General features: G+C 39.8%; 103 protein-coding genes, 1 tRNA gene, 1 other RNA gene and 8 pseudogenes (1 of these 113 running past the window's edge). 78 read left to right on the forward strand and 35 right to left on the reverse strand.

From position 1 onward, the window contains the following. The first annotated feature begins 241 nt into the window (after positions 1–241). From BQ7314_RS09950 to rfaD, 5 genes are all read left to right on the forward strand, one after another. On the forward strand, positions 242–811 hold the full coding sequence (locus BQ7314_RS09950) for a D-sedoheptulose-7-phosphate isomerase (RefSeq protein WP_174483550.1): 570 nt from the start codon (positions 242–244) through the stop codon (positions 809–811). Beyond that, the gene (gene hldE, locus BQ7314_RS09955) at positions 808–2,229 is read left to right on the forward strand and encodes a bifunctional D-glycero-beta-D-manno-heptose-7-phosphate kinase/D-glycero-beta-D-manno-heptose 1-phosphate adenylyltransferase HldE (protein WP_174483551.1); all 1,422 of its coding nucleotides are present in this window, start codon (positions 808–810) and stop codon (positions 2,227–2,229) included. The genes BQ7314_RS09950 and hldE overlap by 4 nt, the downstream gene beginning before the upstream one ends. A gap of 32 nt (positions 2,230–2,261) precedes the next feature. Next, on the forward strand, positions 2,262–2,435 hold the full coding sequence (locus BQ7314_RS16115; RefSeq protein WP_425356645.1) for a hypothetical protein: 174 nt from the start codon (positions 2,262–2,264) through the stop codon (positions 2,433–2,435). Further along, a complete protein-coding gene (locus tag BQ7314_RS09960; RefSeq protein WP_425356646.1) occupies positions 2,366–2,836 on the forward strand; it encodes a Uma2 family endonuclease in 471 nt (156 codons plus the stop codon). Before BQ7314_RS16115 ends, BQ7314_RS09960 begins: the two co-directional genes overlap by 70 nt. Before the next feature lie 176 nt (positions 2,837–3,012). Continuing rightward, complete coding sequence (gene rfaD / locus BQ7314_RS09965; protein WP_174483552.1) at positions 3,013–3,957, forward strand: ADP-glyceromanno-heptose 6-epimerase; 945 nt, start codon at positions 3,013–3,015, stop codon at positions 3,955–3,957. Positions 3,958–4,120: 163 nt separating this feature from the next. Here the strand turns inward: rfaD and BQ7314_RS09970 are convergent, their stop codons facing one another. After that, positions 4,121–5,842 carry a multicopper oxidase family protein gene (locus BQ7314_RS09970; protein ID WP_174483553.1) on the reverse strand — a complete coding sequence of 574 codons (1,722 nt, stop codon included), beginning with the start codon at positions 5,840–5,842 and terminating at the stop codon, positions 4,121–4,123. Between the two features lie 93 nt (positions 5,843–5,935). Continuing rightward, complete coding sequence (locus BQ7314_RS09975; protein ID WP_174483554.1) at positions 5,936–6,421, reverse strand: dihydrofolate reductase; 486 nt, start codon at positions 6,419–6,421, stop codon at positions 5,936–5,938. 423 nt (positions 6,422–6,844) lie between these two features. Here BQ7314_RS09975 and BQ7314_RS09980 point away from each other — a divergent pair, with 423 nt between their 5' ends. Continuing rightward, positions 6,845–7,426 carry a PhnA domain-containing protein gene (locus BQ7314_RS09980; protein WP_174483555.1) on the forward strand — a complete coding sequence of 194 codons (582 nt, stop codon included), beginning with the start codon at positions 6,845–6,847 and terminating at the stop codon, positions 7,424–7,426. Positions 7,427–7,497: 71 nt separating this feature from the next. Here the strand turns inward: BQ7314_RS09980 and glnE are convergent, their stop codons facing one another. The 5 genes from glnE to BQ7314_RS10005 form a co-directional block, all read right to left on the reverse strand. Beyond that, positions 7,498–10,347, reverse strand: coding sequence for a bifunctional [glutamate--ammonia ligase]-adenylyl-L-tyrosine phosphorylase/[glutamate--ammonia-ligase] adenylyltransferase (gene glnE, locus BQ7314_RS09985; RefSeq protein WP_174483556.1), 2,850 nt, complete (start codon positions 10,345–10,347; stop codon positions 7,498–7,500). Between the two features lie 279 nt (positions 10,348–10,626). After that, positions 10,627–12,369, reverse strand: a complete 1,743-nt coding sequence (locus tag BQ7314_RS09990) for a DEAD/DEAH box helicase (RefSeq protein ID WP_174483557.1) — start codon at positions 12,367–12,369, stop codon at positions 10,627–10,629. Between the two features lie 322 nt (positions 12,370–12,691). Beyond that, positions 12,692–13,732 carry an MJ1255/VC2487 family glycosyltransferase gene (locus BQ7314_RS09995; protein WP_174483558.1) on the reverse strand — a complete coding sequence of 347 codons (1,041 nt, stop codon included), beginning with the start codon at positions 13,730–13,732 and terminating at the stop codon, positions 12,692–12,694. Then, complete coding sequence (locus tag BQ7314_RS10000; RefSeq protein ID WP_174483559.1) at positions 13,729–14,253, reverse strand: phosphatase PAP2 family protein; 525 nt, start codon at positions 14,251–14,253, stop codon at positions 13,729–13,731. Before BQ7314_RS10000 ends, BQ7314_RS09995 begins: the two co-directional genes overlap by 4 nt. A 121-nt stretch (positions 14,254–14,374) precedes the next feature. Then, a complete protein-coding gene (locus tag BQ7314_RS10005; protein WP_174483560.1) occupies positions 14,375–14,620 on the reverse strand; it encodes a hypothetical protein in 246 nt (81 codons plus the stop codon). Positions 14,621–15,278: 658 nt separating this feature from the next. Between BQ7314_RS10005 and BQ7314_RS10010 the strand changes: the two genes are divergently transcribed. Continuing rightward, a complete protein-coding gene (locus BQ7314_RS10010) occupies positions 15,279–15,593 on the forward strand; it encodes a hypothetical protein (RefSeq protein WP_174483561.1) in 315 nt (104 codons plus the stop codon). Between the two features lie 193 nt (positions 15,594–15,786). On the opposite strand, the pseudogene BQ7314_RS10015 reads toward BQ7314_RS10010, so the two are convergent. Further along, a pseudogene (locus BQ7314_RS10015) lies at positions 15,787–16,131 on the reverse strand (Rossmann-fold NAD(P)-binding domain-containing protein); the annotation flags it as partial. A gap of 272 nt (positions 16,132–16,403) precedes the next feature. Here BQ7314_RS10015 and BQ7314_RS15930 point away from each other — a divergent pair. From BQ7314_RS15930 to BQ7314_RS10030, 4 genes and pseudogenes are all read left to right on the forward strand, one after another. Next, positions 16,404–16,535: a hypothetical protein gene (locus BQ7314_RS15930; RefSeq protein ID WP_280953880.1), complete on the forward strand. Its 132-nt coding sequence runs from the start codon at positions 16,404–16,406 to the stop codon at positions 16,533–16,535. A 396-nt stretch (positions 16,536–16,931) separates the two neighbouring features. Further along, the gene (locus BQ7314_RS10020) at positions 16,932–17,507 is read left to right on the forward strand and encodes an IS4 family transposase (RefSeq protein ID WP_174483562.1); all 576 of its coding nucleotides are present in this window, start codon (positions 16,932–16,934) and stop codon (positions 17,505–17,507) included. A 34-nt stretch (positions 17,508–17,541) separates the two neighbouring features. Continuing rightward, positions 17,542–18,132 (forward strand): transposase, encoded by a 591-nt coding sequence (locus BQ7314_RS10025; RefSeq protein WP_174483563.1) that lies wholly within the window; start codon positions 17,542–17,544, stop codon positions 18,130–18,132. Between the two features lie 128 nt (positions 18,133–18,260). Then, positions 18,261–19,570, forward strand: a pseudogene (locus BQ7314_RS10030) (IS4 family transposase). Between the two features lie 179 nt (positions 19,571–19,749). Here BQ7314_RS10030 and BQ7314_RS10040 read toward each other — a convergent pair. Beyond that, a pseudogene (locus BQ7314_RS10040) lies at positions 19,750–20,094 on the reverse strand (Rossmann-fold NAD(P)-binding domain-containing protein); the annotation flags it as partial. A gap of 285 nt (positions 20,095–20,379) precedes the next feature. Then, positions 20,380–21,045, reverse strand: a pseudogene (locus BQ7314_RS10045) (SDR family NAD(P)-dependent oxidoreductase); the annotation flags it as partial. A gap of 154 nt (positions 21,046–21,199) precedes the next feature. Between BQ7314_RS10045 and dnaA the strand changes: the two are divergent. The 12 genes from dnaA to BQ7314_RS10105 all read left to right on the forward strand — a co-directional run bounded on the left by dnaA (position 21,200) and on the right by BQ7314_RS10105 (position 30,560). Beyond that, positions 21,200–22,537, forward strand: coding sequence for a chromosomal replication initiator protein DnaA (gene dnaA, locus BQ7314_RS10050; RefSeq protein WP_174483566.1), 1,338 nt, complete (start codon positions 21,200–21,202; stop codon positions 22,535–22,537). Positions 22,538–22,652: 115 nt separating this feature from the next. Then, positions 22,653–24,230: an IS66 family transposase gene (locus BQ7314_RS10055; RefSeq protein WP_245394968.1), complete on the forward strand. Its 1,578-nt coding sequence runs from the start codon at positions 22,653–22,655 to the stop codon at positions 24,228–24,230. Positions 24,231–24,317: 87 nt separating this feature from the next. Further along, positions 24,318–25,211: a pilus assembly protein PilM gene (pilM, locus tag BQ7314_RS10060; RefSeq protein WP_174483567.1), complete on the forward strand. Its 894-nt coding sequence runs from the start codon at positions 24,318–24,320 to the stop codon at positions 25,209–25,211. After that, a complete protein-coding gene (locus BQ7314_RS10065; RefSeq protein WP_174483568.1) occupies positions 25,211–25,822 on the forward strand; it encodes a PilN domain-containing protein in 612 nt (203 codons plus the stop codon). Before pilM ends, BQ7314_RS10065 begins: the two co-directional genes overlap by 1 nt. After that, positions 25,819–26,454: a hypothetical protein gene (locus tag BQ7314_RS10070; protein ID WP_174483569.1), complete on the forward strand. Its 636-nt coding sequence runs from the start codon at positions 25,819–25,821 to the stop codon at positions 26,452–26,454. The genes BQ7314_RS10065 and BQ7314_RS10070 overlap by 4 nt, the downstream gene beginning before the upstream one ends. A gap of 25 nt (positions 26,455–26,479) precedes the next feature. Beyond that, entirely contained in the window at positions 26,480–26,767 is a 288-nt protein-coding gene (locus BQ7314_RS10075; RefSeq protein WP_174483570.1) for a hypothetical protein, read from the forward strand. Position 26,768: 1 nt separating this feature from the next. After that, positions 26,769–28,391, forward strand: coding sequence for a pilus (MSHA type) biogenesis protein MshL (mshL, locus tag BQ7314_RS10080; RefSeq protein WP_174483571.1), 1,623 nt, complete (start codon positions 26,769–26,771; stop codon positions 28,389–28,391). 26 nt (positions 28,392–28,417) lie between these two features. Then, entirely contained in the window at positions 28,418–29,092 is a 675-nt protein-coding gene (locus tag BQ7314_RS10085; RefSeq protein ID WP_174483572.1) for an ExeA family protein, read from the forward strand. A gap of 157 nt (positions 29,093–29,249) precedes the next feature. Continuing rightward, positions 29,250–29,744 carry a hypothetical protein gene (locus tag BQ7314_RS10090; protein WP_174483573.1) on the forward strand — a complete coding sequence of 165 codons (495 nt, stop codon included), beginning with the start codon at positions 29,250–29,252 and terminating at the stop codon, positions 29,742–29,744. Between the two features lie 28 nt (positions 29,745–29,772). Beyond that, positions 29,773–30,159 carry a helix-turn-helix domain-containing protein gene (locus tag BQ7314_RS10095; RefSeq protein ID WP_174483574.1) on the forward strand — a complete coding sequence of 129 codons (387 nt, stop codon included), beginning with the start codon at positions 29,773–29,775 and terminating at the stop codon, positions 30,157–30,159. A gap of 43 nt (positions 30,160–30,202) precedes the next feature. Beyond that, positions 30,203–30,358, forward strand: coding sequence for a hypothetical protein (locus BQ7314_RS10100; protein ID WP_174483575.1), 156 nt, complete (start codon positions 30,203–30,205; stop codon positions 30,356–30,358). Further along, a complete protein-coding gene (locus tag BQ7314_RS10105; protein WP_174483576.1) occupies positions 30,348–30,560 on the forward strand; it encodes a hypothetical protein in 213 nt (70 codons plus the stop codon). Before BQ7314_RS10100 ends, BQ7314_RS10105 begins: the two co-directional genes overlap by 11 nt. Before the next feature lie 263 nt (positions 30,561–30,823). On the opposite strand, the gene BQ7314_RS10110 is transcribed toward BQ7314_RS10105, so the two are convergent. From BQ7314_RS10110 to BQ7314_RS10135, 6 genes are all read right to left on the reverse strand, one after another. Further along, positions 30,824–30,913 (reverse strand) — tRNA-Ser (locus BQ7314_RS10110). Between the two features lie 391 nt (positions 30,914–31,304). Then, positions 31,305–31,601 (reverse strand): SemiSWEET transporter, encoded by a 297-nt coding sequence (locus BQ7314_RS10115; RefSeq protein ID WP_174483577.1) that lies wholly within the window; start codon positions 31,599–31,601, stop codon positions 31,305–31,307. 45 nt (positions 31,602–31,646) lie between these two features. Continuing rightward, on the reverse strand, positions 31,647–32,270 hold the full coding sequence (locus BQ7314_RS10120) for a hypothetical protein (protein WP_174483578.1): 624 nt from the start codon (positions 32,268–32,270) through the stop codon (positions 31,647–31,649). Positions 32,271–32,284: 14 nt separating this feature from the next. Then, positions 32,285–33,664 (reverse strand): oxygen-independent coproporphyrinogen III oxidase, encoded by a 1,380-nt coding sequence (hemN, locus tag BQ7314_RS10125; protein WP_174483579.1) that lies wholly within the window; start codon positions 33,662–33,664, stop codon positions 32,285–32,287. A 173-nt stretch (positions 33,665–33,837) separates the two neighbouring features. After that, complete coding sequence (locus BQ7314_RS10130; protein WP_174483580.1) at positions 33,838–34,647, reverse strand: OmpA family protein; 810 nt, start codon at positions 34,645–34,647, stop codon at positions 33,838–33,840. Positions 34,648–34,777: 130 nt separating this feature from the next. After that, positions 34,778–36,364, reverse strand: a complete 1,587-nt coding sequence (locus BQ7314_RS10135) for a peptide chain release factor 3 (protein WP_174483581.1) — start codon at positions 36,362–36,364, stop codon at positions 34,778–34,780. 1,043 nt (positions 36,365–37,407) lie between these two features. On the opposite strand from BQ7314_RS10135, the gene BQ7314_RS10140 reads away from it, so the two are divergent. Continuing rightward, positions 37,408–38,328, forward strand: coding sequence for an AEC family transporter (locus BQ7314_RS10140; RefSeq protein WP_174483582.1), 921 nt, complete (start codon positions 37,408–37,410; stop codon positions 38,326–38,328). A gap of 1 nt (position 38,329) precedes the next feature. Beyond that, the gene (locus BQ7314_RS10145; protein ID WP_174483583.1) at positions 38,330–39,208 is read left to right on the forward strand and encodes a DMT family transporter; all 879 of its coding nucleotides are present in this window, start codon (positions 38,330–38,332) and stop codon (positions 39,206–39,208) included. Between the two features lie 19 nt (positions 39,209–39,227). Here the strand turns inward: BQ7314_RS10145 and BQ7314_RS10150 are convergent, their stop codons facing one another. Together BQ7314_RS10150 and BQ7314_RS10155 are read right to left on the reverse strand one after the other, a co-directional pair. Beyond that, positions 39,228–40,352 carry a glycosyltransferase gene (locus BQ7314_RS10150; RefSeq protein WP_174483584.1) on the reverse strand — a complete coding sequence of 375 codons (1,125 nt, stop codon included), beginning with the start codon at positions 40,350–40,352 and terminating at the stop codon, positions 39,228–39,230. A 149-nt stretch (positions 40,353–40,501) separates the two neighbouring features. Beyond that, on the reverse strand, positions 40,502–41,134 hold the full coding sequence (locus tag BQ7314_RS10155) for a tetratricopeptide repeat protein (protein ID WP_174483585.1): 633 nt from the start codon (positions 41,132–41,134) through the stop codon (positions 40,502–40,504). A 256-nt stretch (positions 41,135–41,390) separates the two neighbouring features. Here BQ7314_RS10155 and BQ7314_RS10160 point away from each other — a divergent pair, with 256 nt between their 5' ends. From BQ7314_RS10160 to BQ7314_RS10190, 7 genes are all read left to right on the forward strand, one after another. Beyond that, a complete protein-coding gene (locus BQ7314_RS10160) occupies positions 41,391–43,625 on the forward strand; it encodes a terpene cyclase/mutase family protein (RefSeq protein WP_174483586.1) in 2,235 nt (744 codons plus the stop codon). 55 nt (positions 43,626–43,680) lie between these two features. After that, positions 43,681–45,057: an FAD-dependent oxidoreductase gene (locus BQ7314_RS10165; protein ID WP_174483587.1), complete on the forward strand. Its 1,377-nt coding sequence runs from the start codon at positions 43,681–43,683 to the stop codon at positions 45,055–45,057. A 1-nt stretch (position 45,058) separates the two neighbouring features. Further along, positions 45,059–45,574, forward strand: a complete 516-nt coding sequence (locus tag BQ7314_RS10170) for an adenine phosphoribosyltransferase (RefSeq protein WP_174483588.1) — start codon at positions 45,059–45,061, stop codon at positions 45,572–45,574. 17 nt (positions 45,575–45,591) lie between these two features. Continuing rightward, positions 45,592–46,407 carry a bifunctional DNA-formamidopyrimidine glycosylase/DNA-(apurinic or apyrimidinic site) lyase gene (gene mutM, locus BQ7314_RS10175; protein WP_174483589.1) on the forward strand — a complete coding sequence of 272 codons (816 nt, stop codon included), beginning with the start codon at positions 45,592–45,594 and terminating at the stop codon, positions 46,405–46,407. 92 nt (positions 46,408–46,499) lie between these two features. Next, on the forward strand, positions 46,500–46,793 hold the full coding sequence (locus tag BQ7314_RS10180) for a DUF2288 domain-containing protein (RefSeq protein WP_174483590.1): 294 nt from the start codon (positions 46,500–46,502) through the stop codon (positions 46,791–46,793). 221 nt (positions 46,794–47,014) lie between these two features. Then, positions 47,015–48,157: a PilT/PilU family type 4a pilus ATPase gene (locus BQ7314_RS10185; RefSeq protein WP_280953881.1), complete on the forward strand. Its 1,143-nt coding sequence runs from the start codon at positions 47,015–47,017 to the stop codon at positions 48,155–48,157. Positions 48,158–48,432: 275 nt separating this feature from the next. Beyond that, positions 48,433–49,860 (forward strand): PilT/PilU family type 4a pilus ATPase, encoded by a 1,428-nt coding sequence (locus BQ7314_RS10190; RefSeq protein WP_174483591.1) that lies wholly within the window; start codon positions 48,433–48,435, stop codon positions 49,858–49,860. Between the two features lie 8 nt (positions 49,861–49,868). Here the strand turns inward: BQ7314_RS10190 and BQ7314_RS10195 are convergent, their stop codons facing one another. The 5 genes and pseudogenes from BQ7314_RS10195 to BQ7314_RS10210 all read right to left on the reverse strand — a co-directional run bounded on the left by BQ7314_RS10195 (position 49,869) and on the right by BQ7314_RS10210 (position 55,215). After that, positions 49,869–51,062: a pyruvate kinase gene (locus BQ7314_RS10195; RefSeq protein WP_245394969.1), complete on the reverse strand. Its 1,194-nt coding sequence runs from the start codon at positions 51,060–51,062 to the stop codon at positions 49,869–49,871. 26 nt (positions 51,063–51,088) lie between these two features. Beyond that, positions 51,089–52,674 (reverse strand): IS3 family transposase gene (locus BQ7314_RS10200; RefSeq protein ID WP_174483592.1). Its coding sequence is split into 2 segments (ribosomal slippage): positions 51,089–52,185 and positions 52,185–52,674, totalling 1,587 coding nucleotides; the frame shifts between segments, so codons are not numbered across the junction. Between the two features lie 417 nt (positions 52,675–53,091). Further along, positions 53,092–54,123 carry a zinc-dependent alcohol dehydrogenase family protein gene (locus BQ7314_RS10205; RefSeq protein WP_174483593.1) on the reverse strand — a complete coding sequence of 344 codons (1,032 nt, stop codon included), beginning with the start codon at positions 54,121–54,123 and terminating at the stop codon, positions 53,092–53,094. Positions 54,124–54,260: 137 nt separating this feature from the next. Further along, positions 54,261–54,471: pseudogene (locus BQ7314_RS16120) on the reverse strand (IS982 family transposase); the annotation flags it as partial. Positions 54,472–54,555: 84 nt separating this feature from the next. After that, positions 54,556–55,215: a YiaD family glycine zipper/OmpA-like lipoprotein gene (locus BQ7314_RS10210; protein ID WP_174483594.1), complete on the reverse strand. Its 660-nt coding sequence runs from the start codon at positions 55,213–55,215 to the stop codon at positions 54,556–54,558. Between the two features lie 214 nt (positions 55,216–55,429). Between BQ7314_RS10210 and BQ7314_RS10215 the strand changes: the two genes are divergently transcribed. The 16 genes from BQ7314_RS10215 (at position 55,430) to BQ7314_RS10290 (ending at position 74,940) form a co-directional block, all read left to right on the forward strand. Next, positions 55,430–56,515, forward strand: a complete 1,086-nt coding sequence (locus tag BQ7314_RS10215) for a TRAP transporter substrate-binding protein (protein ID WP_174483595.1) — start codon at positions 55,430–55,432, stop codon at positions 56,513–56,515. A 74-nt stretch (positions 56,516–56,589) separates the two neighbouring features. Then, on the forward strand, positions 56,590–58,065 hold the full coding sequence (zwf, locus tag BQ7314_RS10220; RefSeq protein ID WP_174483596.1) for a glucose-6-phosphate dehydrogenase: 1,476 nt from the start codon (positions 56,590–56,592) through the stop codon (positions 58,063–58,065). Positions 58,066–58,325: 260 nt separating this feature from the next. Beyond that, entirely contained in the window at positions 58,326–60,170 is a 1,845-nt protein-coding gene (gene edd / locus BQ7314_RS10225; protein WP_174483597.1) for a phosphogluconate dehydratase, read from the forward strand. Between the two features lie 37 nt (positions 60,171–60,207). Continuing rightward, positions 60,208–60,855: a bifunctional 4-hydroxy-2-oxoglutarate aldolase/2-dehydro-3-deoxy-phosphogluconate aldolase gene (locus BQ7314_RS10230; RefSeq protein ID WP_174483598.1), complete on the forward strand. Its 648-nt coding sequence runs from the start codon at positions 60,208–60,210 to the stop codon at positions 60,853–60,855. Positions 60,856–61,058: 203 nt separating this feature from the next. Continuing rightward, positions 61,059–63,740, forward strand: a complete 2,682-nt coding sequence (gene aceE, locus BQ7314_RS10235; RefSeq protein ID WP_174483599.1) for a pyruvate dehydrogenase (acetyl-transferring), homodimeric type — start codon at positions 61,059–61,061, stop codon at positions 63,738–63,740. 14 nt (positions 63,741–63,754) lie between these two features. After that, on the forward strand, positions 63,755–65,362 hold the full coding sequence (gene aceF / locus BQ7314_RS10240; RefSeq protein ID WP_174483600.1) for a dihydrolipoyllysine-residue acetyltransferase: 1,608 nt from the start codon (positions 63,755–63,757) through the stop codon (positions 65,360–65,362). A 13-nt stretch (positions 65,363–65,375) separates the two neighbouring features. After that, the gene (lpdA, locus tag BQ7314_RS10245; protein ID WP_174483601.1) at positions 65,376–66,788 is read left to right on the forward strand and encodes a dihydrolipoyl dehydrogenase; all 1,413 of its coding nucleotides are present in this window, start codon (positions 65,376–65,378) and stop codon (positions 66,786–66,788) included. Positions 66,789–66,949: 161 nt separating this feature from the next. After that, positions 66,950–67,942 carry a lytic murein transglycosylase B gene (gene mltB, locus BQ7314_RS10250; protein WP_174483602.1) on the forward strand — a complete coding sequence of 331 codons (993 nt, stop codon included), beginning with the start codon at positions 66,950–66,952 and terminating at the stop codon, positions 67,940–67,942. After that, positions 67,935–68,726, forward strand: coding sequence for a septal ring lytic transglycosylase RlpA family protein (locus BQ7314_RS10255; RefSeq protein WP_174483603.1), 792 nt, complete (start codon positions 67,935–67,937; stop codon positions 68,724–68,726). Before mltB ends, BQ7314_RS10255 begins: the two co-directional genes overlap by 8 nt. A 92-nt stretch (positions 68,727–68,818) precedes the next feature. After that, positions 68,819–69,997 carry a D-alanyl-D-alanine carboxypeptidase family protein gene (locus BQ7314_RS10260; RefSeq protein WP_174483604.1) on the forward strand — a complete coding sequence of 393 codons (1,179 nt, stop codon included), beginning with the start codon at positions 68,819–68,821 and terminating at the stop codon, positions 69,995–69,997. Continuing rightward, positions 69,997–70,836 (forward strand): D-amino acid aminotransferase, encoded by an 840-nt coding sequence (locus tag BQ7314_RS10265; RefSeq protein ID WP_174483605.1) that lies wholly within the window; start codon positions 69,997–69,999, stop codon positions 70,834–70,836. The genes BQ7314_RS10260 and BQ7314_RS10265 overlap by 1 nt, the downstream gene beginning before the upstream one ends. Further along, positions 70,833–71,105, forward strand: coding sequence for a YbeD family protein (locus tag BQ7314_RS10270; protein ID WP_174483606.1), 273 nt, complete (start codon positions 70,833–70,835; stop codon positions 71,103–71,105). Before BQ7314_RS10265 ends, BQ7314_RS10270 begins: the two co-directional genes overlap by 4 nt. A gap of 14 nt (positions 71,106–71,119) precedes the next feature. Further along, positions 71,120–71,623 (forward strand): 2-thiouracil desulfurase family protein, encoded by a 504-nt coding sequence (locus BQ7314_RS10275; protein ID WP_174483607.1) that lies wholly within the window; start codon positions 71,120–71,122, stop codon positions 71,621–71,623. Next, a complete protein-coding gene (lipB, locus tag BQ7314_RS10280) occupies positions 71,613–72,230 on the forward strand; it encodes a lipoyl(octanoyl) transferase LipB (RefSeq protein ID WP_174483608.1) in 618 nt (205 codons plus the stop codon). The genes BQ7314_RS10275 and lipB overlap by 11 nt, the downstream gene beginning before the upstream one ends. Positions 72,231–72,309: 79 nt before the next feature. Continuing rightward, a complete protein-coding gene (lipA, locus tag BQ7314_RS10285) occupies positions 72,310–73,293 on the forward strand; it encodes a lipoyl synthase (RefSeq protein WP_174483609.1) in 984 nt (327 codons plus the stop codon). Between the two features lie 66 nt (positions 73,294–73,359). Beyond that, positions 73,360–74,940 (forward strand): IS66 family transposase, encoded by a 1,581-nt coding sequence (locus BQ7314_RS10290; protein WP_245394970.1) that lies wholly within the window; start codon positions 73,360–73,362, stop codon positions 74,938–74,940. On the opposite strand, the gene BQ7314_RS10295 is transcribed toward BQ7314_RS10290, so the two are convergent. The 5 genes and pseudogenes from BQ7314_RS10295 to rsmI all read right to left on the reverse strand — a co-directional run bounded on the left by BQ7314_RS10295 (position 74,902) and on the right by rsmI (position 78,371). Beyond that, on the reverse strand, positions 74,902–75,705 hold the full coding sequence (locus BQ7314_RS10295; RefSeq protein WP_174483610.1) for an efflux RND transporter periplasmic adaptor subunit: 804 nt from the start codon (positions 75,703–75,705) through the stop codon (positions 74,902–74,904). The two genes, BQ7314_RS10290 and BQ7314_RS10295, sit on opposite strands and share 39 nt — an antisense overlap. Positions 75,706–75,762: 57 nt before the next feature. After that, entirely contained in the window at positions 75,763–76,203 is a 441-nt protein-coding gene (locus tag BQ7314_RS10300) for a TolC family protein (protein WP_174483611.1), read from the reverse strand. A gap of 181 nt (positions 76,204–76,384) precedes the next feature. Beyond that, positions 76,385–76,941, reverse strand: a pseudogene (locus BQ7314_RS10305) (cyclic nucleotide-binding domain-containing protein). Between the two features lie 164 nt (positions 76,942–77,105). Further along, an RNA gene (gene rnpB / locus BQ7314_RS10310) (RNase P RNA component class A) lies at positions 77,106–77,478 on the reverse strand. 32 nt (positions 77,479–77,510) lie between these two features. Next, a complete protein-coding gene (rsmI, locus tag BQ7314_RS10315; RefSeq protein ID WP_174483612.1) occupies positions 77,511–78,371 on the reverse strand; it encodes a 16S rRNA (cytidine(1402)-2'-O)-methyltransferase in 861 nt (286 codons plus the stop codon). A 282-nt stretch (positions 78,372–78,653) separates the two neighbouring features. On the opposite strand from rsmI, the gene BQ7314_RS10320 reads away from it, so the two are divergent. From BQ7314_RS10320 to BQ7314_RS10365, 10 genes are all read left to right on the forward strand, one after another. Next, the gene (locus tag BQ7314_RS10320) at positions 78,654–80,585 is read left to right on the forward strand and encodes a penicillin-binding protein activator (protein ID WP_174483613.1); all 1,932 of its coding nucleotides are present in this window, start codon (positions 78,654–78,656) and stop codon (positions 80,583–80,585) included. Next, complete coding sequence (locus BQ7314_RS10325) at positions 80,575–80,925, forward strand: YraN family protein (protein WP_174483614.1); 351 nt, start codon at positions 80,575–80,577, stop codon at positions 80,923–80,925. The genes BQ7314_RS10320 and BQ7314_RS10325 overlap by 11 nt, the downstream gene beginning before the upstream one ends. 3 nt (positions 80,926–80,928) lie before the next feature. Continuing rightward, entirely contained in the window at positions 80,929–81,525 is a 597-nt protein-coding gene (locus BQ7314_RS10330; protein WP_174483615.1) for a D-sedoheptulose-7-phosphate isomerase, read from the forward strand. Then, positions 81,522–82,115, forward strand: coding sequence for a BON domain-containing protein (locus BQ7314_RS10335; protein WP_174483616.1), 594 nt, complete (start codon positions 81,522–81,524; stop codon positions 82,113–82,115). Before BQ7314_RS10330 ends, BQ7314_RS10335 begins: the two co-directional genes overlap by 4 nt. Positions 82,116–82,393: 278 nt before the next feature. Further along, complete coding sequence (gene hxlA / locus BQ7314_RS10340) at positions 82,394–83,035, forward strand: 3-hexulose-6-phosphate synthase (protein ID WP_174483617.1); 642 nt, start codon at positions 82,394–82,396, stop codon at positions 83,033–83,035. 12 nt (positions 83,036–83,047) lie between these two features. Then, entirely contained in the window at positions 83,048–83,581 is a 534-nt protein-coding gene (gene hxlB, locus BQ7314_RS10345; protein WP_174483618.1) for a 6-phospho-3-hexuloisomerase, read from the forward strand. A gap of 122 nt (positions 83,582–83,703) precedes the next feature. After that, entirely contained in the window at positions 83,704–85,689 is a 1,986-nt protein-coding gene (gene tkt, locus BQ7314_RS10350) for a transketolase (protein ID WP_174483619.1), read from the forward strand. A 108-nt stretch (positions 85,690–85,797) separates the two neighbouring features. Continuing rightward, the gene (locus tag BQ7314_RS10355) at positions 85,798–86,502 is read left to right on the forward strand and encodes a hypothetical protein (RefSeq protein ID WP_174483620.1); all 705 of its coding nucleotides are present in this window, start codon (positions 85,798–85,800) and stop codon (positions 86,500–86,502) included. A 2-nt stretch (positions 86,503–86,504) separates the two neighbouring features. After that, a complete protein-coding gene (locus tag BQ7314_RS10360) occupies positions 86,505–87,125 on the forward strand; it encodes a hypothetical protein (RefSeq protein ID WP_174483621.1) in 621 nt (206 codons plus the stop codon). Between the two features lie 290 nt (positions 87,126–87,415). Further along, the gene (locus BQ7314_RS10365; RefSeq protein ID WP_174483622.1) at positions 87,416–88,399 is read left to right on the forward strand and encodes a transaldolase; all 984 of its coding nucleotides are present in this window, start codon (positions 87,416–87,418) and stop codon (positions 88,397–88,399) included. 219 nt (positions 88,400–88,618) lie between these two features. On the opposite strand, the gene metG is transcribed toward BQ7314_RS10365, so the two are convergent. Further along, a complete protein-coding gene (gene metG, locus BQ7314_RS10370) occupies positions 88,619–90,637 on the reverse strand; it encodes a methionine--tRNA ligase (RefSeq protein WP_174483623.1) in 2,019 nt (672 codons plus the stop codon). Positions 90,638–90,807: 170 nt separating this feature from the next. Here metG and apbC point away from each other — a divergent pair, with 170 nt between their 5' ends. Continuing rightward, on the forward strand, positions 90,808–91,899 hold the full coding sequence (gene apbC / locus BQ7314_RS10375; RefSeq protein WP_174483624.1) for an iron-sulfur cluster carrier protein ApbC: 1,092 nt from the start codon (positions 90,808–90,810) through the stop codon (positions 91,897–91,899). Positions 91,900–92,032: 133 nt separating this feature from the next. Continuing rightward, positions 92,033–92,599 carry a dCTP deaminase gene (dcd, locus tag BQ7314_RS10380; RefSeq protein WP_174483625.1) on the forward strand — a complete coding sequence of 189 codons (567 nt, stop codon included), beginning with the start codon at positions 92,033–92,035 and terminating at the stop codon, positions 92,597–92,599. A 48-nt stretch (positions 92,600–92,647) separates the two neighbouring features. On the opposite strand, the gene BQ7314_RS10385 is transcribed toward dcd, so the two are convergent. Then, positions 92,648–92,905: a YcgL domain-containing protein gene (locus BQ7314_RS10385; RefSeq protein ID WP_174483626.1), complete on the reverse strand. Its 258-nt coding sequence runs from the start codon at positions 92,903–92,905 to the stop codon at positions 92,648–92,650. A gap of 55 nt (positions 92,906–92,960) precedes the next feature. On the opposite strand from BQ7314_RS10385, the gene BQ7314_RS10390 reads away from it, so the two are divergent. The 7 genes and pseudogenes from BQ7314_RS10390 (at position 92,961) to BQ7314_RS10420 (ending at position 98,966) form a co-directional block, all read left to right on the forward strand. Continuing rightward, entirely contained in the window at positions 92,961–93,560 is a 600-nt protein-coding gene (locus tag BQ7314_RS10390; RefSeq protein ID WP_174483627.1) for a CPBP family intramembrane glutamic endopeptidase, read from the forward strand. Between the two features lie 2 nt (positions 93,561–93,562). Then, on the forward strand, positions 93,563–94,027 hold the full coding sequence (locus BQ7314_RS10395) for a hypothetical protein (protein ID WP_174483628.1): 465 nt from the start codon (positions 93,563–93,565) through the stop codon (positions 94,025–94,027). Positions 94,028–94,303: 276 nt separating this feature from the next. After that, complete coding sequence (locus BQ7314_RS10400; protein ID WP_174483629.1) at positions 94,304–94,510, forward strand: cold-shock protein; 207 nt, start codon at positions 94,304–94,306, stop codon at positions 94,508–94,510. Between the two features lie 153 nt (positions 94,511–94,663). Further along, positions 94,664–95,023 (forward strand): annotated as a pseudogene (locus BQ7314_RS10405) (YaiI/YqxD family protein); the annotation flags it as partial. A 236-nt stretch (positions 95,024–95,259) separates the two neighbouring features. Continuing rightward, positions 95,260–96,546 carry a transposase gene (locus tag BQ7314_RS10410; protein WP_174482200.1) on the forward strand — a complete coding sequence of 429 codons (1,287 nt, stop codon included), beginning with the start codon at positions 95,260–95,262 and terminating at the stop codon, positions 96,544–96,546. 463 nt (positions 96,547–97,009) lie between these two features. Further along, positions 97,010–98,200 (forward strand): (2Fe-2S)-binding protein, encoded by a 1,191-nt coding sequence (locus BQ7314_RS10415; RefSeq protein WP_174483631.1) that lies wholly within the window; start codon positions 97,010–97,012, stop codon positions 98,198–98,200. A 178-nt stretch (positions 98,201–98,378) separates the two neighbouring features. After that, positions 98,379–98,966: a hypothetical protein gene (locus BQ7314_RS10420; RefSeq protein WP_174483632.1), complete on the forward strand. Its 588-nt coding sequence runs from the start codon at positions 98,379–98,381 to the stop codon at positions 98,964–98,966. A gap of 155 nt (positions 98,967–99,121) precedes the next feature. Here BQ7314_RS10420 and BQ7314_RS10425 read toward each other — a convergent pair whose 3' ends face one another. From BQ7314_RS10425 to BQ7314_RS10445, 5 genes are all read right to left on the reverse strand, one after another. After that, a complete protein-coding gene (locus BQ7314_RS10425; RefSeq protein WP_174483633.1) occupies positions 99,122–100,813 on the reverse strand; it encodes an RluA family pseudouridine synthase in 1,692 nt (563 codons plus the stop codon). A 108-nt stretch (positions 100,814–100,921) separates the two neighbouring features. Beyond that, complete coding sequence (locus tag BQ7314_RS10430; RefSeq protein WP_174483634.1) at positions 100,922–101,488, reverse strand: CDP-alcohol phosphatidyltransferase family protein; 567 nt, start codon at positions 101,486–101,488, stop codon at positions 100,922–100,924. Between the two features lie 80 nt (positions 101,489–101,568). Beyond that, positions 101,569–102,321 carry an endonuclease/exonuclease/phosphatase family protein gene (locus tag BQ7314_RS10435; RefSeq protein ID WP_174483635.1) on the reverse strand — a complete coding sequence of 251 codons (753 nt, stop codon included), beginning with the start codon at positions 102,319–102,321 and terminating at the stop codon, positions 101,569–101,571. Between the two features lie 23 nt (positions 102,322–102,344). Continuing rightward, positions 102,345–102,839 (reverse strand): CDP-archaeol synthase, encoded by a 495-nt coding sequence (locus BQ7314_RS10440; RefSeq protein ID WP_174483636.1) that lies wholly within the window; start codon positions 102,837–102,839, stop codon positions 102,345–102,347. Between the two features lie 401 nt (positions 102,840–103,240). Beyond that, positions 103,241–103,432: a (2Fe-2S)-binding protein gene (locus BQ7314_RS10445; RefSeq protein ID WP_174483637.1), complete on the reverse strand. Its 192-nt coding sequence runs from the start codon at positions 103,430–103,432 to the stop codon at positions 103,241–103,243. Positions 103,433–103,745: 313 nt separating this feature from the next. Here BQ7314_RS10445 and BQ7314_RS10450 point away from each other — a divergent pair. The 11 genes and pseudogenes from BQ7314_RS10450 to BQ7314_RS10505 all read left to right on the forward strand — a co-directional run. Then, positions 103,746–104,653: pseudogene (locus tag BQ7314_RS10450) on the forward strand (tyrosine-type recombinase/integrase). Continuing rightward, positions 104,650–105,750, forward strand: a complete 1,101-nt coding sequence (locus tag BQ7314_RS10460; RefSeq protein WP_174482658.1) for an IS91 family transposase — start codon at positions 104,650–104,652, stop codon at positions 105,748–105,750. The pseudogene BQ7314_RS10450 and the gene BQ7314_RS10460 overlap by 4 nt, the downstream one beginning before the upstream one ends. Before the next feature lie 330 nt (positions 105,751–106,080). Next, on the forward strand, positions 106,081–107,046 hold the full coding sequence (locus BQ7314_RS10465) for a CobW family GTP-binding protein (RefSeq protein WP_174483638.1): 966 nt from the start codon (positions 106,081–106,083) through the stop codon (positions 107,044–107,046). Positions 107,047–107,391: 345 nt separating this feature from the next. Beyond that, positions 107,392–109,857 carry a PAS domain S-box protein gene (locus BQ7314_RS10470; RefSeq protein ID WP_174483639.1) on the forward strand — a complete coding sequence of 822 codons (2,466 nt, stop codon included), beginning with the start codon at positions 107,392–107,394 and terminating at the stop codon, positions 109,855–109,857. A gap of 79 nt (positions 109,858–109,936) precedes the next feature. Then, complete coding sequence (locus BQ7314_RS10475; RefSeq protein ID WP_174483640.1) at positions 109,937–110,143, forward strand: CPXCG motif-containing cysteine-rich protein; 207 nt, start codon at positions 109,937–109,939, stop codon at positions 110,141–110,143. Between the two features lie 159 nt (positions 110,144–110,302). Then, on the forward strand, positions 110,303–110,773 hold the full coding sequence (locus tag BQ7314_RS10480) for a carbohydrate-binding protein (protein WP_174483641.1): 471 nt from the start codon (positions 110,303–110,305) through the stop codon (positions 110,771–110,773). 6 nt (positions 110,774–110,779) lie between these two features. Further along, positions 110,780–111,625 carry a DHHA1 domain-containing protein gene (locus BQ7314_RS10485; RefSeq protein ID WP_174483642.1) on the forward strand — a complete coding sequence of 282 codons (846 nt, stop codon included), beginning with the start codon at positions 110,780–110,782 and terminating at the stop codon, positions 111,623–111,625. Positions 111,626–111,743: 118 nt separating this feature from the next. Next, the gene (locus BQ7314_RS10490) at positions 111,744–112,463 is read left to right on the forward strand and encodes an rRNA pseudouridine synthase (RefSeq protein ID WP_174483643.1); all 720 of its coding nucleotides are present in this window, start codon (positions 111,744–111,746) and stop codon (positions 112,461–112,463) included. A 26-nt stretch (positions 112,464–112,489) separates the two neighbouring features. Further along, positions 112,490–112,903, forward strand: coding sequence for an alternative ribosome rescue aminoacyl-tRNA hydrolase ArfB (gene arfB / locus BQ7314_RS10495; protein WP_174483644.1), 414 nt, complete (start codon positions 112,490–112,492; stop codon positions 112,901–112,903). Positions 112,904–112,954: 51 nt separating this feature from the next. Beyond that, the gene (locus tag BQ7314_RS10500; RefSeq protein ID WP_174483645.1) at positions 112,955–113,491 is read left to right on the forward strand and encodes a TrmH family RNA methyltransferase; all 537 of its coding nucleotides are present in this window, start codon (positions 112,955–112,957) and stop codon (positions 113,489–113,491) included. 840 nt (positions 113,492–114,331) lie between these two features. Further along, positions 114,332–115,343: the 5' portion of a glycosyltransferase gene (locus BQ7314_RS10505; protein WP_174483646.1), read on the forward strand. The gene runs 1,619 nt beyond the window's last position; 1,012 of the gene's 2,631 nt are visible here — the first part of the coding sequence; the start codon lies at positions 114,332–114,334; its stop codon lies off the right edge, out of view.

The following is a 115,343-nucleotide window of genomic DNA, read 5'->3' on the forward strand; positions in this document are numbered from 1 at the left end:
GCGGCTTTTGTGCGAAGTTGAAGCGGACGCAGGGCGTACTGGGGCTTATCCAATTCGCTCCGTATGTGAATGAATATTTGGCGACAGGAGTCCCAAGTGTTTCATGAGGTAGGATGGCGCGCCTGATGCCCTTGTATCAAGTACCGAGCAATCTTTAAAGACAAACAAAAATCCTGCACAATAGAGGAGAGTTTATTGATTGCGCATGGCCTTACTAAAATAAAAATTTAGGATTCTAAAGTTGACCACACACAAAAGTTTTTCCGATGTTATACAAGAACATCAGCAGGTAACGAACCAGTTAACAAGCTGCACCCCGCTTATCACAGCAGCGTCAAAACTCATTATTAGTAGCTTAACATCTGGGCATAAATTACTGCTTTGTGGCAACGGCGGTAGTGCGGCAGATTGTCAGCATTTTGCTGCAGAACTCGTTATTCGCTACCATAAAAATCGACGCGCTTATCCAGCAATTGCATTAACAACCGATAGCTCTATTTTAACTGCTCACGCTAATGATTTTGCTTTTGACAGCTTGTTTTCACGTCAAGTTGAAGCACTGGGGAATGCAGGGGATTGTTTAATTGCTATTTCTACATCAGGTAATAGCGAAAATATTATTCAAGCAGCCATAACCGCCAAACAACAAAATATGACTGTCATTGGTTTAATAGGCGGCGATGGTGGTCGCTTAAAAGAACGGGTTGATATGCCAATTGTCATTCCTTCTCATACGACAGCGAGAATCCAAGAAGCGCATATGCTAATTTACCACTGGTGGTGTGAAAAAGTTGATGAGGTTAGCGCATGATTAGTGAAATCCCTAACTTTAAAGGCTTAAACATCTTAGTTGTAGGTGATGTGATGCTCGACTATTATTGGTCTGGCGAAACCAGGCGCATATCGCCAGAAGCTCCCGTGCCCATTGTTAAAGTATCAAAAAAAGAAGGTCGAGCAGGTGGGGCAGGGAATGTCGCGTTAAATATTGCATCTTTAGCTGCTAACGTTACTTTATTAGGTATCGTGGGCAATGATAAAGAAGCGAATGAACTACAAGAGTTATTAGAAAAAAAGAGCGTTCAGTGTAACTTCCTCACAAGCAATAACAGTCCAACCGCGTGTAAATTACGTATTGTTGCCCAGCATCAACAGTTGATTCGTTTAGATTTTGAAGAATCTTTAGTTGATTTTAATTATGCCAAGTTACTAGAGCATTACCAAGCAGCATTAAAAAATGCTGATGTCGTGATTTTCTCAGATTATGATAAAGGTGTTTTAGCGCATATTCCCAAATTACTAAAACTAGCCAAGACCCAAGGCGTGAAAAGTTTTGTTGACCCTAAAGGTACAGACTTCTCACGCTATAGTGGAGCAACATTAATTACGCCAAACCGCTCTGAATTTCAAGCTATCGTTGGTGAATGTCATGATAATGATGAAATTATTAGTCGAGGTCAGGCCTTACTTGAACAGCATAATATTGATGCTTTATTAGTGACTTTAAGCGAACACGGCATGGCTTTAATTAAAAAATCAGAGGCCTATTTTTTGCCGACTCATGCGCGTGAAGTTTTTGATGTCACCGGGGCCGGTGATACAGTTATTGCCAGCATGGCTTTAGGTATCGCCTCGGGTCTTGGCTTGCAGCATGCCATGCATTTAGCGAATATGGCAGCTGGCATTGTGGTGGGTAAATTTGGTACGTCAACGGTTTCTAACCAAGAACTTAATCGCGCTCTACATGGTGATAAGGAAAATATCAGCGGTGTCGTTTCAGAAGCAGAGTTAGAAAGTGTACTCATGTTTGCACAAAAAAGTGGTGAAAAAGTAGTCATGACCAATGGCTGTTTTGATATTTTACACGCAGGGCATGTCGCTTACCTTGAGCAGGCTAGGCTATTAGGTGATCGTTTAGTCGTGGCCATTAATTCGGATGAATCAGTACGCCAATTAAAAGGTGACTCTCGACCAATTAATAAAATAGAAGATCGTATGACAATTATTGCTGCACTCGGCTGTGTCGATTGGGTCATCCCTTTTTATGAAGAAACGCCTGAGCGAATTTATAATAAATTTTTACCTGATGTGCTGGTCAAAGGCGGCGATTACAAACCTGAAGAAGTGGTCGGTGGCGAAGCCGTGATTGCAGCCGGTGGCAAGGTACAAATTCTCGATTTTGTCGATGGTAAATCGACGACTCGGACTATTGAGCGTATAAAAAACCAGTAAACATTTCACGGTAAGTTATCGGGAGAATAAATATGTCAGCCACAAAAGAACATGCATTAATCAGTGCTGAAGAGTATTTGGATGCTGAGCTAAAAAATGACCGAAAACATGAACTCATTAATAATCAGTTTATGCAATGGCAGGAGCCAGCGCAAACCATGAACGTATTGCTGGCAATATTTATAGGCAATTTGGTAATCACTTAGAGCACTTACCTTGCGAACCTTTTGTTTCAGATATGAAAGTAAAAGCTAATGCTAATTTCTTTTACCCCGATATCATAGTTGATTGTGAGTTTGATGAGTCTCAACCCTATTACACAGAGACACCCATTATTATTGTTGAAGTACTCTCTAAATCAACCTGTCAAAAAGATAGAACCATCAAACGCTTTGCTTATCTTAATATCCCTAGCTTACAAGAATATGTACTGGTTGAGCAGGATTTTGTAGATATAGAAGTGGTTAGTAGAAAAACTGACTGGAGCTCAAAACATTACTTTTTAGGTGATCATGTAAGCTTTGAATCCATTGATTTAAGCTTATCCGTAGCACAAATTTATCATCGCGTGCAAAATGACGATATGATCGCATTCAACAAATCATAAATAAAATACGGTTCCCTAGCAAACAATAATACCAACCCTAATAGATTTATACTGAAATGCAAATTAAGAGCTAAAACCTATAGTATATGCATGAGTTCCCAATTAAAAATTTCAAAAACGGCAGCTATTACAGGGCTTGGTATAACACTACTTTCTTACATACAAAGGCGTAAACTATGATTATAGTCACAGGCGGTGCTGGCTTTATTGGCAGTAATATTGTTAAAACTTTAAACCAACAAGGCCGAACAGACATTATTGTGGTCGATGATTTAACCGATGGTAAAAAGTTCCGTAATATTGCTGACTGCGATATTGCTGATTATTGGGATAAAGATGATTTCCTTAACCGAGTTCAAAAGAATACAGACCTACCTCCTAATATAGAAGTCATTTTTCATGAGGGTGCTTGCTCCTCGACAACAGAGTGGGATGGTAAATTTATGATGCAGAATAATTATGAATTTTCCAAAATCTTATTACATTTTTGTTTAACACACTCTATCGCATTTATTTACGCTTCTTCTGCAGCAACTTATGGCGGTGGTAAGCAATTTACGGAAAGCCCTGAATATGAAAGTCCGCTTAATGTTTATGGCTATTCTAAATGGCAGTTTGATCAATATGTACGCAGCCTTAAATTAGGCAGTCAAAGTCAAGTGGTTGGCTTACGCTATTTTAATGTCTACGGCCCAAGGGAACAACATAAAGGCAGTATGGCCAGTGTTGCATTTCACTTGCACAATCAATTATTAAAAGGTGAAAACCCAAAACTATTTTCTGGCTGTGATGGCTATGAAGATGGCGGCCAATTACGTGATTTTATTTATATTGATGATATTGTAACCGTTAATTTATGGTTATTTGCTCACCCTGAAGTGCAAGGAATATTTAATGTCGGTACAGGTAAGGCACAATCCTTTAAAGATGTAGCAAATGCCGTGATTGATTTCCATAAAAAAGGTGAAATCGAATATATTCCTTTCCCCGACCATTTAAAAGGCAGTTACCAGAGCTTTACTGAAGCTGATATGCGTAAATTACGTGCCGCCGGATATGATGCTCCCTTTAAAACAGTACAAGAAGGCGTTGCGCTGTATTTAGAGTCATTAAAGAAATAAGCGACTTATTGTCGCCGAATCTGTGTTGCTGAAACTGGTGTATAGCAAACTATGCGCCGTATCTATAGCCAAGTGCGGGGCAGACTTTAAAGATAAACAAAAATTTGCGGCAATAAATACTCCCTATTGCACGTTATCTTAAAAGCATGCCCAGCAGCAGTCTTTAGCTGATATAAAACTGACGCATCATCCCTAAATCTTCATGCTCTAAATTATGGCAGTGATATAAAAACAAGCCTTTATAATCTTGGAATGGCTTAGCGATAACAATCTCTTCACCTGGCATAACTAAAACAGTATCTTTCCAGCCAGTATCAAGAAAGCCCTCTTTTACCGTTTTATACTCTTCTTGGCGCATGCCTTCAATCTCTCTAGATAACACTTGAAATTGCTGACCATGCAAATGAATCGGGTGTGCCATGGACATCATCATTCCTCCGCCCATGCCCCCCATCATTCCCATACCTCCCCCCATGTTCATATTACCAGCGGACATATCCTTATCCATTTTTTCGCCCTCTTTCATCTTCATTGATCCGTGGTCATGGAAAATCTTAATTTTCTTAATTGAACCAAGTTCAACCTTTTCAAAATCCAGCACGCGGTTCATAGAAAACGACTTACCATTTAATTGGGGGCGCATCGGTTTCATAGAAATACCAATAGGAATCGGTTTATTTTTATAATCGACATCACGCTCAGTTAAACGCTCAAATTGCCCTAATGTTTTCGGTAATTTAGGTGAATCACTGACTTTTTCAGTCACTTTAAAAGTAGCTATTGGAAATTTATCACCCTGACCTAGGCGAGAACCCATCATTCCCATCATACCGCCGCCCATCATTCCACCCCCCATGCCCATACCGCCAGAAGATTTTTTACCCAAGCGCTGTGCTTCCATTTTAGGTGGCATAGCGCCTTCATAAGGCAGACTATACATCACTAATTCAGAGCCAACAGCATGACCACTAAAGTCTAGCCATAAGTCAATCCGCTCACCGGGTGCCAGCATTAAATAAGGACGAGTTTCTGGTTTTGGCAAAAGATGAGCATCTGTACCAATCGCAGTTAATGGCGTACCATCATCCCAACCTAATTTATAAATTCTGGAGTTAGAACCATTTACCGCTCTAAAACGATAAGCCCGTGATTTCACAAAAAATTCAACATTTGGCAGGCCATTAACTAAAATACTTTCACCTAAAAAGCCAGTCATTCTGCCGTGCATACCATGTAAATACTGCAGTTGGTTTTGCGCATTAAATGTTCTATCCTGAATCACAAAGGGTAGGTCATATTCACCTCGCGGTAAATCTAATTTCTGCTCTTCTTCATCAGTCACCGTAATCATGCCTGCTAAACCTTTATAAACCTGCTCAGCCGTTAGATTATGCGAGTGCGAATGATAAAAGCTCGTCCCCGCATGATTCATAACTTCAAATTCATAAATATGACTTTGACCTGGCGCTAAAGTATACATCGGGTGACCATCACTATCCTGCGGTACATGTAAACCATGCCAATGAATAATGGATGGCTCAGACATCATATTTTTATAATAAATACGAACTTTTTGACCTTTTACATAATTAAGTATGGGGCCTAAATAATTGCCTTTTAATTCTACTAGTGTATTTTTAGGTCCTTTTAATAGTTTCGCATAATATTTCTGTACTTTTGTTTTCCTACCTGTCTTTAAAATAGACACATAAACATCGCGTGAAACAAATTCAATTTCTACATCTGCTTTAAAATTAGGTGTCGCTTTTTTTCTTAATGGACCAGATTGAGCAAGTAACACTCCAGGGAAAGTCGTTAGTGCCGCGACACCAACAGCAGAATTTTGTAAAAATTGACGTCTATTATTATTTATTTTTTTCGTCATTTATTCTTCCTCTTGTTATTAACCAAACAAAATTAGTATTTAGTTATCTTCTGAACCATACTCCTTTTTTTTTTAACTGACAATAGCCACTATTTATATGCGGTCATAGCAAATAAAGCTGTATTTAAAGTCCACACTGGCATCATCATTAATATCTTCACGCTTAACTTCCCGCCACTTCGCTGCATCAATTTCAGGAAACCAGGTATCACCCTTAAATGATTTATGAATTTGCGTAATATAGAGCCGCTCAGCATGCTCTAAGGTGACTTCATATAAGGTCGCACCACCAATCACAAAAGCCGCCTCTTGATCCGAGCAATACTGTAAAGCCGTATCTAAATTATTAAAGACTAAACAACCTTCTTGCTGATAATTAATATCACGGCTAATAATAATATTCTGCCGTCCCGGCAAAGGGCGACCAATTGACTCAAAGGTTTTACGCCCCATAATAATCGGATGGCCTAGGGTAATTTTTTTAAATTGTTTTAAGTCCGCAGACAAATGCCATGGCATTTTTTTATTGATACCAATAGTCCGATTTGTTGCCATCGCAACAATCAATGAAAGTTTCATATTTTCCCGTGTCTTTTTATGCTTAAAATTAAATATTTAGTAAAATGTTACAGGATTTATTCTTAGCTTGTATTCTTTCGCTGAAAATCAGGGAAACGGAGCGATAGCGAAGTGATGATTTTTAGTCCGCAGTAGGCGACAGGGAAATTCGCCAATCCGAAGTGCACTGCGATAGCAGTGCGCGAGGGAGGCTAGAATTTTATCCCGACAGCCGTCAAGCCATTTGAGGTAGCTTTAACGTAGCGGCTTTTGTGCGAAGTTGAAGCGGACGCAGGGCGTATTGGGGCACTATTGATTCGCCGCGTGGCGAATCGATTTTTGTGACAGGAGTCCCAAAATCTATAATGAGGCGCGCGGTGGCGCGCCTACTTAATTAAAAAAGAGCGATAATACGGCTCCCAATTTTTCTAATTAGAGTTTTTTATGAGTATTGAACAAGCCTTATTACAACGCAGTGGTGCAAAATGCGAATTATGTGCATCAGAAGAAAACCTTAGTGTTTATAGCCTCCCGCCTGAAAATGAGGAAAACGCTGAAAAATCCGTTTTACTTTGCACCACATGTAACAGCCAAATAACTAATCCTGATACCATGGAGGCTAACCACTGGCGCTGTCTAAATGATAGTATGTGGAATCCTGAACCCGCAGTTCAAGTAACGGCTTGGCGAGTATTAAAGAAGTTATCAGAAACGGAATCTTGGGCACAAGATTTATTAGATATGCTGTATTTAGAACCTGACGTGCTAAGTTGGGCAGAATCAGGTATTACTGAAAATTCCGAGGATGACTCTGAGCCCACCTTAGATAATAATGGAACACGCTTAGAAGCCGGAGATACAGTAACTCTAATCAAAGATTTAGATGTAAAGGGGGCTGGATTCACTGCTAAACGTGGCACAGTTGTTAAAAATATCGCTTTAACAGACAACCCTAAACATATTGAAGGTCGTGTTAATGGTGTACGTTTAGTACTTGTTGCGGACTTTATGAAGAAAGTAAGTTAAATTATTGTAGGGCGTGGCTTTAGCCCGCTTTTACCAAAAAGCAGACTAAGATACGCCCTATAAGATAACTGTTACTGCATGATCTCTTGCCACCATTGAGCTACTTGTTGGCGTATATCAACAAGCTCATCTTGTGCTACAACGGCTTTATTGCCTTGTAATGCCTCTTTATGCCCGCGATTACGAAATAAGCAATAAGCTTGCTTTAACGTCGTTACCGCCTCTGCATTTAGTAAATTTTTCTCAGCTAAAGTATCTAATATACGCATATTATCGGTAAAATCCGTTAAACTTGGGTATTTTTCCGCCCAAGCTAATACGCAGAACTGGACAATAAACTCTATATCTGTAATACCACCAACACCTTGTTTTAAGTAAAAAACTTCTTTATTACTTTTATCCAGCGTTTTGCGCATTTTTTCACGCATTGCTCGTACCTCTGCTTTAAGCTCAGTTTCAACTCGTGGTAAGCTTAAAATCCGTTGCCGTATCGCTGCAAATTTTGCCTGTATTTGTGTATCACCTGCCACAAAACGCGCCCGAACTAGAGCTTGGTGCTCCCAAGTCCATGCTTCTTCTTTTAAATATTGCTCGTAGCGATTAATAGGAGCAACTAATAAGCCGGACTCACCACTCGGTCGTAAACGTAGGTCAATTTCATACAACAGACCTGACAGCATCTGTGTATTGAGTAAGCTTCTCACTCGTTGACCTAGCGTGGCATAAAACTGCGAACTACCAATTTTCTTACCCCCATCCGTGAGCGCATTACTATCAGGGTAATCAAAAACAAAAACCAAATCTAAATCGGAGCTATAACTCAGCTCAATGCCCCCTAATTTACCAAAGCCAATAATTGCAAAATGCGTATTTTCTATACTCGTATCTGGCAGCGTACCGTACTTTTCAGTCAAAATACGCCAAGCAATCTGCACCGCCTGCTCTAAAATCACCTCGGCAATATAAGTTAAATAATCGCTCACGACCATTAAAGGAGCGGCCCCCATAATATCCGCAGCTGCAATACGTAATACATTAAGATGTTTAAACTTATGCAAGCCAAACATTAACTGCTCTATATCCGTTGGATCAATTTGCGCCAATAATTCAGCTAACTGTTGCTGTAAAGCTGCTTTCTCTAATGGTTCATAAAGTGAACGCGTGTCCAGTAATTCATCAAATAAAATCGGATATTTAGCTAAATACTCACTAATCCACGGGCTAGCAGCAACCAATTTAATCATTTGCTGTAAGGCTTTATTATTTTCAGCAAGCAATGATAAATAGACATTACGTCCCGCTAAAGCCTCAAACAAAGCACATAACCGCTTTAATGTAATACAAGGATTTTTGACCTGAGCGACAGCATCAATTATTTGCGGCATTAACTTATCTAAAACCATCGCACCTTTACTTGTTAAACGCTTAATAGCGGATGATGTTTTAAAGTTATTTAATAGGCTGAATACCTCTTCCGCCTTACGATAGCCAATTTCTCCTAATTTATTTAAGATAATGTCTTCATCTGCCTGCCCAGTCCAAATTTCAGTACTTACTGAAGGCTTAGACTGTTCTTCTGCTATAGAAAAAACCAGTACAAAAATACGGTGTACCTGCTCACGCACCTTATCTAACTCAATTTTAAAGCGAGGCCAATTATCATAGCCCATAGAAAATGCCAAAATCGCCTGTTGTTGTGGCTTTTTGGGTAAATCATGCGCCTGTTTATCTTGATATTCCTGAATATGATTTTCCACACGGCGCAGAAATTTATAAGCGCTTAATAATTGCTCAGCATCTTCAGGCAACAATAACACCTTCTCACCTAATAGCTGTAAAATTAATTGTATCCGTCGCTCTTGCAGATCCACATCTTGACCACCACGAATTAATTGAAATGCTTGGCCAATAAATTCAATCTCACGAATGCCTCCTGGCCCTAGCTTCACATTGTCCATGCGATCTTTACGCTGCAACTCTTGAGTAATCTGTATTTTTAACGAGCGCAATTCTTCAAAAGCACCATAATCTAAGTAACGTCGATACACAAAAGGTTTAATCAGCTGCATAAATTTTTCGCCGCCCAACGGATCGCCAGCAACGGGACGCACTTTAACCATCGCATAACGTTCCCACTCACGCGCTTGAGTTTGGTAATAATTTTCCAGACCATCAAAAGTCATGATGATGGGGCCACTATCGCCAAAAGGACGTAAACGTATATCTGTACGAAAAACAAAGCCATCAGCCGTGATTTCATCTAATACTTTAACTAATGAGCGACAAATACGGCTAAAAAATTCACCATAGCTGGTTTCTTTACGATCAGCTAAAACACCATCCTGCTGATAAGCAAAAATTAGATCAATATCCGAAGAATAATTTAACTCCCACGCACCTAATTTCCCCATACCTAAAACCACTAAGTTCTGGGCTGTACCATCAGATAAAACAGGTGTACCACGCCGTATACACGCTTGTTTGTATAAATAATCGAGAGCATACTGAATACAACTTTCTGCTAATTCTGTTAAATCTGCCAAAGTCTCTGCTAGATCGGACCACCCAGCTAAATCACGCCAAGCAATACGCAACATCTGTTTATTGCGAAATTGACGTAAAAACTTCATCAATTCCGCATCATTAGCGATCATTTGTTGATTTAATTGCTGTTGATAAGTTAGGCGCACATCAGCGTTAAACAAATCACCAGAATCAATAAGCTCAAATAAAAACGATGGCTGCCGAGTACAGGTCTGAGCAATAAACTCACTACAACAAAAAATGCTAGGCAGAGTACTTTTAACTTGCTTGTTTTCAGGAAATTTAAGATTTAAAGCTTGTACAGATTGCGTAAAATTCTGCAGGTGTAAATTAACAGTGTGGTGTAATTCAGCAGGAATTTTTTCTAGAGAAAACATAACGTCCTCTGGAGTAAGAAATAAAATGGGGTATGAACAAACCTACAAAACAGGGAGGGAGGAGAAGCTAGGGCGAGCTGCCACAAGAACATGAAAGCTAGCTAGAAGGCGACACCCTTCATCTTCAGTTCACACTTTAAGTGGGAGTGGCTTTAGCCACGATAGTGGCATGAACTATCGTGGCTAAAGCCACTCCCACGAAACATATTAAATCAGCACTAAAAGTGTAAACTACTTTTGGCACTATATAAAGGATGCCGAAGGTTCTTTACAAATTACTTATTTTTTTGGGCTTCTTCTAGGTTTTCTAGATGACTTATCACCACCACGCGATTTACTCTGTCTAGGGATATTATCGCTTTCTTTAACAACCGACATTCTTAGCTGCTGACCCGCAACACGCGCATTTTGCAAATCTTTTAACAACTCTGCCGGCATACCTTTAGGTAAATCAACAATACTGAATTCCCCATGCATATCAATTTGACCAATCTCTTTGCCGTCTAAACCCGCTTCATTAGCAATCGCGCCAACGATATTACCAGGCTTCGCACCATGATCTTTACCCACTTCAATACGGTAACGCTCAAGGCCATCGCTTAATGAAGCAGAACCTTTACGTCTAACTGAATTTCTTTCACGATCATTACGGCCTCTCTCACGACCACGCTCGGAGCGCTCTTTGATTTTAGCTGGCTTTTTCAATAATAAAGGCTCATCGCCTTGCACTAACTTAGCTAAGGCAGCAGCAATCTCAATCGCCGGCACATCATGTTCTGTTTCATACTGCTCAATAACTTTAGTATAAAACTCCAACTCTTCACTAGCTAAAGTATCGGTAATTTTTTGTTTAAAACGATTCACCCGCTTATCGTTAATCACCTCTGTAGAAGGTAACTCCATTAATTCAATACGTTTCTTAGTTGCACGTTCAATCGCAGCTAACATACGTTTTTCACGAGGTGCAACAAATAAGATAGCATCTCCCGCTTTACCCGCACGCCCCGTACGACCGATACGATGCACATAAGCTTCGGTATCATAAGGAATATCATAGTTAACAACGTGACTAATACGTGGTACATCAAGACCACGCGCAGCAACATCAGTTGCGACTAAAATATCCAATTTACCATTTTTTAATCTAGCAATTGTTTTTTCACGTTGATTTTGTGCTAGATCACCATTAATCGGCGCTGCAGAAAAACCACGCGCTTCTAGTTTTTCTGCTAGTTCGACCGTTGAATTTTTAGTGCGCACGAAAATAATCATGCCATCAAAGGTTTCAGCTTCCAGAATACGCGTTAGAGCATCTAACTTATGCATACCACTAACAGTCCAATAACGCTGGCGAATCGTTTCTGCCGTGGTTGTTTTCACTTTAATAGTCACGTGCTCAGGATTATCCAGATGCTCATTGGCAATACGGCGGATAACCGTAGGCATCGTCGCAGAAAACAACGCTTTTTGACAGTCAGTAGGTAATTGCTCTAAAACCCACTCAACATCATCGATAAAACCCATCCGTAACATTTCATCCGCTTCATCTAAAACAAGACATTTTAAATTATCTAATTTTAAACTGTTTTTACGCATATGATCCATCACACGACCTGGCGTACCAACCACCACATGCGCACCACGTCTAAGCATACGTAATTGCCCCGAATAATCTTGTCCACCATAAATAGGTGCAACATGAAAACCCTTTAAGTGCTTTGCATAAGTTTGAAAAGCTTCAGCAACCTGAATGGCTAATTCACGCGTAGGCGCTAATACTAAAACCTGTGTTGCTTTTAATTTTACATCAATTTTTGATAATAACGGCAATGCAAAAGCCGCTGTTTTACCTGTACCCGTTTGTGCCTGACCCAGTACATCTTTGCCATCCAGAATTAATGGAATAGTTTGCGCTTGAATCGGAGAAGGCGTTTCGTAGCCCACATCATCCAAAGCCTTTAAAAGCGGCGCGATAAGATTTAAGTCAGAAAATTTTGGAAGTGAAGATACTTCGTCAGTCATAGTGTTCCTAATTGTAGAGTTTTCGCCTGCAAAATCTTGGTTAAAAACCCTCAGCTCTCTGCTTTTCTTGAACAAGAAAAATCTGTAAGACACTATATTTTGACTGGCGAATTGTATTTACCTGGTTAATATTTTTCGTAATCATGACAAGTTTTGAAAAGATTACTCTACTATGATACCCTAAGTGACTGTTTTATGCGCTATTTATTTACATTTAACTCACATTTTCAGCCTTTATTTCACTATCAATTAAGTGAGTCGATCAATCAAGTGGATGAGACGCTACAAATATCCAGTTTAAGCACTATTATCGAAGGCTGGATTAAATATTTACCTGCAACACATCTACCCCCTCCCAAATACTCTCAGTAAATTCAGGCGTTATTTCAGGCATACCGTCTTTCATCCAATCAACCAATACACGTGCAATATTTGGGTAAGTGATATGAACAGCATGAGGGTGATGCAACCATTCTTCAATTACTTCTGGGTCCATATCATTCATGGTATGGCCATAGCCCAACTGCTTTAAAGCCGCTGCATTAGAAATTTGCTCCATTTGCGCATGCAAAGGCTTAGCAAGGATTTTTTTACCTAATTGTAAGGATTCACTGGCTAGCTCAAAACCGGCATTACTGATAATTCCCTGACAATCGTATAAATCTTTTTGAAAGCCCTCTCTTGATAAAGGGTGACAAATAATAGACTCATATTTACTAACAACAGGAGTAGGAGAGTACAAATGAAATTGAAAATTTTCGAAGGGACACAAGTGTTTAATGACTTCATGCTGGTCCTCAAAGGGCAGGTAAACAACAATCTTATTGCTTTGCGTACTTTTAGGGAATTCCGGTGTATCAATAATCGGCGGCAATATTGGCTGGCCAAAATGATGCCAATGCAAGCCTATCCCGATATCAGCAGGTGCGAAATTTTTCATAACAAGATCAGCAATTGGATCAGATCCTGCGCGCGGAATATCATGATTAAAAGCATATTGATGTCCTATGCCTAAAACCTTTTTTTTCTGCTTTTTAGCTGCCCAAGCGGTCACGGGCTCAAAATCACTGATAACCAAATCAAATTTTGATAAATCAAGCGCCTTAATATCTTTAATAAATCGAATTGGCTTTGCCTCAATCGCCGTTTTAAGATAGTTGACCTGCCCTTTATCGGTATTAAAGGTCAAACCTTCACGATGCTGGTAGCCATTAAAAACATCCATATCAAAATACTTATTCGATGGTCGTCCAGTGAATTGAAAAGTCACATCAAACCCTGCTGCATACAACTCTTTCGCCATCACTCTTGCACGCGTAATATGTCCATTACCCGTCCCCTGAACTCCGTAAAATATTCTCATGACATTAATTGATTTAAACTGAAAAAAGAAACACTAACGCCCAGAACCATTCCAACCAAAGTATCTGTTGGAAAATGCACTCCAAGCACTACACGAGAAAACCCCACCAAGGCTGCCCATAAGAGTAAAGGCAGCATCAATAAGGGCATAAAGAACCCTGTTATCGTTGCAACCATAAATGCTGCAGACGTGTGCCCCGAAGGGAAGCTAAATTGATCTGAAGGTGTCACTAAGCTGTGAAAATTTTTTAAAGCCGCTTGCGGGCGATTGCGTTTGAAGCCATTTTTCAGTATGAAATATACTGGCCTCTCAATTAAAAAAGCAAATAGCAACGTTTGTAAAAAAACACTCTCTACTCCCTCTCTCAGATAAAGAAAACCGATTAGTAAAGCGTATAAATGTCCATCTCCAGTACGAGAAATATAACGTGAAAATAAAGCTAAATGTTGGTAGACTCCTGCATTGATTAAGCGCGTGAACATAAAAACATCATATTTATGGACGGAATAAATCAGTTTCATTTTTCTTACCTCTATTTCAGTCTGAATATAATTTCAGATACAAGGGCTGTACTCAGAACTAAGAATAGTTTTTTACTGTGACAGAATCATGAAGCTTTTTTGAAACTTTTGTGACAAGCACTTAACGAATAAGCGATTCCTTTTTACTACGTCGGTAAGCTTTCGCTTTTTGCCAAGCTTTACGACTGTGCTTATTCTTATCAAACAGCCTAATAAGCCTGCGTTTAACCTTATTAGAGGCCTTAAACATAATCGCCAAACCAACGATCATTGTTGGTAAACCAAAAGGCACCGGCAAGGGAAATAAAATCATCCCGATAACAAAAATAAAACCACCTAACATCAATAATAGAGATTTTTTTAGCATTAGTTGCCTCGTTAACTGCCGTAATCAACCAATAAGCCACAAATCATATTCCGTAACCATTTAGACCTCACTTATTAAATAACCTCTCCCACTAGAAAGGATGCAGCCATTAAATTAAAGCTATAAGGGCGTGCACAGCAGCACTAGTAGTAACAAAATAACAAGGATTTATGACATGGATATAACAATTAAATGAAAATTCGGTGACAGTTAAATTTTAACTTACCGTCCTGTCTCTTTAGTACGACACTGATTAACAACGCCTCTTCAGTAGGTAAGTCATTGTTTCATTAAGAGAATAATCATAGACCAGACGAAACTATTACTTTTAGAATATGAAACTAGTTGTTTAATAACGACATTTTTTGTTGTTAGTATCATTAGCTAAGATAAGAAATCTAAAGATAAATTTTTTACCTTATATTTATAGGCCTACAAGCACTATAAATACTGCTACCGACTAGAATAAGATATATCCAGTCGGTCATCTTTATAAGAAAATAAGGTTTGGCATCAATACTGCTTTATCGCTATTAATGATATTTATTTTTAACTTATAAACTCCTCCCTGGTAAGCTAAAAATACTGATATCATTTTAGTCTATATACTTTCACAGCTTAGCTGTGGGTATTTTTATAATAAAAATAAGGAACAACCATGTTAAAAAAAATATTCTTTACAGGTCTATTAGTAATAAGTGCTCAAAATGTCATGGCTTTTGGCTTAAGCGATGTTAATGACGCAGCTAACCAAGCTTCTGATGCAGCTAACACTACACAAAAAGCAGCAGATAAAGTAGAACAAGTAAATGATAAATCTATTTCTGGTATGGCTAAAACCGTGGCCACGGATAGCGCAAAAGAAGGCGTTAATGGGGCAGTACAAGGTGCAATGTCTGGAAAAATTGTAGAAGGTGGGGCTAGTGGGGCTGTTGACGGCGCGAAAACTAGCATAAATAAATTAATGAACTAAACATCATTAGTCAAATAACTAGCCCAGATAACACTCTGTTTTTCTGGGTTTATTTACCCCCTCCATCTTGCTAGTTTTTTGCCCGCCTTCTGCGTTATAAAAATAATTACGTAGCTAGAGCTATGCAGCGTGCCTACGCCTTGCAAACAAAAATCTACATAAATATAGGAGAACTTGCCTATTACGCGCCACCTCACTGCACCTTGCCCAACAAATAATCCAGCCAACTTGCTGGTAAAATTCGTTTTAAAAAGCCAAATAAATACGTAGGAAAAGTGACATAGTAGCGAATTTTAGGGCGTTTCGATTGCATGGCATGAATAACTTTTTCCACCACGGCATCAGCTGGTAAAGTAAACGGGGCAGCGGGGCCTTTCTTTTGTAATCGCGCTTCCATCGCTAAATAAGTATTTTTATGAACACTGTTAGCTGAATCTATGTTTTTTTGATAAGCAACAAAAGCATTTTTTCTAAAGTCACTACTAATCGGCCCTGGTTCAATCAGTGATAAATGAATATTGCTGCCTTTTAATTCCAAAGATCAAAAGGGTCAGACTCTAATACTGCTTACTTAAGGAAAATCCATTAATAATCAATGATCTGCGACTATCAAATGGCGAGTAATAATTGATTTATTTTGATATGGAATAAATAGTCAACAACTTACAGCGAGTAAGCCCGTTATTATTTCATTAGGTTAATTGTAAAATGTTGATTTTAGTGCCTTCCAAGAAAATTTCAAGATTGCCTTTTTAGTAACTTCTCATTATCCACAGGCAATTATTTAAAAGTTGTTTTACAATATATTCTATGAACTCGCCTAAAGAGATGAATTCCGCTATTGCAAATAGCTTTTTGCTGAACAGCCCGAATAATGCATTGGACTGCTATTTTTTAATTCTTTTTTCGAAACCGATGGATTTTCATTGCGATCACCCATAAAGCTTCCTTTTTTTACTCATTTTCACCCATTATCCCTGTTTTTAGAGCAGACAATTGCCTTGAACAAATAAGGTTAGATTGTGATCGCGAAGCGAGCCACAATCTGAACCATTTGTTGGACAAGCCCGGTTTACCCTTTGAGATGAATTCCGCTATTGCAAATAGCTTTTTGCTGAACAGCCCGAATAATGCATTGAGCTTCTATTTTTTAATTCTTTTTCCGGAAGTAGGTGGATTTTCATTGCGACTATCGAAAATCAAAGGGGTCAGACTCTGAGGTATCCCCATAAAACATCACTATAAAACAATAAGATACATTGTGTTTTTGTTTTATTAAAAGCAAGGTAGCGTTAAAATGGAGCTTCTCTTCAGGAAATTTGCTAATAGGTGAGCCTTATGTCGATTATTAAAACCTTGCATACTTTGATAAAACAGTCTCTCCCTGACATTCATGCCGCTAGACTCAATGCCCTAATGGCTGCGGTTGAATCGGGGTTGACCGGTGCATCCGTGTCAATTACTTCACTGGGTCGAGCTGTTTCTGGGTCTGCGTTTATAAAGCATAAGATAAAGCGCATAGACCGATTAGCTGGAAATCGCCACCTTAAATCGGAACGTACGGCGCTGTACGGCATTATGACGCAGTTTTTGTTAAAATCTCTTCCTTTACCCCTAATTATTGTTGACTGGTCACCGCTGACTGATGATCAAAGCCAGCAACTCTTGCGAGCCTCGCTTCCTGTTGGTGGACGCTCCATCACCTTATATGAGGAAGTTCATCCAGATAGTAAACTGGGGAATCGCCGTGTACAGCACCAATTCTTAGCTCACTTACAAAAACTATTACCACAGCACGTCATACCTATCATAGTTGCGGACTCTGGATTTCGAACTCCGTTTTTTCGGGAAGTTGGTCGCTTGGGCTGGCATTGGTTGGGGCGGATTCGAAATCCGAGATTTTATCTCCCTTAGCAGTACTCCCTGTGAGTGGTTTTCGGCAAAATTATTGTATGCAAAAGCTACTCGTAAAGCCAAATTATTAGGCACGGCCAATTGGGTACGTAGCAACCCTTTGCTTGGTGAGTTGGTCACTTTTTATCGACCTGCGAAAGGCCGAAAACATTTTACAACCCAAAAGAAAACAGCAAAATCCAAACAAAGTCGCCAACAAGCCAAACGAGAAAAAGAGCCGTGGCTGCTAGTTGTATCACCTTCTTTACAAGCCTATTCAGCAGTTCGTGTTGTGAATTATTATCGAGCTAGGATGCAAATAGAGGAGGGCTTTCGTGATACTAAGAGCTTTCATTATGGATTAGGGTTGGCGCGTGAAAGCCGGATTGAAGCCGAACGCAGGGCAAACCTTTTGCTGATTGCGGCCCTTATCATTTTTGCACTTTGGCTTGTAGGTCTCAGTATAAAAGGCTCTGCTATCGAACGACAGATTAGAGTTAATAGTAGCTCAAAATACTCACCGTATTCAGTTATCTTTCTCGGAAAAATAGCATGCTGCTATGCATCATTTGAAATGCCGGATGATTATTTGGACTTGGCGCAGACGTTATTAACGGGCTATTTTGAAACTCTGGAAAAAGGATAATTTGTGGGGATACCTCAGGGTCAAACTCTAATACTGCTTACTTAAGGAAAATCCATTAATAATCAATGACCTGCGACTATCAAATGGCGAGTAATAATTGATTTATTTTGATATGGAATAAATAGTCAATTTTTCAATTCTCCTACCTTCCTTTTTCTGATATTTTATCCACGGATGCATTAGATCTAATTATTGAACATTCAGAGAGTAGCAGGGACCGTATTTTTACTCCTTTAGTCACACTCAAAGCGTTTATTTTTCAAGTACTCAGTACTGACGGCTCCTGCAGGCAGGCGGTTAATCATGTTCTTTCTGAGCGGCTATACGAAGGCAAACTTGCTAATTCAATTCAGACAGGTGCTTATTGTAAAGCTAGACAGAAGTTGCCTCAAAAGCAGTTAAAACAGGTCGTTGAGTCGTCAGGGCAAGCATTGCATCAACAAGCGCATAAATCATGGTTATGGAAAGGACATAATACTTTACTTACCGATGGAACCACTGTGCTGATGCCTGATACACAGGAAAATCAGATCGATTACCCTCAGCAGTCCAATCAAAAACCTGGCTTGGGTTTTCCTATTGCACGAATTGTCGGACTGATTTCATTGAATGTTGGCTCAGTTGCTTCTTATGCCATGGGAGCATTCCAGGGGAAAGGGAGCGGAGAAACCTCATTATTTAGTCAAGTGATAGGGGTAATTGCCGAAAATGATATATTATTAGCAGATAGATATTACTGCACATGGGCGATTATTGCACTGATAATGCAGCAAAACTCGCATATATTGGTTCAAAATCACGCACAGCGCAAACCAGACTTTCGCCGTGGCAAAAAGCTGGGAGCAAAAGATCACCTTATTGAATGGGAAAAGACTAAACGAAAGCCAGGCTGGATGACTCAAAGCGATTACGATGCCTTGCCCAACAAAATCGTATTTAGGGAGTTCTCCGTAAAAGGTCGTGTCTATGTAACAACGCTAATAGATGCAAAAAAATATCACAAACAAGAACTTGCAGAGCTTTACACGCAGCGATGGATAGTTGAGCTTGATTTTCGCAGTCTTAAGACTCACATGAAAATGGAGATGTTACGTTGTAAATCTCCCGACATGGTCAGAAAAGAAATAGCCGTATACCTATTAGCTTACAACCTTATTCGAGCCAGTATAGCGAGGGCTGCCAAGGTAAAAAACAAATTCCCAGAAAAAGTAGTTTTATGACGACTGTACAAATTTTTAATGAAGGTATCTTGTCATTAATCGTTCTTTCGGGAAAGGGATTGAAGTATGCTATTGGTGGATTATTGAACGCAATTGCTTCTATACCTATTGGTCAACAGAAAAGGAAGCCGGAGCCTCGTGCTGTAAAACGCCGCCCAAAATCTTATCCACAGCTTAAAAAGCCACGCAATAAAGCACGTGAAGCCATTAATTCATAAGGTATTTCCCTTAAGTAAGCAGTATTAGAGTCTGACTCCCTTGGCTTCCCCCTTGGTTTTCTAAGCCCTCTCTTGTTGGAGAGGGCTGGGTTAGAAGAGTAAAATCATGCATTTATAATTCCCCTCATCCCAACCTTCTCCCTTTGGAGAAGGAGCTTATTCTTAAGTCAACAGCATTGTTACTGCACCTGACCCAACAAATAATCCAGCCAACTTGCTGGTAAAATTCGTTTTAAAAAGCCAAATAAATACGTAGGAAAAGTGACATAGTAGCGAATTTTAGGGCGTTTCGATTGCATGGCATGAATAACTTTTTCCACCACGGCATCAGCTGGTAAAGTAAACGGGGCAGCAGGACCTTTCTTTTGTAATCGCGCTTCCATCGCTAAATAAGTATTTTTATGAACACTGTTAGCTGAATCTATGTTTTTTTGATAAGCAGCAAAAGCATTTTTTCTAAAGTCACTGCTAATCGGCCCAGGTTCAATCAGTGATAAATGAATATTGCTGCCTTTTAATTCCAAAGATCAAAAGGGTCAGACTCTAATACTGCTTACTTAAGGAAAATCCATTAATAATCAATGATCTGCGACTATCAAATGGCGAGTAATAATTGATTTATTTTGATATGGAATAAATAGTCAACAACTTACAGCGAGTAAGCCCGTTATTATTTCATTAGGTTAATTGTAAAATGTTGATTTTAGTGCCTTCCAAGAAAATTTCAAGATTGCCTTTTTAGTAACTTCTCATTATCCACAGGCAATTATTTAAAAGTTGTTTTACAATATATTCTATGAACTCGCCTAAGCAGCAGGACCTTTCTTTTGTAATCGCGCTTCCATCGCTAAATAAGTATTTTTATGAACACTGTTAGCTGAATCTATGTTTTTTTGATAAGCAGCAAAAGCATTTTTTCTAAAGTCACTGCTAATCGGCCCAGGTTCAATCAGTGATAAATGAATATTGCTGCCTTTTAATTCCAAACGCAATGTATCAACTAGTCCTTCTAGCGCATACTTACTGGCGTTGTACGCGCCACGATAACTCATGGCAACAAAGCCTAAAACTGAACTATTATAAATAATGCGTCCGCCACCTTGAGCGCGCATTAAGGGAATAATCAAATTAGTCAGTTCATGCGTACCGAATAAGTTAGTTTCAAATTGCGCACGTAAAACCTCACGACTCAAATCTTCTACAGCGCCAGCCTGGCCAAATGCACCATTATTAAATAAACCATCGAGTTTACCGTCGGTCATTCCTATTACCTGCTGAACAGCATTGATAATGCTAGCACTATCGGCCAGATCTAACTGTACTGTTTCAAAGCCTTCTTTAATCAGGCGCGCCACGTCAGCATCTTTTCTAGCCGAAGCAATCACTCGATAACCCTGTTCTTTTAACATAACAGCTGCCCGATAACCTATACCTGTTGAACAACCAGTGATTAATATAGTTTGCATTTTTGTCATTATTTTTAGATATTATTTAAGGAGGCAATAAGCCCTTTTATGCTATTATCTATGGCAACTGAGAACTGCTTCAGATTCTGTTTTTTCCTTATTTCAACAGTGATATAAGCCCCAGCTAAAATCATACTGTTAACTTTACCTTACCAATCGTTTAATGAGCTCTATTTGGAATTCCTGCCTATCCCGTCTTGAAAATGAAATCTCTACCAATGATTTAAACACTTGGATTAGACCATTACAAGCGCAAGAAGAAAATGATGTGATTGTTCTGCTGGCCCCTAACCAATTTATTATTGCACATGTGAAAGAGCATTTTTTAGGCAAAATTGAAGATGCCATTTTTGAATTTTCTGGCGGTCAATATACGGTAAAAATGGAAATTGGTTCGCGCAATGCAAAACCTGCTACCCCTCCTACCCAGCCTAAACGCACAACAGACAATACTAGCGAGCCACAAAAGAAAAAAAGAACGCCTAATTTTATTAATACCGCGTTTACGTTTGACAACTTTGTTGAGGGTAAATCCAACCAATTAGCCAAAGCAGCCTCTTTGCAAGTGTCTGAGAATATTGGCAAAGCCTATAACCCTTTATTGATTTATGGTGCCTCGGGCTTAGGTAAAACACATTTAATGCACGCCATCGGCAATGCCATTTTAGCCAAAAATCCAAACGCCAATATTGTTTACCTGCACTCTGAAAAATTTGTTCAGGATATGGTTAAAGCTTTCCAGCAAAACAGTATTGATGCATTTAAAGATTATTATCGAAATGTTGATGCTTTATTTGTCGATGATATTCAATTTTTTGCAGGCAAAGAACGCTCTCAAGAAGAATTTTTTCACACGTTTAATACCCTGCTAGAAAAGAAAAATCAGGTTGTCTTGACCTGTGATAAATACCCTAAAGAAATTCAAGGCTTAGAAGACCGTTTAAAATCACGTTTTGGTTGGGGCTTACCGGTCGCTGTTGAGCCGCCTGATTTAGAAACTCGCGCGGCAATTTTAATGAATAAAGCACAACTATCAGGTGTCGAATTAGATCATGAAGTCGCCTTTTTTATCGGCAAACGCATCCCTTCAAATGTGCGAGATTTGGAAGGCGCTTTACGTCGTGTTTTAGCTAATGCTCAATTTACCGGTGCAGCAATTACGATTGATTTTGCTAAAGAAGCATTACATGACTTGATCTCTCTGCAAGATAAGCTAGTAAGTATCGAAAACATTCAAAAAACCGTTGCTGACTATTTCAAAATTAAACAGGCTGATTTATTATCTAAAAGCCGCAAACAATCCGTTACCAGACCCCGACAAATGGCGATGGCTCTAGCAAGAGAACTTACTAGCCATAGCTTGCCTGAAATTGGCGACGCTTTTAGTGGCCGAGACCACACGACAGTGATTAATGCTTGTAAACGCATTCAGGCATTACGTAGTACAGATTATAAAATTGACGAAGATTACGCTAATTTATTACGCACCTTATCACATTAATGTAAATATCTTTACCCTTGAATTATTTTCTGTAAAATCGCAAATAATTCAATAATACACGTAACTTCTCATTATCCACAGGCAAATATTAAAAAATTGCTTTACAATATATTCTATGAACTCGCCTAAACCGAAACTGCCAGAGATAAATGAAGAAGATCGCACGCCGCTAGTGGATGTGTTGTTGGAAATACTTGCCTGGCAACAAAAGCAGATTGATAAGTTAGAGCAAGAAATACTCAAACTAAAAGGCGAAACCACAAAGCCAGACATTAAACCCAGCTCAATGGATAAAGGCGGGAGCTCAGAAAATGATGCCCCCTCTTCAAAAAAGAAAAAAGGACCGAGGCGCAGTAAAAAAGGGAATCTAATCATAGATGAAACCCACATTATTCAGCCAGATGAAATCCCAAACTCACGCTTTAAAGGCTATCAGGAACGTGTTATTCAGGATATTACCTTTCAAACACATAACATTTGTTATCGTTTGGCAGAATATACAACCCCAGAGGGGCTTACGATTGTAGGTCAGCTTCCCGATGGCATTCAGGGAGGTAGCTTTGGTAACAACCTGATTGCCTTTATTCTCTATCAATACCATCATCAGCATGTCACACAGCCCTTGCTCCTGGAACAGATTCGAGATTTAGGTGTTGATATTTCGAGCGGCAAGCTCAGTCATATACTCACAGAGGATCTGGATGATTTTCATGCTGAAAAAGATGAATTACTGAGGACGGGGTTATCCGTTTCTCAATATATTCATACCGATGATACGGGCGCACGGCATAAAGGGGAAAATGGCTATTGCACCCACATTGGCAACGAATTTTTTGCCTGGTTCAGTAGTACAGAAAGTAAAAGCAGAATTAACTTTTTAAACTGTCTCTCACAAGGTAAAACAACGCTTTATACCTTGAATACAGGTGCCATTGAGTATATGGCACAAAACAAGCTCCCCGTTGCCCTATTAGCGATACTGGAAAATATCAGTGTCCGTATTAACACAGCATCCGACTGGTGCGAATGGATGGATCAGCAAGGCATTGTTAAACCTCGGCACAGAAAAATAGTCACGGAAGGGGCTTTGATGGGAGGACTGCTAGACCAAGGCATTCCCTCTGACTTTTCAATCATCAGTGATGATGCCGGACAGTTTAATGTCTTTGACCATGCCTTGTGCTGGATTCATGCCGAACGCGTGATTAATCGTCTCATTCCTTTAAATGATGATCACGTCAAGGCGGTCGGTGAGGCACGAGAACAGCTTTGGTCGATTTACCATGACCTGAAGGCTTATAAATTGAACCCTGTCACCGAACAGGCGGACAGTATCAGGCAACATTTTCAAACCTTATGTAGTACCAAAACCTGCTACGAAACGCTTAATCAGGCTCTCAAACGGATGGGAGAAAATCAACATGAACTCCTCCGTGTACTCGATAAACCCTACCTCCCGCTTCATAATAATTTAAGTGAACGAGACATAAGGGATTACGTTAAAAAACGAAAAATCAGTGGAAGCACCCGAAGTGATGCAGGACGGAAAGCCAGAGATACTTTTGCCAGTCTAAAAAAGACCTGTCGAAAGCATGACTTATCATTTTGGGATTATTTGAAAGATCGCTTATTGGGTGTAGGCGATATTTCTCCGTTATCGGAAGTCATCCGTGCGGCCGCTGCCTGTGGATAATGAGAAGTTACTAATACACTAGGCAAGCACTTGGAATTATTAACAAAACTTTTAGGAAGAAAGAAGGTGTGCCGCGGGATTATAAGCTTGTGCTTTCTCCCACAAGGGCTAAGTGTTGCTATCGCACAATATACGCCTGAAAATAAATTGGAATTAGCCTTCAGTGATTTTTTTGCCATTAGCAGTCCCAGCGAACAAGTTAATACACTATCTCGCCTTGCTAACGAATATACACTAGGCGATTTTCATTGCCATTTGCTTTTAGCGCCTGCTGATTATAGACATTTAACCCTCGAAACACCGCCAGTAGCTAACGATGAAATGCGTGAGGCCTTACGCTGGAAAATTGCTGATTTAGTTGATTTTTCAGTAGAACAAGCCTGCATTGATTTTTACCTCCTTCCTGATGCCAAACATGCCAGTAGCAAAAAAATGCTCGCCGCGATTGCGAGTTCAGCGGCTGTACTTAAGCCCAAAATAAAGCTCTGCCAACAAGCCGGCCTAGACTTAGAAGTTATCGATATTCAGGAAACGGCTTTACGTAATTTAGCAACGTTACTCCCCGAAAATGATCGCGGCGTCGCTATTTTACATTTACTGCCAACCAATGGCAGTATCATCATACAAAAACAAGACCAGATTTATTTATCACGTAAATTAGACTCTGGATTTACAGACTTACGCCTAGATTCTGATATTCCACCTCAGGAACTCAATGATTTAGCGTTAGAAATCCAGCGCTCTTTAGACTATGTTGAAAGTTACTACGGCATCCCCCCTATTTCAACCCTCGCGGTTATTCCCATCCCTAGCCATACAGAAAGCCTGCTCAATCATTTGAATGAAAATTTAAGTACCAATTCGCGCATTATGGATATTTCTACAATTTTAGAAGGCGAGACTATACTTACCGATAAAACCCAAGCCTACTGTGCAACGGTTATTGGAGCTACATTACGTCATCAAGTGAGCGACACATAATGCAACAAATCAACCTATACCAGGAACTTGTACAAGAGAAAAATCCTGGGCTACACAAACGGTCATATATTATTGGCGGTAGTTTATTGCTCTTACTCGTACTCTGCTATTGTATTTGGCAAGGTTGGCAAGTTCGCCAGTTAAAAGCTAAATTACACGTTAAACAGGCTCAACTAAGTATGGAAATAAGCGACTTATCACTTCTCCAGCTACAGTACCCTAAGCAAGACATAAACCCCTTATTAGTTAGCGAACTGGATCGTTTACAAAATATTTCGGCCTCTTTAGAGCGCGTTGTGGCGCTGTTAAGTGATCAACATTCTGATAAAAATACTGGCTTCTCAGCCTACTTTAACGCCTTGGCTGAACAATCAATCAAAACTATTTGGTTAACGGCAATCAATATAAACGCTGAAACAAGTTCAATTTATTTGCAAGGTAGTACTTATTTTCCTGACAGCTTGCCTCAGTTAATTAATTTACTAAATAAAGAAGCCGTGTTTAAAGGTCGCTATTTTGCTGATTTACAGATGCATAGCTCAAAAAGCAATGCCCAGAAAATTAACTTTACAATTAGTACGCAAGCACCAAAAGAGAAACCAACATCATGAAGGAGATGTTATTAGCACGCATAGAATTATTGTCGCTGCGCGAAAAACTTTATATTGTCTGCGCAATACTCGCCGGGCTATGGATGGGCATTGATAGCCTATACCTACAGCCTACTTGGCAGCAACAAAAACAGTTACACGAAGAAATACAACAAATAGAGACACAATTAAATGATTTAGTGGTCGCAAAAGCTGAAGTCGAGGCATTAGGGAAATTTAACCCGAATGAAAAAAATAGGCTGGCTTTAAGTCAGGTAAAAACTAACTTAAAACAGCTCAAACAAAAAGTCCAATTAGGTAATAAACGTTTTGTCGAATCAGAGTCGATGACTTTAGTGCTAGCAGAGTTATTAAATAAGGACTATGAATTACAACTTATCCGTGTCGAAAAACTGCCAGTAAAATCGTTAACCGATCAGAAACAAGAAAAATCATGGGTATTCCAGCATGGTCTAAGCTTAACTTTTTCTGGTAATTATCAAAATACATTACGTTATTTACAAGCGATAGAAGCCTCGTCGTGGCGTTTTTTATGGCATAGCATAGACTACAAAACGCAAGAATACCCAACAGCAGAAGTCACAATTAAAGTCTATACTTTAGGCTTTCAGGAGCATTGGTTACGTGTTTAGACTAAAGATAACACTGTGTTTTTTAATGCTGAACCAAGCTGTTGTGGCACAGTTTCGCGACCCGACAAAGCCCGTCAATATGCCAACAGCCGAACATTCTCCTACAATTCAAGACCAAGGCATTGTTCTATCCGCGATCTGGATCTCTCGCATGGCAAAGCGCGCCACCTTAAATGGTAAAACCTTAAAACAAGGCGAGTCATTTAATGATATTACCTTGTTAAAGGTCAACCAGAACTCCGTTTTAGTAAAGCATCAAGGGCTTGTTAAAAGCTTATACTTAATTCCAATACCCTATAAACCTAGCCATTAGCATGAAAAACCTTTCTCGCCTACTCGCTTTAACTTGCCTTATGGGCACGATTGCCTGCACTCCAGAAAAGCAAATTGTTGATGATTATTTTCCTGATGTTATTGCTCCTGAACAAGTAAAAACGCCCCCGCCACCTAAAGAAATCAGCGATGCCTTAGTGCCTGACTTTAATCAAACCTTGAATTTAACGCAATATACGCACCCAAAGCCTGTCACTGAACGACTCAATATATCTGTTCACGACTTAGATGCGCGTGAATTTTTTATGGGGCTAGTCTTAGATAGCGAAGCGAATATGGTAGTTCACCCCGACGTTCAGGGAAATATTTCATTAACATTAAAAAAAGTATCGATTGCACAAGTTTTAGCAACAGTACATAAAGTATATGGTTATGATTATAAAAAAACGGATATTGGTTATATTATTTATCCTGCGACAGCGCAAACTAAAATTTTTAAAATTGATTTATTAGATATTACACGCACAGGCGAATCGAGTACTCGGGTCACTTTTGGTCAAAGCGCCCAAAGTTCAGACTCAAATTCAACGGATAACAGTAGTAGTCATAATGAAAACTCTAACTCTACCTCGGGCGGTTCTATTATTACCAAAACAGATGCTAATTTTTGGGGTGAGCTAGAGCAATCTTTAAATGCCTTAATTGCCGGCAGCCCAGAAGCCAGCATTGCCCTTAATAAACAAACAGGGGTTATTGTTGTCCGCGCAAAACCGATGCAACTTTTAGAAATCGAACGTTTTATCGATGCTACGCAAGCACAATCACAGCGACAAGTTATTTTAGAAGCTAAATTTATTGAAGTAACCTTAAATGATAGTCATCAAGATGGTGTGAATTGGTCAAGTATTGCCAAAGAAAGTGGCAAAGCATTTCTCACGAGTGTTGCCCCGTTACCCTCGGCAGTTTCTCAAGTTAAAGATGTCTTTATTACTCAAGCACAATTTGGTGACTTTACTGCCTATATTCAATTGATGGCAACACAAGGAAAAACAAAGATCCTGTCTAGCCCTCGTATTTCCACGCTTAACAATCAAAAAGCCATTATAAAAGTTGGACAAGACGAATATTTTATCACCGATATTTCATCTAATAATAATAGTTCAGCCTCGACCACAACAGTCACACAAGACGTTACCTGGACCCCTTTCTTCTCTGGTATTGCTTTAGATGTCACGCCACAAATAAATGATCGAGATGAGGTTACTTTACATATCCATCCTTCTATTACTTTAGTTGAAGCCCAAGAGAAACGTTTTATAGCGAATGGGCAAGAAAACCAAGTACCTCTCGCCTTAAATACCATGCGTGAATCAGACAGCATCGTCCAAGCTAAAAATGGTCAGATCATTGTGATTGGCGGTTTAATGCAGACCCTTAGAGAAGAAGGTAAAAATGGAATTCCTTGGTTAAGCGAGTTGCCTTATCTTGGCTGGTTATTCAGAACTAATACAGGAGTCGGCAAAAAAACGGAACTCGTTATCTTACTCAAGCCAACAATTATTAAGAATGAGCATAGCTGGGACCAAGACTTAACTGACTCGAAAAGACGACTTAAAGAATACGAAAATTACAAGTTATGGGGCGACACGGATTATCAGCAATAAAGTAGATATTATAAAAAGCGCTAATTATGTATCAACAGCATTTCGGGTTGACGGAAAAGCCCTTTAATTTAACGCCTGACACGCAATTTTTTTGCCAATTACCACCTCACCAAGAAGCGTTCAATGTACTATTGCTCGCCTTAAATAATGGCGAAGGCTTTATTAAAATTATCGGCGATGTCGGCACTGGGAAAACTTTATTATGCCGTAAATTGCTTAATGAACTAAATGACCATTACCAAACAGCCTACCTACCTAACCCGCACTTAACACCTTCAGGGTTACGCAAAGCTATCGCTGATGAATTTTCTATTGCTTATGCGCCAAATATTAATCAACAACAAATCCTACAACGACTGCATCAATTTTTAATCCAAATTTCTAGCCATGGACAACAAGCCGTCTTAATTATTGATGAAGCACAAGCCATGTCACTAGAGACTTTAGAAGCCTTACGTCTACTCACTAACCTAGAAACAGAAAAACAAAAATTATTGCAAATCGTGCTCTTTGCACAACCTGAGCTGGATGCACGATTAGAGCATAAATCCATCCGCCAATTAAAGCAACGAATCACCTTTAGCTATCGACTTCGCCCGCTAAATGACACAGAATTAGTCAGCTATATTAATCACCGTTTAATTATTGCTAATTGTACTCAGGTTAATGTTTTTTCTCGCTCAGGAATGTGCATGAAATAACTTAGGCAACTTATAAAGTTGTTGCGTCAGGAATGGCAGTATAATTCCATTGCCTCAGGTGCTCATCAAATACAATTCGCATTGACTCTTTAAAACCTTCTGGGAATTATACTGCCATTCCTGACGCAACAACTTTATAAGTTGCCTAAGTTATTTCATGCACATTCCTAAGCTATCAGGCATTATTGGACGGGCTAAAAATGATTTAAGTATCAGCTTAACAAGCAAAAGACTATCGCCAGAAACAAACCAAAAAATATACAGCCATATTGTAGAATTATATTCACAGACTATTAAGCCAGCAATAGCAGAGCCAGAAAATACCCCGCAAGCACCCGTAGAAATAATTTCACAAGAAAAAGAACAGATAACCCCTGCCAAGGGAAAAACTAACGACTTTGATAATGTGCGCATTGCTTTCTATATCATGCGGAACAATAAACGTATTCGCCAAGTAATCGCCATAGACGGCTTTTTAATTAATGCACTGGAAAGTATAGGCATATCAAAGCAGAACGCACCTAAATGGGTGCAGTCGCAAGTGACTGGCTGGACAGCCTTTGACGCTCAACTACCCATAACGCGCCAAGTTAAATGTTTAATCGTTAAAGCAGTTATTGAAAAAATTAATGTTAAATCCATACAGGGCTAATTTTGCTCAATAAAAATCAATTATTATCATGAAGCTAAACGCACAACATCATCAAGCAATCACCTTATTATCCGAGGGATTAACTAATAAAAGCGTAGCCGAAAAACTGGACGTTGCTCAAGAAACAGTTTCCCGCTGGAAAGCTGATTATGACTTTCAAGCCGAGCTTAACAAGGTATTAAATGCGAATCACGCAAGCAGTCAAGAAAAACTAAGGCATTTATCAAGCATTGCCTTATCAACAATTGAGGCGGTTTTACTAGACGATGAAACCCCGCCACGGGATAAAGTTACAGCGGCGTTTAAGGTGCTAGAAATAACAAGATTTAGGCAAGGAAACATAGGTAGCACAAACCCAGCGGCATTAGAAAAACAGGCGCAGGATGATAAGTTATTAGATAGCTATGGCTTTTGAGTGTCATCTTCTGGTTAGGATATTTAATAAAAAGGCATTAGCTATGCTGGATAACGGGCAAGGTGAGGCATTTCATTTTAGGGATTTAATGGGCTTGATGCTTGTTTACACCGATAAACTGGATAAGTCACACAATACAACCCTTACAGATAGAACGCTTTTATTGATGCTTGCTAGGCGCTTTCTAAATGATTTGTGAGCCACTACATGAGCTGGTTATTAATTACAAAATGGAATTAGATGTAATCGCCAACAGCACCGATTCACCCATGACAAAACTATGTTTGCATATCAATCTAAGTTTTAATTATGGCGCGGTATTAAAATCCAGTGATGAAATAACGCTTAATGATGCTTCTGTTTTTGGAGCATTAACACTTAGGGCATTTAATAACGTTTAATTAAACAAAGAATTAACTAAAGGTTACTTTTTTATCTGAACAAAGCCAGCTTAACCGCTGGTTTTTTTATGCCAATAATTTAATGCGCTTGGTCAAGATAATGGCAACGATTGCCAGCAAAAAAGGCTGTTTTTTTTATGTGGGCGTTAAGGTAAAAATCCCAACTGGAATTATTGAGCTTTGTCACAAACATGGGCTGAGACGTGGGCTAGATTTTTTTTAAAAAAATAAACACTTTATAATCAGCCACTTAAAAAATTAAATGGCGGAGAGGCAGGGATTCGAACCCTGGGAGGGGATAAACCCTCAACGGTTTTCAAGACCGCCGCTTTCGGCCACTCAGCCACCTCTCCGTAAGAGATAGTATAATACTCAATTCTTAGAAAAAAGAAAAGTCTTTTATTGAAAATCATATTAATATTTTATTTTTCACTAAAACATCAGTTAGTTAGATATGTATTCAAAGCACTATAAAGAGTATTGGGCACCTTAAGCAATGATAGTTATAAGCCAGAAAAAGAAGAATCATTGCTTAGGCAAGGCAGAATACATTCTCTGCTCAATCCCAGATTACCTGTTTTTTCTCGCTACACTCAAAAATAAACAGGCGTATAGTCAGTTCTCTAACTGCACAATAAGGCATATTGCCAATAATAAGATATGAGCTTCTTTAACCCGCCCTTTAAATACAGGCTAAAGGGCAGCACTCCATTTGATAATGAAAACCTGACTAAACATGAATTTTCAAGATTCCTTCTTTTTCCACAAGGTGTTATAAATTTTAAATGACAAAATTAAAGAGGCGAGTAAAAATGTAACAGCATTTGCGTAAATAATCGCTTTATCGGCAATACAGACGCCATAAATAAGCCAAAGTAACACGCCTAATGTAAAACTACTATACATACCCAAAGATAGCGACTCTGTGTCCCTCGTTTTAAGCGTCATAATGGCTTGTGGCAAAAAAGAAACGGTAGTTAAAGTTGCCGCAATATAGCCAATGACTTCTGGCGTCACTACTTTTATAACTTCATCTAGCATAATATTTCACTCACTAAATAGAATTGTAAAAAAGTTATATAAAAACTATTTATCATCCTCTGTCCTGCGATTATATTCTTGATCCTCAATCATCTCTTTAACAAAATCACTTTTACGTTTAAGCGTTGGGAATAAATGCGTTTTTTCCCAATAAAAACCTAGCCATAAAATGGGAATAGCAAATAACAAATCTATCCCAAAAGTCGTTTGCATCAAAATAGTTAAGGCAGCGGTACAAAATAACAAAAAACCAATTAAGTAAAAGCGAAAACCTAAAACAATACCACTCAAAAACACAGTATGTGCAAGAATAATATGAATCACAATTCCGGCTGCACTTGCCTTAATTGCCTCCGCATGCCAACTTAAAAACACCAACAAAACAGCAATGAATGCACTACCCCAATACAAAAACTGATAGCGATACAAGTGCTTTATTTCCTTGCCAGTTGCTTGTGCTTTAGTTTTTTCACTTAGAATCGAAAAAAAACAAAAAATTGGTGTCATTAATAGCCAGTAAAAAATACCAGGCCGATCAAATACTTCAATAATCACTTCGCCTAAAAAGATTAAAAACACCATGGCAACAAACATAATTTCATTAATATAAATATGATTTAGTGCTGCATCCACATTCCACTTACTTTTTACCTGCTTTTGTTCGTTCATAAGTTACACCTCTGCTAAATAACCTTTGAGAATTGCTTGGTATTTGCTTGCACATAAGCATCAAATACCATACAAATATTACGTATTAATAAACGCCCAACCGCCAATACTTCGATCCCTTGATTATTTAAGGTCAGTAGCGCATCATCTTGCATTACTTTCAATACCTGTAATTCTGTTGAAAAATACCGCTGAAAATCTATACTGTATGTTTGCTCAATATTAGAAAAAGACAAGGAAAAGTGACATATAAGCTGGGTTATCACTGCGCGACGTAACTTATCATCTGCATTTAAAACAAAGCCTTTAAAAACCGGCAACTCACCTTTGCTAATTAATGAATCATAGGCCGGTAAATCTTTAACATTTTGCACATAACTATCAGCAATACGCCCAATAGAGGTTATACCCAAGCCGATTAAATCACAATCAGAATGGGTAGAGTACCCCTGAAAATTGCGATATAACTTATTTTCTCGTTGTGCAATCGCTAATTCATCACCTGGCTTAGCAAAATGATCCATACCAATATAAACATACCCAGCTTCGAGTAAGCGCTGAATAATCATTTGTAAAATATCCAGTTTCACTTCGGCATTTGGCATATCTGCATCATTAATTTGACGCTGCGTTTTAAATCGCGCAGGTAGGTGCGCATAATTAAATATGGAAAACCGGTCTGGTTCAACACTTAAAATCTTATCTAAAGTCACTGAAAATGATGCGACTGTCTGCAAAGGCAAGCCATAAATCAAGTCGATACTGGTGGAACGGAAACCTTCTTTTCTAGCTGACTCTAATACTGCAAAGGTTTGCGTTTCTGATTGAATACGATTGACTGCTTGCTGTACTGCCGGATCAAAATCTTGTACACCTAAACTGATTCGATTAAACCCCAACTCTCTTAACTGTTTAATTGTTTTATCATTCGTTGCACGCGGGTCAATCTCAATCGAATATTCCCCCGTATCATCATCTTTAAGGTGAAAGTTCTGCCGCGTAGCCACCATAAGTCTGCTCATCTGCTCGTAATCTAAAAAAGTCGGCGTCCCCCCTCCCCAATGCAATTGATTAACTATACGCTTGCTATCAAATAGTGCACCTTGCAACTCAATTTCCTTAAATAAATTAGCCAGATAAGGCTCGGCATGCTCTCGGTTTTTGGTGATAATTTTATTACATGCACAGTAATAACAAACGGTATCACAAAAGGGAATATGAAAATAAAGCGATAAAGGCCCGCCACGTTTATTAGAAAGTTCAACTTGCTGATGATAATCTTGCTCTATAAAACCATCATGTAATTCTAAAGCAGTGGGGTACGAAGTATAGCGAGGGCCTGACTTATCGTAACGATGAATTAAATCTAAATCGAATTTTACAGATTGATCCATATTGATTTTTTTTAAAAAAGTTGATAATGACAAGGCACCCATACAATACATAAATATTTATACAAGCTTTAAAGCCCGCTCCAGAGGGAGAAAGCTGGATAGGAATACATTTAATTTTATTCTCCTCCTTTTGTCTCACAGCAAGAGGAGGCACCTACAAAAAATGGAATAGCTTATCTAACTTCCACATCTACGCGCCTGTTTAAAGCATGCATTTCCTTATTATTGCCTTGATAACGCAATTGACTATAGCCTCTCCCTTCATAGTCCAATTGCCCTCTTAATTCCGGATAGAGAGTTTCCAATGCTGCCACAACCGATTTCGCCCTATCTTCAGAAAGCTGCCGATTTGACTCTTGATCACCTGTTTTCTCGCTGTGCCCAACAATAAGGATACGCTTTCCTGCTTTAATATACGGCATTAAGGCAAGCCCCAGTTCTTTTACTTTAGCTAAACCCTTCTCATTTATCGCCATACTTTGAGGATCAAATAAAATATCTATATCAACTTTGGGCCTAACTTTAGGAAGCCCCGCCGCTTTCAACTTATCAATATCCTCACTAACATAGTTTGCCCATTCTGGCTTGTCTATCCATTTTTTTGCATATATTTTATCTGCAGCTCCCATGGCAGCAAGAGCATTTGGCAAGTCATTCAATTGAATATATGAACTTGCCATGCGCCCTAAAAGATTTGCTTTTTTCTGTTCATCTGAGCCGAGAAATTGCCGTGCATTAATAAAGCTGACTAATGATTGCGAATATTGCTGCAACTTTTGTTGATTCAAGCCTAAGGCATAATACACATCATAATTTTCACAAAGTACAGCAGAGCGCTTTAATAAATGCTCAGAATCTGCTGCGCTCTGACCTTGCGCACGTAAATACATAGCTTTTGCTTCATATTCGCTCAAACATTCAGCATTAGCAAAAAAAGACATGGCACCACAAAAATAAAAGACCCAATATTGTTTAATTTTCATTACACTCCTTTAGCCTTACAGTTGCCGAACTTTATCCCCATGACTTACGCTACAGTTATTAAAGAAGTTAGCATAGATACGCTGTCTATCTTTTACTTATTTCCATAACTTAATGGTATCTATTAAATGACTACAACTCTCGGGTCGCACTAAACTTAATATCCGGCCAACGCTCTTCCGTTAACTGCAAATTAACTCGGCTAGAAGCTAAATACACTAAATAGCCGCCCCCATCTTCCGCTAGGTTATCAAATGCTTTTTTCTTGAATTCCTCAAATTTCGCTGCATTATCCGAGCTGACCCAACGTGCCGTATTAATGGCAACGGTATCATAAACACACTCAACATTATATTCAGATTTTAAACGATAGGCAGTCACATCAAACTGCAAAACCCCCACTGCACCCAAAATAAGATCATTATTTTTTAAAGGCTTAAATAATTGCGTCGCGCCTTCTTCAGTTAATTGCACCAAACCTTTTTGCAAGGCTTTCCCACGCAATGGGTCCTTTAAGACCACACGACGGAACAATTCAGGCGCAAAATAAGGAATGCCTGAATACTTTAAAACTTCACCTTCGGAAAACGTATCGCCGACCTGGATAGTACCATGATTATGTAAACCAATAATATCGCCCGAATAGGCTTCTTCTATATTTTTACGGGTGGCGGCTTTAAAGGTAATCGCATTAGATACTTGGATTTTTTTACCAATACGCACATGGTTAATTTTCATACCTTTATCAAACTTACCCGAGCAAACTCGCAAAAACGCAATTCTATCACGATGAGAAGGATCCATATTCGCTTGTACTTTAAAGACAAACCCAGAAAACGCCTCCTCCTTGGCACTGACAAAACGCTGATCCGCTTCACGCCCTTTAGGTGCTGGCGCATAATCAGCAAAAGCATCTAATAACTCTAAAATACCAAAATTATTTACAGCTGAACCAAAAAAGACAGGCGTTAAATTACCCGCCAAATATTCCTCTAAATTAAACTCGGTACTCGCTCCTTGAACCAGCTCAATCTCCTCACGCAATTCTTCAGCCTGATCACCTAAAACAGCATCTAAATCTGGGTTACGCAAACCTTTAATAGTCTCACCTTGCATGATTTTTCCACCATGCGTGGCGCTAAATAAATGCACCGTATCTTCATATAAATGATAAACCCCTTTAAAGCGCTTACCCATGCCGATAGGCCAAGTAATCGGCGCGCATTCAATATTTAATACCGTCTCAACCTCATCCAGTAGCTCTATAGGCTCTTTCCCTTCCCTATCTAACTTGTTGATAAAAGTAATAATCGGCGTAGTACGTAGGCGACACACTTCCATTAATTTAATGGTGCGATTTTCCACCCCTTTCGCGACATCAATTACCATTAAAGCAGAATCAACGGCAGTTAAAGTACGATACGTATCTTCTGAGAAATCCTCATGCCCCGGTGTATCTAATAAATTCATAATGCAACCTTTATGTTCAAACTGCATCACCGAGGTCGTCACCGAAATACCCCGTTCTTTTTCCATTTCCATCCAATCAGAAGTCGCATGCCGATCAGCTTTACGCCCCTTAACAGAACCCGCTTGCTGGATAGCTCCCCCAAATAATAATAATTTCTCAGTTAAGGTGGTTTTACCAGCATCTGGGTGAGAGATGATAGCAAAAGTCCTTCGCTTGTTGATTTCATTGAGAAAATTGCTGTCTGTCATACCCATTAAGCCTGTGTTACACCTATTTTAAAAATACAAATTTTCCATTTATGCAGAAAATTCGCGCTATTTACCTAAACGGTAACCTTATGCCCCGTCAATATCCAACTATGTTTAGAGAGGAGCAAAAGGTTCACTATTCTATAGGAAGCCCACCTTTTTATCTAATAAACATACCACACCGCAAGCAGGGGAGGTATTTGGATCCATTACTTGAAACCAAAATTTTCATCGTAATACTCTTTCGGGCACGCCCCTCAGCTTATGAAATACTTGAGCCCCCTATCGCTAAGTATTCATTCACATACGGTACAAATGAGATAAGTCCGTGTATACCGTACTTTTACTTCACAACGCACAAAAACCACTTGATAGCCTCTCTCAAGTTTCCCCATAGAACCATACGTACAGATCCATACGCGATTGCTCGCATAAAACATACTCAATTTGAAAGCCTACAAACAAGCGCAAAAAGTGACAGTTCGAAAAAAATAAATAAGAGAGTTACTGAATTAGTGCGTATAAAATCAAGGTCAGACAGATGCTTGAACGATAAAAAATAGAAAAAGGTACGGCAGATTTATTTCTAACGTTAGCTAAAGAGATTTTGAGGTATTATTAGTAATATTTTTGAAAAATAGATTTTTCATTCGCAACCATTCAGATCCTTCTTATAAAAAATAAACCTAAGAGGATTAAGCTATTTTTCAGCTCGTCATCCTATGCTTATAGCAGGAATCTACGTCTAACATGCCCCCAATAAAAGACTTCAGGAACAACGATATTTTTATATGAAATTTGGGGGAATGTGAGCGGTTACTTGCGTTCAGATACTACCTACATAACCTTTTAACATTAAAATACCATGATTTTCAAGTCAGAATAGCCTAACATGACTGAGTTAGGTGAGGATATAAATCAAGGCTTTGTCTTATATTTTTCCTTCACTCAAACTCCTTCTTCTGGAAAATTTTTTAGGCTTGTGTAGACCCTCACCCCCATAACAAGCCACCTCCCCTACCTATTTCACATACATTACCAAAATGTTCGAACAATTTCTGTTTGCCTTAAATGTGACAGCCCCTATTCTTACCCTGTTAATATTAGGCATTATTTTCCGGCGCACGGGTTTTATTGATGAACATTTCATTAATATTGCCAATAGCTTTGTATTTAATATTACCTTACCGTGCATGTTATTTTTTAGTTTAGCCACAACACCTTTAAGCCAGTCTGCTGACATACCGCTCTTCCTTTTTGGTGTTCTAATTACCTTAATAAGTGTAATTGTTTTTCAAACACTTAGTCGATTTTTAATCCAACAAGATAAACGCGGCGTTTTTGTACAAGGTGCTTTTCGTGGCAATTTAGGTATTATCGGCATTGCTTTAGCAGTCAATGCTTATGGATCAGAAATTTTAGCCACTGCAAGCTTATATATGGCATTGATCGCGGTAATTGATAACCCTTTATCCGTTATTTTACTAATACCTAAAAGTAAATTCCCACTCAAGTCAATTATCAATAATCCAATTCTAATTGCTGTGCTATTCGGTTTAATTTGTTCTAGTATAAACCTAGAAATACCACAGTTCATTTATCAATCAGGGCATTACCTAGCCCAAATGACTTTGCCTCTTGCTTTAATTTGCATAGGCGGCAGCTTATATTGGAAAAATTTTCGTCATAACCGCAAAGAAGTCATTTGGGCAAGCCTCTGCAAACTTATACTGATGCCTTTAATCGGTACTAGCTTAGCCATTGCCCTAGAGTTTCGCGGCCAAGATTTAGGACTTATCTACCTCATGTTATCCGCCCCAACTGCTGTATCTAGCTATGTGATGGCAAAAAAAATGAGTAACTATGGCACCATGGCGGCTGAAATCATTGCTCTTTCTACTGCAAGTAGCACGATCATTATTACGCTAGGCCTGATTCTCCTAAAAACGACTGGATTAATTTAATATGCGTATCGCTTTGGCTTTTATTTTTATAGTTTTACTTTGGTCTACAACACCACTGGCTATTAAATGGAGTGCCGAAGGTTCAAGCTTTATTTTTGGTGTCGCTGCGCGCATGGTAATTGGCCTAATTTGCATCTTGTTTATGCTTTTATTAAGCCGCCAGCCACTACCTTGGCATAGTAAAGCGCGGCAAACTTATTTTGCTATCGCAGTACAGGTCTATGGCGCCATGATGGCGGTTTACTGGGGTGCGCAATTTATTCCTTCAGGCTGGGTATCGGTTATTTTCGGTCTGTCGCCTTTTATTACGGCGCTATTAACCGCACTCTGGCTTGAAGAACGTAGCTTAACCTGGGATAAATTACTCGCTTACCTTTTGGGGGTCGGAGGGCTTGCACTGATTTTTAGCACGGCAATACAAATGAGTTTTCAGTCAGTCTTGGGAATTTTAAGTGTCCTACTCGCGGTATTTTTACAAGCACTCAGCGCTGTTTGGGTTAAGCGCTTGCAAGCAAAATTACCCGCATTGACTCAAGTTACTGGCGGACTTATTTTTGCCACACCGTTATACCTATTAACTTGGTGGATTATTGATGGCGTAATCCCAACAACATTACCCGCACATAGTTTGTTATCTATTTTGTATTTAGGAATAATAGCAACACCGATTGGCTTTGCCCTGTATTACTATGTTTTGACTCATTTGGCAGCAACACACGTGGCGTTAATTACCTTGGTATCCCCAGTATTCGCTTTATTTTTGGGCTATTATTTGAACGAGGAAATGTTGACTATAAAAATTATCGCTGGCACGGGGTTGATTTTATGCGCTTTATTGATCCACAGCTTTGTGGGTAGATATTATAGAAAAGCGGGCTGAAGTCCGCCCTATTGCGGTATTATTGCTGCTTTTTATTAGCCACAACCTCCTCATAAAAATCTCTGGCTTGTTGTGCGCAAGCATCAAAAGCATAAACATTCGCCTTCTCCAAATATGGAATCTTTGCAGCCTTCAACTCTGCTTCATGTTCAATCCAATAATCCATTTTCTCAATCAAACTCTCTAAATTACCAGCAGAAAATAAAAATTGCTCATTTAAAGCAAACTGTGCTGAAGCACTCTGCTCAGAATCACTAATTAGAGCCGGTAAACCACAGCCAATAGCCTCTAAAACAGCCATCCCTTCTAGCTCTATATCAGAAGCATGAATAAATAAATCAGCAGTATTAAACAAAGTAATCAATTTTTCTTGGCTAACATATTCAAAAAAAGCGGGATTAGGTAGTGAATTACCTAAATCAATCAATTCTTCGCGTAGCGCGCCTTGCCCGGTTACGACCAACTGAATTTTATCTTTAAATTTTGACTGTTTAATAGCTTGCATTACTAAAGCATGGCGCTTTTCAGTCGCTAAACGCCCCACCATTAAAATAACAAATCGACCTTCAAACTCTTGCTCTTTGACACAGTGTTTAGGCTTAAATTGTTCAGGTAAACCATTCGATACGACTTCTACTGGCGTTTGAATAGCATATTTTTCCAGCATTTCTTTACCAAAAGCGCTAGGAGATAAAACTAAATCCGCTTTATTGTAAAAAGTACGTATAAAAAATCGATATAAAAAAGCATTAAGCCAAGCAAAATCTAAACCAATATTCCACATTAAGTTTTCTGGTTGAACATGAAAGCCAAAGACAACCGGTTTATGCATTTTTCTAGCAATTTTTAAAGCCTGATAGCCCAGAAAAAAAGGAAATTGAATATGCACTAGGTCTGCATCTTTAATTGCTTCTGTTAATACTTTTTTATTTGGCCAAGCAAATAAAAAGTCCATTTCTTGCATTTGTTTTTTAGCAAAAGGCAAATAAAAAGCAGGAAAAATAATTTTATTTTCTTCCGCTTTACCTGTACTAATAACAGTTAAGTCATCTGACTTTTTGAAGTAATCAATAAAACGTCGCGTTGATACAACACCTCCTGATTTTTCCCCATCAACATTATCTGCAACAAAAACAATTTTCAATTTACTAAGATCTCTTGGATAAAAACAGGAAAGGTTTATAAAAAACCGACCACCTAAAACGCAACTATTGACAAAAACTCAGTAGCTAGAAATCCGCAGTCGTAACCGCGTGAAGTATGGGAGCAATACTCCCCTTAATAGGAGATTTTTTATGAAAGATTAGCCAAGGCAACTCTAGCCTTCTCTTGTTCCTTTATTCTTATTTTAGACTTCCTGTCTTTAGGATTTACCCTTATATTAAGCGCTTTATTTAAAAAGCTAACGGCTTGTTCTTTTTTGCCTTGCTCTAATAAAAACTCGCCGTAATAGTAGTTACTACCAATGCCTTCAGGATCGACTTCTAAAGCTTTTAATAAGTACGCCTCGGCCTCATCGTTATCACCAAAAGCAATTGGCCAGCTAGGCACTTTATAATAGAGAACACCTAAAGTAACGAGAGCAGAACCTTTACTCGCTGCTGGATTAATTCCTATCGCTTTTTGCAACAAGCTCTTGGCTTCTTTAACTAAGCCTAAGGCAACAAAGCTCGATGCATCTTCAGCCATAGTTAATAGAATGGCTGATTTCAAAATAAGCGGCTCAGCTTGACTAGGAAATTCAGTAACAACTTCAGTAATATCATTCACTAACTGTAAAAATATATTTTTACGCTCAGGCACTGCTTCTATTTCACGTGTGTCAGCCCAGCTTCCTTCAATCTCAGAAACACGCTCATCCATCGCACCTGAAAAGGCACTTTGGGTGAAAAGTAGCAAAAAAACAACAAAAATTAATTTTTTCATGTGTAAAAGTATAGTATTGAGTAGTTTACAATTCAAGTCTTATCCATTTATTTAATAGAATAAACACGAGCTGTAGTTTATAACCAACTGATTAAAAATAAAAAAAATATATATACCACAATTAATTAAATGTTTTGTGTGCGTTCTATATAACATTCTGTTCTATATGTTGTATAATTGCAACTCGCTCCCTAACTACATAATGTTGCATTAATACACTACAGCTCTTTCTCAAAGGCTATCCGGATAACACTTTATGTCACAAAAAAATTCAAGCTGGAATAATTGGCAACTATTAACCGAAAAAGGCCGCCAAATATGGGCCTACAAGCCTGCATCTCAAGATATTAATGCGCATCTACACAATGCAAATAACTTTTCCGAGCAAGAATTACAAGCCTTTGCTAAAGATTTTTCCTTTGATCGCCAGATTAACCCTTCAGCCAGCGACAAAGTTTTTAGACAGCAATATCAAAAAAATAATGCCCCTGCTTATTCAGGCACTAGACCCAAAGCAGAAAGCGCAGAAGAACAAAAACTCATCGATAGCCTTATCAATGGCATGCATTATTTCAGCCGACTACAAAGCGATGAAGGTCATTGGCCTGGTGATTATGGCGGCCCACTCTTTTTATTGCCCGGCTTATTAATCGCAGCTTATCTGACTGACACTCCCTTTCCTAAACCCCATCAAGAAATGATGAAGGTTTATCTATTTAACCACCAACACACTAATGGCGGCTGGGGGATGCATATTGAGGGTCAACCGACAATGTTTGGTACGGTGATGCAGTATGTTTCGCTACGCCTATTAGGCACCCCTCAAGAGGACTCAAGGTTACAAAAAGCACAAACTTGGATTAAAGAAAATGGTGGCGCAACCGGCATTCCATCTTGGGGGAAATTCTACCTATCCATCTTGAACTTATATAGCTGGGATGGCTTTAACAGCTTGTTTCCTGAAATGTGGCTATTCCCTAAATGGTTGCCAGTACACCCCTCTCGCTACTGGTGCCATAGCCGTATGGTCTATTTACCGATGGCTTACTGCTATGCGCAGCGCATACAAGTGCCTGAAAATGATTTAATCTTATCTTTGCGTAAAGAAATCTATAATGAAGATTTTGCGAGCATCGATTGGCCCAAACAAAGAAATCAAGTCTGCGCAAAAGATTGCTATACTACCCAGTCGCCTGTTTTAAAATGGATGAATGCTTTCACCAATGGCTATGAAAAAATCAGACCACAATGGCTAAGAAATAAAGCAAATAATTATCTTCTAAAATATATCAATGCGGAAGATGCACAAACCGAATATCTTGATATCGGCCCAGTTAATAAAGCGATTAACTCCATGTGCATCTGGCACGCCTACGGTAAAGAGTCCGAACCTTTCAAAAAACATGTCGCACGCTGGTATGATTATTTATGGGTTGCTGAAGACGGCATGAAAATGAGCGGTTATAATGGTTCACAATTATGGGATGTCGCTTTCGCTACACGTGCCATGTTAGAGAGTGATATAGGTAAACTATTCCCTAAAACACTAGAAAAAAGTTATCACTTTATTAATGACATGCAAATTTTGGCCGAGCATGAAACGCATGAAGAATTTTTCCGCCACCCAATGATTGGCAGTTGGCCATTCTCTACTGCCGAGCAAGGCTGGCCGGTTGCGGATTGTACCTCAGAGGGTTTAAGCGCTACACTAGCGATTCATAAAACAGGCTTATTCAAACAAAATATTAGCGACCAGCGCATAAAGCAAGCTGTTGATATTATTCTGTCTTATCAAAATAAAAATGGTGGCTGGCCAACTTATGAGCTGAGTCGCGCCCCTAGCTGGCTAGAAAAACTCAATCCATCTGAAGTTTTCGCAGATATTATGATTGATTATTCTTGGACAGAATGTAGCGCTGCCTGCGTCGTTGCTTTATTAGAAATTTTAGAGCTTTACCCTGACTATAAACGCAATGAAATTGAGCAAGCTATTACTGATGGCTTAAAATTTATCGTCAAACAACAAAAACTGGATGGCTCTTGGTATGGCGGCTGGGCAGTATGTTTTACTTATGCTACCTGGTTTGGTATAGAAGCTTTAGTTCAAGGGAAAGATTATATTGATGCACAACTAAGAACAAATTGCATAAATAAAGCCTGTGATTTTTTGCTAAATAAGCAAATGACCGATGGTGGCTGGGGCGAAACTTATGAATCCTGCGCTAAAATGGTTTACTCCCAAGCCGAAACATCTCAAGTGGTTAACACCGCATGGGCATTACTTGCCCTACAAGCAGCAAAATCACCAGAAAAAACGGCGCTTCAGCGCGGCATAAATTTACTATTAGATCGGCAATTAGAGAATGGCGATTGGGCACAAGAAAATATTTCCGGTGTTTTCAACTATAATTGTATGATTACTTATAGCGCTTACCGCAATATCTTTCCTATTTGGGCATTAAATCGTTTTTATCAACACAAACACTATTAAAGATTAGTTATTCATATTAAAATTAATCAGTTAACGTCTATTACAAAGAACACTTATGCACACAACTTCTGAACATAATGATTTATTTGACATTTGCATAGTAGGTGCAGGAATGGCTGGTGCCACAATTGCAACATACCTTGCCCCCAGAGGCATCAAAATTGCACTTATCGATAGAGATTATGCAGAAAAAAGGCGTATCGTAGGTGAACTATTACAACCTGGCGCAGTACAAACCTTAAAAAAAATGGGCTTAGAGCATTTGCTTGAAGGCTTTGATGCACAACCCATTTATGGTTACGCTCTATTCAATAAAGACAGTGAATTTTCTATTGAATACAACCAAGACAAATCAACAAATTATCGTGGTGTTGGTCTACATAACGGCCGCTTTTTACAAAAAATTCGTGAAGATGCACTCAAACAACCAAGCATCACACAAATCCATGGCACCGTCTCAGAGCTTATTGAAGATGAAAACCATGTCGTTACAGGCGTTAAATATAAAGAAAAACACACTCGTGAACTTAAGACTGTCAATGCCAAACTAACGATCACCAGTGATGGTTTCTTTTCTAGCTTTCGTAAAGACTTAACTAACAATGTAAAAACTGTTACTTCCTTTTTTGTAGGTATTATTTTAAAAGGCTGTGAACTTCCTTATCCACATCATGGCCATGTATTTTTATCCGCACCTACCCCCTTTATCTGTTACCCAATATCTAGCACGGAATCACGCCTGCTGATTGATTTTCCGGGTGATCAAGCGCCTAAAAAAGAAACTGTAAAACACCATATTGAAAATAACGTCATTCCATTCTTACCTAAAGAGTTTAGGCACTGCCTAGATCAGGCACTACGTGAAAATGACTATAAAATCATGCCTAACCATTATATGCCGGCTAAACCTGTCTTAAAAGAGGGAGTCGTGTTATTAGGTGATGCCTTAAATATGCGCCACCCCATCACCGGCGGCGGTTTAACAGCGGTATTTAATGATGTATACTTACTTAGCACACACTTACTGGCAATGCCTGATTTTAACGATACTAAACTCATCCACGAAAAAGTTAATTTATACTATAACGACCGTTACCACGCCAATACCAACGTCAATATTATGGCTAACGCTTTATATGGTGTTATGTCTAATGACCTACTTAAACAAAGTGTATTTGAATATTTGCGTAAAGGCGGAGATAATTCTGGCGGCCCTATCAGCTTATTAGCTGGGCTTAACAGAAATCCAACCATTTTAATCAAGCATTTTTTCAGTGTTGCATTACTCTGCCTTAGGAACCTTTTTAAAGCTCACAAAATGAGCCTTACCAATGCTTTTTACGTTATCAAAGATGCCTTCTGTATTATCGCCCCCTTAGCCATCAACGAACTACGACCAAGTTCATTTTTAAAAAAGAATATTCATAACTAAGATGCTAAGACTGAAAGATAAAATTCGCGACATCCCTGATTTCCCAAAACCAGGTATTACCTTTAAAGATATTACCCCACTCGTCAAAGATCCAGCAGCTTTACGTTTATCCGTACATCAATTAATTCAGCCTTTTTTAGGTCGAAATATAACAGCTGTTGCAGGCATGGAAGCACGCGGCTTTATCTTTGGTTCATTAGTTGCTTGGGAACTTAACTTACCCTTTATCCCTTTAAGAAAACCGGGCAAGCTCCCTTATGATGCGCAAAGTGTATCCTATGATTTAGAATATGGCTCAGCCAGCCTAGAAATTCATACTGACGCACTAGATAAAAACGACCACGTATTATTAATTGATGATTTATTAGCAACAGGTGGCACAGCAAAAGCAAGCTGCGAACTGATAGAACAGCTAGGCGCAAGCGTTGAAGCCTTAGCTTTCGTCATAGAATTAGATTTTTTAAAAGGCCGAGAACAACTCAGCACTTACGAAGTTCACTCGCTACTTCACTACTAAGCCACCCCATAAAAGCCATGCCGGAACTCCCAGAAGTTGAGACAAGCTTACGCGGCATCAGTCCTCATATAAAAAATCAAATAGTAACTCAAGTTATTATACGTCAGCCTCAGCTGCGCTGGCCGATCCCCAGCAACTTACCTGAGCTACTTGATCAGCAAGAATTAAAAAGCCTTAGTCGCCGCGCAAAATACTTGTTACTACACTTTGACACTGGCACCCTACTTATTCATCTAGGCATGTCAGGAAGCTTGCGTGTTGTTAGTAACAACGCGCAAGCCGCTAAACACGATCATATTGATATTGCTTTTGCCAACCACAAAACGATACGTCTCACTGATCCGCGTCGATTCGGTGCAGTTTTATGGCTTGGAAAAAAGCCTTTTGAGCACTCTCTACTTAACAAACTAGGGCCCGAACCTTTGTCTGACAGTCTAACAGGCAAGTATTTATACCAAAAATCCAGAAATAAGAAGGCCAACATTAAGCAGTTCTTAATGAATCAATGTATTGTTACAGGTATAGGTAATATCTACTGCACAGAAGTCCTATTTTATGCAGGCATACGCCCAACACGAGCAGCGGGCAATATTTCCTTAAAACGTTACCAAACGCTAGTCACACACATAAAAAGAATTTTGCAAACCGCCATTGAACAAGGCGGGACAAGCCTACGAGATTTTGTTGGCAGTAATGGTAAGCCTGGTTATTTTAAGCAAGAACTTAGCACGTATGGTCGCTCCGGTCTACCTTGCCAACATTGTCAGAAAACGCTAATAGAAATAAAACAGGCCAACAGAACCACCGTTTATTGTAAGCACTGCCAAACTTAAATCTTATTCTATATTACCTGCTTATTTGTAAGCTATACCTCCTGTAGGACACAAGGAAAATAGACCTAAGCTCCACTTAAATCAACATCACCATGAACCAAGAAGACCTAACTAAAGAAAAAGTAAACCAAGAAACCTCTAAAATTGCCTGGTCTGAATTACAACGTTTTTTCGCCAGTGGATTAGCGGTCTATGTCGCAGCTGAACTGGATTTAGTGGAAGTTGCCGATGCCTTCTCTAAAGATAACAAAATAAAAGTCGAACAATGGATGCAAACCCAACAAGTTAATCTTGTCTCCGATCAACAAGCCACTGACTGGATAAGTAATGACACAATGATGTGGGCAACCGTTGTTAAACCATGGGTACTTGTGCAAACAGTTTAATTGACCTAGCGTACACCGCCTGAATTTTTAACATACAAAAAGCAGCATAAGTGCATTTTTAATTGGTTAAATTTTTATTATTTTATCGCTTATTTCAGGAAATGGTACAAGTTAAAATACCCACTAAAATTATACTAAAAGTGAGCTGCAGTACCTTGCAAAATCATAGCATATATTGCACACTTAGAAAAAACACTACCTAACACACTATTGGAGCTCCCATGGAAAGAAATGAAGCAATGTCTTTTATTCTAAAGTTACTAAAACTTATGCTAGAAAAAGATGGCTCCGACTTATTTATCACTGCCGGATTCCCCCCAGCTATGAAAATAAAAGGCATTATGACGCCTATCTCCAAACAAGCTTTATCAGCTAATGATGCAAAATCACTCACCCAGTGCATCATGAATGACAAACAGCTAAAAGAATTTGAAGAAACTAAAGAGTGTAATTTTGCTATCTCCCCTGCCGGCTTATCTCGATTTCGTGTTAATGCTTATGTACAGCAAGGTTCACAAGGCTTAGTGATGCGGACTATCGCAAATGAAATACCAAGCTTCGAAACACTCGGTCTCCCCCCCATATTAAAAGACCTCATTATGGCCAAGACTGGCTTAATCGTTATGGTTGGCGGCACAGGATCAGGTAAATCAACCTCTATGGCCTCAATGCTCGACCACCGCAATGAAAATAGCTACGGCCATATCATCACTATTGAAGACCCTATTGAATATGTACACAAGCATAAAAACTGCGTCATCATGCAACGAGAAGTAGGGGTTGATACTGATGATTGGGAAGTTGCACTGCACAACACTTTACGCCAGGCACCTGACGTTATTGTCTTAGGTGAAATTCGTGACAAAGAAATCATGAACTTTGGTATCGAATTTGCACAGACAGGGCATTTAGCACTTGCCACTTTGCACGCCAATAATGCCAACCAAGCGATTGATCGTATATTAGGTTTTTTTAGCACAGAAACTCAGGTCAAATTAATGCAAGATTTATCCTTAAATGTACGTGCTATTATCTCGCAGCGCTTAATTAAAACAGTTGATGGTGGACGTTGTGCAGCGATTGAGATTTTAATCAATACACCTCTTATTTCTGATTTAATTGCCAAAGGTGATGTCTCAGGTATTAAACCTATCATGGCTAAATCACGCGAACTTGGTATGCAAACTTTTGACCAAGCGATATTTACTCTCTATCAACAAGGCAAAATAAGTTACGAAGAAGCACTAAGAAATGCTGACTCGGCTAATGAATTACGCTTACAAATCAAACTCGCCAGTGGCGAAGATAATGCCAGTAATGGACTCTCATTACAATCTACCGATGACCATGAAGATGTAAGTTAAGATTACCCTGCCTAAGAAGCACCCCTAATAATGATTAAATCCTCATTCCTAAGAACTTTTTAACCACTATTTAAAGTGATACATATTTATGTAGAGTATGTCTCACTACCATTAAGTTAAAAAATTAGCGCGTCATATTTCCCTACAAGAGAAGGCACCAGTTTATATTAATAGCATTAAATTTTTGTCTAAACAATGCCTTATACAGCTTCTCTGAATGAGCCCCTCTCCCTTTAACTTGCCAATCTAAACATAGCCACTGAGCATAAAAAACTATGGATATCACACCTTACCTAAAATTAATGGTCGATAAAAAAGCTGACAGCCTAATTTTTAGCCTAAGCTCAGCCCCTCGCTTATGTTTATTAGACCAAGAAAAACCCGTAGGCAACACAATATTAGACCAAGAAATGCTTCACGACATTTTTCAATCCCTCACTGAAGATACTCAAAAACTACAATTTTCTATCGATAAAGAAATACGCTTTGCCAGCCCTCTATTTGGTCGCCATTTATTTGTTATTTATGCCGTCGAAAAAGATAATAAATTATCCATTACCATCAGTATGGATAAACGCCAAGCGGCAATAAAAAATATACCACCTAAAAGTATTCAAGTATTAGGCTCGACACCACAAGAAGTGCTGGATATATTTCCTTACCTAAAAAAAATGGTCAGTTTAGAAGGCTCTGATCTTTTTATAACCTCAGGCTCACCAGTCAAAACAAAAATTCACGGCTCAGCGGTTGAACTTGATAGCTATTTACTTACTCCCGAGCTAACTAAGTCAGTCGCCTATGCGATTATGACCCAAGAACAGATTGAAGAATTTGAACAGACTAAAGATCTAGATTTTGCCATTAGCCTGCCTGATAAAAGTGCACGTTTCCGAGTTAATGCTTTTTATCAACGCGGCACTATTGGTATCGTATTACGTTTAATTCCTGCAAAGATACCCACCACACAAGAATTAAATTTACCAGAAATTCTCACTGAATTAATCATGGATAAACGCGGTTTATTATTGATGGTTGGCGGTACAGGTTCAGGCAAATCAACCTCATTAGCCGCCATGATTAATCATCGTAATATTAATGCTGCGGGACATATCCTAACCATCGAAGACCCAGTTGAATTCTCACACCCAAACTTAAAATCTATCGTTAATCAGCGCGAAGTCGGAGTTGACACCGCCTCCTATGCACGCGCCCTAAAAGCCAGCTTACGGGAAGCGCCAGATGTTATTTTAATCGGGGAAATTCGTGACCGCGAAACCATGGAAGCTGCTTTAGAACTAGCTAATACAGGTCATTTATGTATCTCGACTTTACATGCGAATAATGCTAACCAAGCGATGGAACGCATTATTAATATGTTTCCGCATGTCCAACATAAACAACTCTTTATGGATCTTGCCATCAACTTAAATGCGGTTATCTCGCAGCGTCTTATTCCTGACGTGCGCGGTAAACGTTGCGCAGCTATTGAGGTTCTTATCAACACCCCACATATCTCCAACCTGATTTTAAAAGGTGATCTAAATGAGATCAAAGAAGCGATGAAAACAAGTGGCAGTAAAGGTATGCAAGCATTTGATGATGCCTTATTAGCTCTCTATAAAGCGGAAAAAATCAGCTTAGAAGAAGCACTAAGAAATGCCGATTCACGTAATAACTTGGAAGCCAAGGTTAATTTTGGTTAGAGCCTATATTACCAATGCAAAGCACGTAAACGAGGGAACTTTTTATGCTGATGTTCCTGCATGCGTATCATCACATTAATTAACGCTTCCAATGCATCAATAATATAAGGTCCCTTATTGAGCATGACACATTCGGCTCGAACAGCCATCGCTGCATCGGTAAATTCAGCTCTTGAGCGTGTGCCTTTCTTCGCAATGGACTCCAGTACCTGAGTTGCCCAAATAACGGGGACATGAGCTGCTTCACACAACCAGAGTAGCTCTTCTTGTACTTCAGCTAAACGCGCACTACCCAACTCGACAGACAAATCGCCACGTGCAATCATAATCCCTAAACTATGCCTGCCTATAGTACCCAAAATAATTTCCGGTAAATTTTTAACCGCTAAATTAGTCTCAATTTTAGCAATAATAGGTAAATCAGTTGCATTACGCTGTGCCAACTGTTCGATAAGATACTGCATATCATCCAGTGACTCAACAAATGAAAAGCCCACCAAATCCGCATGCGCACAGACAAAATCCAAATCAATTAGATCTTTTTCACTTAATGCGGGTAACTCCAATTGTGTTTCCGGAAAATTAATTCCTTTATCGCTTTTAATAGTAACACCATTAGTACCAGCTCGAGTAACACGTAATAATACGCCATTGGTATCTATTTTTTCGACAACGGAACCTAACTTCCCATCATCAATCCAGACTGGCTGACCTACTTTCACTTTATCAATCGCTGAACTCAGTGTACAACTAATTTGTGCAGGCCGAATCTGCACGCCATCAGCATCATATTCAGAGGGGCGCCCATTTATCGAATAATCGGTTAATAATAAGGTTTCCCCCTTAAAAACTCGAATACTTAAAGGCACTCCATCAAACTCTCCTAAGTGATAACAGGCTCCTGATTTTTCATCTACTTCCGGCTCTGCATCAAATAATTCTAGCTCACAGCCGGATACTAGGTAACTGTTTTTATTACAACTGACTAACCACTGTTGTTCATCAAGCGATTTTTCCACCAAAAGTTCACGCTGTTTACCACGCGCATCGGTAAACCGAAGATAAACACCTGATTTCAATTGTGCCAATAACTTTGTAGAGACCGGAATCTGAAATAACGTTTCAGATTCATATTCCTCACTCTGAGCCATCTTTTTTTCAGCACATAAAAGCACATAACCTGGACTAACGGTGATTGTCAAACTAGTTGTCGCCTAAAGTTGTAAATTTATGCCCGCTCTTTTTGCTCGTTTTCAGTTTTTTGATTTTCTGGGTTTAAGTAGACTTCTTCTACTTTATCCCAATTCCTTATTTCACCACTCCAGCGATTAGGGTTTCTTAACTTTGCTTGCTGATAAACCGCTTTACGGTGCTTCAATATTTCTTCATCCTTTCCTGCATGACGTTGCTCTGGGGTGATAAATTTAATAGCACTATGAAGATGCTCTTTGTTGTACCAATTGGCAAAGTCACACACCCAGTCTCTTGCTACTGCTAGAGTGGAAAAAGCCTGCTCAGGGTATTCAGGTCTATATTTCAATGTTCGAAAAAGAGATTCTGAATAGGGATTATCATTACTGACTGATGGCCGGCTAAAGGAAGGGATAACGCCAAGTTGCTGCAGTGTCGCTAGCATGGTTGCTCCTTTCATCGGGCTGCCATTGTCTGAGTGCAAGGTGACCTGATTTGCTTGAATACCTTCTCTTTGACATATATCTGTCATTAGGTCAGCCGCTTGTGCACTGGATTCATTTTCATAAACTTGCCAGCCAACTATTTTTCGGCTGTAAATATCCATGACCAAATAGAGGTATAAAAAGAGGCCTTTTACAGTGGTCGGCAAATAGGTAATATCCCAGCTATAGATTTGGTTAGGTGCTGTTGCAACAAGGGCTCTCGGTTTTTTGACCTGCCTCACTGGTTTTGATTTTTGTCGATGTTTGAGTTGTTTTTCAGCTTTCAATACCCGATAAAAACTGGATTCTGAGGCAATATAGACCCCCTTATCTGCTAATTTAGGCACGATTTTATTGCTTGGTAAATCCGCATATTCGGGTGCGCTTGCAATTTGAATCATACGGTCACGCTCTTGCTCTGTCAGCTTGTTTTTAGGCGTGTGTTTGGCGTCTAACCGTCCGTCTTGCTCATTATCTTCCTGATTCCAGCGTTGTAAGGTTTTCTCACTGATACCGACAATTTCACAGGCTTTTGACTGCCTAGCGCCTGCCTCTTGAGCCTCCTTAATTAACAGGCTAATTTCTTTACGCTCTTTTATCATGGTAAGTTGCCCTCGTCGTTTCCCCAGATCGCGTCTACTTTTTTTTTAAGAACCAATAGAGCAGCTGTTTCAGCTAACGCTTGGTTTTTACGATTAAGATCTTTATTTAACGCTTTGATTTCATTTCTTAAATTTCTGACAGTGACTTGTTTTTTGCTCTCTGATGACAAGACGGATCCAGTGATGAACTGCTGTTTCCATTCTTTAACATGATGAGGGAATATACCTTCGATTCGACAATGCTTATGACAGTCTTCGTCGCTCAAGCCATCCATTTTTATGATAAGTTTAAGGCGTTCTTCTAAACTCCAATCCTGAGGTCTTTTCTCTTTTTCTGTCATTGGCTGTGTAAGTGAAGCTGTATTATCTGAAATATTTTCTAATTGATGGTTCTTGGATTGAGTAATCCATCGTTGCAAAGCTGAACGACTTATTCCCAATGTTGTTGCCATCTCTGTCAGTGATATTTCAGGTGATCGGTTAAGGGCTTTTTCTACCGCTTGTATTTTAAATCCTTCGGTATATTTTGGACTCATTTTTCTTTCCTCTAAAGTTTATTTTAGAGGCGACAACTATTCTGACACAGGGGGCAGGCAGCTTAGAAATGATCTTAAAATTATTCATGAGTTAGTTGTTTGTTCACTGCCGCACAGGCAGCTTAGAAATTATTCAGCCGCGTATTTAAGAGAGAAGTCATGTTCACTGCCGCACAGGCAGCTTAGAAAAAGGTTCAGAAACTAAAGCGTTAGCCAACTCAGTTCACTGCCGCACAGGCAGCTTAGAAAGAAGCAAAATCACAAATCGGTTGATTATCAATGTTCACTGCCGCACAGGCAGTTTAGAAATGATATTTCAATGATTAAAGGGTGGGTGATGATTTTTGTTGAACTACCCTTTGACAGTCCAACTTTCTATACCAGCGATATTGATCAGCAATTCAAATTTATAGGCTGTTATCTTCGGTCTATTTTCAGGACCTTGGCACCTCGTATCTTCCCGGTCTTTAACTCCATCAGTGCTGTATTAGCTTGTTCCAGGGGGAATATTTCAATTTCAGGTTTAAGTTGCATTTCGGCAGCAAGTGCCAGAAATTCGCTGACGTCACTTCGGGTAATGTTTGCGACACTCTTAATTTCTTTCTCTTCCCAAAGATGCTGTGGGTATTCTAGTTCCATTAAGCTATTTTTACTGCCTTCCTTACGAATGGCATTGATCACCAGTCTACCACCTGGTTCGAGATTAGCTAACGCCTCAACAATGGGCGGCCACACGGGTGTAGTATCAATAATACAATCCAGCTTGTTTGGCGCCTTGTCTGTTGTTTCACCTGCCCAAACGGCTCCTAGTTCCAGAGCAAATGTGCGTTCTTTTTGATTACGGGCAAAAACATAAATTTCAGAGTTTGGATAGCGATATCTGGCCATTTTCAAAACAAGATGTCCTGATGCACCAAAGCCGGTAAGACCGAGACGCTGCCCGTCTTGCAACCCAGTTAAATGTAATGATCGATAGCCTATAGCGCCGGCGCACAATAAAGGCGCCGCTTCTTCATCGGAAAAAAATTCTGGAATGGGGTAAGCAAAATCTGCAGAAACGACCATAAATTGTGCGTAACCACCATTAGCATCGCGACCGGTTGCTTGAAATGAAGGGCATAGGTTTTCACGACCGGATAGACAGAATTTACAGGTTCCGCACGCTGAATAAATCCAGGCAACACCAACTCGTTCACCTGTGTTAAAAGATCGTACCTTTTGACCAATGGCCTCAATTTGACCAATCACCTGGTGTCCTAGTACTATTGGCATATTTGGCGGTGGTGTTCGCCCTTCGATTTCATCTAACTCCGTATGGCAGACGCCACAGGCTAAGACTTTCAATAAAATTTCGTTCGCTGCGGGAACTGGAATATCGAGTTCTATCAGCTCCAGCGGGTTTGAGTTTGCTTGAAGGCTGTTTATTCTTTTTAAAATCATTGCTTTCATTGTCTCGCTCCTTTTCGAATAATTGAAATTACGTTTTCATATTTAGCAGTACTTTTCTTGTAGGTATTGATAATGCCGTGGATAGTTAAATACGAGCTATGCTCTAATGCGAATTAAGAGCTCACATGCAGGTAATTCTAAAAAAACATAGCCACAGCTAGTTTTCCAAATACATGAACTATTAACCCCTCGTACGACCTAGCCTTACTAGTACATTTAATTCCTGTTTTTTCTTCAATCCAGCCAAATAAAGTTTCAATTGGCTGGAGCTCCCGAGAAACTGGAGTTGATCGCTATTGATCGCTATTGATCTTATGGTTCTAGGTATTGTTGTCCCTTTTGTTTTTTTCAGGCTTATTTTGTATTGGAGAAAGTTCTCTATTATGGGGGATTCAGTACCCAGAATTTAAAAAATTGAATATCAAGTTTAGGTTACTTTGGGCGGATATTAATTTCTACACGGCGGTTTTGTTCACGCCCTGCGGCGCTATTATTTGATGCAACAGGGTAACGTTCGCCAAACCCGCGTGATTGTATTCTACTGTGGCCCACGCCTGCGCTGATTAAGTAATTGGCAACGCTAGCTGCGCGGCGTTCAGATAGTTCTTGGTTGTATTGGGCGCTACCTGTGGAGTCGGTGAATCCCGCTACGTCTATATTGGTATCTTTGAATTCTTTAAGAATGACGGCAACTGAATCGAGTACGGGGATAAAATGGCGATTGAGTCTATCTGAGTCGGTTGCAAAAGTGATATTGCCGGGCATGATAAGCTGTAAGTTATCACCAGTCCTTTGTACGCGAACACCTGTACTTTCTAAGCGTAAGCGCAATTTCTTTTCTTGAGTATCCATGTAATAGCCTACACCAGCACCACCTGCCGCTCCTACACCAGCGCCAATAGCCGCACCTAGTGCCGCACCTTTACCGCCACCGGCAATGGCGCCAATAGCTGCGCCAGTTGCTGCTCCTGCACCGGCCCCTATGCCCGTTCCCCAGGCTGTGTTAGATACTTTTTCTTCGCCGGTATAAGGGTCAATTGCGCAACCGGTGGTTAATGCAGTTGCTAAAAGAATGCCTGTTAGTTTTTTCATGGTGAGTCTCCTAAATTATAAAGATCAGATGTAATATATTTTTTTCTTGGTAGAAAATAAATGAGCTGTGAGAGGAAAGGTTTTTTGCGGTTATTTTAAAAGTCTTGTTTATAAGCAATAGAGCTAGTTTCGATTATAAGCTATAACGCTGGCGATGTATAAAGCGCTATGATTCAGGTAGAATAATGTTTAATTGATAACTCGGTGGTTTAATATGAAAAGACGTGAATTTATTAATAAGGCCAGTGTTGGTGCTTTAGCTGCTGGTAGTGCAGTGCTTGCTCCTGGTGTGGTGCAAGCTGGCACTAAGATTAAATGGAAAATGGTGACTGCTTGGCCGAAAAATTTTCCTGGCTTAGGCGCGGGTGCAAATTTATTGGCCAAAATGATTAATGACATGAGCGGCGGGCGGATGAAAGTCAAAGTGTATGGCGCAAATGAGTTAGTGCCTGCCTTTGAAGTATTTGATGCAGTGTCTAAAGGCACTGCGCAAATGGGGCATTCGGGAGCATATTATTGGAAAGGCAAAAGAGAGGCGACCCAGTTTTTTTCTGCCGTGCCTTTTGGTTTAACCGCTCAAGAAATGAATGCTTGGTTATATTATGGTGGGGGCATGGAATTATGGCGTGAATTGTATGCGCCTTTTAATTTAATTCCTGCTGCTGCGGGAAATTCGGGTGTGCAAATGGCCGGCTGGTTTAATCGTGAAATTAAAACAGTAGATGACTTAAAAGGTTTGAAAATGCGTATTCCTGGCTTGGGTGGCGAGGTACTGCGTAGAGCTGGCGGTGCTACGGTTAATATACCGGGTGGCGAGCTGTTTACTTCCTTGCAGTCGGGTACTATTGATGCGACTGAATGGGTAGGTCCTTATAATGACTTGGCCTTTGGCTTGTATAAAGTGGCGAAGTTTTATTATTATCCAGGTTGGCATGAGCCGGGTTCAACGATGGAGGCTTTGATTAATAAACAGGCTTTTAATAAATTACCAGATGATTTACAGAGTATTGTTTTGGCGGCGTGTAAAGCGGTAAATATGGATATGCTTTCTGAGTATACTGCACGTAATAACCAGGCTTTGGATACTTTAGTGAATAAACATGGCGTTAAATTAATGCCCTTGCCAGATGATGTGCTTAGAAAATTAAAGACATTATCTGAAGAGGTGGTTCTGGAGCTGGCGAATAAAGATCCAATGGCGCAAAAGATTTACCAATCTTTTAATCAATTTAGAACTCAAGTTGCACAATGGAGTGCTTTATCAGAGCAAGCTTTTTTAAGTGCTAGAGCTTTAAAATAAACTTGTACCGGCATTTCTTGCTGCCATTTTATTTACCATAAACTGTCGTTTAAAAACTTGTTGGCAATGTACTAATGAAGAATAAAAAAACATTCAAACCTTGTGATCTTGTGATTTTTGGCGCGCTGGGAGATTTAGCAACGCGTAAATTGTTGCTTTGTTTATATCAGCTAGATAAAGCCAATTTACTTGAGCCTGATACTAAAATTATTGGCGTGGATCGCTTTGCAGATGAGGGTAATTTGTTGCTTAAAGCGGCGAATACTTGTTTAGAGAAGTTTTTAAAAGAAGAGCGTGACCTGTTAGTGTGGGAGCGATTTTCGGCGCGTATGAGTTATCTACAAATGGATTTAACTCAGCCAGATGAATATAAACAGCTAGCTAAGGTTGTTGATAAAGAAAAGCGCAGAATGATTAATTATTTTTCTGTCCCTCCTTTTTTATTTAAAGCGATTTGTCAGGGCTTAAAGTTATCCGGTGCGTTAACACCTGAGTCACGCATGGTTATGGAGAAACCGATTGGTTACGATCTGGAGTCATCTAAGGAAATTAATGATGCGGTAGCAGATGTCTTTACGGGTGATCAAGTGTGTCGTATTGATCACTATTTAGGCAAAGAAACCGTATTAAATTTATTGGCACTGCGTTTTGCTAATTCATTATTTATTACTAACTGGGATCACAATACCATAGATCATATTCAGATTACCGTCGCAGAAGAAATAGGTATTGAAGGGCGCTGGGGGTATTTTGATCAATCTGGCCAAACGCGCGATATGATGCAAAATCATTTGTTACAGATTTTGACTTTTATTGCTATGGAGCCACCAGTTAGCCTAGATGCAGATAATATTCATTATGAAAAAATAAAAGTTTTAAAAGATTTGCGTCCCATTACCGTAGAAAATGTTGCTGATAAAACCGTGCGTGGTCAATATGCCGCGGGGCAGATTAAAGGGGCTGCTGTACCAGGTTATACAGAGGAGGAAGGCGCTAATACGGAAAGTGGCGCAGAAACTTTTGTTGCGGTTAGGGTTGATATCGATAATTGGCGGTGGGCGGGCGTGCCTTTCTATTTACGTACAGGTAAACGGTTACCTGCAAAGCATTCAGAAATAATTATTCAATTTAAAGCGTTACCGCATAATATTTTTAAAGACAGTTTTGAACAATTACCTGCGAATAAGTTAAGTATTCGTTTGCAGCCAGATGAGGGGGTTGATGTTGAAATTTTAAATAAAATCCCAGGGATCGACGAGCGCATTAAGGTGCAGGAAAATAAGCTGGATTTGAGTTTTTCAGAGGCATTTAAAGGGAGTCATATTGTCGATGCTTATGAGCGCTTATTATTGGAAGCGATGCGCGGTCATTCGACTTTATTTATAAGCCGTGAAGAGATAGAGCAGGCGTGGACTTGGATTGATTCTATGCAAAATGCTTGGCAACAAACGCAAGATACACCGCAACCCTATCCTGCAGGCACGTGGGGGCCGGATGCTGCGACGACTTTACTGGCGCGTGATGGCCGTGAATGGGAAAATGATATTTAAGGTGGTAACTTATCATGGTTGGAGTTTTTTGTTAGGCCTGTGTTGCTGTATAATGGCGCGCATAAAACGTAATAATATAGTTTATTTGTTACTTTTACAGTAACTTTATGTAACTTCTCATTTATTTACAAGTATTTGAGACATTTACGTTATAGCGTAGGATGTGCTGAGGCACGAAGCGCATCGTTCCTCGGTACATCCTAAAACACGCTTTAAGTACCTGTTAAAAATGAGAAGTTACAACTTTATAGGAAGATAATATGCATTCAGTCGTAGAAAAAGTCACTCAACGAATCATAGAGCGTAGTCATGTCGTGCGTAGCTTATATTTAAAGCACATTGATAAAGCCGCAGAAGATGGGCCGCACCGTTCTACTCTCGCATGTGGAAATTTGGCGCATGGTTTTGCTGCCTGTAGTACCGGCGAAAAAGCAGATTTAACAGAGAATAAAAAAGCGAACATTGCGATTATTTCTTCTTATAACGATATGCTGTCTGCACATGAACCCTATAAAGATTCTCCTGCTTTAATTAAAGCCGCAATTAGAGAGGCAGGCGGTGTCGCTCAGTTTGCGGGCGGCGTGCCGGCTATGTGTGATGGAGTGACACAAGGTCAGCCGGGCATGGAGTTATCATTATTTAGTCGTGATGTGATTGCTATGTCTACCGCGATTAGTTTGAGCCATAATATGTTTGATGGTGGTTTGTATTTAGGGGTTTGTGACAAGATTGTTCCAGGCTTACTACTGGGTGCTTTGAGTTTTGGTCATTTGCCAGCGGTATTTGTGCCATCTGGCCCGATGACCAGCGGTATTACCAATAAAGAAAAAGCGATGACGCGCCAGTTATATGCAGAAGGTAAAATTGGCCGTAAAGAATTACTAGAATCAGAATCAAAATCTTACCATAGCCCTGGTACTTGTACTTTCTATGGTACAGCGAATAGTAACCAGATGATGGTTGAGATTATGGGTCTACATCTTCCAGGTAGTTCATTTATCAACCCGTACACACCTTTACGTGATGAGCTGACTAAAGAAGCGGCTCGCCAAGTGCTTAAATTCACTAAACTCGGTGATGATTACCGCCCATTAGGTCGTGTGATTGATGAAAAAGCGATTGTGAATGCGATTGTTGGTTTACTAGCAACGGGTGGCTCAACTAACCATACCATGCATATTGTTGCTATTGCTCGTGCGGCAGGTATTGAGGTGAATTGGGATGATTTTAATGAGTTATCACATGCTGTACCTTTATTGACGCGTGTTTATCCAAACGGCCAAGCTGATATTAACCATTTCCAAGCTGCAGGTGGTATGAGCGTGTTAATTGCTGATTTATTGCGTGGCGGTTATTTACATAATGATGTTATGACCATCGCTAATAATCGCGGCATGGGAGATTACTCGCAAGAACCTAAAATCATTGGTGGTAAATTGACCTGGCAAGAAGGTCCTGCTAAGTCATTAGATGAGACGGTGATCGGCTCTTTAGAAAAGCCATTCGCAGCGAGTGGTGGTTTGCATGTTATGCGGGGTAATTTAGGGCGTGGTATTTCTAAAGTATCTGCGGTTGCTGAGGAGCATCAAGTTGTTGAAGCACCTGCTTTAGTTTTTGATGACCAAGATGATGTGTTGGCTGCATTCCATCGTGGTGAGTTAGAACGTGATTTTATTGTGGTACTACGCTTTCAAGGGCCTAAATCGAACGGCATGCCTGAATTACATAAATTAACGCCAATATTAGGCCTGTTGCAAGATAGGGGGTTTAAAGTCGCTATCGTAACAGATGGGCGTATGTCCGGCGCCTCCGGTAAAGTTCCTTCGGCGATTCATATGTGTCCTGAATGTGAAGATGGCGGACCATTAGCAAAAGTACGCGATGGCGATATGATTGTTTTAAATACGCAAACGGGTGATGTGAATACTTTGGTTGATGAGGCTGAATTTAATGCACGTAAACCTGCCGCAAATACTGCGAAAGATCATCACTGGGGGATGGGGCGTGAAATGTTCGGCGCTTTCCGTGTGGGCGCTTCTTCTGCAGAGACGGGAGCAGCGAATTTATTCGATGAAACTAACCTTTATTGCCGTATAAAAAAATAAATCTCCGCTTTTACTCAATACTAAATAAATTAAGATTATGACAATTAATAACTGGAAAGTTCAACCTTCTGATGTTTTAAATGCTTCACCTGTCATGCCAGTGATGGTAATTCAGGATGCAGCAGACGCTGTTCCTTTAGCACGTGCTCTTATGGCAGGTGGTATTAATGTATTGGAAATCACTCTACGTACAGCGGCGGCAATGGATGCAATTCGTGCTATCAGCCAAGAAGTAGAAGGTGCGATTGTGGGTGCCGGTACAATTACGACACCAGAAGAATTAAAAGCAGTCGCAGATGCAGGAGCTATCTTTGCTATTAGCCCAGGCTTAACGCCCAGACTTTTAGAGGCGGCAAACCACAGCGAAATTGCTTTAATTCCAGGTATTTCAAGTGTCTCTGAATTAATGCTAGGTATGGAGTATGGTTTGGATCATTTTAAATTCTTTCCGGCGGCTGCAGCAGGTGGAATTCCTATGTTAAAAGGGATCGCGGGTCCTATTCCACAAATTACTTTTTGTCCAACTGGCGGTATTTCACCGGAAAACTACAATGACTATTTGGCACTAAAAAACGTGGCTTGTGTCGGTGGTTCTTGGTTGGCTCCTGTAGAAGCAGTAAAAAATAAAGATTGGGCAACAGTGACTGAGCTAGCACGTGTTGCGGTGGAGAACGCTAAGCGCTAATGGCTATTGATGCAGACTTGCGGGTTGATTATATAGATCGTGAGTCTTAATCTTGATGGTTGGAAAACATAAATATATTCAAGGATATAAGCAAAGGCAGCGGGTGCAGCCATTGTTCATGTCCTTTCTTAATTTTAGCTATGTAATGGTTTGTGTATAAGGCTAGTTAATAATACAGCGGCATACATAAGTAGGAGTATCGGATGAGTAATGGTTTGAATGCCAATAAATTAGACCAGGTTGATATCGACCCGGCAGAAACGCAAGAATGGTTAGAGGCATTAGCCGCTATTCAAGAGCAAGATGGTAATGAGCGGGTGCATTTTATTATTGAGCAGTTGGTCGAAAAAGCAAGGCAGTCAGGTGCTGATATTCCTTTTAGTGCCAATACTGCTTATGTGAATACGATACCGGTAGAGTTACAGCCTAAATACCCAGGTATGACAACTATTGAGCGTAAAATTCGTGCTTATGTGCGCTGGAACGCGATGATGATGGTGCTAAGGGCTAATAGAAATACTAACGTTGGTGGTCATATTGCTAGTTTTGCTTCGGCAGCCACTTTATATGATGTCGGACATAATCATTTCTGGCATGCGCCATCTGATACACATGGAGGTGATATGGTATTTGTGCAAGGTCATTCATGTCCGGGTGATTATGCACGAGCTTATTTGCAGGGGCGTTTTACTGAGGAAAAAATGGATCAGTTTCGTCAGGAAATTGGGGGGAATGGTTTGTCTTCATACCCTCACCCTTGGTTAATGCCTGATTTTTGGCAGTTCCCGACAGTCTCTATGGGCTTAGGGCCTATTATGGCGATTTACCAAGCGCGTTTTATGCATTATATGCAAGATCGTGGCATGGCTAAGACGGAGGGGCGTAAAGTTTGGGCATTCTTAGGGGATGGTGAAACAGATGAACCAGAAACATTAGGTGCAATTACTATGGCTGGCCGTGAAAAATTAGATAATCTAATTTTTGTGGTTAACTGCAATTTGCAGCGCTTAGATGGCCCAGTACGTGGTAATGGTAAAATTATCCAAGAGTTGGAAAGTAGTTTCCGTGGTGCGGGCTGGAACGTACTTAAAGTTATTTGGGGTAGACGCTGGGATGCACTACTGGCAAAAGATAAAGAGGGTTTGGTTATGAAGCGCATGATGGAATGTGTGGATGGTGAATATCAAACCTTTAAATCGAAAGATGGTGCGTATGTGCGTGAATATTTTTTTAATACGCCAGAATTAAAATCTTTGGTAGAAGAGTATACCGATAAGGATATTTGGGAATTAAACCGAGGCGGGCATGATCCAATTAAATTGTTTGCCGCTTATCAAGCCGCAGTCAATCATAAAGGCCAACCCACTGTTATTCTTGCGAAAACCATTAAAGGTTATGGGATGGGGGATTCTGGGCAAGCACAGAACACCAGTCATCAACAAAAAAAGATGAGTTTGAAGTCGGTTAGTGATATTCGTAATCGTTGGCAGTTACCTGTTAAAGACTCTGAAATAGAAAGCTTGCCGTACTTGAAATTTGCCGAAGATTCTGAAGAATATAAGTACATGCAGCAACGCCGTACTGATCTGGGTGGACATATTCCTGTGCGTCGCCAAAAGTCTGAAACTCTGAAGATTCCCGAGCTAAGTGCATTCCAAGCCGTTTTAGATGGGACTAAAGTAGGACATGGTATTTCGACGACGATGGCGTTTGTACGTATTTTGAATATCTTGGTGAAAGATAAGCAAATTGGTAAGCGTATTGTGCCGATTGTGCCTGATGAGTCACGTACTTTTGGTATGGAGGGTATGTTCCGTCAATTAGGTATCTGGTCGCAAGTGGGGCAGTTGTATACGCCGCAAGATGCAGACCAGCTGATGTATTACAAAGAAGATAAAAAAGGTCAAGTTTTACAAGAAGGTATTAATGAGGCAGGCGGGTTATGTGATTGGATTGCGGCAGGTACTGCGTATTCAACTCATGGCGTGCCAATGATTCCATTCTTCATTTATTACTCTATGTTTGGTTTTCAGCGCGTTGGCGATTTAATTTGGGCTGCGGCAGATCAACGTACACGCGGCTTCTTATTAGGTGGTACGGCCGGTAGAACAACACTGAATGGCGAAGGGTTACAGCATGAAGATGGGCACAGTCATTTAATGGCAGCGACCGTACCAAACTGTATTTCTTATGACCCTACCTATGCTTATGAGTTGGCAGTGATCATTCAAGACGGTTTGCGTCGTATGTATGGTGAGCAAGAAGATGTGTTCTATTACATTACTGTAATGAATGAAAATTACGATCAGCCGCCTATGCCAGAGGATTCAGCATTAAATATTCTTAAAGGTATGTATTTGTTCCAGTCAGGAATTACTCGTAAGAAAGCACCAAAAGTGAATTTATTAGGATCAGGTACGATATTCTGTGAAGTGGTTGAAGCGGCAACATTATTACGTGAAGATTGGGGTGTCGAAGCTGATTTATTTAGCTGTACGAGTTTTACTGAATTGGCACGCGATGGTCAGTCTTGTGAGCGCTGGAATCGATTGCACCCAAGCAAAAAAGCACGAGTTACGCATGTGGCAAAATGCATTCCAAAAGCAGATATTCCAGTAATTGCAGCGACGGACTATATTCGTGCCTTTGCTGAGCAAATCCGTCCTTATATTTCAGCGCCTTATACGGTATTAGGCACGGATGGTTTTGGCCGTTCAGATACGCGCGCTAATTTGCGTAGTTTCTTTGAAGTGGATCGCTATCATGTAACGATTGCAGCCTTGAAAGCTTTAGTAGATAAAGGTGAGTTTGAGCCGGCGAAAGTAGATATAGCCATTGCAAAATATAATATTGATCCAGAAGCCATTGCGCCTTGGTTAATCTAACAGAAGAGCAAATTATGACGCTATTAACAGAAATGAAAGTGCCTGATGTCGGTGATGTGCATGATATTGATGTCATTGAGGTTTTGGTTAAAGTGGGAGATGTAGTTGAAGAAGAGCAAACGGTTGCTGTTTTAGAGACTGATAAAGCCAGTATGGATTTACCCGCTATTGCGGCAGGTGTTGTTAAGCAAGTCCATATTAGCGTAGGTGATAAAGTCAATGAAGGTTCTTTAGTGATAACTATTGAGCCAAGTTCGGCTAAAGTGGCAGCCTCTGATACAGAAGAAGCTGCCATTGCTACACCAGAAGCGAAAGTTGCAACTCAGGTAGCCGAGAGTGCCCCAGTCGCAACGGCTTCTATGGCAAGTATTGTGGACGTTGTTGTACCTGATGTTGGAGATGTACACGATATTGATGTTATTGAAGTATTAATTCAAGTCGGTGATGTTGTTACTACAGAGCAAACTTTAGCTGTATTAGAAACGGACAAAGCCAGCATGGATTTACCTTCTACGCATGATGGCGTAGTTAAAGAAGTACTGGTTAAGGTTGGGGATAAAGTCAATAAGGGCGATTTAATTGCTCGCTTAGAAGCACAGGTTAAAGCAGAGCCTATTGCTGCTGAGCCAGCCATAGTGGAGTCTCCTGTAACGGTTGCGGCTCCTGTTTCTGAGCCGAAAAAATCTGCTACAGTAGCAGCGCCTGTAGCAAGTACTTCAGGTAAGCTCGCTCATGCCTCACCTAGTGTGCGCTTGTTTGCTCGTGAGCTGGGTGTGGATATTAGCCAAATAACTCAAGGGAGTGGGCGTAAAGGTCGTATTTTAAAAGACGATGTAAAAAAATTCGTTAAACAGGCTATGGCTTCTGGCGGAGCTACACAAGGCGGTGCAGGTATTCCACCGATTCCTGCAGTCGATTTTAGTAAGTTTGGCGTAGTGGAAGAGCAGAAACTGAGTAAAATTAAACGTCTAACTGGCAAGAATTTAAGCCGTGTTTGGTTGAATTTGCCGCTAGTGACCTATCATGACGAGGCGGATATTACTGAAATGGAAGCCTTCCGTAAGGCACTAAATTCAGATAAATCTGCGGATATTAAAGTCACTGGGCTGATATTTATTGTTAAAGCTTTGGTTGCCGCGATGCAGAAATTTCCTACGGTGAACAGTTCTTTATCGCCTGATGGTGAGTCTTTAATTCTGAAGCAATATTTTAATGTTGGGATTGCCGTTGATACGCCAAATGGCTTGGTTGTGCCTGTGTTAAAAGATGTTGATAAAAAAGGTATTGCAGAATTAACTAACGATTTAAATAGTCTCAGCCAAAAAGCACGTGATGGTAAATTATTACCTGCTGATATGAGTGGTGGTTGTATTACTATTTCTAGCTTAGGTGGTATTGGTGGTAAAGCATTTACGCCGATTGTAAATGCACCTGAAGTCGCTATTTTAGGGGTGACACGCTCAGAAATGAAACCCGTTTGGAATGGTTCTGAATTTGAACCTAAATTAATGTTACCGTTGGATTTAACCTACGATCACCGTGTGATTGATGGTGCCGAAGGTGCGCGCTTTATGGCGACATTGATTAACTACCTCAGCGACATTCGTCGCTTGTTACTGTAACCGGGGCAATAAAATGACAGATGTTATACACGCAGAAGTTTTAGTTCTTGGTGGCGGCCCTGGTGGTTATACCGCTGCTTTTCGTGCCGCTGACTTAGGTAAGCAAGTGGTTTTAGTGGAAAAATACCCCGTATTAGGCGGTGTTTGTTTAAATGTTGGTTGTATCCCATCGAAAGCTTTATTACATGTTGCGCAAATTGTGCATGAGGCTGAACATTTTAAGCAACATGGCTTAAATTTTAGCAAACCAGAGTTTGATTTAGATAAAATTAGAAGCTGGAAAGAGGGGATTACCAGTACTTTAAATGGTGGTTTGGCACGCTTAGCTAAGCAACGTAAAGTTACGGTTGTACAAGGGTTGGGAAAGTTTACTTCAGCTAATGCATTAGAGGTCACGAGCTCGGCAGGTACGCAACAAATTACTTTTGATAATGCCATTATTGCGGCAGGTTCTATGGCAACAAAAATCCCGCCTTTTCCCAATGATGATCCGCGTTTAATGGATTCAACTGATGCGTTGAATATCGAAGATGTACCGAAGAAATTATTAGTCGTTGGTGGCGGTATTATTGGTTTAGAAATGGCGACGGTTTATCATGCGTTGGGTTCTGAAATTAGTGTTGTTGAGCTAATGGATCAGATTATTCCTGGCTGTGATAAAGATTTAGTTACGCCATTGCATCGACATATTAAAAAGCAATACAAGAATATTTGGTTAAAAACTAAAGTTGAAAGTATTGTTGCGCAAGATGACGGTTTATTAGTAACGTTTGGCGGTGACAAAGCCCCTGAGCCAGAGTTATTTGATAAAGTTTTAGTCGCGGTTGGACGTAAACCGAATGGTACTTTAATTGACGCTGATAAAGCGGGTGTAAAGGTAGATGAATGGGGCTTTATTCCTGTCGATAAGCAGCAAAAAACTAATGTGCCGCATATCTATGCGATTGGCGATATTGTCGGTCAACCGATGTTAGCGCATAAAGCTGTTTACGAAGGTAAGATTGCAGCTGAAGTTACAGCTGGTCATAAATCTGGCTTTGATGCTTTAACTATTCCATCCGTTGCTTATACTGATCCAGAAGTTGCATGGATGGGCTTGACCGAAAATGAAGCTAAAAAACAAGGAATTGCTTATGCAAAAGGGGCATTTCCTTGGGCTGCAAGTGGGCGTTCATTAAGTTTAAGTCGTAATGAAGGTTTAACTAAAATGCTTTGTGATCCTGAAACGGGGCAGATTTTAGGCGCTGGAATGGTAGGGCCGAATGCCGGTGAATTGGTGGCGGAGGCAGTATTAGCTTTAGAAATGGGAGCTGATGCTGAAGATGTTGGTTTAACTATTCATGCCCATCCGACTTTATCAGAAACCTTTGCTTTTGCAGCTGAAATGGTAACGGGGACGATTACTGATCTGTATGTGAAAAAATAGTCGTAGGTCGGCTTAAATTATCTAGCAGAGTGCAGATAACGTAAGCCGATATTTTTTATGTCATATTTTCTGGTCTTAGATTTTTTGGTGGCAGCAAATAATCTAATTTAATCTTCCTGTAAGAAGCCTTTATTTACTTTTATTAGCCCTCTACAATCATTATGCACAAGCTGTTAATTGCTAGTCTCATTTTTTTATCCACAGTGATAAGTCCTTTAGCGCAGGCAGAGATAGATGACCAGGTCGCCGTGCAGAAATTTACTGGCAAAATGGTGGATCAACATCAGTTTGCAGCCGATGCATTAGCTAAATTATTTAAATCTGTAGAAATCAAGCCTAATATCATTGCAGCCATGACTAGGCCAGCAGAAGGTATGCCATGGTATAAATATAGAAAAATATTTATGCGTGATTCGCGCATTCAAGGTGGTGTTAAATTTTGGCAAAAGAATCAAGCTAGTTTAAAGCTAACTGCACAGCGTTATGGCGTTCCTGAAGAGATTATTGTTGCCATTATTGGTGTCGAAACATTGTATGGTGAGCGTACTGGTGGGCATCGAGTGATAGATGCTTTAGCGACGTTGGCGTTTGATTACCCTAAGCGTAGTAAATTTTTCTTAAGTGAGTTAGAGCAGTTTTTATTATTATGCCGTGAAGAGAAAATAAATCCACTAGAGCCAATGGGGTCTTATGCGGGCGCGATGGGGATGCCGCAGTTTATGCCTAGCAGTTATCGCCATTATGCGGTTGATTTTGAAGGTGATATGAAGCGTGATATTTGGCATAACCCAGCGGATACTATTGCTAGTGTGGCGAATTATTTTGCCAAACATCACTGGCAAACAGGGCAAGATATTGCTTTTGTTGTACAGGCAAATGGAGATAAATATAAGCAAGCATTAACTAAAGGCTTGAGCCCTAATATGACGGTTAAGCAATTGCAAAACTTAGGAGTGCAAGTGCCTAAGCAGGTAGCTGCTCAAGAGCGCGTCAGGCTGTTAAGTTTTGAGCAAGAACATGGGGATGATTTATGGATTGGATTGAATAACTTTTATGTTATTACTCGTTATAATCATAGCCCGCTTTATGCCATGGCTGTCTTCCAACTTAGTGCGGTAATTAAGCAGCAATATAGGTTGGCTAGTCATGGGTAAGTTTATTTTATTATTAAATCTTAGCTTATTGATTGCTTGTACAACTCAGGAAAAAATTGTCGTACCTATTGATATTGTTGATGGACGACCTGATCAAGTCAGTGTTGATATAGCAACGATACCTGATGCAGTGCCTCAGTATGAGCCTTGGTCTAAATCTGTTAATCCTAAAAAATATATGGTGCTCGGTAAAGAGTATCAGGTATTATCAACAAATAAAGGCTATATGAAGCAAGGCATTGCTTCCTGGTATGGTACTAAATTTCATCAGCGCAAGACGGCAACAGGTGAAGATTATGATATGTTTGCCATGACTGCGGCGCATAAAACCTTGCCCATTCCAAGCTATGTGCGTGTGACTAATTTAGATAACCAGCAAACAGTGATTGTGAGAGTTAATGATCGTGGGCCTTTTCATGAGCATAGAATTATTGATTTGTCTTATGCGGCGGCGGTTAAGCTTGGTTTAGAAAAAGCCGGTACTGGGTTTGTTGAAGTTGTTGCAGTTCAGGCGGGTGAGGTAAGTGGCACTGTGCCTTCTGCTCAAGCTAAGCATGTCTATTTGCAGATAGGTGCTTTTTCTGAACAGAAAAATGCATTGAATTTACAACATCGGTTTGCTGAATTACGTTTAACTACGAGTAGAATTGTCAGTGCGCAAACTCGGGAGCGCAGTGTTTATAAAGTACAAGTCGGCCCGGTAGCTTCAGTGATTGAGGCTGATGAAATTATTGAAAAAATAAAAAATTTAGGTATATATAAAAGTCATTTTATTTCGGATTAAGCATTTGAAATAATAGTAATGACCTCATAGTATACAGTCTCAATAGCGCAGTTTACCCAGCGCTTTTTCCTTATTGTTTAAATTCTTTGCTTATGTTTTTGAAAATACCTATTAATTATCCATTCGCTTTGAAAATTGCTCTATTGGCTTTTTTCTGTCTCCCATTTACGCAAATTAATGCAGAAACTGAGATTCTTATTCCTGCGCCTCCGAGACTGGCGGCAAGCAGTTATATTTTGTTAGATGCTGATAGTCAACGTGTTTTAGCTGAAAAAAATGCCGATGAGGTTTTACCGCCTGCCAGCTTGACTAAGATTATGACTGTTTATATTGCTTTTCGTGAGTTAAAGAATAATCGCTTAAGTCTCGATGAAATGGTGACTGTCAGTGAAAAGGCCTGGCGTACTCCTGGCTCTAAAATGTTTATTGAAGTGAATAAACAAGTCAAAGTAGAGGATTTACTTAAGGGAATTGTGATTCAATCAGGTAACGATGCCAGTGTTGCTATTGCAGAGCATATTGCGGGGGATGAGAGAACTTTCGCAGAAATGATGAACCAGCAAGCACGAAGATTAGGTATGAGTAGTACCCACTTTGCAAATTCGACAGGATTACCAGCACCTAATGAGCATTATACGACGGCACGAGACCTTGCTTTGCTGACGCGTGCATTAATTCGTGAGTTTCCTGAATATTATCGTTGGGATAAAGAAAAAGAATTTACTTTTAATAATATTACGCAAAAAAATCGTAATACTTTATTGTGGCGTGATGAGTCTGTTGATGGGGTAAAAACAGGGCATACTGAAGCGGCCGGATATTGTTTAGTTGCATCCGCGAAGCGTGAAGATATGCGTTTAATTTCTGTGGTTTTAGGAACTAAGAGTAAAAGTGCCCGTGCTAATGAAAGTCAGACCCTATTGAATTACGGTTTCCGTTTCTTTGAAACACATAAGCTTTATGATGCAAATACGATTTTAACAACGGCTAGAGTTTGGAAAGGTGCGAGTGAGGTTGTTAATTTAGGTTTAGCGGATGATATGTATGTCACTATCTCCAGACGTCATTACAAGGAAATGAAGGCGACAACGCATGTTGATTTAAAATTATTAGCACCCATCAAAGTAGGTGATAACCTAGGGACAGTTAATGTTATGTTGCGCGATAAAATAATTACTTCTCAGCCGTTGATTGCACTAAATGCTATTGAAAAAGGGAGTTTTTTTCAACGTGCGTATGATTCTGCTTTAATGTTAATAAAGTTAAGATAATGCATGAGAAAAATGTTTATTTAAATGGCGAATATCTACCTCTAGCTGAAGCAAAGATTTCGGTATTGGATCGTGGTTTTTTGTTTGGCGATAGCGTGTATGAAGTTATTCCTGCTTATAGGGGGAACTTATTTTGTTTTGCTATGCATTTGCAGCGTTTAAATGATGGCTTAAAAGCAATACGCTTGCCGATCTCTTATACGACAGAGCAATGGCTAGATATTTTGCAACCTTTGTTAATTGAAGGTGATGCTCAATATATTTATCTGCAAATTACCCGCGGCGTTGCTGATAAAAGAGACCATAGTTTTCCGTTAAGTTGTACACCCACTATATTTGCTATGTGCAATCCAATTATGCCGGTTCTAGGGGAGCAGGGTGTACAAGCAATTACCTTGGATGATGTGCGCTGGAAATTATGTCATATTAAAGCAACTACTTTATTGGCTAATATTTTATTGCGCCAAAAAGCGGTAGATGAAGGTGCTGCAGAAGCTATTTTGATTAACGAGGGTTATGCTACTGAAGGAGCTGCCAGTAATATTTTTGTGGTCATTGATGGCGTATTAATTACCCCACCCAAAACGAATGAAATTCTCTCAGGTATTACGCGTGATGTGATTATTCATTTAGCAAAAGCTAATCATATCCCCGTTACAGAGGATGTTATTTCATTAGAGGCTTTGCAGCAGGCAAGTGAGGTTTGGTTGACTAGTTCAACCCGGGAAATTTTGCCAGTAACTATTTTAGATCATGAGCCTATAGGCAATGGTCAGGTAGGTCCTGTATGGCAAGCTATGAATGGATTGTTTCAAGAATATAAGCAGGTTGTTGTATGACAGAGCTAGAACACGATACGCCCTTTGAGTTTCCTTGTCAGTTTCCTATTAAAGCAATGGGTAAAAATATACCTAATATAGAGGCTATTGTCTTTGAAATTGTACAGCGCCATGTGGATGATTTAAGCGAATCCGCTGTGAAAACACGTGAGAGTAAAGGCGGTAAATATATTTCTGTAACGGTAACGGTTGAAGCTCAAAGTAAAGCGCAGCTCGATGCGGTTTATATGGATTTGACTGCGTGCACTGATATCTTGATAACAATGTAATTTTATGTTTTTGTGTGGCCAATAAGAAATTAATTGCAGTGAGCGCTTGTCTTTTGGGGTACAAAGTCAGGTATGATGGTGAGCATCAAACTAATGAAAAGATTCAATCTTTATCTGAGTTTTTTGAGTTATTGCCAGTATGTCCTGAAATGGAAATAGGCTTAGGTGTGCCACGGGAAAAGATAGCACTATATCAGCAGGGCTTGATGACTCGCTTACTAATCTGTGGTGATAAGGGTAGTATTGACTTAACTGAAAAAATGCAGGTTTATGCGCAAAATTTTCTTAAAGTGCATAATTTAGCCGGTATGATTCTAAAAGATAAATCTCCCAGCTGCGGTGTCGATAATTGTAAGCAATGGCTGGCAACGGGCGAGGTGAATAGTACAGGTACGGGAATTTTTGCTGCAACTGTTATGCGCTTAGCGCCTGAATTACCTATGCTACAGAGTCATCTTGCTGAACAACAAAGCGAACTTCATGCATTTATTAATCAAGTGAAGTGTTATGGATATTAAACTGCGTCGCTTAGGTCGGCAAGCGTATCAAAGCTGTTGGCAGGCTATGCAGGATTTTACTTTATCCAGAGATCACAGCACTGCTGATGAAATATGGATTGTTGAGCATGATCCTGTTTTTACTCAAGGTTTAAACGGTAAGCCTGAGCACTTATTGCGGGCTTCTGATATACCACTAGTCAATACCGATAGAGGCGGGCAAGTGACCTATCATGCACCTGGGCAATTAGTCGTTTATACTTTAATTGATATTCAGCGGCGGCAGTTAGGCGTGCGTCAGTTGGTGAGTGTTTTAGAGCAAGCTATGGTTGATGCGCTTGCGCAGTATGGCCTGCAATCTGAGGCAAAGCGTAATGCTCCCGGTGTTTATATCGCAGGTGAGAAAATTGGTTCGGTTGGCTTGCGTATTAAAAAAGGTTCGAGCTATCATGGTTTGAGTCTTAATAACTGTATGGATTTATCTCCTTTTAGCTATATTAATCCTTGTGGCTACCAAGGTTTGAAAGTAACTCAGTTAGTTGATCAAGGAGTACGTATCAACACTTTCGAACTGGCACTACCTGTCGTCCATTCTATTATTCAAGCTTTAGATTCATCAGCTTGCTAATGTTTTTGTGGTCTTTTATTGCGTTTAAGCAGTGTACTTTAAAGTTTAAACGTCAAGCAATTTATCGGTAACACTATTTATGTCATCTATTCAAGCGCCTTCACGTGGCACTCCAGAAACACATCAGCGTAATGCGGAAAAGCTAGCAAGAATTCCTATTAAAGTCGAGAAAGCAGAGACGGTTTTACGTAAGCCAGAATGGATTCGTATTAAATTAACGACGAATGAAGATATTACCCATATAAAGCAGACCTTACGTAAAAATAAATTACATAGTGTTTGTGAAGAAGCGGCATGTCCTAATTTAAACGAATGCTTTAGTTTAGGTACGGCGACTTTTATGATTATGGGTGATATATGTACACGGCGCTGCCCTTTTTGTGATGTAGCTCATGGCAAGCCTTTACAATTAGATGCTGATGAGCCGCTTAATCTGGCTAAAACTATTAAAGAGTTGGCGCTTAAATATGTGGTTATTACTTCGGTGGATCGCGATGATTTACGAGATGGTGGTGCGGGACATTTTTCCGCTTGTGTAACAGCCATTCGAGAGCAGTCCCCGCAAACTAAAATAGAAGTTTTAGTGCCAGACTTTAGAGGGCGTGTGCAATGTGCATTAGATATTTTACAGGAGACGCCTGTGGATGTGTTTAACCATAACCTAGAAACCATTCCAAGGCTGTATAAGCAGGCGAGACCGGGAGCTGACTATCAGCAGTCTTTAGATTTATTGCTGGCTTATCATAAGGTCTTGCCCTATGTGCCGACAAAATCTGGGTTGATGCTGGGCATAGGTGAAACACAAGAAGAGGTGCTTGAGGTTATGCGTGATTTACGTGCCCACCATTGCTCAGTTCTAACTTTGGGTCAATATTTACAACCTAGTATTGAGCATTTAGCAGTGCAGCGTTATATTACGCCAGCAGAATTTGATGAATATGCTATTTTAGCTAAAGATTTAGGTTTTAAGCAGGTTGCTAGCGGACCGATGGTGCGTTCTTCATACCATGCTGATGAGCAGGCACGTGAATTGTTGGAAATGGGTCTAACAGTAGGCAGTTAGACCAGCCTTTAGTAACTTCTCATTATCCACAGGCAATTATTTAAAAGTTGTTTTACAATATATTCTATGAACTCGCCTAAACCGAAACTGCCAGAGATAAATGAAGAAGATCGCACGCCGCTAGTGGATGTGCTGTTGGAAGTGCTTGCCTGGCAACAAAAGCAGATTGATAAGTTAGAGCAAGAAATACTCAAACTAAAAGGCGAAACCACAAAGCCAGACATTAAACCCAGCTCAATGGATAAAGGCGGGAGCTCAGAAAATGATGCCCCCTCTTCAAAAAAGAAAAAAGGACCGAGGCGCAGTAAAAAAGGGAATCTAATCATAGATGAAACCCACATTATTCAGCCAGATGAAATTCCAAAGGGTTCACGTTTTAAAGGCTATCAGGAGCGTGTTATTCAGGATATTACCTTTCAAACTCACAACGTGTGTTATCGTTTGGCAGAATATACAACCCCAGAAGGGCTTACGATTGTAGGTCAGCTTCCCGATGGCATTCAGGGAGGTAGCTTTGGTAAAAACCTGATTGCCTTTATTCTCTATCAATACCATCATCAGCATGTCACACAACCCTTGCTCCTGGAACAGATTCGAGATTTAGGTGTTGATATTTCGAGCGGCAAGCTCAGTCATATACTCACAGAGGATCTGGATGATTTTCATGCTGAAAAAGATGAATTACTGAGGACGGGGTTATCCGTTTCTCAATATATTCATACCGATGATACGGGCGCACGGCATAAAGGGGAAAATGGCTATTGCACCCACATTGGCAACGAATTTTTTGCCTGGTTCAGTAGTACAGAAAGTAAAAGCAGAATTAACTTTTTAAACTGTCTCTCACAAGGTAAAACAACGCTTTATACCTTGAATACAGGTGCCATTGAGTATATGGCACAAAACAAGCTCCCCGTTGCCCTATTAGCGATACTGGAAAATATCAGTGTCCGTATTAACACAGCATCCGACTGGTGCGAATGGATGGATCAGCAAGGCATTGTTAAACCTCGGCACAGAAAAATAGTCACGGAAGGGGCTTTGATGGGAGGACTGCTAGACCAAGGCATTCCCTCTGACTTTTCAATCATCAGTGATGATGCCGGACAGTTTAATGTCTTTGACCATGCCTTGTGCTGGATTCATGCCGAACGCGTGATTAATCGTCTCATTCCTTTAAATGATGATCACGTCAAGGCGGTCGGTGAGGCACGAGAACAGCTCTGGTCGATTTACCATGACCTGAAGGCTTATAAATTGAACCCTGTCACCGAACAGGCGGACAGTATCAGGCAACATTTTCAAACCTTATGTAGCACCAAAACCTGCTACGAAACGCTTAATCAGGCTCTCAAACGGATGGGGGAAAATCAACATGAACTCCTCCGTGTACTCGATAAACCCTACCTCCCGCTTCATAATAATTTAAGTGAACGGGACATAAGGGATTACGTTAAAAAACGAAAAATCAGTGGAAGCACCCGAAGTGATGCAGGACGGAAAGCCAGAGATACTTTTGCCAGTCTAAAAAAGACCTGTCGAAAGCATGACTTATCATTTTGGGATTATTTGAAAGATCGCTTATTGGGTATAGGCGATATTCCTCCGTTATCGGAAGTCATCCGTGCGGCCGCTGCCTGTGGATAATGAGAAGTTACCAATTTCAGCGGTAAAGTGTTGATCTAGTGTTTCTATTTTTACGGAGACTTGATCGCCTAGATGAATATGGCGGGCACAGTGAGTGGGTACTGCAGCTTCTAAGCGTAAGGCAGAGGCATTATGCATGGCGACGATAGGTGCCCCCGCAAGCCCCATATCACCGGGTTGTTTTAAACGCTGCACAATGGTGCCATCAAAGGGCGCTTTAAGTATGGTGTCGGCGTAACTGATTTTACTTTCTTTTAAAGTACTTTTAGCGGCAGCAACTTGGGCTTTAGCTATTTGATATTGAGCTATGATATGGTCATAGCTTTCTTTGGTTGCTGCTTCTTTAGCATATAGATTTTTGATTCGCTGAGCGTCTGCAGCTGCGCGTTTGGCGTTGGCCTGAGCGGCGGATAATGCAGCTTGAGCACTGCGTTCATGACTGCGCTGTGCTTCTGGATCAAGGCGTGCAATAACATCACCTTTTAGGACTTGGTCGCCTGCTTTAACTTTAATGGATACGATACGCGCGGTAATACGGGGGGCAATATTGATTTCAGATCTTGATTTAACCGTACCGGGCCAAGAGAAGCTATCATTCAGCACCTGTCGTTGAACTTGTGCGGTTTGCGTGTTGTTATCTATAGTCGGCTTATTTAATGCTGTGTTGCCTGGGGGCGTTTTTTCAGTTCCTATAATACCTAACATAAAAAGTAATATGAGTATTAAACCAAGAATAGAAAGAGAGAGTGCGATAATTTTTTTCATAGCGATTAAGTAGGTTAGTCGTCGTTTTTGTGTAAAACCAAGCTGTAATGACTTGAATTATTCCCCAATTCCGGTTACGCGTTGTAAAACGGCATAAGCGCGAAGGGTGTCGAAACGGGAGGCGATAGCCCTAGCATCTGCTTGGTCGCGTGCAACTTCAGCTTCGATATAGCGTGTCACCGTAGCAGTGCCTGCCTGAAATTGTGCTGTGACTAAACGAAAGGCTTCATTTGCTGCAGTAACAGAGGTAGCGGAGACTTTATATCGTTGTAACGCTTCAGCTAATGCAAGGTAGCTAGTATTTACTTCCTGGTTGATTTGTAAGCGGATTTTTCTGGCGTTGAGCCGTGCTTCTTCTAGCCGTCTTTCCGCCTGCTTGATGCGCTGCTCGGTACCAAAACCAGAAAATAGATCTAATTCCAGTGAAATGCCAGTGGAAATATTATCCTGATTTGAGTTAATTGAGCCGTCCTGACTGTTAGCACCATAAGTACTCATGAAAAATTAATTTAACTAAAAGTGTATAATAAGAATCCCATTATTTTAATCCCCATGGTTTTTGATATCGGAAGTCATCCGTGCGGCCGCTGCCTGTGGATAATGAGAAGTTACAGCCTTTACTGGTAAATGTTGGGTTAGGTATACTACTTTTTTAGTTGGGGTGGGGAATGCAATTGGTTTAGCGAGTACCAAATACGACGATAGTTTTACCATGGGCTGAAATAAGCTCTTTATCTTCCATTTCTTTTAGAACGCGACCGACCATTTCTCTAGAGCAGCCAACAATACGGCCAATTTCTTGGCGGGTGATATGTAGTTGCATGCCGTCGGGGTGGGTGATCGCGTCAGGCTCTTTAGTCAAGTCTAGTAATGCTCGGGCAATACGCCCCTCAACTGCCATAAACGCTAAGTCGCAATATTTCCTGCTAGTGATTAGTAGCCAATTTCTGCTAACTTACAAGGTGTGCGTGTTCTGACGGTTACTTGTCGAGTTTCTGCGCCTTTAAATATACCTATTTCACCAATAAATTCATTTTTATTGACATAAGCTAAGATTAGCTCATGTCCGTCACCATCTTCAGCGCAAATGCTGACCGAGCCTTCGATAATAAAATGCAAACAATCCCCCAAGTCGCCAGGACGAATAAACGTTGTTTTAGCGGGGTAGCTGCGTACGTGACATAAGTGAAGTAAAGCGAGAATTGCGCTGTTGTTAGATGTTGTTGTGGGTATCATAGGTAATGAGTTTCTTAGCTAGTGAAAGCGGTTTTAGAGGTCGGAATAAAGCCGGCTGAGTCCAATGCTTTTTATTAATAGATCTGCCTTGTATTTGCCTTATTCTTGTGTCTATGAACCGAAAGATAAACCTTTGTTGGGATTAACCTATTTCGACTCGATAAAAGTAGAGTTGGTCGATAAGCCGGGTTTTGTCGTGGACAGTCATTCATCTAGGCCATAAGTCACCTTATGGCTCAAGCAATCTACCCAGGAGCCCCGCGGGCCACGAGTCAGCTCCTCTATTTGATCTTGCTCCAGGTAGGGTTTACCATGCCGCTTCTGTTACCAGTCGCGCGGTGCGCTCTTACCGCACCATTTCACCCTTACCCCTCACCTACAACCTATGATTCTAGGTGAGGGGCGGTTTATTTTCTGTTGCACTTTCCGTGGGCTCACACCCCCCAGGAGTTATCTGGTACCTTGCCCTTTGGAGCCCGGACTTTCCTCTGTTTTACTTGTATTGCAAAGTAAAAAAGCGACTGCCTGACCAACTCTGGGTTTATTATAGCTGAATTGTGACGAAGTCGTTATTTTTGATTGTTTGATGATAATTCTAAGGCTGTTTGATAGAGTAGTTTTTTACGTGCTCCGGTGATTTCTACGGCCAAGCTGACGGCTGTTTTTATGGTGCATTCTTGTAGTAAGGCTTTAAGCGTTTTTAGTTGTTGTTCAGTTAATCCTTCTTCTTTTTTATCGATAACAGCGCCAGTTATCATGACGACGAACTCGCCACGACGCATATTGTTATCTGTCTCGATAAGCGTGCGCATATCTTGTAAGCTGGACTTTATAATGGTCTCATGCATTTTGGTTATTTCGCGTGCAATTGCAATGATGCGGTCGGGTGGAAGTACGCTCGCTAAATCGTTCATGCAGTCTGCAATGCGATGACATGACTCATAGAACACCCATGTTTCGGTACTATTCTTTTTTTCGTTAAATAAATTACGCCGTGCGCTGGAAGTGCGCGGAATAAAACCTAGAAAAGAAAATTGAGTAACAGGAAGGCCAGATGTTGATAATGCCGCTATTAGGGCGCAAGCTCCAGGAATGGGCGCTACTGTAATGTTGGATGCATGGGCTAAAGCAACTAAAGGCATGCCCGGGTCGCTAATTAAAGGAGTGCCTGCATCAGAAATAATAGCGATAGATATGCCTTGTTGGATTTTCTCGATTATTCCTTGTGCTGCATGATCTTCATTGTGTTGATGTAGCGCAATACAATGTGTTGTAATGCCATGGTGTTGTAATAATGTCCGAGCGTGTCGGGTATCCTCTGCGCAGATAAGGTCAACTTGCTGTAGTGTTTCGATAGCTCTTAGACTGAAGTCGGCTAAATTACCAATAGGGGTTGCGACAACATATAACGTGCCATATTGATCGGGCATTTTAAAATCCTAGGGTATAAGTGAAATATAACTTTATAGTATCATTACTATAGTCTTTAGGTTTCAATAATGGAGATAGATTATCTATAGTTTTTACTTAGTAAAGGTAGTCGGCTATGATGGTGAGGTATAGCATATTGCCATTAAGTTAAGCGAGTTAGTGTAGGTATTTGAAGGGTTAAGCGCACCGCTTGAGTGTGTGTTTTTCATTAGCATGCCCTCTTATTAGTCTTAACTTAATGGCAGTGAGAATATGTTAGGGATATTTTAGGCGTGTTATTTATGAAGCAATATATTGAGCTAAGTTTGATTTTATGTGTGGTCTTGATGACTAGTTGTAGTTCCTTGTCTAAAGGGAACCGGGCGTTAGACTTAGGCTCACAAAGCATTAGTCAACAAGCAGATCAATTGTACGCTATAGGAGAGTATAAAAAAGCAGCTAGCCTATATCAGAGCTTGGCGAAACGACCATCTAGGCAACAAAATATTTTTCGATTAAAAACGGCGTTTGCTTTATTTAAAAGTGGCTTTGATGGGCAAGCAAAAGTTTACGTAGAGTCAATCAGGCCGGCTGATTTGAGTTTAGAGTGGCGTAACCAGTTGTATTTACTGCATGCGCAAATAGATTTAAGTGCGGGGAATGCCGAGCTAGCAATTAACCAGCTGCAGTTAATTCAGCCTTTTGCACTGACTAGAAATAAGCAGCTTGAATATCGTCGTGCGCGTGCATTTGCTTTTGCATTAACGGGTCAGCTAGAGGCAAGTGCGCGTGAGCGAATTATCTTGGGTGATTATCTGCTTGGTGATGAAAAAACTCAAAATAGTATCTCTATTTTAGAGGTGCTGAGCCTATTGCCTGTTCATGTGCAGGAGCGTCAGCTAAACTTGCAAAAATATGATATTTATTCGGGCTGGGTTGAGCTAGCGAGCATTATGCGTAAATTCAATAAAGGCTCGTTGGGGTTTAATCTGGCACTAGATGACTGGATGCAGAAATATACGCAGCACCCAGGACGGTCGCTAATTGCATCGGGCTATTTTTCCTCTGCTATAGTCAATATTCAGGATATTAATGAAATTGCAGTTTTTTTGCCGGAATCAGGTCCTTATGTTACTCATGCGCAAGCAGTCAAAGAAGGTATTATGGCGGCTTATTACCAGCACCAGCTAGATGCGCAGCGTCCTAATTTGCATTTTTATGACACTCAAAGTAAAGATATTGTTGCGCTTTATCACGAGGCTATTGCGGATGGTGCGCAGTTGGTTATAGGCCCGCTTAATAAACAGCTTATTGGCCAGTTAGCAGCGGGGGTAACGTTCTCTGTGCCTGTTTTGGCCTTGAATTATGTAGAGGACTTGTTTAAGGTGAATTTGTATCAGTTCGCATTAAGCCCTCTTGATGAAGTGCAGCAGGTGACTAACCAAGCACGGTTTGAAGGGCATGAAAATGCCATAATTCTTACCCCGAATACAGTGGAAGGTGAGCGCTTGGCTACCTATTTTAAAAACGCATGGAATGATTTGGAGGGGAATATACTGGACATTCAGACTTTTGCACGGAATGCGAAAGATTTTAGCCTTCCAGTAAAGCAGTTGCTAAATATAAATGAAAGTCAGTACCGTATTCAGATGTTATCTAAGCTTGTTACAAATATTGAATCTAATCCTTATCGACGGCAAGATATCGACGTTATATTTATGATTGCACCCAGTAAGGTGGCGCGTTTAATTAATCCGCAATTTTATCATAATCGTGCAGCGTCGGTTGCTGTCTATGGTTTATCAAGAGTCTATAGTGGGCAGGCTGCGCCAAGAAAAGATATAGATCTGGAAGGGGTTGAGTTCTGTAGTATTCCTTGGTTATTTGACCAGGCTTACCAAGGTGATTTAGATAAACGCACGTTGCAAAAGACATGGGAGCAATTTCCACGTAGTTTTCTAAGTTTAATAGCGTTTGGTATAGATGCGTATAATGTAGTTCCGCACCTTAATAAGCTCGATTCAATACAGTATCAAGGCGCGACTGGAGGATTGTCCTTAAATGCAGTTAACCGAATTGAACGGCGTTTAATATGTGCTAAATTTAAGCAAGGAGAGGTGTCGTTGATTGATACTGCTGAGAATATACCCGTTGATTTTAAAGATAGTATCCCTGAGTTATTGCTAGAGAGAGGTTTGTTTGTAAAGCCTGAAGAAGGGTTGAGTGCGTACTAAGATAACATCAATAGATAAAGGAGAGCTGTACGAAGATCGGGCTTTGACTTTTCTTTTGCAGCAAGGGCAAGTCTTAGTGGGGCGTAATTACCGGTGTAAGTGGGGTGAGCTGGATTTACTTATGGATGAACAGGGAGTTCTGGTTATTGTTGAAGTCAGGTATCGAAAAAATGATCGTTATGGTAGTGCTTTAGAGAGTATTACCGCGGCTAAGCAAGCGCGTATTATTGCGGCAACAAAGCATTATATCGTGGCAAAAAAAATTGATCAGCCAATTAGGTTTGATGTTGTAGCAATTACGGGAGATACTTCTCCGCAATGGATAAAAAATGCATTTTAAAATATGAGTCTGCAAGAAAATATAAACCATCAGATTACAGAAAGTATTCAAACGCAACAACTTATTTTGAGTGAGTTGGCCGAGTTAATCGAATTTGCTGCGCAGCAAATTGTTAATGCCTTGCTAGCAGATAAAAAAATATTGAGTTGTGGTAATGGTGCGTCAGTTGCAAATGCCCAGCATTTTGCATCAATAATGGTTAATCGCTATGAGCGAGAAAGGCCATCGTTGCCTGCAATCTCACTGGTAAATGATGTGCAAATGATCACAGCAATCGCAAGCACTCAGCATTACGATGACATATTTGCTAAGCAATTACGAGCTTTAGGGCAAGCGTCTGATGTATTGTTGCTTTATAGTGCTGAGGAGAGTAGCCTGAACCTTGTTAGGTTAATTAATGCTGCACATGATAAAAAAATGACAGTAATATTGCTTGACGGGGAAAATGAAAGTTCTTTGTCTGCTCTATTGCATGAGTTCGATGTATGTCTTTGTGTGCCTAGCCAGTCAGTTGTAAGGATTCATGAGGCACACCTTTTGATTACACATTGCCTGTGTGATTTGATAGATACACAGTTATTTGGTAGCCAAATGTTATGAAATTAAGCCTCGTATTGTTTTTTATTTTCAGTTTAACTGGGTGCGGTAGCTTGGCTAATGGCCTTGCTGAGCTAACAGGGCTTTCATTTTTGCATGATAGACGTAGTAGCGCAGTTATTGCCTTGGATGAGAATATTGAAGATAGTGCAATTATTGAATTGCATGCTTTGGATGATGTAAAAGAGCATGCGCACTTTAATGTCACTTCGTATAATGGTAAGGTGTTAGTAACAGGTGAAGCTGAATCTGAAGCCATACGCGACAAAATAATTGCCAACATACGTATTATTTCTGGTGTAAAATTAGTACACAATGAAATGGTCATTGCTCCTATCTCAACTATGCAATCGCGCAGTGAAGATGCTTTAATAACTATTAAGGTTAAAGATGCATTAACGAAGATAAAGGGGAAGCCAGGCTTTGATGCGACGCGCGTTAAAGTTATTACGGAAAGAAAAGTAGTCTATTTGATGGGGATTGTGCATGAAGAAGAAGGGCTTGCTGCGGCAAAAGTGGTACAAAGCGTTCCTGGCATCAGTAAAATTGTGACTGTTTTTGAATACATTGATTACGCAAAAAAAAATAATTAAAGAAAAGGACAATTTCTTTTTTGCAATTGGAAAATCAATAAACCTTATCAAAATGGTGAGGTTAGTTGTTGTTAATTATAAGGATGTATGTGCAATTACTTGCGCAACTATAGGTTAAGAAAAGCTCAAAGAAGAGTGTGAACGGAATACGTAGGAAGTTTAGAATGGTTTAACTGACAGATTATGATTTGACATAAACCTGCTTTCTGATTTAAAGTTCCGTCCGCATAAAAAATAAAAGTATGTAACAAAATTATAACTAAATCGGAGTACATAACATGGCAACACCATTAATTCAAATGGCATTAGATTCTTTAGATTTCGACGCAACTGTTGCACTTGCTGAGCAAGTAGCTGACTCAATTGATATCTTCGAAATCGGTACACCATGTATCAAACACAATGGTATTAACTTAGTAAAAGAATTAAGAGCTAGATTTCCAAACAAATTATTACTAGTTGATCTTAAAACAATGGATGCTGGCGAATACGAAGCAACTCCTTTTTATGCTGCTGGTGCAGATATCTGTACAGTATTAGGTGTTTCAGGCTTGGCAACTTGTAAAGGTGTTATTGCTGCTGCAAATGCTCATGGCGCAGAAGCACAAATTGATTTAATCAATGTTGACGATAAAGCCGCATGTGCTCGTGCAACTGTTGAAGCGGGTGCGCAAATTGTTGGTGTACACACAGGCCTTGATGCTCAAGCCGCTGGTGACACTCCATTTAATGACTTAGCATTAATTGCTGATTTAGGGTTGAATGTACGTGTTTCTGTTGCAGGTGGTATTAACCAGTCTACTGTTCAAGATGTTGTTCGTGCTGGAGCAGATATCATTGTTGTTGGTGCAGCTATTTATGGCGCAGCATCTCCAACAGAAGCAGCACGTGAAATTCGTGAATTAGTTGACGCTGCATAAGGACGCAATATTATGCATCAACAACTTATCGTAGATAAATTATCCAGCATTCTTGAAGCAACTGATGACTCGTATGATGAAAAGTTGACGGCGATGCTTGATAAGGCAAATCGTATTTTTCTAGCAGGTGCTGGTCGTTCTAAACTTGTAGGTAACTTTTTTGCCATGAGGTTAGTACACAGCGGTTACGATGTTAGTGTTGTAGGTGAAATTGTCACGCCAAGCATTAAACAAGGTGATTTATTAATTATAATCTCAGGCTCCGGTGAGACTGAGCAGTTAGTTGCCTTTACCAAGAAAGCGAAAGATGTTGGCGCTGATATTATGTTGATCTCTGCTAGGAGCAATTCAACAATCGGCGATTTAGCTGATGCTGTGTTCCAGATTGGTACTCCTGAGATGTATGATAAAGTCAAAGGTATGCCTATGGGAACCGTATTTGAATTGTCAACTTTGTTATTTTTGGAATCGACTATTTCTCATATTATTCATGAGAAAGGTATCCCAGAAGAAATAATGAGAGAAAGACACGCTAACATGGAATAGAAACTAGACGAGTAGCTTTGCTACTCGTTTTTTTATTACTTGAACAAATCATAGAATAGACATGCTTTAACACATGTCTATTTTTACGTTTAATAACTTATAAAATAACTCAGGAGAAGAATATGTCTTCGCGTAGAGAACTTGCGAACGCCATACGCGCTTTGAGCATGGATGCTGTTCAAAAAGCAAAATCAGGTCATCCTGGTGCACCTATGGGTATGGCGGATATCGCCGAAGTATTATGGAATGACCACTTAAAGCATAACCCAGCAAACCCAGAATGGTCAGATCGTGATCGTTTCGTACTGTCTAATGGGCATGGGTCTATGTTAATTTATTCATTATTGCATTTGTCAGGTTACGACTTGCCTATGGATGAATTAAAAACATTCCGTCAATTACACTCAAAATGTGCAGGGCACCCTGAGTATGGTTATGCACCTGGTATTGAAACAACGACAGGTCCTCTAGGTCAAGGCATATCAAACGGCGTTGGTTTTGCAATGGCTGAAAAGTTATTGGCTAATGAATTTAACCGCCCAGGTCATGATATTGTTGACCATAATACGTATGTATTTATGGGTGATGGTTGTTTGATGGAAGGTATCTCTCATGAAGCTTGCTCTTTAGCAGGTACATGGGGCTTAGGTAACTTGATCGCATTCTGGGACGATAATAATATCTCTATTGATGGCCATATTGATGGCTGGTACACGGATGACACAGTAAAACGTTTTGAAGCGTATGGCTGGCATGTTATTTCGGTAGATGGGCATGATTCTGATTCTATTAATGCTGCTATTGTATTAGCTAAAGCTGAAAAAGACCGTCCATCACTGATTTGTTGTAAAACAATCATTGGTTTTGGTTCGCCAAATAAATCGGGTAGCCATGACTGTCATGGTGCTGCATTAGGTGATGAAGAAGTTGCATTAACTCGTAAAGAATTAGGTTGGACTTCTGCTCCTTTTGAAATTCCTGCTGATATTTATGCTGGTTGGGATGCTAAAGCTGCTGGCGCTGAAAAAGAATCTGCTTGGGACGCTAAATTTGCAGCTTATGCAAAAGAATTTCCAGAACTAGCAGCGGAATTCAAACGTCGTATGGCGAAAGAATTACCAGCAAACTGGAAAGAAGCAACCGATGCAATTATTGCTGAAACTAACGAAGCAGCAGCAAGCGTTGCATCTCGTAAAGCATCACAAAATGTTATTGCAGCATTAGCGCCTGTACTTCCTGAGTTTTTAGGTGGTTCTGCTGATTTAACCGGCTCTAACTTGACTAGCTGTGCAGACTTTAAGCACGTTAGCGGTAAAGAGCCAGGTAACTACATCTCTTACGGTGTGCGTGAATTTGGTATGTACGCTATCATGAATGGTATGGCTCTACACGGTGGTCTACTGCCATTCGGTGGAACATTTCATATGTTCTCTGATTATGCAAAAAGTGCATTTCGTATGGCTGCATTAATGAAAATTCGTACGATTGCAGTTTTAACTCATGACTCTATTGGTCAAGGTGAAGATGGCCCGACTCATCAGCCTATCGAAAATACCTCCGCAATGCGTTACATTCCAAATATGGATGTGTGGCGTCCAGCAGATTCTGTTGAGGTTGCGGTTGCATGGACGGCTGCTGTTGAGCGTTTAGATGGTCCATCTAGCTTAGTATTAAGTCGTCAAGGTATCCCTGGTCGTAAGCATGATGTTGCTGATTTCGCTGCTATGCGTAAAGGTGCATACGTTCTGTCTGAAGCTAAGGGTGATGCTCAAGTTATCTTAATTGCCACAGGGTCTGAAGTTGATTTAGCTGCTAAAGCTCAAGAAGCACTTGCTGCTGATGGTATCAATGCTCGCGTCGTTTCTATGCCTTCGACGAATGTATTTGATCGTCAAGACCAGGCTTATAAGGATAGTATTTTAATTCCTGGTGTTAAGCGTGTTGCGATTGAAGCAGGTGTTACTGGATTCTGGCGTAAATATGTTGGCTTAGAAGGTGGTGTTGTTGGCATCGATACATTTGGAGAGTCTGCGCCAGGTGGTGTATTGATGGAGCACTTTGGCTTCACAGTTGATAATGTTGTTAAAACTGTAAAAGAAGTTTTATAGTCTAAAAAACGTATAGAGGATATTTTTATCCTCATTTACGAATAGCCACTGATTAGTTATACTCTGTCAGTGGCTTCTTTCGTTTCTTACGACATATAGGTGAATTGCGTGAAAAAAAATAATATCAAAAAAGGCATATTTATTGCCTTATTCCTTGCAAGTCCTCTTGTAATGGCGGGAAATGACTATCCTGCATCGGATTTTCAACCCAAAGTTTTATTTCAAGATACAGACTATAAGCATGAAGGTTCTTCTTCGTCTAATAGTTCAGCGGCATCTTTAGGCGAAAAAACAAAGCCAGACGCTAATTATCCAGCAGCTGCTTTTCAGCCTGAAGTGCTTTATCACGATACAGAGTATAAGCATAAAAAAGCAGATATAAATAATGAGTCAATTACTTTAGCTGTTTGGGCAGACAAAGCAGAAGAAGAGGCTGCATCTGAGGCAGCAGCAGAAACAGAGTCTTCAATAAGTCCGCTGTTTGCTATCGTTGTTTTGGGAATTGCTGGGTTTTTATACTCTAAAAAATCTAAAGGAACAGCTAAAGGCTCGGCTAAATCTGGTGGCTTTTTTAGTAAGCGTAAAGCTAAATCAAGTAATGAAAGCAATGATGGTTTAACTGGAGTAGCTAAATACTTACAGAGCAAAGCCCCTAAACTATCTGGAGTAGCAAAATATTTAGAAGCAAACCAGCCAACACCTAAATCAAGTGTTGCTAAATATGTTGCTAAAAAAGTTGTAGAGCAGAAAAAAGCTGCGGCAAACAAAACCACAGGCGTAGAAAAGTATATGCGTAACCAGAACCGGGGGTAAGTATGTTTGGCTTTATATCAGATATTTTTTCCAGTAAAAAATCACCCACTCAAGCTATTTATCGTAGTGATGAAAGTGAAAGTACTCCTTCGGATGGACTGACTGGAGTCGCTAAGTATTTAAATGCGCACAGTACGGCAACTAGAGGGCCAAGTAGTGTTGATAAATACCTGCAAGGACAAGCGCAAACAAGTAGTGTCGCTAAGTATGTCGCAAGGCAAGCTATTGCAGCTAAACGAGCTAATAAAGCTAAAGCTACTGTCAAAGGTGCAACGGGTGTAGCTAAATACTTAGCGAATAATGTTGATGCGAAGCCAGTTAAGAGTGGTGTTTCTAAGTATTTAGCAACTCGTAAAGTAACAACCGTTAGTAGTGTGAGCAAGTATATGCTTAAGCGAGCATTAGAGGCTAAAAATAAGCCAGCAGTTGTTCGTAATAAGCCAACAAGTGTTGCCCAATATTTAGAGAACAGACCAAAGCATACAACCAGTAGCGTTGCTAAATATTTAGCAAAAAAAGTGAGTGCTGCAAAGCAAGTTGCTGTAGAAGCTATTGATGAAGTAGCTGAACCTGTTGTTACTTTAACAGGTGTTGAAAGGTACTTGAAGCAACAAGCAAGCTAGTTAAAGATTTACAAATATACTACCTTCAGCCTTGAATAGGCTAAAGGTAGTATATTTGTTATAATGTTCAAACTGGACTGCCAATTAAATCCACTTTCCTTAATTTTATTGCAATTAAGGAAAGTGGATTTATTGTTTACTCTGCCAATAGAAATGCGCATAGCTTAATTTTATGTACAAAAGCTAAATTTAGTTTAGTAGTGCTAGAATAAATTCTGGTGCGCTCCCTGATTTATCGACACAATAGTGTGTTGGTTTTTTTAATATTTAATTATAAAAGGTGTCAATATATGGCTAATTTATTAGATCAACTTAAAGCAGTAACTGTTGCTGTTGCTGATACAGGTGATATCGCTGCAATCGAAAAATTCACACCACGTGATGCCACAACGAACCCTTCGTTGATTACTGCAGCTGCTCAAATGCCTCAGTATCAGGCTATTGTGGATGATACTTTAAAAGGAGCTCGTGAAACTTTAGGGGCTACAGCATCGGATAAAGAGGTTGCTTCACTTGCCTTTGATCGTTTAGCGGTTTCTTTTGGGCTTAAAATTCTTGAAATTGTACCGGGTCGTGTTTCTACTGAAGTTGATGCCCGTCTTTCTTTTGATACAGATGCATCTATTGCTAAAGGCCGTGATTTAATTGAGCAGTATGAAGCCGCGGGTGTTAGCCGTGAACGTGTCTTAATTAAAGTTGCAGCGACTTGGGAAGGTATTCAGGCGGCTAAAGTTCTTGAAGAAGAAGGTATTCACACTAACTTGACATTGATTTTTGGTAAACATCAAGCAATTGCATGTGCGCAAAATGGAATTACCCTGATTTCTCCGTTTGTTGGTCGTATTCTTGATTGGTATAAAAAAGATACAGGTCGTGATTCTTACGAGCCAGCTGAAGATCCAGGTGTTGTTTCTGTTACTGAGATTTACAATTATTACAAAAAATTTGATTTTAAAACTGAAATTATGGGAGCAAGCTTCCGTAATATTGGTGAGATTATAGAGTTGGCAGGTTGTGATTTATTAACGATTGCACCTGCGTTATTATCTGAATTACAATCGACTGAAGGTGAGTTGGTTCGTAAATTAGATCCAGTTGCTGCTAAAGCAATGGATATTGAAGAAATCAATGTTGATAAAGCAACTTTTGATAAAATGCATGCGGTTGATCGTATGGCAACAGATAAGCTTGCTGAAGGTATTAAAGGTTTTGAAAAGGCAATCATTACTTTAGAAGAAATTTTATCTAAGCGTTTAGCTGAGTTAGAAGCTTAGTTTTTACTTTAAGTGATTAAGAAAAGGCCTACAATGTAGGCCTTTTTTTTGCCTGAAAGAAACGGATGTAAAATTGAGTTAGCTTCTAAGCTCCGCCCCCAATAATTTAGGCAATTATTGGGGGCGGGCCTTTAGCCTGTATTTTATAAGCAGTCTAAAATGCTAGCCCTAAAAGTTGTCGGTCTTATTTCATGTGTGTTTCTAAGAAGGAGCGAGTCATTACTTAACGCGCATTCCCGCAATAGCACCATCATCGGGGTGTAATACCCATAGGTCTGCACCACCAGGCCCGGCAGCTAATACCATGCCTTCAGACATGCCGAACTTCATTTTACGAGGTTTTAGGTTGGCAACAACAACGGTTAGCTTTCCCTCTAGGTCTTCGGGTTTGTAGGCGGATTTTATACCGGCAAAGATATTGAGTGATTCATCGCCTATATCTACTGTTAATTGTAGTAATTTATCTGCCCCCTTAACGTGTTCTGCTTTGACAATTTTAGCGATACGTAAATCAATTTTGGCAAAATCATCAAACTCTATTTCATCAGCAATAGGCTCAAATATTTTGGCTGGTGCTACAGCTGTTTTTTCTAGATTTTCTTTGGAGTCTTCAATAATAGCGGCAATTTTAGGGGCTTCTACACGGATCATTAAGGCTTTAAAAGCTTTAATTTCATGGCCAACTAATGGCTGTGCATTAGTTGGCCAGGGCTGACTTTGTATATTTAAAAAATCTTCACTTTCTGTTGCTAACTTTGGTAATACTGGCTTTAAATAAGCAACTAATAAGCGAAATAGGTTGATGCCCATTGAGCATATTTCATGTAGCTCTTGGTCTTTACCCTCTTCTTTAGCAATTAGCCAAGGTTTTTTCTCGTCAATATATTGGTTGGCTTTGTCTGCTAAGGTCATAATTTCTCGCATGGCTTTACCATACTCGCGTGTTTCGTATAACTCTGCGATGTTTTCACTGGCTAACGTGAATTGATGAAACAGCTCAGGTTCTGCGCATTGAGGGGATAATTGCCCAGCAAAGCGTTTTTTAATAAAACCGCTACAACGGCTGGCGATATTAACTACTTTACCTACTAAATCGGAGTTAACACGCTGTGTAAAGTCTTCAAAATTTAAGTCTATATCGTCAATGCCGGCACTTAATTTAGCGGCGAAATAGTAGCGTAGATATTCAGGGTCTAAATGATCTAAATAGGTGCGCGCCTTAATAAAAGTGCCGCGTGATTTAGACATTTTTTCACCATTAATCGTTAAGAACCCATGGGCAAAAACTGCGCTTGGTGTTCTAAATTTAGCACCGTGTAGCATTGCCGGCCAAAATAAGGCATGGAAATAAATAATATCTTTACCGATGAAATGGTATAACTCTGTTTTACTATCTGGAGCCCAAAATTCATTAAAATCTAAGTCAGTTTTAGAACATAGGTTCTTGAAACTTGCCATATAACCAACAGGGGCATCTAGCCAAACATAAAAATATTTGCCGGGAGCATCGGGTATTTCAAAGCCAAAATAAGGCGCATCACGTGAAATATCCCAGTCTTGTAGGCCATTTTCTAGCCATTCTGCTAATTTATTACTCACTTCTGGCTGAAGGTGTCCTTCCGAAGTTGTCCATGCTTTGAGCATGGCGTTAAAATCAGCCAATTTGAAGAAGTAATGTACAGATTCTTTTTCTATTGGTTTTTCACCTGAAACTGCGGATATTGCATTTTTCAATTCGATAGGTGAGTAAGTAGCACCACAGACTTCACAGCTATCACCATACTGATCTTTGGCATTACATTTAGGACAGTCGCCTTTAATAAAGCGATCTGGTAGGAACATTTCTTTAACGGGGTCATAAGCTTGGGTAATACTTCGTGAGCTGATATGTCCATCATCGCGCAAACGTTTATAGATTAAGCTGGAAAAATGTTTGTTTTCTTCTGAATGGGTGCTGTGATAATTATCAAACTCAATGCCAAACTCGGTAAAATCAGCTAAGTGTTCTTTGCCTACTTGAGCAATTAAATCTTCAGGCTCTATGCCTTCGCGGTCGGCTTTAAGCATAATAGGTGTGCCATGCGTATCGTCGGCGCAGATATAGTAGCATTCATTGCCGCGTTGCTTTTGAAAGCGTGACCAAATGTCAGTTTGAATATATTCAACTAAATGACCTAGGTGTATGGGGCCATTTGCATAGGGAAGGGCGCTGGTAATAAGAATTTTTCGATCTGACATAGATTAAGAAATGACTTGTAGTATGAGGCTAAAATAATAGCGTTATTATGGCATAAAATAGTTTACTATTTCGATAGAAAATAGCTGTAAAACTAGAATGCTGAACAATAACCTAGTAAAATACTTGGTTATTGTTCAGTTTTTAACTAACTTGCTACGGAATTGTTTATATGACCACGATTGAAAAAGTAGATATAGAAAATTTATTAAAAAATATTATTGACCCAAATGTGGAAACGGATTTAGTTACAGCACGCTCTGTTAAATCAATTGTTGTTGAGGGTACTTCTGTTGCTGTTCGTTTGGAACTAGGGTATCCCGCGAAAAGTTTTATAGAGGGTTTTAAGCAGCAAGTTATGGAGCAAATTAAAGCGTTAGAGGGCGTTAGTTCGGTAGAAGTGGATATTAAAGTTAATATCGTCTCGCATGCCGTACAGAATAATTTAAAGCCCATTGCTAATGTAAAAAATATTATTGCCATAGCCTCCGGAAAAGGTGGGGTGGGTAAATCTACCACTTCTGTAAATTTAGCTTTGGCTTTAGCAGCCGAAGGCGCGGCAGTGGGTATTTTAGATGCGGATATTTATGGGCCTAGTATTCCAACTATGCTGGGTTTATCAGGTTATCCTGAAAGTCAGGACAACAAAACAATGATGCCTAAAGTGTCTTACGGTATACAAACTATTTCAATTGGTTATTTAATTGATGCAGATCAGCCGATGATCTGGCGTGGACCGATGGTTACTAATGCCTTGCAGCAGTTATTAAATGATACAAATTGGGTTGATGTGGATTATTTGATTGTCGACTTACCGCCAGGTACGGGGGATATTCAGTTAACTTTAGCTCAGCAAATTCCGGTTAGTGGGGCGGTGATTGTTACTACACCACAAGATATTGCTTTAATCGATGCGCAGCGTGGCCTGGGTATGTTTGAAAAAGTTAATGTGCCTATTTTGGGTATAGTTGAAAATATGAGCATGCATATTTGTAGTAATTGTGGGCATGAAGAGGCTATTTTTGGTGCGGGTGGTGGGGTTTCTATGGCAAAAAAGAATAATATTGAATTATTAGGCTCATTGCCTCTGGATATTCATATACGCCAGTATGCTGATTGTGGGCGCCCGACAGTGGTGGCTGATCCTGAAAGTCGAGTGACAGAAATATATAAAGAAATTGCACGTAAAATGTCAGCCAAATTGGCATTAAAAGGCAAAGACTTTAGTAGTAAGTTTCCAAATATTGTCGTGCAAAATACCTAAGGTTTTATTAAATTCTCATTTCTTAGGGCAGCACTTAAATTAGCCTGTGACCTAGTTATTTGCTTTGCTGTGCGACAGGCCTAATTTAGGATAAAATTATACTATTTTTGAATTAACAGGCACTAAGGCAATAATGAGCATAAAATCAGATAAGTGGATTCGTCGCATGGCGCAAGAGCAGGGCATGATTGAACCTTTTGAAAGGGGACAGGTCAGAGAATCAGCACAAGGAAAAGTGATTTCTTATGGTACGTCTAGCTATGGCTATGATGTGCGCTGTTCAGATGAATTTAAAATCTTTACCAATATTAATTCTGCCATTGTTGACCCTAAAAACTTTAGTGAAGCGAGCTTTGTTGATGTTAAGTCTGATGTCTGTATTATTCCACCTAACTCATTTGCATTAGCGCGTACCGTAGAGTATTTTCGTATTCCCCGTGATGTATTAACTATATGTTTGGGGAAATCGACTTATGCTCGTTGCGGCATTATCGTTAATGTTACGCCTTTAGAGCCTGAATGGGAGGGGCATGTAACGTTGGAGTTTTCTAATACTACGCCGTTGCCAGCAAGAATTTATGCTAATGAAGGCGTTGCGCAAATGCTGTTTTTTGGTGGTGATGAAATCTGTGCAACCTCGTATAAAGATAGAGGTGGTAAATATCAGGGGCAACAAGGTGTTACTTTGCCGAAAGCATAGATTGATTTAGAGATAAATCCGCTAAAGATTTATCTCTATGCTTGTGTTTTAGTGTAAATTTATTGGTGTCGTGTACGTTGCTGGTGGCATCTGTAGAAAAAAGCCATTTTCTTCGATGCCTTTGAGTACATCGGCTGCATTTTCGCGAGCGAGCTTACGTTCTGGGGTGATCTCTAATTGCATAACATACTCTGGATGACCAATACTTTTAAGTATTGCCTCTGGGACAGAAGAAAAATCATCTTGTTTATCTAGATATAAATACAGTTCTGCTTTTTTGTTACTTTTGTAAATAAAACACTGCACAGCTAATGTCCTTAAAAATATCGTATAAAAACGCTATTATCGCATCAATCGCATTATGAATGAACCAACAATAAAGCCTGATACTTTTTTTAAAACGGCCTGCTATTTTGAGAGCTCGTTGATTTTAGTAGCCATTATTTTAGGCTGGATAGCAGATGTTGATCCGTTTGCCCACCTTGACTTCAATGAGCGGGTTATTTTTAATGGTATTTTGGGTACCTTGCCTTTATGCATTATTTTTATTGCGCTAAATCAAGTGCAATTGGTAGAGTTGCAAAAAATACGCAAAGTTTTGCAGGACACTTTAGGGCCTAGTCTCGCGCAGCATCACTGGACTGATTTGTTTGTTTTAGCTGCCATTGCGGGTATCTCTGAAGAAATTTTATTTCGTGGTGTTATTCAGCCCTGGCTGGAAAACTCTTGGGGGATGATGGCCGGGTTATTGGTTAGTAGTTTAATTTTTGGTTTAGTACATGCCATTACGTTGCTTTATTTTATTATGGCTACGGCGGTCAGTATCTATTTGGGGCTGTATTTAGATTACGGCAGCACCCGTAACTTGTTAACACCGATTATCATTCATGGCTTGTATGACTTTTTTGCATTTATGGTTATATTACATGCATACCGTTTAGAACAGAAAAAGGCAGAATAATAATGACTATATCAGAGCAACAAATACAATCCGACCTCTTATTACCTGGTTTTATAAGGGCATTATTTTTAATGAGCTTAGTGGCTTTGGTTGCTGTATGTCATATTTATGCAGAACAAATACAGCTTGGGTTTGACCTACAAGAACGTGTTGTATTGAGAACAGTGCTATACATCGTTGCTATTTTAAGTTTTCCAGTTATGAAGTTTATTAGGCATGTTTTGGTGCACTTAAATAAAACAAGTAGCAGAGGAGGGACAGCTAAAAGTCGATACCTGTCAACGATTATTATTTCTATGCTACTAGCGGAGACTATTGGTTTTTATGGTGTTCTTATGTATGTACTAGGTGATGGTTTTAATACTTTATATATTTTTGTAGGCTTATCAGCTTTGGCTATGTTCTTGTATCAACCCAAAAGTAAAGAATACATTAGTATTATTAAGGCTTTAGATGTAGATAAATAGCTTGGCTTATATTTTGCATGGCTAGGTTGAGATTTTTATAAAGAGAATAAGTTTGGTGATTAGATAAAAATTGATTGACTACAGGAAAGATCTCTATATAATTCTGCATAGCTTGAAAGTACGGCTTATATTTATGCATGCTGTTTCGATATTTTATCTTTAGTGTTTTATCTTTAGTAGATCGTCCTGTTTTTATAAGTAATAACAAAACTTCTAGCAAAACCGCCTTAATTATTTAAGGCACCAATTACTCTTGAAATTAAATAGGATATTATTATGTCTACTACTACTGGTACAGTTAAATGGTTCAACGAATCTAAAGGTTTTGGCTTTATTGAGCAAGAATCAGGCCCTGATGTTTTCGCTCATTTCAGCGCTATCTCAGGTTCAGGTTTCAAAACTTTAGCTGAAGGTCAAAGAGTTGAGTTCACTGTAACTCAAGGTGAAAAAGGTCCTCAAGCAGAGAACATTGTCGCTCTTTAAGTATAGTCAGGTACTGCGTAAGTAGTACTTCCACCTTCGGGTGCAAAAAGGCAGGATTTCATTTGAGATCCTGCCTTTTTTTGTGTGTGCTATCTTGTGCATGAGTTATAGCGGAGGTCAGCTAGTAAGTTATTTTAATAATAGTGGAGTGCTATGAATATATGGGTAGATGCGGATGCATGTCCGGTAGCTATTAAAGATATTTTATGTCGGGCGGCTGAGCGTACGCAGGTACAAGTGACTTTTGTTGCTAATCAATTTATCCGCATACCGCCTTCACGCTATATAGTATTTATTCAAGTGCCTCCTGGGTTTGATGTCGCTGATAATGAAATAGTTAACAGATTGAGTGCTGGAGACCTTGTTATTACAGGTGATATTCCCTTGGCAGCCGAGGTTGTTGAGAAGGGAGCTTATGGGCTCAATCACCGAGGTGAGCTATATACGGAGAATAATATTCGTGAGAGCCTGAATATACGTGATTTTATGGATACTCTACGCTCTAGTGGAGTGTAACGGTGTCCGCAACAATACATAAGATGGTAGACATACATCAAATCTATGGGTGATAATAAGTTTCCTAAGGTGTAAAAACCAACTTTTACGGAATTCAATTGCACGAAAAAGTGGCGCTCAGAGGGAAGGACAGGCGTTCTAATTGATTGAAAATAATGCAAAAAAAGGCTTGACAGGTCGAATAGGATTTGTTTGCGTATTACCATTTATAATCAGTCACTTACGCTTAAATAATGTCAAAAAGATTAGATAGCTTGCAATCCACACTGATGGATAACACCGTTTTGGGAGAATGGTTCTTGCCCATGCAAAAAGCCCTAGATAAAGTTCGCTTTTCACGCCAAAAATATTCTGTACTCTCTGCTGAGTTTTTTATTTTATTAGGCTGCTTACGTCAATTTCAGGGAACAAAGATACTACGAGAACAAATTCAATCTTTATTCGACATTGATGACACCGCTGAAAAAGCCCCCTTAGCCCGCTCAACATGGTCAGATGCATTAGCCAATTCATCACGCAGCAAAATATTGAAACAGGCTGTCCAAGTCTTGGTGACTTCTGCAAGAAATGAACTGCCCGACAGGTTTTCGGGAAAAGAAGAGTTGGGGATGCGCTCTATTTTTGCCATAGATGCGAGTTATCAAAATGAATCAAGTCATTATCAACCGATTTATCCAGGCCAGGGTGGGACTGATAATAAGAAAGGGCACATGAATATGACGACCTATGATATGCGAGCAGGGATTGCCATTGATAGTCAGACAGAAACTCGCTCTATTGATGAAATGCGCTTTATCAAAGAAAGCTGGGAAGGTTCTCACTGGACTTGCAAAAAAAATGCACTTTTTGTGGTTGACCGCGCCTTTATTGAAGCGCGTTATTGGGATTTACGTAAAACAAAATACGATGTGACAGTGATTACACGAATGAAATCGACTTTCAAATATCAAATTCTTGAGGAAAGTCATGTTGAACAGTCGGCAGTTAATGAGAATATTGTGTCTGATAGGAAAATTCAACTTAATAGCTCAAAACAAGTTTGGCGATTAATACAATTCGTATCGCCTGACGGCAAAGTTTATGAATATCTCAGTAATGATTTTACATTGTCACCTGGTATGATTGCTTTTCTTTATCACCGACGCTGGGATGAAGAAAAATATTTTGATAATTACAAAACAGATATGGCTAATGCCAAAGCATGGGGGAAATCACCTATTGCTATTGAGCAACAAGCTTTATTGGCATTGGTTACACATATACTCATGCGCTTATTTCTAAATAAAAAGGGACAGGAGATGGGCTTGGAAGAAGACCATCAAACACAACAAAAACGCCATGAAGCAAAAGAAACCGCATACTGTATTGACTGGGAAGGCAATTATAATCGTGCTTTTTTTAGAAAACTATCTAAGATTACCAAACAAGCTTGGCGGTTCTTAAAAAACAATTTCCTAAAGAAAAGCGCCACATGGCTCTTTGAGCGCAAGCTCCGACCTGTTTTGATGGCATATCTGTAATAAAATGTCGGACACCGTTAAGTGGAGTGAGTACCCAGGGGCCTAGAACATTAAGCGTGAGTGATCGACAAGATTTTGCAAATCACTTAGATAAATTTTTAAGTCAACGTAAAAAATAGTACAGTAACTCCGAAATAAGTTAGTAAATAATAAGCTTATTAATCAATTAAAAACAATTACTTATATTATTTCTTGGATATTGCAAACTAAGTGCAACCTGGTTTTCCTTTCTTTTCATAATAGGAAATTTGTATTCCCATTTAGCGAATATTGCAGATATACAATAATAATATTATCTCTTGATTCAAAATACAATTATTCCAACTCAAAAAAAGAGGGGCTTACTAAGCATTTGGGGCTCTATAGTAAGAGAGTGCTATTGATAGAGTTGTAATAATAGAATTAACGGAGGATAATAATAAGAATTATATTCATTTGATACAAGTGTTTTTTGGGGGGGGATGTGGATGATAATTCAATCGTCTGCCATTGTATAGGCGTAACCCAAGGAAGATTAAAGCAAGCCATTACTCAGGGAGCGACTAACTTTGAACAATTGGTGCTGGCGACTGAGGCTTGTACCCAGTGTGGTTCTTGTGCGCCTTATTTACATGAGTTATTAGGCAAGAAAATTAATTGGACAACGGTTGAAATATCTCAAATAAAATCAGTCGCTACCGATATTAAGGCGTTTAAATTAATCGCTAAAAATAAAAAATCTCAATTTGATGCTCATCAGCCCGGACAATATATTCTAGTCAAAGCCTATATTAATGAGCAATGGGTGACTCGCCCTTACGCATTATCCGCTGCTCGATCGACAACGACTTATAGAGAAATTATTGTTAGAAAAAAGCCTAAAGGGCTTTTTACTCAATGGTTATTTGATGGTGCTGAGGTGAAAACAATGCAAATCACCGATTTGCAGGGTACAGTCTATATTGATATTACGTCAAAATACAAAAGTTTTTGTTTTTCAGGTGGTACAGGTATCACTCCTATTATTTCTGCCTGCCGTTCTATTAAACAAGAAAAGCTAAGTAATGCGGGGTTCCAGATTGATTATTCTGTTTCAGAGGCCAGTCACATCGCTTGCAAACAAGAATTACAAAGAATTATTAAACAGCACCCATTTATTTCTTTAAATATGAGGGTTGGGCAAAGGATCTCTTTAGTAGACATTGCCGATATCGTGCGAGCTCACGACTCAGACATGCAATATTACGTTATTGGCCCTAATCAATTTGAAAATTATGTATATAAAGCATTATTGAGCTGTGGTGTCACTGAAAATGCTATCAATAATCTTAAAGAAAAGCCTTTAACTGCTAAGTTGCAACCTCCTCCAAAAACAGTACCAAGTGTTAACCGAAGCTATACTTATATAGGTATGCTATTATTTTGGATCTTCCTGATACAAGAGTGGTTTAATCTAAAAATACCCATGGTAGAAGCGCTACAAGAAGATGAGAGCTATAAGCGCTGGACAGGATTTATTGTCTTATCTTTTATTGCTTTTCAATGGTATTACCCAATAAAACAAATATTTTCTTTTAAGGAAAACTTGTTTTATTGGCGAAAAATACATAAATATAACGGTGTTATAGCGCCGATTATTTTATATGTTCATTCAACCTCGATCGGTTATGCTTAGGAATGTGCATGAAATAACTTAGGCAACTTATAAAGTTGTTGCGTCAGGAATGGCAGTATAATTCCATTGCTCAATGCGAATTGTATTTGATGAGCACCTGAGGCAATGGAATTATACTGCCATTCCTGACGCAACAACTTTATAAGTTGCCTAAGTTATTTCATGCACATTCCTAATTATGATCTCCAAGGTTGATGATTTACTCAGTAAAATTAAAGTCCTAGAGCAAGAACTTATTAAAGAAATTCAAAACCAACAAAACGTCTTTACTTATGAAATACAGAAAAAACGTATTTTATTTGAAAAACAGGTTATCCAGCAGCATAAAAATTATGCACAACAATTATCTGGTTACCTGAGAGCATCTTCTCTGAAAAATATTCTTAGCGCTCCTGTTATCTGGGCAGTCTTAATTCCTGCTGTGTTACTGGATATTAGTGTTACCCTGTATCAAGCAATCTGCTTTCCACTCTATGGCATTCCTAAAGTTAAACGCACTGACTATCTGACTTTTGACCGGCAGTATTTAAACTATCTGAATATTATAGAAAAAATTAATTGTGCTTACTGTAGTTATTTTAATGGCATTATTGCCTATATACAGGAAATAGCCGCCCGTACCGAGCAGTATTGGTGCCCCATCAAACATGCACGGCATATCAGTACTCTACATAGCCGATACCAGAATTTTCTGGATTATGGTGATGCTAAGTTATATCGCCAACACAAAGAAGATATTCGCAAACAATTTGATGATATACAGTAAGAAAATAACCATAACATCGCTAATAGGGCTTTATAGGAAAAATCTTGCAAGTAATTATAAATACACTACATTGTAATTTAGTCATATTTAGGTAGGAATATTTTCTGGATCTTATTATCACTTAAAATTGTACTGGTCCAGTATTGGGTGTCTTATTAAAACTGTGCATCTATTTGAAAGTGCATTAGCTCTTTTGTAATAGGGTGTTTAAGTTCTAAAGTTTCAGCGTGCAGGTGCAAGCGGGTACTTTTGTTACCATACAGGTCATCGCCGACAATGGGCGTGTTTAAGCCTTTTATATGAGCGGAATGGACGCGTAACTGGTGAGTTCGCCCAGTGATTGGGTGAAAGTAAATTTTAGTTTGATTGTTTTTGCGCTCTATCACTTGCCATTCGGTTCTAGCGTGTCGGCCATGTTCATAGCAGACTAATTGTCGAGGGCGATCATCTAAATCAACGCGTAATGGTAAGTCTATTGTGCCGCTATCTTCCTTTATCAGGCCTGCCAATAAAGCTACGTAGCGCTTTTTTACCGTACGTTTAATAAATTGCTTTTGCAGTTCTTTGTGTGCTTCTTTGGATAAGGCGATAACCATTAATCCTGAAGTGGCCATATCCAGTCTATGTATGATTAGAGGACCCATTGCTTTGGGGAAACTTTGTTTTATGCGCAAATAGACTGAATCCTCTATGTTTTTTCCTGGTACAGATAAAAATTCAGTAGGTTTATTGATAACTAGCATAACTTCATCTTGATAAATAATATCAATACTTTTACCCTGTGCCGGGTTAGTCAGCAAGGGGTTGTCATCCATGCTTATGCCTTCTAGCATATGTTCTAAAATAGGCTGGCATTTTCCTTGGCAAGCAGGGTAGAAGTTTTGATGTTTTCTAATTTTGGATTTAGGTGAAGCGCCCCACCAAAATTCTGCCATGGCTAACGGTTGAAAATTATGTGCAAAGGCATAGTGTAGTAATTTGGGTGTGGCACATTCACCCGCGCCTGCAGGTGGAGTTATTTGCGTTGTCTCTTGAAAAATATCACGCAAACTTTTTAGCTTGCCTTTTATATTCAAAAATTGATATTGATCAAATAACTGTTTTTGTAAAGTGGCAGATAATTCTTTACGTTGATTTTTTAAGTAGGTAATTTCATTTGTTAATTGTTTAAGGTTATCTTCAGCTTGTTGAATCCGCTGGCTCCAATAAATACTTAAATCCCTTAAGTGAAGTTTTTCTTGAATACTTTCTTGTCCTAATCGTTCTTTAAGTTTTAGTAAGTCATCAACATTCAGCGCTATTTTGGCAGTAGCTCTTTGTGCTTTTCTTCGTTTTCGACTTTCAATGATTTTTTCGCGGTGTCTTGTTTGTTGTTTTTCTGAGGCATCTATTTCGGATTGTAAAAACGATTCAAGTACTAAAATCTGTGGATTTTTTTCCAGTTCTTCAAGCTGCTTATTGATTTTGTTAATTTCTATTTGCTGGGTGAGAAAGAAGCTGTCTTTAGAGAGCATATCAAATACAGGAGGTACAAATTTTGGTAAGTGATTTTGCCCCGCTAGTTTCCCAGAAAAAGCCGCTAGATAGCCTATTTTATTGTGCTTGTTTTGTACTAATAAAACGCCAAACATTTTGCCAATTGCATTTGTTTGGTCGTCAGTCGTGTCAAAATTATGCTGCCATGCTTGTTGTGTTTTTAGATGCTCTTGTAGCTCTTGTAGCTCTTGTGCGGCTAATAAACACAGAGGATGTGGCTGATAGTAGAAAGGAAAGGTAAAGTGCTCGGGTAAAGTGTAAGCATCTATGGAGGCTTTAAAAGGAATAAAATGATTTTTTGCTATGGGCATGTTTTGTTGTGAGTGGTCGCGCGTGTAAAGTGGTTAAGGATGTATTGCTTATCGTCTTTAGTTTTTTGGGAAGATAGTGCGAATTGCCTTAGAACTACTCATGTATTATTACCATATTTTTTTTACATGCCAAAGCGAGCGTACATTAGACTGGGGGGATGTTAAGTAGAAAGTGATGCATATTTCCTCTATGGCGGCAGCAAAGCATATAACCGCAGCAATTCGAAATGGCAAGGCAATATTAAAGATTAATAATAAGAAAAATGATGTACCCATAGTCGCAGCAGCTATTTTAACCAGCCAAGTGTGATAACTGGTAAAGGTGCGGAATTTTATAATGCCGACTAGTACAGGTAATAAGTAGCTGATGATGGTAAGCAGAATATAAACGAATTCTTGCTGCACTAAGTCAGGCCGCATTTGCCAAATACTGATAGCTATTGTTGTATAAATAAGTAAATCTGCCCAGCTATCTAGCAAAGCTCCTAACTCACTTTCTTGGTTTAAGAGGCGTGCTGCAATGCCATCTAAAACATCACTTAGAAAAGTGATGGCAAGTAGTATCAAAAATTCAGTTTCAGCACCTTGAAAGGCCAGCCATAATAACAAAGGCGCACTGAAAAAGCGAAAGCAAGTGAGTAAATTGGGCAAGGTTAATAGTTCTTGGAAGGGCATAGATATTTACTCCGATTGCTTTAAAAATTTAATAAAACCACTCCGTATGTAGCTAACAAAGCACGAGAAGGGCGGCTACTTTATTCGTTGAAATGTGCTAGTAGAGGGGCATGATCAGATAAACGATTCCAGGGTGACTGCGTAAGCCTCTCACAAAAAGTAGGCTGTAGCCCGCGATAGTAAATACGATCCATTTGTAATACAGGTAGCCAAGACGGGAAGGTTTTAGCGTAACGGTTATGTAGCGTTCTGTAAGCTTCTTTTAATTCTAAATGTTCGGAGAATCGTTTTTCTGCTTGACCAGTCCAATCATTAAAGTCACCAGCAATAATCAGTGCTGCGTCATGTGGTACATGTTCATCAATGCGTTGACATAACGTTGCGAATTGTCGCCTGCGCTCCGTACCGATTAAACCTAAATGTATGCAGATGATATGTAAGTCTTGTGCTAACCAAGGCAGCGTAATTTGCGCATGCAATAAACTACGGCTTGCCCAAACAAAAGGTGAGACATTAATATTTTCCCAGCTATTTATTGGGTATTTGCTGAGGATGGCATTGCCATGATCACCTATGCGGTAGACGGCATTTTTAGCGTAAGCAAAATGCGGCCAGATATCTTGCGCTAAGAACTCGGTAGGGGAAACTGCTGGCCAAGTGGGGTGATTTTTTTCGTGCTCTGTATGCTGGCCCTGCATTTCTTGTAGAAAAAGAATGTCGGCATTAGCTTCCAGCAAAGCATCTTTAATTTGATGCAGTATAAAGTGGCGGTTACTTGCACTGAAGCCTTTATGAATATTATAGCTAAGAATGCGTAATTTATTTTCTGGCATAAACGATCTACTCTACTAGTTTTTTAATAAGGTCTTTTGCGGATATGTAATCGAAATAAAAGCGGTGAAAGTAAAACCTCAAAAGCAAAAAACAAGACCACTGTGGTTATTATCTCAATAAAACCTAAAGCTAAAGCGTCTTGGAGAATAATAAGCGGTAATAGTGATTCCGGCAGTGTATCTAAGACTCTAAAGCGGCTGCTTTCAACATAGCCCAAGCGACGCTTGGTAAAGCTGGCGATTAAGTCTCCAGACATGGTTAAAAGTCCAAATAGCGCCCCATTTGTGAAACTTAACATAAATAGTGGCGCGATCAGTGATGTGCTTAATACTGATATTATTAAGCCTCTCCATGTTTTGCTATTACCAAACAAGGGTTTTTTATCAAAAAATATGCACTTGAAGTCTACTGGCCATGAACCGTGCGCACCAAAAATATCACGGGATAATATTGGCATACCATTAGCTATAATTAATAGTATCAGTGAGTCAAAAATACATTGCCAGCAAGTTAACATATTTTTCCAATAGGTTATGATTTTTAAAAGCTGATGTTACGTGTGAATCTTCTAATATTTAATGCTATTGACTTAGGAGTCATACAAACGTGCATGAAACAAACTCCTGATTTCTAACTTGTCTTTTTACTCCCGCTGAAATGATCTCATTCGTTACGTAGAATAACTATGTGCCTCATGAGATCATTCCATCTGAAGCAAAAATCCTGCGTTATAATTTCAGGGTGTTATTTCATGCACGCTCCTTAAGGAAAATCTCTTTACAAGCACGTTGTATGTAAATTGTACGATCTAAGTCAAAAGCTCTGTATTATTGGGATGTACAGAGTTACGCAAAAAATATACACAATGTTATCCACAGGAAATGTGGGTAACTGTCATATCCTTGTCATTTTGGTTACTTATGACGCGTCTTTTTTGAGTAAATCCAAAATGATAATATCACAGGCACCACAGCCTGTTGATGCCCCTGTAGCGCTGGCTATTTTATCAAGGTCATCAAAACCTTTTGCGATAAGTTGATTTATTTTTGTTTCACTTGTGCCAGAGCAAGTGCAGATAATTTTTTCTTGGTCTAATGAGGGTTTGGTCATTGTCTTATAAGCAGAATATCAGGTTTAATCACTATTTTCGAAGGCTGGGCTAGGTTAAGTAGGTATTTTTTTAGGACATCAAGGGTTTATACTGGAGGCCGTGAGTAACTGATTTTTTTAGATTTAATCATAAAGTCTAAATAATAACTGAAACAGTATTAAAAGTAACCGATAGAATGGAGTGTTGGACGAAGCCGCTAACGCGGAGAAAAGAACCACCACGCCGGTAATTAAAGTTGTAACCTCACTTCCTTCTATTCGCATAGGAAGGTAACCTGCAAGCTCATTAAACTAACAATGAGGTTACGTCGTTATGAAACCATCTCTTGAATCAAAATACAACCATTATTATTCTCTCCACTGCAAGCATTTAAAACTTCAGGGCTTACAACCTAAAACGATTGAGGCGTATTCACGGGCTATTCGTCGTATTGCAACCTATTTTAACGGGCATCTGGATAATCTGTCTCAAGATCAGCTGCTGGATTACTTTCATGATCTGCTTGGCCGCCTTTCCTGGAGTGCCGTTAAGCTAGACCTCTATGGATTGAAGTTTTTCTACACTCATGTCCTTGCTAAGCCTTGGGTCGATATTCCGATGATAAAACCACCACGCTGTACGCGTATTCCCGATATCGTGACGGTTGCAGAGGCACAGCAGCTGTTTATGTCGACACGTCAGTTAAGCTACCGCGTATTCTATTTTACGGTTTACAGTATGGGCTTGCGTCTGGGCGAGGGCTTAAACCTGAAGGTAGGGGATATTGATGCCACGCGAATGCGGGTGCATATCCGCAATGCAAAAGGCAACAAGGATCGTCTTGTCCCTTTGCCCCTCGCTACCTTGCAGGTGCTACGTCAATTTTGGGCGCTGCATCGGCACCCCATATTGATGTTCCCCAATCGGACGCGGGGGCTAAAAGGTGCGCATCTGGCTGAATCACCGCTTGATCGTGGAGGTGTGCAGAAGACAATTGGACTTGTGACTAAGGAAATGGGACTAAAAAAAAGATTTCCTGTCACTCGCTACGTCACAGCTATGCCACACATCTTTTAGAATCCGGCGTTGGATTACTGGAACTCCAGCAGTTCTTGGGGCATAGTTCTCTGTTGACAACGGCACGCTATGCGCATCTGACCGATGTGAGCTGCGATCATTCTGAACAGCGTATCAATCAGCTGATCGGTGGTTTTAACGTGTCGTGGGGGGCGATTAGATGATTTTACTTTCCTCTATCATTGATCAGTTTGAGGCGGATTTCCTTAACAGCTATCAAGGGCAGGTTCTGCCAGTTCAGCGAAAAGCGTTGAATGCGCTTAAAATCTGCCGAACAAAATTCAGCCCTGTTATGCAGGTCAGCTGTATCGACTGTGACCATCAATCTTTTGTTCCGCATTCCTGCGGTCATCGCAACTGTCCGCATTGCCAACATCATGAATCTCAGTTGTGGATTGAGAATCAGCTGAAGAAACAGGTGGCGGGCGACTACTTTATGATCACGTTTACCTTACCTGCACAGCTGAGGCCTTTGGCTAAAAACCACCAGAAACGTGTTTATCAATTCATGTTTGACTGTGTTTGGGAGACCTTGCAATCCTTCAGTCGCAATGACAAAAAATTAAGGGGAGATCCGGGGTTGATTGCCGTTTTACATACCCATGCTAGGAATCTGGACTATCACCCGCATATCCATACCGTCATGCCTGCTATTGCGGTTGATAAGCTCAATAAGCTTGTGCGTACCAAACACGGGAAATATTTGTTTAACCATAAAGCGCTCGCCAAAGTTTTTCGCGGTAAACTATTGTCAAAACTGGCCAAGGAAAACTTAGTTTTGCCTCAATCCGTGCCCCAAAAATGGATTGTTAATTGTAAAAAAGTCGGTTCAGGCGGCAAAGCGCTGGTCTATCTGGGGCGCTATCTTTATCGTGGTGTCATCCGCGAGCAGGATATTCTGTCTGTCCAGGATGGCAAGGTCACCTTCCGCTATCAGAACAGTGAGACCAAGCGTTGGGAAACCCGAACAGAAACAGGCGCAAAATTCTTATGGCGGGTATTACAGCATGTTCTGCCAACGGGATTTCGCCGTGCCAGAAACTATGGCTTTTTGCACCCTAATAGCAAGAAAATGATCAACATTCTACTTACCTTAGGTAAACTGACCCCCAAAAAGATGCTGGAAAAAATAGGCCTGCGACAGCGCCCCCAGATGACCTGTACTTGCTGTGGTGGAAAGATGCAGGTGGGCCGAACTCGGATTCCCATTGCCGAAGTATTCAGGGTAAAAATGAACGGACAAGTCTTGGTGCCGACTTAAGCACTGGAGGCATTTATTGATTATGTAATCTTCAATCACTCACCGGTAAAGGGGAAAAGTGGCCTATCTTGAGCCAAGGCAATTGTCTGCTCTAAAAACAGGGATAATAGGTGAAAATGAGTAAAAAAAGGGGCTTTATGGATGATCGCAATGAAAATCCATCCGTTTTCGGTAAAAGGGTTAAAAAATAGAAGCTCAATGCATTATTCGGGCTGTTCAGCAAAAAGCTATTTGCAATAGCGGAATTCATCTCAAAGGGTAAACCGGGCTTGTCCAACAAACGGTTCAGATTGTGGCTCGCTTCGCGATCACAATCTAACCTTATTCGTTATGGCTGAGCAACTAAGAAATATTCCTACCAATTTAATTATGGGCTTTCTAGGTGTAGGTAAAACAACGGCTATTCTCGACCTGCTTAAACAAAAACCAAAAAATGAAAGTTGGGCGGTACTCGTCAATGAATTTGGTAAGGTAGGTATTGATGGCGCGATCTTTTCTGCAGCGGGTGCGACAGTTAAAGAAATTGCTGGCGGTTGTTTATGTTGTGCACTTGCCGTGCCTTTTCAGGTGGCTATTAATCGTTTGTTAAAAGAGGCCAGGCCGGATCGTTTGCTGATTGAGCCTACTGGTTTGGGGCATCCTAAAAAAGTATTAGATATGCTGGTGCATGGCGCATTTAAAGACGTACTTGATATACGTGCGAGCATTTGTCTGATTGATCCAGAAAAATTAAAAGATCAACGCTATACGAGCCATGAAAATTTCATTGATCAAATCGCTTTGTCAGATGTGTTAGTGGCTAACAAAATGGATAGGGCGGATAGCGTGGCGATACAATTATTTCAGCAATGGGCTACAAAGAGCCAACCTGGAAAAGTATTGATTGCACAAACAACGCAAGGACAATTAGATGTCGCTTGGTTGGATCTTAATCGATCTGCAAACAGAAAAGCTGCATTTCCTGATAGGCATAAAGATATGCTGTTTACTCCTGCTGATCATTCTCATGAACAATTGAATAATAGCGCCGATGGCTATCAAAGTTTTGGCTATGTCTTTCCGGCTAATAGCTGTTTCGATTATACGCAGTTAAATAGCTTATTAAGTCACCTTAAAGCTGAAAGAATTAAGGGCGTTTTTTGTACTAATCAAGGTTGGTTGATTGTTAATAGTGCAGATGGCGTGATGTATAAGTATGCCACTCAGCCATCGCTTAATAGCCGTGTTGAAATTATTATCCAGAAAAACATTGCTCGAGATATTGGTAAGGCATTAAATCAATGCTTGCTTGGCTAGGAAAGGTAACGTATTTTCAGTCATATTGACAGTAATGGGGAGAAATAAACTCAGGACATTACGAAACGTGCATGAAACAAACTCCCGGTATCTAACATGTCTTTTTACTCCAGCTGAAATAATCTCATTCCTTACGTAGAATAACTATGCGCCTCATGAGGTCATTTCATCTGAAGCAAAAATCCTGCGTTATAATTTCAGGGTGTTATTTCATGTGCGTTCCTAAGTTATACATAAACAGTGATACAATTCGAACAGTTTCTATCACTTCCATATGCCAAGCCTACTCCCTGCTTTAACTTGAGAGGTGTGATTTCATTACTCATTCTATATGGCATAAAATTTATGGCGATTAATAGTTTATTAAATAAGGTCACTTCATACTCGGTAAATATGCAGTTCCTATTGCTAGAGTCAGGTACACAAGTCTTATATATTGATTCTGGTATGCGAGATTTATTGGGTTACGATGAAAAGGATTTTATCGAATCAGGCTTAAATTTTTTTGATTTGATTCACCCTGATGATCAAGATATTGCAAAAAAACTGCTTGCCTTAAAATCACAAACATCACTTAAAATTGTAAATTTTCGTTGCCGGAAAGCCAATGGCAAAATTTTGTGTTTGCAAGGCTGTTATCAGAAGTCTTATGAAACGTCTGTTGGGCTAAAACTGACATTACAGATGACGGATGCTAAGGCATTAAATCAATATTTGGATACACCTATTCTTTTAAGTAATTTTACTACCATGATGGAGAGTAGTGATGATTATATTTACTTTAAAGACCGCAATCATGTGTTCACAGGGGCAAGTCAAACGCTAGTTGCGCTAACAAACCCTTCTGACCATTGGCATGATTTAATTGGCAAGACAGATTATGATGTATTCCCCGAGGAGTACGCAGATGCCTATTACCGACTCGAAAAACAAGTTTTTTTGGGTGCACCAGTAGCTAGTGAGAGGCAAAAAATACTCGACAATCAAGGTAATATCGGCTGGATTGATAACCGAAAATATCCTATTGTTGATAACAATAATGAAATTATTGGCTTGTTTGGTATTGCTCGGGATATAACAGAAACAGTTATTAATCAACAAAAAGTTGAGCAACTCCTAGCTGAAAAACAGGCGATACTAGAAACGAGTTTAGTCGGTTTTGCTACACTGCAAAACCGAAAAATTATTTGGGGTAATTCTGCGCTGGCGAAATTACTGGGATATAGTAAGAATGAATTGATTGGCATGCCGGCTCGTGTGCTTTATGCTCATGAAGAAGACTATAAAAAAATTGGTGTTGCTTATGCCGAGTTGAATGAGCAAGATATATCTCAGAATGAGATTGAATGCCTGCGCAAGGATGGGTCGCAGCTATGGGTTAGCTTTAGCGGTACACTACTGGATAAAGAGCAAGGTATCTCGCTTTGGAGTCTTATTGATGTGACGAGTAATAAGTTGTCTGAGCAGGCTTTGAGAGAATCTGAAATAAGGTTTCGCACACTTTTTGAATCAAGTAGTGATGCGGTCATACTATTAGGAGATAGTGGTTTTATAAATTGTAATCAAGCAACGTTAAAGATATTTGGTTGTTCGACAGTTGTAGATTTTTGCACTAGGGCACCGGCTGAATTGTCTTCTCCCCTACAGCCTTGTGGGGCTGACTCTAGTGAGCTAGCAGCAAAACACTTTGTACAAGCGAAACAGCAGGGTAGTTATAGGGTTGAGTGGCAGTGTAAGCGTTTAGATAGTGGTGAAGAGTTTCCAGCGGAAGTATTACTAACGTCTATGATATTGGATAATGAGCAGGTATTGCAAATTGTTGTCCGCGATATTACTCAACGTAAACAAGTAGAAATAGAACGAAATGAGGCATTAAATCGAATTCAGAACATTTCTAAAAGTGTCCCTGGAATGATTTTCCAATTTCGTTTAAATGCTGATGGAAGTTCTTGTTTTCCTTATGTTACGTCTGTTATTTTTACTTTTTTTCAGGTTAGCCCTGAAGAGGTAGAAAAAAGCTCAGATAAAGTTTTTGCTGCTATTCATCCTGATGATTTACCGCAAGTACTCGTTTCTATCAATACATCAAAAGAAACATTAACGCCATGGTATAAAGAGTTTCGTGTTCGTAGTCCAGAACGAGGTGTGCAATGGTTATTAGTGAATGCATTACCTGAAAAAGGAGAACAAGGAGCCGTAATATGGAATGGATTAGTTACCGATATAACAGAGCGTAAAAAAATGGAAGCGCAGATTCATCAACTCGCTTTTTATGATGAATTAACTTCGTTAGCTAATCGTCGTTTGCTTAAAGATCGATTAAACCTAGCAATGTCTTCAAGCAAACGGACGCAGCAGTATGGTGCAGTAATGATTCTGGATTTGGATAATTTTAAGCCACTTAATGATGCACATGGACATTTGGTCGGAGATTTATTATTAATTGAGGCGGCTAACCGGATGACCCGCTGTGTACGCGAAATAGATACCGTAGCACGTTTTGGAGGGGATGAGTTCGTGGTTATGCTGAATGGTTTAGATACTGATAAAGCGGTATCAACATTACAGGCTAAAACGATTGCAGAAAAAATTTGCAGCTTACTAGCTGAACCTTATTTTCTAACGGTTAATCAAGGCAAAGGTGCCGATATTATCATTAAGTATTGCTGCTCTGCGAGTATTGGTGTTGCTATGTTTATGAATCATGATTTCAGCAATGAAGAGATTTTGAATTGGGCTGATGCGGCAATGTATCAAGCTAAAGAGGCGGGGCGTAATCAAATTCAGTTTTATCAGTCGACAAGTGAGTGACTAGAGATAAATGATTACATAAAAATAAATTACATTTTTGCTTGGATTATGTCATTAGCCAAAATATGGGAAGATCGATATGCAAGAACTAGAAGAAAGGTCAGAGCAATGTCCTTATTGCGGAGAAATGATCGATATTTTGATCGATATTTCGGTGCCACACCAAAATTATATCGAAGATTGTCAGGTGTGTTGCCAACCAATTACTATTGATGCCACTGTGGATTTCGACGGTGCAGTCAGTGTTTTTTTATTCAATGAAAATGATAGCGCTGGACAGCTTTAAGAGGTGAGAGGTAAATAATATATGAATTTCGTGGAGGTGGCTTTAGTCACGATATCGCGACTAAAGTCGCTGCCACAGAATATTTATGATTGCATATTATTTAATTTAGCTCCTAAGGCAATGCAGCAATTTGTTAATTTACAACAATAAGGTAGCATGATGCGTAAAAAAATCATTAGTACTGTTTCACAAGAAGAAATTTATCCTGACCAAGATTGGTTGAACCTAGAGGAGATTGCCTCGGTAGAAATTACTTCAGAAGACGGCTGCCATCCAATTGAGTCTGCTTTGCTTTCCGGTTGCACCAGCGGGTGGTTAGCTGCTTCGCCGGGAGAGCAAACGATACGACTTATTTTTGATCAGCCACAACGATTACAACGCATTTGGTTGAATTTTATAGAAACTCAACAGGTGCGTACTCATGAATATGTGTTGCGCTGGTCATCTGATGGACAGACTTTTCAGGATATTGTGCGTCAGCAATGGAACTTTAGCCCGGCAGGTGAGACTAATGAGGTGGAAGATTACCATGTAGAGTTACAACAAGTAACTGTGCTGGAGTTAGTGATTAATCCAGATATTAGTGGTGGTGATGCATTTGCGTCTTTGGCAAAGTTAAAGCTGGCTTAAATAATCGTGAGAACAGAACCAGATAAATGGGTATTTTATCATGCTGAATGCATGGATGGCTATGCCGCAGCTTGGGCTGCATGGAAATTTTTTGGCAGTAATGCTCGCTATAAACCCGTTCGGCACCATGCTCCGATGCCAAGTTTTCCAGAAGGAGCTGAACTGTATATTTTAGATTTTTGCTATCCCTTAGATACTTTGCTCGCAGCCGCACAACGGGCAAGTAAAATAGTGGTGCTAGATCACCATATCAGTGCGCAAAAAGAATTTGAGGCGCATGAAAAGCAAGGGATATTACCAAGTACTCTTGAGGTTAATTTTATTCAAGAGCATAGCGGTTGTATGATTGCATGGCAGTATTTTCATGGTAGTTTGGAGCCACCTAGTTTATTACTGCATATTGAAGACCATGATTTATGGCGGCATAAATTGCCTAAAACGGAAGCGATAAGCAAAGCTTTATATATACGATTACCTCTTGATTTTGCTGCGTTTGAGAAAATAAAGTTAGCCACTTTAGAGCGTGAGGGTATTGTTTTGTTAAAACAACAGAAGTTAAATGTAGCTCGATTGCTCAAAGCCCGACATAAGGTTAAGTTGCATGGCATAGAAGGCCTAGCGGTCAATGCGCCAGCGATGTTTTCCAGTGATTTGGGGCATGAATTAGCTAAATTATCTGGCACCTTTGGCTTAACCTATAGTTACCATGGACAGCGTCAGTGTTATGATTGTGGATTGCGCTCTATAAGTGATTTTGATGTATCTGAATTAGCACGGCACTTCGGAGGCGGTGGGCATAAAAATGCTTCAGGTTTTCGGGTAGATCAGGCTACCTTGTTGACATTTATGTAAATAGCCTTGAGTTGCAGTATGGCTCCAAGTCTAGAACTTGGGAGCAAAAACATTTTCTTTGTATTCCTTGATTGGATGCAACAATTTAAAAAAATAGAGCAATAAGAGTGGTTATTTTATGAGCGAAGCAATACGTCTTGATAAACATTTGGTTGCATTGATCCAATGCTCTCGTGGAGAAGCCCAGAAATATATAGAAGGCGGCTGGGTGCTGGTTGATGGTGAAGTGATTGATCAACCGCAATTTAAGGTATTAGAGCAAAAAGTTGAGTTGCACACGGATGCGAATTTAACCGCTACTTTGCCACGCACAATGCTGCTTAACTTACCTGAAGGTTTTGATGTCAGTACACCCACAGCGCCGCTGCAACTGATTACTCCTGAAACGCACACCGGTGATGACCGGTCGGGTATTCGCGTACTTAAACGCCATTTTGCTAGGCTTGTGCCGACGGCACCTATTGAGTTAGGTGCGAGTGGTTTAATGGTTTTTTCCCAAGATGGAAAAATTGTGCGTAAATTGGTAGAAGAGGCAAAAACTAACGAGCAAGAATACACGGTCGATGTGAGTGGAGAGATTGAACCTGACGGGTTGCAACAGCTCAATAGTAAGATAATAAAAAATGGTTGGCCGTTACCCTCTGCTAAAGTCAGCTGGCAAAGTGAAACTCGATTGCGTTTTGCATTAAAAAATGTCCACTCAGGACAGATTAAGTTTATGTGTGAAAACGTCGGTTTAACCGTCGTTGCCATGACGCGTTTGCGTATTGGTCGCGTGTCTATGGGGAAGTTGCTGCCTGGTGAATGGCGCTATTTACCTGAAGATCTGTGGTTTTAAGTGATAATGGATATTGAGCATAAAGCGTGTTAGAAATTTCTACTAATGTCTCTATCCCTGATAATGAAATTGAATTTTCAGCTATCCGCGCTCAGGGGGCAGGCGGGCAAAATGTTAATAAAGTCTCCTCTGCGATTCATCTGCGTTTTGATATTAAAGCTTCCTCATTACCGGAGTTTTATAAGCAAAGGTTGTTACGCTTGCGCGACCATCGCTTGACGAAAGAGGGTGTTATTGTTATCAAAGCACAGCAATACAGAACGCAAGAGAAAAATAGAGAAGATGCATTAGAGCGATTAAGGAAAATGATTAAAAGTGTTGCGGTATTACCAAAAGTTAGAAAGGCGACAAAGCCGACACGAAGCTCACAGCGAAGACGCATGGACAGTAAAGCTAAACGTGGAAAAATAAAAGTGTTACGTGGGCGCATTGATGAATGATACGGTGCAAATAATTTCTAGTCGACAGAGAGGCTCGATGATATTGTTGCGATGAATATTGTTTTACTAGAACCTAAAAACCGAGAAAACTTAGCGACGATTATTCGTAGTGGCCAGAATTTTTCTGTGAATACTATTTTTGTGGTGGGTGGCTTTATTCAGGATCAATACAAAGGCAATATTCATAAGTTCAGTCATCAAATGAATACCCAAGACGGTGTGGGCGCTGTTACGCTAATCTATTTTGAGCGTTTATCTGAGTTTTTACAGCATTTACCTGCACAAACCACCTTGGTGCTGGTCGAATCACTGGATGCATCGGTTGATTTAAGGGCGTTTGAACACCCAAAAAATGCAACTTATATGCTGGGCCGTGAGGCAAAAGGCATTACTAAATCAGATATAGACGAAATAAAACAATATTTTGATCAATTGCATCAAGATATTCCTGCAAAATTTATCGACCAGCATGATAAAACCGCGCATTTAAAATTTGTCAAAATAGATACTCCCCAGTCACTTAATTTGGGTGTTTGCGTATCAATCATTATGTATGATAGGCATAATAAAGTGGGTAATATCAGCTAGTAATAAAGTATGCTGGTGACTCTGGGTTTTGTGATTTTACTGTTTTTATAAAACTAAATTGTGATCTGCTCTTCCCCTTATTTATTCTGACAGAAGCATATATACGTTAACTCTCTAAGGAGTGCACACTCAATAACCTTCGAAATTTTAGGTTATGAAGCACTGCCAATCTTTTCGGGTATTATTGAATTTTGCTTCCTGAGCAAAGATATTGCTCTGATTATTGGCTACAAAAATATACGCTGTTATCTACGATGACAGGAGAAATCTTAGTCTTTGTGTTAGCACGAAGCTTTAAGCTCCCTTCTAAAGCCGGAATGCTAGGTTCTTTGCGCTTTATCCCCCTTCAAACTCTTCATTTTTATAAAATGAGTGCGTAACATCAGCTCAAAACTTCAACTGGCATGAAAGTAGCTGCAATGTCTCTATTCAGCGACGCTCATTGTCTATGTTAGCCTAATTCAACTAAACCAAGTGGCAGCCCCTACCTTAGTTTGCCAAAATTGAGCATTTTACGGGTTGAATTGTGCCTATCCTTTATCCGAATTTATATTATTTAAGAGGCGGAACTCTTTGTGTTGAGGGTGAGGTTTTATATTCTGTCGGGTAGTTGAGACGTTCTCTTCTAAATAAAGGCATTTTAAAGTCTAACGTGGGGGATGGGTAAAAAGTCTAGGTCTATGAATTTTAAGGCTATTTAATTTTATTTTGTATATATGGAATGTAACTTGCTAGGTTTAAAAGTTAATAATCAAAACTATCTAATAATGGCTTAGAATTAAATGTTTTCAAGCACAGTATTGTGGATAGTCTACTTTGATATTTAGTTGAGGTAAATTAATGAAAAAGACTAGTTTTTCGGTTGTAATGCTTGGCCTGCTTGTGATTGCCAATCTATTTTTCTGGGCCTATATGAACCGTCCTGATAAAGTTCAATCTTGGGTGGGACCAATGATGGGCGTATCCTTTAACCCTATGCGTGCTGAGGATGATCCCGAAAAGGGGCTCTTTCCAAGTGTGGCGGAAATTAACCAGGATCTTTCTTTGCTGGCAGGGAAAGTTCATGCTGTGCGAACTTATAGTGTACTGAATGGTCTTGAGCAAGTTCCTGAGCTAGCCGCACAGCATAAACTAAACACAACGATTGGTGCATGGATTAGTAGTGATCCTGTGGCAAGCCAAAAAGAAGTCGATACTTTAATTAGTATTAGTCGAGGTAAGCACGACAATATTGTACGTACGCTAGTGGGCAATGAATCCATTATGCGCAAAGAGGTCAGTGTAGAGGAGCTCATCGTTTATCTTAGGCAAGTGCGTAAACAGACTTGGCGCCCAGTGAGTACATCCGAAACTTGGGATATCTGGATAGCGCACCCAGAATTGGCTGATGAAGTTGATTTTATTGCGACTCACATTCTACCGTACTGGGAAGGTATCCCAATTGAGGATGCGTTGGATTATGTGTTTGACCGTTATCATGCTTTGCAAGAGGCTTTTCCTAATAAGCCTATTGTTTTAACAGAAGTAGGTTGGCCCTCAGATGGGCAGCCAATACGCGGAGCGAAGGCAAGCAGAGCAAATCAAGTGAAGTTTCTGCGTGACTTTTTGAATCGAGCTAAAGATGAGGGCTTGATTTACTATGTGGTAGAAGCATTTGACCAGCCGTGGAAACAAAGCATGGAAGGGTCTTCAGGTGCTTATTGGGGAATCTTCAATGCTGATCGACAAGCAAAATTTGAGATGCACGGGGACGTTTTCGAAATGCCTGATTGGCAAGACTGGGCTTCTGTAGCCGCTATTCTCAGCACGATTTTGATGACTTTGTTTTTGTTTTCTCGGGTGCGTCTGCAAT

It is taken from the genome of methanotrophic endosymbiont of Bathymodiolus puteoserpentis (Logatchev), from assembly GCF_900128525.1.
In the GTDB taxonomy this organism is placed as follows: domain Bacteria; phylum Pseudomonadota; class Gammaproteobacteria; order Methylococcales; family Methylomonadaceae; genus Methyloprofundus.

Bases quoted from the DNA above. Each gene is read 5' to 3' on its own strand.
- hldE (WP_174483551.1), top strand. From the start codon at position 808: ATGATTAGTGAAATCCCTAACTTTAAAGGCTTAAACATCTTAGTTGTA.
- BQ7314_RS16115 (WP_425356645.1), top strand. From the start codon at position 2,262: ATGTCAGCCACAAAAGAACATGCATTAATCAGTGCTGAAGAGTATTTG.
- BQ7314_RS09960 (WP_425356646.1), top strand. From the start codon at position 2,366: ATGGCAGGAGCCAGCGCAAACCATGAACGTATTGCTGGCAATATTTAT.
- rfaD (WP_174483552.1), top strand. From the start codon at position 3,013: ATGATTATAGTCACAGGCGGTGCTGGCTTTATTGGCAGTAATATTGTT.
- BQ7314_RS09970 (WP_174483553.1), bottom strand. From the start codon at position 5,842: ATGACGAAAAAAATAAATAATAATAGACGTCAATTTTTACAAAATTCT.
- BQ7314_RS09975 (WP_174483554.1), bottom strand. From the start codon at position 6,421: ATGAAACTTTCATTGATTGTTGCGATGGCAACAAATCGGACTATTGGT.
- BQ7314_RS09980 (WP_174483555.1), top strand. From the start codon at position 6,845: ATGAGTATTGAACAAGCCTTATTACAACGCAGTGGTGCAAAATGCGAA.
- glnE (WP_174483556.1), bottom strand. From the start codon at position 10,347: ATGTTTTCTCTAGAAAAAATTCCTGCTGAATTACACCACACTGTTAAT.
- BQ7314_RS09990 (WP_174483557.1), bottom strand. From the start codon at position 12,369: ATGACTGACGAAGTATCTTCACTTCCAAAATTTTCTGACTTAAATCTT.
- BQ7314_RS09995 (WP_174483558.1), bottom strand. From the start codon at position 13,732: ATGAGAATATTTTACGGAGTTCAGGGGACGGGTAATGGACATATTACG.
- BQ7314_RS10000 (WP_174483559.1), bottom strand. From the start codon at position 14,253: ATGAAACTGATTTATTCCGTCCATAAATATGATGTTTTTATGTTCACG.
- BQ7314_RS10005 (WP_174483560.1), bottom strand. From the start codon at position 14,620: ATGCTAAAAAAATCTCTATTATTGATGTTAGGTGGTTTTATTTTTGTT.
- BQ7314_RS10010 (WP_174483561.1), top strand. From the start codon at position 15,279: ATGTTAAAAAAAATATTCTTTACAGGTCTATTAGTAATAAGTGCTCAA.
- BQ7314_RS15930 (WP_280953880.1), top strand. From the start codon at position 16,404: ATGAACTCGCCTAAAGAGATGAATTCCGCTATTGCAAATAGCTTTTTG.
- BQ7314_RS10020 (WP_174483562.1), top strand. From the start codon at position 16,932: ATGTCGATTATTAAAACCTTGCATACTTTGATAAAACAGTCTCTCCCT.
- dnaA (WP_174483566.1), top strand. From the start codon at position 21,200: ATGAGCTCTATTTGGAATTCCTGCCTATCCCGTCTTGAAAATGAAATC.
- BQ7314_RS10055 (WP_245394968.1), top strand. From the start codon at position 22,653: ATGAACTCGCCTAAACCGAAACTGCCAGAGATAAATGAAGAAGATCGC.
- BQ7314_RS10065 (WP_174483568.1), top strand. From the start codon at position 25,211: ATGCAACAAATCAACCTATACCAGGAACTTGTACAAGAGAAAAATCCT.
- BQ7314_RS10070 (WP_174483569.1), top strand. From the start codon at position 25,819: ATGAAGGAGATGTTATTAGCACGCATAGAATTATTGTCGCTGCGCGAA.
- BQ7314_RS10075 (WP_174483570.1), top strand. From the start codon at position 26,480: ATGCTGAACCAAGCTGTTGTGGCACAGTTTCGCGACCCGACAAAGCCC.
- mshL (WP_174483571.1), top strand. From the start codon at position 26,769: ATGAAAAACCTTTCTCGCCTACTCGCTTTAACTTGCCTTATGGGCACG.
- BQ7314_RS10085 (WP_174483572.1), top strand. From the start codon at position 28,418: ATGTATCAACAGCATTTCGGGTTGACGGAAAAGCCCTTTAATTTAACG.
- BQ7314_RS10090 (WP_174483573.1), top strand. From the start codon at position 29,250: ATGCACATTCCTAAGCTATCAGGCATTATTGGACGGGCTAAAAATGAT.
- BQ7314_RS10095 (WP_174483574.1), top strand. From the start codon at position 29,773: ATGAAGCTAAACGCACAACATCATCAAGCAATCACCTTATTATCCGAG.
- BQ7314_RS10100 (WP_174483575.1), top strand. From the start codon at position 30,203: ATGCTGGATAACGGGCAAGGTGAGGCATTTCATTTTAGGGATTTAATG.
- BQ7314_RS10105 (WP_174483576.1), top strand. From the start codon at position 30,348: ATGATTTGTGAGCCACTACATGAGCTGGTTATTAATTACAAAATGGAA.
- BQ7314_RS10115 (WP_174483577.1), bottom strand. From the start codon at position 31,601: ATGCTAGATGAAGTTATAAAAGTAGTGACGCCAGAAGTCATTGGCTAT.
- BQ7314_RS10120 (WP_174483578.1), bottom strand. From the start codon at position 32,270: ATGAACGAACAAAAGCAGGTAAAAAGTAAGTGGAATGTGGATGCAGCA.
- hemN (WP_174483579.1), bottom strand. From the start codon at position 33,664: ATGGATCAATCTGTAAAATTCGATTTAGATTTAATTCATCGTTACGAT.
- BQ7314_RS10130 (WP_174483580.1), bottom strand. From the start codon at position 34,647: ATGAAAATTAAACAATATTGGGTCTTTTATTTTTGTGGTGCCATGTCT.
- BQ7314_RS10135 (WP_174483581.1), bottom strand. From the start codon at position 36,364: ATGACAGACAGCAATTTTCTCAATGAAATCAACAAGCGAAGGACTTTT.
- BQ7314_RS10140 (WP_174483582.1), top strand. From the start codon at position 37,408: ATGTTCGAACAATTTCTGTTTGCCTTAAATGTGACAGCCCCTATTCTT.
- BQ7314_RS10145 (WP_174483583.1), top strand. From the start codon at position 38,330: ATGCGTATCGCTTTGGCTTTTATTTTTATAGTTTTACTTTGGTCTACA.
- BQ7314_RS10155 (WP_174483585.1), bottom strand. From the start codon at position 41,134: ATGAAAAAATTAATTTTTGTTGTTTTTTTGCTACTTTTCACCCAAAGT.
- BQ7314_RS10160 (WP_174483586.1), top strand. From the start codon at position 41,391: ATGTCACAAAAAAATTCAAGCTGGAATAATTGGCAACTATTAACCGAA.
- BQ7314_RS10165 (WP_174483587.1), top strand. From the start codon at position 43,681: ATGCACACAACTTCTGAACATAATGATTTATTTGACATTTGCATAGTA.
- BQ7314_RS10170 (WP_174483588.1), top strand. From the start codon at position 45,059: ATGCTAAGACTGAAAGATAAAATTCGCGACATCCCTGATTTCCCAAAA.
- mutM (WP_174483589.1), top strand. From the start codon at position 45,592: ATGCCGGAACTCCCAGAAGTTGAGACAAGCTTACGCGGCATCAGTCCT.
- BQ7314_RS10180 (WP_174483590.1), top strand. From the start codon at position 46,500: ATGAACCAAGAAGACCTAACTAAAGAAAAAGTAAACCAAGAAACCTCT.
- BQ7314_RS10185 (WP_280953881.1), top strand. From the start codon at position 47,015: ATGGAAAGAAATGAAGCAATGTCTTTTATTCTAAAGTTACTAAAACTT.
- BQ7314_RS10190 (WP_174483591.1), top strand. From the start codon at position 48,433: ATGGATATCACACCTTACCTAAAATTAATGGTCGATAAAAAAGCTGAC.
- BQ7314_RS10205 (WP_174483593.1), bottom strand. From the start codon at position 54,123: ATGAAAGCAATGATTTTAAAAAGAATAAACAGCCTTCAAGCAAACTCA.
- BQ7314_RS10210 (WP_174483594.1), bottom strand. From the start codon at position 55,215: ATGAAAAAACTAACAGGCATTCTTTTAGCAACTGCATTAACCACCGGT.
- BQ7314_RS10215 (WP_174483595.1), top strand. From the start codon at position 55,430: ATGAAAAGACGTGAATTTATTAATAAGGCCAGTGTTGGTGCTTTAGCT.
- zwf (WP_174483596.1), top strand. From the start codon at position 56,590: ATGAAGAATAAAAAAACATTCAAACCTTGTGATCTTGTGATTTTTGGC.
- edd (WP_174483597.1), top strand. From the start codon at position 58,326: ATGCATTCAGTCGTAGAAAAAGTCACTCAACGAATCATAGAGCGTAGT.
- BQ7314_RS10230 (WP_174483598.1), top strand. From the start codon at position 60,208: ATGACAATTAATAACTGGAAAGTTCAACCTTCTGATGTTTTAAATGCT.
- aceE (WP_174483599.1), top strand. From the start codon at position 61,059: ATGAGTAATGGTTTGAATGCCAATAAATTAGACCAGGTTGATATCGAC.
- aceF (WP_174483600.1), top strand. From the start codon at position 63,755: ATGACGCTATTAACAGAAATGAAAGTGCCTGATGTCGGTGATGTGCAT.
- lpdA (WP_174483601.1), top strand. From the start codon at position 65,376: ATGACAGATGTTATACACGCAGAAGTTTTAGTTCTTGGTGGCGGCCCT.
- mltB (WP_174483602.1), top strand. From the start codon at position 66,950: ATGCACAAGCTGTTAATTGCTAGTCTCATTTTTTTATCCACAGTGATA.
- BQ7314_RS10255 (WP_174483603.1), top strand. From the start codon at position 67,935: ATGGGTAAGTTTATTTTATTATTAAATCTTAGCTTATTGATTGCTTGT.
- BQ7314_RS10260 (WP_174483604.1), top strand. From the start codon at position 68,819: ATGTTTTTGAAAATACCTATTAATTATCCATTCGCTTTGAAAATTGCT.
- BQ7314_RS10265 (WP_174483605.1), top strand. From the start codon at position 69,997: ATGCATGAGAAAAATGTTTATTTAAATGGCGAATATCTACCTCTAGCT.
- BQ7314_RS10270 (WP_174483606.1), top strand. From the start codon at position 70,833: ATGACAGAGCTAGAACACGATACGCCCTTTGAGTTTCCTTGTCAGTTT.
- lipB (WP_174483608.1), top strand. From the start codon at position 71,613: ATGGATATTAAACTGCGTCGCTTAGGTCGGCAAGCGTATCAAAGCTGT.
- lipA (WP_174483609.1), top strand. From the start codon at position 72,310: ATGTCATCTATTCAAGCGCCTTCACGTGGCACTCCAGAAACACATCAG.
- BQ7314_RS10290 (WP_245394970.1), top strand. From the start codon at position 73,360: ATGAACTCGCCTAAACCGAAACTGCCAGAGATAAATGAAGAAGATCGC.
- BQ7314_RS10295 (WP_174483610.1), bottom strand. From the start codon at position 75,705: ATGAAAAAAATTATCGCACTCTCTCTTTCTATTCTTGGTTTAATACTC.
- BQ7314_RS10300 (WP_174483611.1), bottom strand. From the start codon at position 76,203: ATGAGTACTTATGGTGCTAACAGTCAGGACGGCTCAATTAACTCAAAT.
- rsmI (WP_174483612.1), bottom strand. From the start codon at position 78,371: ATGCCCGATCAATATGGCACGTTATATGTTGTCGCAACCCCTATTGGT.
- BQ7314_RS10320 (WP_174483613.1), top strand. From the start codon at position 78,654: ATGAAGCAATATATTGAGCTAAGTTTGATTTTATGTGTGGTCTTGATG.
- BQ7314_RS10330 (WP_174483615.1), top strand. From the start codon at position 80,929: ATGAGTCTGCAAGAAAATATAAACCATCAGATTACAGAAAGTATTCAA.
- BQ7314_RS10335 (WP_174483616.1), top strand. From the start codon at position 81,522: ATGAAATTAAGCCTCGTATTGTTTTTTATTTTCAGTTTAACTGGGTGC.
- hxlA (WP_174483617.1), top strand. From the start codon at position 82,394: ATGGCAACACCATTAATTCAAATGGCATTAGATTCTTTAGATTTCGAC.
- hxlB (WP_174483618.1), top strand. From the start codon at position 83,048: ATGCATCAACAACTTATCGTAGATAAATTATCCAGCATTCTTGAAGCA.
- tkt (WP_174483619.1), top strand. From the start codon at position 83,704: ATGTCTTCGCGTAGAGAACTTGCGAACGCCATACGCGCTTTGAGCATG.
- BQ7314_RS10360 (WP_174483621.1), top strand. From the start codon at position 86,505: ATGTTTGGCTTTATATCAGATATTTTTTCCAGTAAAAAATCACCCACT.
- BQ7314_RS10365 (WP_174483622.1), top strand. From the start codon at position 87,416: ATGGCTAATTTATTAGATCAACTTAAAGCAGTAACTGTTGCTGTTGCT.
- metG (WP_174483623.1), bottom strand. From the start codon at position 90,637: ATGTCAGATCGAAAAATTCTTATTACCAGCGCCCTTCCCTATGCAAAT.
- apbC (WP_174483624.1), top strand. From the start codon at position 90,808: ATGACCACGATTGAAAAAGTAGATATAGAAAATTTATTAAAAAATATT.
- dcd (WP_174483625.1), top strand. From the start codon at position 92,033: ATGAGCATAAAATCAGATAAGTGGATTCGTCGCATGGCGCAAGAGCAG.
- BQ7314_RS10390 (WP_174483627.1), top strand. From the start codon at position 92,961: ATGAATGAACCAACAATAAAGCCTGATACTTTTTTTAAAACGGCCTGC.
- BQ7314_RS10395 (WP_174483628.1), top strand. From the start codon at position 93,563: ATGACTATATCAGAGCAACAAATACAATCCGACCTCTTATTACCTGGT.
- BQ7314_RS10400 (WP_174483629.1), top strand. From the start codon at position 94,304: ATGTCTACTACTACTGGTACAGTTAAATGGTTCAACGAATCTAAAGGT.
- BQ7314_RS10410 (WP_174482200.1), top strand. From the start codon at position 95,260: ATGTCAAAAAGATTAGATAGCTTGCAATCCACACTGATGGATAACACC.
- BQ7314_RS10420 (WP_174483632.1), top strand. From the start codon at position 98,379: ATGATCTCCAAGGTTGATGATTTACTCAGTAAAATTAAAGTCCTAGAG.
- BQ7314_RS10425 (WP_174483633.1), bottom strand. From the start codon at position 100,813: ATGCCCATAGCAAAAAATCATTTTATTCCTTTTAAAGCCTCCATAGAT.
- BQ7314_RS10430 (WP_174483634.1), bottom strand. From the start codon at position 101,488: ATGCCCTTCCAAGAACTATTAACCTTGCCCAATTTACTCACTTGCTTT.
- BQ7314_RS10435 (WP_174483635.1), bottom strand. From the start codon at position 102,321: ATGCCAGAAAATAAATTACGCATTCTTAGCTATAATATTCATAAAGGC.
- BQ7314_RS10440 (WP_174483636.1), bottom strand. From the start codon at position 102,839: ATGTTAACTTGCTGGCAATGTATTTTTGACTCACTGATACTATTAATT.
- BQ7314_RS10445 (WP_174483637.1), bottom strand. From the start codon at position 103,432: ATGACCAAACCCTCATTAGACCAAGAAAAAATTATCTGCACTTGCTCT.
- BQ7314_RS10460 (WP_174482658.1), top strand. From the start codon at position 104,650: ATGATTTTACTTTCCTCTATCATTGATCAGTTTGAGGCGGATTTCCTT.
- BQ7314_RS10465 (WP_174483638.1), top strand. From the start codon at position 106,081: ATGGCTGAGCAACTAAGAAATATTCCTACCAATTTAATTATGGGCTTT.
- BQ7314_RS10470 (WP_174483639.1), top strand. From the start codon at position 107,392: ATGGCGATTAATAGTTTATTAAATAAGGTCACTTCATACTCGGTAAAT.
- BQ7314_RS10475 (WP_174483640.1), top strand. From the start codon at position 109,937: ATGCAAGAACTAGAAGAAAGGTCAGAGCAATGTCCTTATTGCGGAGAA.
- BQ7314_RS10480 (WP_174483641.1), top strand. From the start codon at position 110,303: ATGCGTAAAAAAATCATTAGTACTGTTTCACAAGAAGAAATTTATCCT.
- BQ7314_RS10490 (WP_174483643.1), top strand. From the start codon at position 111,744: ATGAGCGAAGCAATACGTCTTGATAAACATTTGGTTGCATTGATCCAA.
- BQ7314_RS10500 (WP_174483645.1), top strand. From the start codon at position 112,955: ATGAATATTGTTTTACTAGAACCTAAAAACCGAGAAAACTTAGCGACG.